Source organism: Brevibacterium siliguriense (assembly GCF_900105315.1).
In the GTDB taxonomy this organism is placed as follows: Bacteria; Actinomycetota; Actinomycetes; order Actinomycetales; family Brevibacteriaceae; genus Brevibacterium; species Brevibacterium siliguriense.
Genome location: NZ_LT629766.1, coordinates 1,723,927 through 1,839,269, shown reverse-complemented (window position 1 = coordinate 1,839,269; position 115,343 = coordinate 1,723,927). Strand labels below are relative to the sequence as shown.

General features: G+C 64.9%; 106 protein-coding genes, 3 tRNA genes and 3 pseudogenes (2 of these 112 only partly in view). 49 read left to right on the top strand and 63 right to left on the bottom strand.

The window, feature by feature from the left end; translation table 11 throughout:
* From BLU88_RS08080 to BLU88_RS08065, 4 genes are all read right to left on the bottom strand, one after another.
* Positions 1-372, bottom strand: partial view of an HNH endonuclease gene (locus BLU88_RS08080; protein ID WP_092012229.1) — the beginning only. The gene continues 1,251 nt to the left of window position 1, outside the view; 372 of the gene's 1,623 nt are visible here — the first part of the coding sequence; its start codon is at positions 370-372; its stop codon lies off the left edge, out of view.
* Positions 373-474: 102 nt separating this feature from the next.
* The gene (locus BLU88_RS08075) at positions 475-1,953 is read right to left on the bottom strand and encodes an MFS transporter (RefSeq protein ID WP_092012226.1); all 1,479 of its coding nucleotides are present in this window, start codon (positions 1,951-1,953) and stop codon (positions 475-477) included.
* 150 nt (positions 1,954-2,103) lie between these two features.
* Positions 2,104-3,195: a branched-chain amino acid aminotransferase gene (locus BLU88_RS08070; protein WP_092012223.1), complete on the bottom strand. Its 1,092-nt coding sequence runs from the start codon at positions 3,193-3,195 to the stop codon at positions 2,104-2,106.
* 177 nt (positions 3,196-3,372) lie between these two features.
* Positions 3,373-4,410: a 3-isopropylmalate dehydrogenase gene (locus BLU88_RS08065; protein ID WP_092017321.1), complete on the bottom strand. Its 1,038-nt coding sequence runs from the start codon at positions 4,408-4,410 to the stop codon at positions 3,373-3,375.
* Positions 4,411-4,709: 299 nt separating this feature from the next.
* On the opposite strand from BLU88_RS08065, the gene BLU88_RS08060 reads away from it, so the two are divergent.
* Positions 4,710-5,561, top strand: a complete 852-nt coding sequence (locus BLU88_RS08060) for an HpcH/HpaI aldolase/citrate lyase family protein (protein WP_092012220.1) — start codon at positions 4,710-4,712, stop codon at positions 5,559-5,561.
* A complete protein-coding gene (locus BLU88_RS08055; RefSeq protein ID WP_092012217.1) occupies positions 5,558-6,259 on the top strand; it encodes a phosphatase PAP2 family protein in 702 nt (233 codons plus the stop codon). Before BLU88_RS08060 ends, BLU88_RS08055 begins: the two co-directional genes overlap by 4 nt.
* 22 nt (positions 6,260-6,281) lie before the next feature.
* On the opposite strand, the gene serA is transcribed toward BLU88_RS08055, so the two are convergent.
* The 5 genes from serA to BLU88_RS08030 form a co-directional block, all read right to left on the bottom strand.
* Entirely contained in the window at positions 6,282-7,874 is a 1,593-nt protein-coding gene (gene serA / locus BLU88_RS08050) for a phosphoglycerate dehydrogenase (RefSeq protein ID WP_092012212.1), read from the bottom strand.
* Between the two features lie 127 nt (positions 7,875-8,001).
* A complete protein-coding gene (locus tag BLU88_RS08045; RefSeq protein WP_092017319.1) occupies positions 8,002-9,294 on the bottom strand; it encodes a GNAT family N-acetyltransferase in 1,293 nt (430 codons plus the stop codon).
* Between the two features lie 185 nt (positions 9,295-9,479).
* Positions 9,480-10,511, bottom strand: a complete 1,032-nt coding sequence (gene ilvC, locus BLU88_RS08040) for a ketol-acid reductoisomerase (protein WP_092012209.1) — start codon at positions 10,509-10,511, stop codon at positions 9,480-9,482.
* 106 nt (positions 10,512-10,617) lie between these two features.
* Positions 10,618-11,133: an acetolactate synthase small subunit gene (ilvN, locus tag BLU88_RS08035; protein WP_025779412.1), complete on the bottom strand. Its 516-nt coding sequence runs from the start codon at positions 11,131-11,133 to the stop codon at positions 10,618-10,620.
* Complete coding sequence (locus BLU88_RS08030) at positions 11,130-13,064, bottom strand: acetolactate synthase large subunit (protein ID WP_092012207.1); 1,935 nt, start codon at positions 13,062-13,064, stop codon at positions 11,130-11,132. The genes ilvN and BLU88_RS08030 overlap by 4 nt, the downstream gene beginning before the upstream one ends.
* 371 nt (positions 13,065-13,435) lie before the next feature.
* Between BLU88_RS08030 and BLU88_RS08025 the strand changes: the two genes are divergently transcribed.
* The 3 genes from BLU88_RS08025 to BLU88_RS08015 all read left to right on the top strand — a co-directional run bounded on the left by BLU88_RS08025 (position 13,436) and on the right by BLU88_RS08015 (position 17,733).
* Positions 13,436-15,250 (top strand): ABC transporter ATP-binding protein, encoded by a 1,815-nt coding sequence (locus BLU88_RS08025; RefSeq protein ID WP_231939686.1) that lies wholly within the window; start codon positions 13,436-13,438, stop codon positions 15,248-15,250.
* Positions 15,247-17,067 (top strand): ABC transporter ATP-binding protein, encoded by a 1,821-nt coding sequence (locus BLU88_RS08020; protein ID WP_092012204.1) that lies wholly within the window; start codon positions 15,247-15,249, stop codon positions 17,065-17,067. Before BLU88_RS08025 ends, BLU88_RS08020 begins: the two co-directional genes overlap by 4 nt.
* Before the next feature lie 111 nt (positions 17,068-17,178).
* The gene (locus BLU88_RS08015) at positions 17,179-17,733 is read left to right on the top strand and encodes a hypothetical protein (RefSeq protein ID WP_092012201.1); all 555 of its coding nucleotides are present in this window, start codon (positions 17,179-17,181) and stop codon (positions 17,731-17,733) included.
* Here BLU88_RS08015 and BLU88_RS08010 read toward each other — a convergent pair.
* A complete protein-coding gene (locus tag BLU88_RS08010) occupies positions 17,684-18,301 on the bottom strand; it encodes a protein-L-isoaspartate O-methyltransferase family protein (RefSeq protein WP_092012198.1) in 618 nt (205 codons plus the stop codon). The genes BLU88_RS08015 and BLU88_RS08010 overlap by 50 nt on opposite strands.
* A gap of 89 nt (positions 18,302-18,390) precedes the next feature.
* Between BLU88_RS08010 and BLU88_RS08005 the strand changes: the two genes are divergently transcribed.
* Positions 18,391-18,909, top strand: coding sequence for an adenine phosphoribosyltransferase (locus BLU88_RS08005; RefSeq protein WP_092012195.1), 519 nt, complete (start codon positions 18,391-18,393; stop codon positions 18,907-18,909).
* A 6-nt stretch (positions 18,910-18,915) separates the two neighbouring features.
* Here BLU88_RS08005 and BLU88_RS08000 read toward each other — a convergent pair whose 3' ends face one another.
* The 3 genes from BLU88_RS08000 to BLU88_RS07990 form a co-directional block, all read right to left on the bottom strand.
* A complete protein-coding gene (locus tag BLU88_RS08000) occupies positions 18,916-19,656 on the bottom strand; it encodes a hypothetical protein (RefSeq protein ID WP_157689037.1) in 741 nt (246 codons plus the stop codon).
* A 254-nt stretch (positions 19,657-19,910) separates the two neighbouring features.
* Positions 19,911-20,363: a PTS sugar transporter subunit IIA gene (locus BLU88_RS07995; RefSeq protein ID WP_092012189.1), complete on the bottom strand. Its 453-nt coding sequence runs from the start codon at positions 20,361-20,363 to the stop codon at positions 19,911-19,913.
* Between the two features lie 123 nt (positions 20,364-20,486).
* Positions 20,487-20,720 carry a PTS transporter subunit EIIB gene (locus BLU88_RS07990; RefSeq protein WP_039211300.1) on the bottom strand — a complete coding sequence of 78 codons (234 nt, stop codon included), beginning with the start codon at positions 20,718-20,720 and terminating at the stop codon, positions 20,487-20,489.
* Positions 20,721-20,903: 183 nt separating this feature from the next.
* Between BLU88_RS07990 and BLU88_RS07985 the strand changes: the two genes are divergently transcribed.
* Both BLU88_RS07985 and BLU88_RS07980 read left to right on the top strand, forming a co-directional pair.
* On the top strand, positions 20,904-22,274 hold the full coding sequence (locus BLU88_RS07985; protein WP_092012186.1) for a PTS transporter subunit EIIC: 1,371 nt from the start codon (positions 20,904-20,906) through the stop codon (positions 22,272-22,274).
* A gap of 133 nt (positions 22,275-22,407) precedes the next feature.
* Positions 22,408-23,229, top strand: coding sequence for an aldo/keto reductase (locus BLU88_RS07980; protein ID WP_092012183.1), 822 nt, complete (start codon positions 22,408-22,410; stop codon positions 23,227-23,229).
* Positions 23,230-23,296: 67 nt separating this feature from the next.
* Here BLU88_RS07980 and mdlC read toward each other — a convergent pair whose 3' ends face one another.
* Together mdlC and BLU88_RS07970 are read right to left on the bottom strand one after the other, a co-directional pair.
* The gene (gene mdlC, locus BLU88_RS07975; protein WP_197678210.1) at positions 23,297-24,943 is read right to left on the bottom strand and encodes a benzoylformate decarboxylase; all 1,647 of its coding nucleotides are present in this window, start codon (positions 24,941-24,943) and stop codon (positions 23,297-23,299) included.
* Positions 24,944-25,041: 98 nt separating this feature from the next.
* Positions 25,042-25,983, bottom strand: a complete 942-nt coding sequence (locus BLU88_RS07970) for a D-2-hydroxyacid dehydrogenase family protein (RefSeq protein ID WP_092012180.1) — start codon at positions 25,981-25,983, stop codon at positions 25,042-25,044.
* A 56-nt stretch (positions 25,984-26,039) separates the two neighbouring features.
* Here BLU88_RS07970 and BLU88_RS07965 point away from each other — a divergent pair, with 56 nt between their 5' ends.
* Positions 26,040-26,621, top strand: a complete 582-nt coding sequence (locus BLU88_RS07965) for a YdbT family protein (RefSeq protein WP_092012177.1) — start codon at positions 26,040-26,042, stop codon at positions 26,619-26,621.
* A 77-nt stretch (positions 26,622-26,698) separates the two neighbouring features.
* On the opposite strand, the gene BLU88_RS07960 is transcribed toward BLU88_RS07965, so the two are convergent.
* The 11 genes from BLU88_RS07960 to cysK form a co-directional block, all read right to left on the bottom strand.
* Entirely contained in the window at positions 26,699-28,390 is a 1,692-nt protein-coding gene (locus BLU88_RS07960; protein WP_231939685.1) for an ABC transporter family substrate-binding protein, read from the bottom strand.
* 58 nt (positions 28,391-28,448) lie between these two features.
* Entirely contained in the window at positions 28,449-30,554 is a 2,106-nt protein-coding gene (locus BLU88_RS07955; protein WP_231939684.1) for an ABC transporter ATP-binding protein, read from the bottom strand.
* Positions 30,547-31,464 (bottom strand): ABC transporter permease, encoded by a 918-nt coding sequence (locus BLU88_RS07950; RefSeq protein ID WP_092012168.1) that lies wholly within the window; start codon positions 31,462-31,464, stop codon positions 30,547-30,549. Before BLU88_RS07950 ends, BLU88_RS07955 begins: the two co-directional genes overlap by 8 nt.
* 1 nt (position 31,465) lies before the next feature.
* A complete protein-coding gene (locus tag BLU88_RS07945; RefSeq protein WP_092012165.1) occupies positions 31,466-32,449 on the bottom strand; it encodes an ABC transporter permease in 984 nt (327 codons plus the stop codon).
* A 497-nt stretch (positions 32,450-32,946) separates the two neighbouring features.
* A complete protein-coding gene (gene ilvD / locus BLU88_RS07940) occupies positions 32,947-34,659 on the bottom strand; it encodes a dihydroxy-acid dehydratase (RefSeq protein ID WP_092012162.1) in 1,713 nt (570 codons plus the stop codon).
* 163 nt (positions 34,660-34,822) lie between these two features.
* Complete coding sequence (locus BLU88_RS07935; protein WP_092012159.1) at positions 34,823-35,767, bottom strand: 2-hydroxyacid dehydrogenase; 945 nt, start codon at positions 35,765-35,767, stop codon at positions 34,823-34,825.
* Positions 35,768-35,789: 22 nt separating this feature from the next.
* Entirely contained in the window at positions 35,790-36,257 is a 468-nt protein-coding gene (locus BLU88_RS07930; protein WP_092012156.1) for a MarR family winged helix-turn-helix transcriptional regulator, read from the bottom strand.
* A 1-nt stretch (position 36,258) separates the two neighbouring features.
* The gene (locus BLU88_RS07925; RefSeq protein ID WP_231939683.1) at positions 36,259-36,969 is read right to left on the bottom strand and encodes an NAD(P)H-dependent oxidoreductase; all 711 of its coding nucleotides are present in this window, start codon (positions 36,967-36,969) and stop codon (positions 36,259-36,261) included.
* The gene (locus BLU88_RS07920; protein ID WP_092012153.1) at positions 36,966-38,144 is read right to left on the bottom strand and encodes an LLM class flavin-dependent oxidoreductase; all 1,179 of its coding nucleotides are present in this window, start codon (positions 38,142-38,144) and stop codon (positions 36,966-36,968) included. The genes BLU88_RS07925 and BLU88_RS07920 overlap by 4 nt, the downstream gene beginning before the upstream one ends.
* A gap of 217 nt (positions 38,145-38,361) precedes the next feature.
* Positions 38,362-39,036 (bottom strand): serine O-acetyltransferase EpsC, encoded by a 675-nt coding sequence (epsC, locus tag BLU88_RS07915; RefSeq protein WP_092012150.1) that lies wholly within the window; start codon positions 39,034-39,036, stop codon positions 38,362-38,364.
* Between the two features lie 146 nt (positions 39,037-39,182).
* Entirely contained in the window at positions 39,183-40,109 is a 927-nt protein-coding gene (gene cysK, locus BLU88_RS07910; RefSeq protein WP_092012147.1) for a cysteine synthase A, read from the bottom strand.
* Positions 40,110-40,502: 393 nt separating this feature from the next.
* Between cysK and def the strand changes: the two genes are divergently transcribed.
* On the top strand, positions 40,503-41,075 hold the full coding sequence (def, locus tag BLU88_RS07905) for a peptide deformylase (protein WP_092017311.1): 573 nt from the start codon (positions 40,503-40,505) through the stop codon (positions 41,073-41,075).
* Positions 41,076-41,093: 18 nt separating this feature from the next.
* Here def and BLU88_RS07900 read toward each other — a convergent pair whose 3' ends face one another.
* From BLU88_RS07900 to BLU88_RS07855, 12 genes are all read right to left on the bottom strand, one after another.
* Positions 41,094-41,963: a hypothetical protein gene (locus BLU88_RS07900; protein ID WP_231939682.1), complete on the bottom strand. Its 870-nt coding sequence runs from the start codon at positions 41,961-41,963 to the stop codon at positions 41,094-41,096.
* The gene (locus BLU88_RS18635; RefSeq protein WP_231939681.1) at positions 41,960-42,127 is read right to left on the bottom strand and encodes a hypothetical protein; all 168 of its coding nucleotides are present in this window, start codon (positions 42,125-42,127) and stop codon (positions 41,960-41,962) included. The genes BLU88_RS07900 and BLU88_RS18635 overlap by 4 nt, the downstream gene beginning before the upstream one ends.
* A gap of 188 nt (positions 42,128-42,315) precedes the next feature.
* Entirely contained in the window at positions 42,316-43,797 is a 1,482-nt protein-coding gene (gene gatB, locus BLU88_RS07895) for an Asp-tRNA(Asn)/Glu-tRNA(Gln) amidotransferase subunit GatB (RefSeq protein WP_092012144.1), read from the bottom strand.
* Positions 43,794-45,296, bottom strand: coding sequence for an Asp-tRNA(Asn)/Glu-tRNA(Gln) amidotransferase subunit GatA (gene gatA, locus BLU88_RS07890; protein ID WP_092012140.1), 1,503 nt, complete (start codon positions 45,294-45,296; stop codon positions 43,794-43,796). Before gatA ends, gatB begins: the two co-directional genes overlap by 4 nt.
* A gap of 1 nt (position 45,297) precedes the next feature.
* Positions 45,298-45,603, bottom strand: a complete 306-nt coding sequence (gene gatC, locus BLU88_RS07885; RefSeq protein ID WP_062862017.1) for an Asp-tRNA(Asn)/Glu-tRNA(Gln) amidotransferase subunit GatC — start codon at positions 45,601-45,603, stop codon at positions 45,298-45,300.
* Positions 45,604-45,756: 153 nt separating this feature from the next.
* Positions 45,757-46,242, bottom strand: coding sequence for a hypothetical protein (locus BLU88_RS07880; RefSeq protein ID WP_157689033.1), 486 nt, complete (start codon positions 46,240-46,242; stop codon positions 45,757-45,759).
* Between the two features lie 159 nt (positions 46,243-46,401).
* Complete coding sequence (gene ligA / locus BLU88_RS07875; protein ID WP_092012134.1) at positions 46,402-48,612, bottom strand: NAD-dependent DNA ligase LigA; 2,211 nt, start codon at positions 48,610-48,612, stop codon at positions 46,402-46,404.
* The gene (locus tag BLU88_RS07870; RefSeq protein ID WP_092012133.1) at positions 48,609-49,766 is read right to left on the bottom strand and encodes a uroporphyrinogen decarboxylase/cobalamine-independent methonine synthase family protein; all 1,158 of its coding nucleotides are present in this window, start codon (positions 49,764-49,766) and stop codon (positions 48,609-48,611) included. Before BLU88_RS07870 ends, ligA begins: the two co-directional genes overlap by 4 nt.
* On the bottom strand, positions 49,759-50,451 hold the full coding sequence (locus BLU88_RS18630) for a S9 family peptidase (RefSeq protein WP_331712467.1): 693 nt from the start codon (positions 50,449-50,451) through the stop codon (positions 49,759-49,761). The genes BLU88_RS07870 and BLU88_RS18630 overlap by 8 nt, the downstream gene beginning before the upstream one ends.
* A complete protein-coding gene (locus BLU88_RS07865; protein WP_231939679.1) occupies positions 50,352-51,824 on the bottom strand; it encodes a hypothetical protein in 1,473 nt (490 codons plus the stop codon). Before BLU88_RS07865 ends, BLU88_RS18630 begins: the two co-directional genes overlap by 100 nt.
* A gap of 66 nt (positions 51,825-51,890) precedes the next feature.
* On the bottom strand, positions 51,891-53,105 hold the full coding sequence (mnmA, locus tag BLU88_RS07860; protein ID WP_092012130.1) for a tRNA 2-thiouridine(34) synthase MnmA: 1,215 nt from the start codon (positions 53,103-53,105) through the stop codon (positions 51,891-51,893).
* Positions 53,102-54,313, bottom strand: a complete 1,212-nt coding sequence (locus BLU88_RS07855) for a cysteine desulfurase family protein (protein ID WP_092012127.1) — start codon at positions 54,311-54,313, stop codon at positions 53,102-53,104. Before BLU88_RS07855 ends, mnmA begins: the two co-directional genes overlap by 4 nt.
* A 114-nt stretch (positions 54,314-54,427) precedes the next feature.
* Between BLU88_RS07855 and BLU88_RS07850 the strand changes: the two genes are divergently transcribed.
* On the top strand, positions 54,428-54,778 hold the full coding sequence (locus tag BLU88_RS07850) for a hypothetical protein (RefSeq protein ID WP_092012124.1): 351 nt from the start codon (positions 54,428-54,430) through the stop codon (positions 54,776-54,778).
* Positions 54,779-54,891: 113 nt separating this feature from the next.
* Complete coding sequence (locus BLU88_RS07845; RefSeq protein ID WP_092017309.1) at positions 54,892-55,284, top strand: hypothetical protein; 393 nt, start codon at positions 54,892-54,894, stop codon at positions 55,282-55,284.
* Positions 55,285-55,309: 25 nt separating this feature from the next.
* On the opposite strand, the gene BLU88_RS07840 is transcribed toward BLU88_RS07845, so the two are convergent.
* From BLU88_RS07840 to BLU88_RS07830, 3 genes are all read right to left on the bottom strand, one after another.
* On the bottom strand, positions 55,310-56,890 hold the full coding sequence (locus tag BLU88_RS07840) for a hypothetical protein (RefSeq protein ID WP_231939678.1): 1,581 nt from the start codon (positions 56,888-56,890) through the stop codon (positions 55,310-55,312).
* A 194-nt stretch (positions 56,891-57,084) separates the two neighbouring features.
* A complete protein-coding gene (locus BLU88_RS07835) occupies positions 57,085-58,056 on the bottom strand; it encodes a tetratricopeptide repeat protein (protein WP_231939677.1) in 972 nt (323 codons plus the stop codon).
* A 151-nt stretch (positions 58,057-58,207) separates the two neighbouring features.
* Positions 58,208-59,827 carry a hypothetical protein gene (locus tag BLU88_RS07830; RefSeq protein WP_092012117.1) on the bottom strand — a complete coding sequence of 540 codons (1,620 nt, stop codon included), beginning with the start codon at positions 59,825-59,827 and terminating at the stop codon, positions 58,208-58,210.
* A 311-nt stretch (positions 59,828-60,138) separates the two neighbouring features.
* On the opposite strand from BLU88_RS07830, the gene orn reads away from it, so the two are divergent.
* On the top strand, positions 60,139-60,723 hold the full coding sequence (gene orn, locus BLU88_RS07825; protein WP_231939720.1) for an oligoribonuclease: 585 nt from the start codon (positions 60,139-60,141) through the stop codon (positions 60,721-60,723).
* Positions 60,659-60,844 (top strand): annotated as a pseudogene (locus BLU88_RS19020) (SulP family inorganic anion transporter); the annotation flags it as partial. The gene orn and the pseudogene BLU88_RS19020, both read left to right, overlap by 65 nt.
* A gap of 114 nt (positions 60,845-60,958) precedes the next feature.
* Here the strand turns inward: BLU88_RS19020 and BLU88_RS07815 are convergent.
* The gene (locus BLU88_RS07815) at positions 60,959-61,879 is read right to left on the bottom strand and encodes an SCO6745 family protein (RefSeq protein WP_092012111.1); all 921 of its coding nucleotides are present in this window, start codon (positions 61,877-61,879) and stop codon (positions 60,959-60,961) included.
* Positions 61,880-62,187: 308 nt separating this feature from the next.
* On the opposite strand from BLU88_RS07815, the gene BLU88_RS07810 reads away from it, so the two are divergent.
* The 11 genes from BLU88_RS07810 (at position 62,188) to BLU88_RS07760 (ending at position 73,995) form a co-directional block, all read left to right on the top strand.
* On the top strand, positions 62,188-63,183 hold the full coding sequence (locus BLU88_RS07810) for a (Fe-S)-binding protein (protein ID WP_092012108.1): 996 nt from the start codon (positions 62,188-62,190) through the stop codon (positions 63,181-63,183).
* A complete protein-coding gene (locus BLU88_RS07805) occupies positions 63,180-64,703 on the top strand; it encodes a lactate utilization protein B (RefSeq protein WP_231939676.1) in 1,524 nt (507 codons plus the stop codon). The genes BLU88_RS07810 and BLU88_RS07805 overlap by 4 nt, the downstream gene beginning before the upstream one ends.
* A complete protein-coding gene (locus BLU88_RS07800; RefSeq protein ID WP_092012105.1) occupies positions 64,700-65,392 on the top strand; it encodes a LutC/YkgG family protein in 693 nt (230 codons plus the stop codon). Before BLU88_RS07805 ends, BLU88_RS07800 begins: the two co-directional genes overlap by 4 nt.
* Positions 65,393-65,465: 73 nt before the next feature.
* Entirely contained in the window at positions 65,466-66,200 is a 735-nt protein-coding gene (locus BLU88_RS07795; protein ID WP_092012103.1) for an LmeA family phospholipid-binding protein, read from the top strand.
* Between the two features lie 76 nt (positions 66,201-66,276).
* Positions 66,277-67,521, top strand: coding sequence for a M20 family metallo-hydrolase (locus BLU88_RS07790; RefSeq protein WP_157689031.1), 1,245 nt, complete (start codon positions 66,277-66,279; stop codon positions 67,519-67,521).
* A gap of 26 nt (positions 67,522-67,547) precedes the next feature.
* Positions 67,548-69,131 (top strand): SulP family inorganic anion transporter, encoded by a 1,584-nt coding sequence (locus BLU88_RS07785; RefSeq protein ID WP_231939675.1) that lies wholly within the window; start codon positions 67,548-67,550, stop codon positions 69,129-69,131.
* A 10-nt stretch (positions 69,132-69,141) separates the two neighbouring features.
* The gene (locus tag BLU88_RS18625; protein ID WP_157689030.1) at positions 69,142-69,294 is read left to right on the top strand and encodes a hypothetical protein; all 153 of its coding nucleotides are present in this window, start codon (positions 69,142-69,144) and stop codon (positions 69,292-69,294) included.
* A 143-nt stretch (positions 69,295-69,437) separates the two neighbouring features.
* Positions 69,438-70,745, top strand: coding sequence for a Na+/H+ antiporter NhaA (gene nhaA / locus BLU88_RS07780; RefSeq protein ID WP_407922845.1), 1,308 nt, complete (start codon positions 69,438-69,440; stop codon positions 70,743-70,745).
* Between the two features lie 139 nt (positions 70,746-70,884).
* On the top strand, positions 70,885-71,223 hold the full coding sequence (locus BLU88_RS07775) for an antitoxin (RefSeq protein WP_092012094.1): 339 nt from the start codon (positions 70,885-70,887) through the stop codon (positions 71,221-71,223).
* 498 nt (positions 71,224-71,721) lie between these two features.
* Positions 71,722-73,053, top strand: coding sequence for a glutaminase (locus BLU88_RS07765; RefSeq protein ID WP_092012088.1), 1,332 nt, complete (start codon positions 71,722-71,724; stop codon positions 73,051-73,053).
* 126 nt (positions 73,054-73,179) lie between these two features.
* Positions 73,180-73,995: a siderophore-interacting protein gene (locus tag BLU88_RS07760; protein WP_092012084.1), complete on the top strand. Its 816-nt coding sequence runs from the start codon at positions 73,180-73,182 to the stop codon at positions 73,993-73,995.
* 2 nt (positions 73,996-73,997) lie between these two features.
* On the opposite strand, the gene BLU88_RS18375 is transcribed toward BLU88_RS07760, so the two are convergent.
* From BLU88_RS18375 to BLU88_RS07740, 4 genes are all read right to left on the bottom strand, one after another.
* The gene (locus BLU88_RS18375) at positions 73,998-74,444 is read right to left on the bottom strand and encodes a hypothetical protein (protein WP_197678209.1); all 447 of its coding nucleotides are present in this window, start codon (positions 74,442-74,444) and stop codon (positions 73,998-74,000) included.
* A 109-nt stretch (positions 74,445-74,553) separates the two neighbouring features.
* Complete coding sequence (locus BLU88_RS07750; RefSeq protein WP_197678235.1) at positions 74,554-75,447, bottom strand: dihydrodipicolinate synthase family protein; 894 nt, start codon at positions 75,445-75,447, stop codon at positions 74,554-74,556.
* A gap of 102 nt (positions 75,448-75,549) precedes the next feature.
* Positions 75,550-76,395 carry a PfkB family carbohydrate kinase gene (locus BLU88_RS07745; protein ID WP_092012079.1) on the bottom strand — a complete coding sequence of 282 codons (846 nt, stop codon included), beginning with the start codon at positions 76,393-76,395 and terminating at the stop codon, positions 75,550-75,552.
* A gap of 134 nt (positions 76,396-76,529) precedes the next feature.
* A tRNA-His gene (locus BLU88_RS07740) sits at positions 76,530-76,602 on the bottom strand.
* A 226-nt stretch (positions 76,603-76,828) separates the two neighbouring features.
* Here BLU88_RS07740 and BLU88_RS07735 point away from each other — a divergent pair.
* From BLU88_RS07735 to BLU88_RS07710, 6 genes are all read left to right on the top strand, one after another.
* Positions 76,829-78,511, top strand: coding sequence for a hypothetical protein (locus BLU88_RS07735; RefSeq protein ID WP_092012076.1), 1,683 nt, complete (start codon positions 76,829-76,831; stop codon positions 78,509-78,511).
* Between the two features lie 190 nt (positions 78,512-78,701).
* Positions 78,702-80,351, top strand: a complete 1,650-nt coding sequence (locus tag BLU88_RS07730; protein WP_092012073.1) for a hypothetical protein — start codon at positions 78,702-78,704, stop codon at positions 80,349-80,351.
* Between the two features lie 154 nt (positions 80,352-80,505).
* A complete protein-coding gene (locus BLU88_RS07725; RefSeq protein ID WP_197678208.1) occupies positions 80,506-80,979 on the top strand; it encodes an ASCH domain-containing protein in 474 nt (157 codons plus the stop codon).
* Positions 80,980-81,075: 96 nt separating this feature from the next.
* Positions 81,076-81,360 carry a DUF3618 domain-containing protein gene (locus BLU88_RS07720; RefSeq protein WP_092012070.1) on the top strand — a complete coding sequence of 95 codons (285 nt, stop codon included), beginning with the start codon at positions 81,076-81,078 and terminating at the stop codon, positions 81,358-81,360.
* Positions 81,353-81,673, top strand: coding sequence for a GroES family chaperonin (locus BLU88_RS07715; RefSeq protein ID WP_092012067.1), 321 nt, complete (start codon positions 81,353-81,355; stop codon positions 81,671-81,673). The genes BLU88_RS07720 and BLU88_RS07715 overlap by 8 nt, the downstream gene beginning before the upstream one ends.
* Positions 81,674-81,877: 204 nt before the next feature.
* Positions 81,878-81,950, top strand: a tRNA-Lys gene (locus BLU88_RS07710).
* Between the two features lie 225 nt (positions 81,951-82,175).
* Here the strand turns inward: BLU88_RS07710 and BLU88_RS07705 are convergent.
* Both BLU88_RS07705 and BLU88_RS18620 read right to left on the bottom strand, forming a co-directional pair.
* Positions 82,176-82,655, bottom strand: coding sequence for a GntR family transcriptional regulator (locus BLU88_RS07705; protein ID WP_231939674.1), 480 nt, complete (start codon positions 82,653-82,655; stop codon positions 82,176-82,178).
* Positions 82,656-82,717: 62 nt separating this feature from the next.
* Positions 82,718-82,813 (bottom strand): annotated as a pseudogene (locus BLU88_RS18620) (GntR family transcriptional regulator); the annotation flags it as partial.
* A gap of 206 nt (positions 82,814-83,019) precedes the next feature.
* Between BLU88_RS18620 and BLU88_RS07700 the strand changes: the two are divergent.
* The 8 genes from BLU88_RS07700 to BLU88_RS07665 all read left to right on the top strand — a co-directional run bounded on the left by BLU88_RS07700 (position 83,020) and on the right by BLU88_RS07665 (position 90,879).
* Entirely contained in the window at positions 83,020-84,324 is a 1,305-nt protein-coding gene (locus tag BLU88_RS07700; RefSeq protein WP_092012064.1) for an NRAMP family divalent metal transporter, read from the top strand.
* On the top strand, positions 84,321-85,112 hold the full coding sequence (locus tag BLU88_RS07695) for a LamB/YcsF family protein (RefSeq protein WP_231939673.1): 792 nt from the start codon (positions 84,321-84,323) through the stop codon (positions 85,110-85,112). The genes BLU88_RS07700 and BLU88_RS07695 overlap by 4 nt, the downstream gene beginning before the upstream one ends.
* Positions 85,109-85,924 (top strand): putative hydro-lyase, encoded by an 816-nt coding sequence (locus tag BLU88_RS07690; protein ID WP_092012061.1) that lies wholly within the window; start codon positions 85,109-85,111, stop codon positions 85,922-85,924. Before BLU88_RS07695 ends, BLU88_RS07690 begins: the two co-directional genes overlap by 4 nt.
* Positions 85,921-87,600, top strand: a complete 1,680-nt coding sequence (locus tag BLU88_RS07685; RefSeq protein WP_092012058.1) for a 5-oxoprolinase subunit B/C family protein — start codon at positions 85,921-85,923, stop codon at positions 87,598-87,600. Before BLU88_RS07690 ends, BLU88_RS07685 begins: the two co-directional genes overlap by 4 nt.
* Positions 87,601-87,603: 3 nt before the next feature.
* Entirely contained in the window at positions 87,604-89,370 is a 1,767-nt protein-coding gene (locus BLU88_RS07680) for an ATP-binding protein (protein WP_092012054.1), read from the top strand.
* A gap of 139 nt (positions 89,371-89,509) precedes the next feature.
* Positions 89,510-89,983: a thioredoxin-dependent thiol peroxidase gene (gene bcp, locus BLU88_RS07675; RefSeq protein ID WP_092012051.1), complete on the top strand. Its 474-nt coding sequence runs from the start codon at positions 89,510-89,512 to the stop codon at positions 89,981-89,983.
* Between the two features lie 142 nt (positions 89,984-90,125).
* Positions 90,126-90,210: transfer RNA gene (locus BLU88_RS07670), tRNA-Leu, on the top strand.
* Positions 90,211-90,414: 204 nt separating this feature from the next.
* A complete protein-coding gene (locus tag BLU88_RS07665) occupies positions 90,415-90,879 on the top strand; it encodes a GNAT family N-acetyltransferase (protein ID WP_092012049.1) in 465 nt (154 codons plus the stop codon).
* A gap of 67 nt (positions 90,880-90,946) precedes the next feature.
* Here the strand turns inward: BLU88_RS07665 and BLU88_RS07660 are convergent, their stop codons facing one another.
* Positions 90,947-91,363 (bottom strand): MerR family transcriptional regulator, encoded by a 417-nt coding sequence (locus BLU88_RS07660; protein ID WP_197678207.1) that lies wholly within the window; start codon positions 91,361-91,363, stop codon positions 90,947-90,949.
* A 262-nt stretch (positions 91,364-91,625) separates the two neighbouring features.
* On the opposite strand from BLU88_RS07660, the gene BLU88_RS07655 reads away from it, so the two are divergent.
* A complete protein-coding gene (locus tag BLU88_RS07655) occupies positions 91,626-91,946 on the top strand; it encodes an anthrone oxygenase family protein (protein WP_231939672.1) in 321 nt (106 codons plus the stop codon).
* A gap of 74 nt (positions 91,947-92,020) precedes the next feature.
* Here BLU88_RS07655 and BLU88_RS07650 read toward each other — a convergent pair whose 3' ends face one another.
* The 3 genes from BLU88_RS07650 to BLU88_RS07640 are packed head-to-tail and all read right to left on the bottom strand — an operon-like array spanning position 92,021 to position 93,620.
* Positions 92,021-92,650 carry a maleylpyruvate isomerase family mycothiol-dependent enzyme gene (locus BLU88_RS07650; protein WP_092012045.1) on the bottom strand — a complete coding sequence of 210 codons (630 nt, stop codon included), beginning with the start codon at positions 92,648-92,650 and terminating at the stop codon, positions 92,021-92,023.
* A complete protein-coding gene (locus BLU88_RS07645; protein ID WP_092012043.1) occupies positions 92,647-93,168 on the bottom strand; it encodes an ASCH domain-containing protein in 522 nt (173 codons plus the stop codon). Before BLU88_RS07645 ends, BLU88_RS07650 begins: the two co-directional genes overlap by 4 nt.
* Positions 93,165-93,620: a TetR/AcrR family transcriptional regulator C-terminal domain-containing protein gene (locus BLU88_RS07640; protein WP_231939671.1), complete on the bottom strand. Its 456-nt coding sequence runs from the start codon at positions 93,618-93,620 to the stop codon at positions 93,165-93,167. Before BLU88_RS07640 ends, BLU88_RS07645 begins: the two co-directional genes overlap by 4 nt.
* A 308-nt stretch (positions 93,621-93,928) precedes the next feature.
* On the opposite strand from BLU88_RS07640, the gene BLU88_RS07635 reads away from it, so the two are divergent.
* The 4 genes and pseudogenes from BLU88_RS07635 to BLU88_RS07620 all read left to right on the top strand — a co-directional run bounded on the left by BLU88_RS07635 (position 93,929) and on the right by BLU88_RS07620 (position 98,613).
* Positions 93,929-95,575 (top strand): amidohydrolase, encoded by a 1,647-nt coding sequence (locus tag BLU88_RS07635; RefSeq protein ID WP_197678206.1) that lies wholly within the window; start codon positions 93,929-93,931, stop codon positions 95,573-95,575.
* A gap of 15 nt (positions 95,576-95,590) precedes the next feature.
* A pseudogene (locus BLU88_RS07630) lies at positions 95,591-96,951 on the top strand (APC family permease).
* A 346-nt stretch (positions 96,952-97,297) separates the two neighbouring features.
* A complete protein-coding gene (locus BLU88_RS07625) occupies positions 97,298-97,645 on the top strand; it encodes a PadR family transcriptional regulator (protein WP_092012034.1) in 348 nt (115 codons plus the stop codon).
* The gene (locus tag BLU88_RS07620; protein ID WP_092012032.1) at positions 97,642-98,613 is read left to right on the top strand and encodes an HAAS signaling domain-containing protein; all 972 of its coding nucleotides are present in this window, start codon (positions 97,642-97,644) and stop codon (positions 98,611-98,613) included. The genes BLU88_RS07625 and BLU88_RS07620 overlap by 4 nt, the downstream gene beginning before the upstream one ends.
* A 56-nt stretch (positions 98,614-98,669) precedes the next feature.
* Here BLU88_RS07620 and BLU88_RS07615 read toward each other — a convergent pair whose 3' ends face one another.
* From BLU88_RS07615 to BLU88_RS07585, 7 genes are all read right to left on the bottom strand, one after another.
* Positions 98,670-99,947, bottom strand: coding sequence for a class I SAM-dependent methyltransferase (locus BLU88_RS07615; RefSeq protein WP_092012029.1), 1,278 nt, complete (start codon positions 99,945-99,947; stop codon positions 98,670-98,672).
* A gap of 53 nt (positions 99,948-100,000) precedes the next feature.
* Positions 100,001-100,282: an HPr family phosphocarrier protein gene (locus tag BLU88_RS07610; RefSeq protein WP_092012026.1), complete on the bottom strand. Its 282-nt coding sequence runs from the start codon at positions 100,280-100,282 to the stop codon at positions 100,001-100,003.
* A 121-nt stretch (positions 100,283-100,403) separates the two neighbouring features.
* Positions 100,404-102,074: a phosphoenolpyruvate--protein phosphotransferase gene (gene ptsP, locus BLU88_RS07605; protein WP_092017302.1), complete on the bottom strand. Its 1,671-nt coding sequence runs from the start codon at positions 102,072-102,074 to the stop codon at positions 100,404-100,406.
* 38 nt (positions 102,075-102,112) lie between these two features.
* Positions 102,113-104,242 carry a PTS fructose transporter subunit IIABC gene (locus BLU88_RS07600; RefSeq protein WP_092012023.1) on the bottom strand — a complete coding sequence of 710 codons (2,130 nt, stop codon included), beginning with the start codon at positions 104,240-104,242 and terminating at the stop codon, positions 102,113-102,115.
* A complete protein-coding gene (locus BLU88_RS07595; RefSeq protein WP_092012019.1) occupies positions 104,239-105,381 on the bottom strand; it encodes a 1-phosphofructokinase family hexose kinase in 1,143 nt (380 codons plus the stop codon). Before BLU88_RS07595 ends, BLU88_RS07600 begins: the two co-directional genes overlap by 4 nt.
* Positions 105,378-106,172, bottom strand: coding sequence for a DeoR/GlpR family DNA-binding transcription regulator (locus BLU88_RS07590; protein ID WP_092012016.1), 795 nt, complete (start codon positions 106,170-106,172; stop codon positions 105,378-105,380). The genes BLU88_RS07595 and BLU88_RS07590 overlap by 4 nt, the downstream gene beginning before the upstream one ends.
* Before the next feature lie 242 nt (positions 106,173-106,414).
* Entirely contained in the window at positions 106,415-107,791 is a 1,377-nt protein-coding gene (locus BLU88_RS07585) for an MFS transporter (RefSeq protein ID WP_231939670.1), read from the bottom strand.
* Between the two features lie 304 nt (positions 107,792-108,095).
* On the opposite strand from BLU88_RS07585, the gene BLU88_RS07580 reads away from it, so the two are divergent.
* Entirely contained in the window at positions 108,096-108,506 is a 411-nt protein-coding gene (locus tag BLU88_RS07580; RefSeq protein WP_092012013.1) for a universal stress protein, read from the top strand.
* A 120-nt stretch (positions 108,507-108,626) separates the two neighbouring features.
* On the opposite strand, the gene BLU88_RS07575 is transcribed toward BLU88_RS07580, so the two are convergent.
* The 4 genes from BLU88_RS07575 to sucC all read right to left on the bottom strand — a co-directional run bounded on the left by BLU88_RS07575 (position 108,627) and on the right by sucC (position 112,937).
* Positions 108,627-109,424: a 5'-nucleotidase, lipoprotein e(P4) family gene (locus tag BLU88_RS07575; protein ID WP_092012010.1), complete on the bottom strand. Its 798-nt coding sequence runs from the start codon at positions 109,422-109,424 to the stop codon at positions 108,627-108,629.
* Between the two features lie 83 nt (positions 109,425-109,507).
* Positions 109,508-110,650 carry a threonine aldolase family protein gene (locus tag BLU88_RS07570; protein ID WP_092012006.1) on the bottom strand — a complete coding sequence of 381 codons (1,143 nt, stop codon included), beginning with the start codon at positions 110,648-110,650 and terminating at the stop codon, positions 109,508-109,510.
* Positions 110,651-110,852: 202 nt separating this feature from the next.
* Positions 110,853-111,749 (bottom strand): succinate--CoA ligase subunit alpha, encoded by an 897-nt coding sequence (gene sucD / locus BLU88_RS07565; protein WP_092012003.1) that lies wholly within the window; start codon positions 111,747-111,749, stop codon positions 110,853-110,855.
* An 18-nt stretch (positions 111,750-111,767) separates the two neighbouring features.
* Positions 111,768-112,937, bottom strand: a complete 1,170-nt coding sequence (sucC, locus tag BLU88_RS07560; RefSeq protein ID WP_092012000.1) for an ADP-forming succinate--CoA ligase subunit beta — start codon at positions 112,935-112,937, stop codon at positions 111,768-111,770.
* A 197-nt stretch (positions 112,938-113,134) separates the two neighbouring features.
* Between sucC and BLU88_RS07555 the strand changes: the two genes are divergently transcribed.
* The 4 genes from BLU88_RS07555 to BLU88_RS07540 form a co-directional block, all read left to right on the top strand.
* Positions 113,135-113,629, top strand: coding sequence for a MarR family winged helix-turn-helix transcriptional regulator (locus BLU88_RS07555; protein WP_092011997.1), 495 nt, complete (start codon positions 113,135-113,137; stop codon positions 113,627-113,629).
* Positions 113,630-113,632: 3 nt separating this feature from the next.
* On the top strand, positions 113,633-114,322 hold the full coding sequence (locus tag BLU88_RS07550) for a GNAT family N-acetyltransferase (RefSeq protein ID WP_092011994.1): 690 nt from the start codon (positions 113,633-113,635) through the stop codon (positions 114,320-114,322).
* 139 nt (positions 114,323-114,461) lie between these two features.
* Positions 114,462-115,172, top strand: a complete 711-nt coding sequence (locus tag BLU88_RS07545; protein WP_092011991.1) for a hypothetical protein — start codon at positions 114,462-114,464, stop codon at positions 115,170-115,172.
* Between the two features lie 66 nt (positions 115,173-115,238).
* Positions 115,239-115,343: the start of an FAD-dependent oxidoreductase gene (locus BLU88_RS07540; RefSeq protein WP_092011989.1), read on the top strand. It continues 1,080 nt past the right edge of the window; 105 of the gene's 1,185 nt are visible here — the first part of the coding sequence; it begins with the start codon at positions 115,239-115,241; the stop codon falls past the right edge of the window.

The window sequence follows — 115,343 nt, the reverse complement described above, 5'->3', positions numbered from 1 at the left end:
CTTCTCTTCGGAGATGTCGCCGCCCTTCATCGCCGCGTATGTCTTGGGCAGTTCCACGAGCAGGGTGCGGGAGAATTTGAGCAGTGCGTCTCCGCGGGAGCGTGAGACCTTCCGTGCCAAGGCCACTTCGGCACCGAGGCCGCGACCCTGTTTCTTGCTGGCAACGCCGTCCTCGGCTTCGCGGTTGCGACGGAGCATGTCGAACGTCAAGGTTTCGCGAGCCTGGGCGGCGGCGCACGCGGAGGTCAGCTCCTCGAGCGCCGTGATCCGATCGATCGCTTCCGCTTCGGTCTTGGCCGGAGGCAATTCGGACAGGCTACGACGCCACCGATGGATCTCGGTGAGGACGTCTGAAACCTGCTCTGCTTCCATGCCCACCACACTAGAGGTCGGCACTGACACGAGATTTCTCGCACGCATCAGCAGAGGTCAGAGCCCCATAAACGCAAGGGCCCCGTCACTGCTGAGATGGCCTCAGTTCAGTTCTTCGCCGGTCGTCTCTCGTGCCATGAAGCTCATCAGGATAACTGCGACGACGACAAGTGCTCCGGTGAGGATGAACGTCAGTGTCAGTCCGAGCACCGGCCACATAAACGCGCCGAACACGATCGGAGCGATTCCCGTGGCCAACCGCGAAGCCGCCGAAGCCCAGCCGAAACCGGATCCGCGCAGTCGGGTCGGATAGAGCTCGGAGACGTAAGTGTAGAGCGTCGGAATGGCGATCTGGACGACGAAGCCGAACCCGATGATCGCGGCCTTCGCAGTCCAGGTGAGTTCGGCGCCGGAAGCTTCGATGAACACTGCCGCCCCGACGAGCAGCACCGCCGCCACGATTGACGAGACGCTGAGCACCCATTTGCGACCGAACCGTTCGACGACGAGCGCAGAGACGATCACGCCGAGCATGCCCACTGCAGTCATCGCTCCGGTGACGAGGAACGCCGCCTGATCGGCGAGCCCCTGCTTCTTGAGGATCCCCGGCAGCCATGTCAATGCCGCGTAGTAGACAAGGAGGACGGAGACGAAGAGCGACCAGGCGACGAGTGTCGTCTTCGCAGAGTGCTGCCACAGCTGCACGAGCTGTCCAGTCGCTGCACGCAGCTGCCCGCCGACCTTGGGTCCGGTGGTCGGCGTCGCAGGTGCCGCGTCCGAGGTCAGTGTCGCAGTCCCTGCACCCGTGGTCGATGTCGTGCCCGCACCGGCCAGGGCCGCCCCCGCACCACGGCCGCCCACCGACTCATGCGTCCACTCGCGCACATCGGCGCCGGTGCGTTCGACGAGGCGGGCGATGATAACGTCGGCCTCAGCGTAGCGGCCTACGGAGGCGAGGTAGAGAGGGGATTCCGGGATTCCGAACCGCACGGCGACGGTGAGCAGTGCGGGAACGATCATGACGAGCATGATCAGCCGCCAGTCGCCGAAATCAAGCAGGTAGGCCGACACAAACGCGCAGAGCGAGGCGCCGATCGGCCACCAGCCGTCCATCGCAGTGAGCACGCGCCCGCGGTGACGGCTCGGAGAGAACTCCCCGACGAGGGCATAGTCGACGGGGATGCATCCGCCGAGCCCGAATCCCGCAAGGAAGCGGAAGAGGATGGACCATCCAAAAGCGGGTGCGAACGCTCCGGCCACGGTGAAGATCGAGAACACGAGCAGCGTGAGAGTGAACGCCTTCTTCCGCCCGATGACATCGGCTATGCCGCCCCAGATGAAGGCTCCCAATGCCATGCCGATGAGGTTGGCGGTCGCGATCCAGGCGGCCTGACCGACGCTGAGGCCCCAATAGTCGCTGAGCAGCGGAATGAGGAATCCGTTGAGGGCGACGTCCCAAGCGTCGAACATGAATCCGAGCCCGCCGATGATGAAGATGGCACCTTGTGTGCGCCATTTCCATGGCAGGTGAGCGATGACTTCGGAGGCTGTCGGAACCGACGCCGAGGTGGTCGTGTGCACGAGGCCAGAGTACCTTAATTAACGCACAACTGAGTAAAAGTTCCACACGCAGACGGCAGACCCAGCTGAAGGCGGGCTGCCGCGAACCTCTTCGCAGCAGCCCGCCTCATGAGCACGCTTCGCCGCCTGAAACAGGCGACACCCAGTGGATCAGGCCAGACGCACGAGCCAGTTGTTCTTGTCCTCGACACGTCCGTACTGGATGTCGAGCAGCGTCTTGCGCATCTCCATGGTCTTCTCACCAGCGTCCTCACCATGGTCGATGGTGAAGTCTTCGCTGACGAGCTTGCTGATCGGCGTGATGACCGCAGCGGTGCCGCAGGCGAATGCCTCGACGATCTCTCCGCTGGCCGCGCCCTCACGCCACTCCTCGATGGAGATCTGACGCTCTTCGGGTTCGAGGCCGAGCTGCGGTGCGAGTTCGAGGAGCGAACGACGGGTGACGCCGTCGAGGATCGTATCGCTGAGCGAAGGAGTGAGCAGCTTGCCGTCCTTGGTCACGAGCATGAGGTTCATGCCGCCGAGCTCGTCGATGTACTTGTTCTCGACCGAATCGGTGAAAAGCACCTGCTGGCACCCCTTGGCGGCCGCCTCGTTGGTCGCCACCAGCGACGATGCATAGTTGCCGCCGCACTTGGCGAAACCGGTGCCGCCCGCGCCGGCGCGCTTGAGCTTCGGCGAGAGCCAGATCGACAGCGGCTTGATGCCGCCGGAGAAGTAGGGTCCTGCCGGCGAGGCGATGGCGTAGTAGTCGACCTCATGGCTCGCCCGGACACCGAGGAACCGCTCCGTGGCGATCATGAACGGGCGCAGGTACAGGCTCGACTCGTCGGCCTCCGATTCCGGCGTCGGGACCCAGGCCTGGTCGAGGCTGACCAGCTGCCTGAGCGAGTTGATGAAGTCCTCTTCGGACAGCTGCGGCAGTGCGAGGCGCTCGGCGGACCTGTTGATGCGCGCGGCATTGCGCTCGGGCCGGAACGTCCACACCGAACCGTCGGCATGACGGTAGGCCTTGAGCCCTTCGAAGATCTCCTGAGCATAGTGGAGAACTGCGGCCGCAGGATCGAGCTGCAGCGGCCCGTACGGCCTGACCTCATGTCCCTGCCAACCGTCATCGACCGTGTATCGGATGTGCGCCATATGGTCGGTGAAGTACTGGCCGAAGCCGGGGTCCTTCTTGATGTTCTCGCGCACCAGCTCGGGTTGCGGCTGGAGGTTCTTAAGAACGGTGAAATCTGTCATGAAAACTCTCTTCTCATTTGTGATGAGTGACACTTTCAGGGTAGTCCATCACCCCGGTGCTCGTCGCACCGGGGTGATGTCGTCGACCCTGAGATCAGCCGTCAGTCAATCGGGTTGTTTATCGCAGAGGCGACCCCGTCGTCACCCATCCGCCCCTCACCGAGGCGGTCGACCACGTCAGCCGAGGCGTGCCGCGATCGCGTCGCCCACCTCGGTGGTGGACCGCTTCGTTCCGTCGCGCTCGGCGAGGTCGGCCTCGACGGCCGTCTCAATCGCCTTGGCCACGGTCTCGAGTCCCAGATTGGAGGCCATGAGCGCTCCCGAGAGAATCGAGGCGGTCGGGTCGGCGATCTGCTGGCCTGCGATGTCGGGAGCAGATCCGTGGATCGGCTCGAACAGGCTCGGCGCCGTTCCTTCTACGTTGAGGTTCCCCGAGGCGGCCAGACCGATTCCGCCGGTAACCGCGGCTGCGAGGTCGGTGAGGATGTCACCGAAGAGGTTGTCGGTGACGATGACGTCGTAGCGCTCGGGATTCGTGACCATGTAGATCGTGCACGCGTCGGTGTGCTCGTAGTTGACCGCCACCTCGGGGTATTCCTGGCCGACCTTCTCGACCACGCGACGCCACAGGTGACCGGCGTGGACCATGACATTGTGCTTGTGCACGTACGTGAGCTTTTTGTTCCGAGCCTGAGCGCGGGCGAAGGCATCGCGGACAGCGCGCTCGACTCCGTACCAGGTGTTGACCGAGACCTCGGTCGCAACTTCCTGCGGGGTGTCCGTGCGAACGGATCCACCGGATCCGGTGTACGAACCTTCGGTGCCCTCACGGACGACGACGAAATCGATCTTGCCGGGATCGGCCAGCGGGCTGGTGACTCCGGCGAACAGTTTCGAGGGACGCAGGTTCACCGCATGGCTCAGCCCGAAGCGCATCTTGAGGATCACTCCGCGCTCGAGCACGCCGGAAGGCACGGACGGATCTCCGCAGGCACCGAAGAAGATGGCATCATGTCCACGCAGCGATTCGAGCTCTTCGTCGGTAAGCGTCTCGCCGGTCTCGTGGTAGCGCTGGGCACCGACCTTGTAGTCGGTGAGCTCGAGCTCGACTGGCTCGCCGGACACCTCGATGGCGCGTTTGAGGACTTTGAGGCCTTCGGGGACGACCTCGTTGCCGATTCCATCTCCGGGCATGACTGCGATTGAGAACTTCATGCTCTCAGAATAGAACCGCATCTCACGATACAACTACTGCGTCTTACAATATGAACTTCCGACCACGACCATACACAGGCGAGAAGCCACAGCGACCTCGGCCGCCCGCAAGCGACTTTCCCCCATTGCGCGAGGCCTGCCGTCGCCGCGGACCCCACGCTGCTTATACCGTCATGAACAATTTCACGTCTCAATCCCTGTTCTCGGCTACACATCCGGCTCCGCAGGGACGAAGATGGATACAGCACCCCAAACCCCGTGGGGGCCGCACAGAAACAGCCCCGAGAGAAAGTCGATCATTGACCGAGACCATCCGCAACGCCCGTGCCGCAGCTCTGCCCGCCAAACTCTCCCGGTCCTGGCTGCTCGTCAATGCTGCGAAAGAGGAGATCTTCACTCCCGCGCAGACTTCGGAAGCGGACTCCGTCATCTTCGATCTCGAAGCCTCCGTCGCCGATGACAAGAAGCTCGAAGCTCGTGACAATGTCGTGCGCGCACTGGAGAACGGAATGTCAGCCTGGGTGCGCATCAACAAGATGGAGTCCGAGTTCTGGGATGACGACCTCGCCGCCGTGGCCATGCTGCCGGGACTGCGCGGAGTCATGCTCCCTGAGACCGAACGCCCCGAGCAGGTGTCCTACACCGCGATGCGGGCGAAGGCCGGGCTGCCCGTGCTCGCACTTCTCGAATCGGCCCGCGGAGTCGAGAACGCCACCCGCATCGCGGAGGCGCCCGGTACCTTCCGTCTGGCCTTCGGCACGAACGACTTCCGCAAGGACACCGGCTTCTCCGGCGACCCGATGGCCCTGGCTTATGCCCGTTCGCGCCTGACAATCGCCTCCCGCATGGGCGGCCTGCCCGGTCCCATCGACGGACCGTCGGCGGCCGACGCCGATGACGAGAAAGTCTGGGCCGACGCCGAGGTCACGCACATGATGGGCATGACCGGCAAGCTCGTCCTCACCGTCGACCAGGTCAACACCCTCAACGAGGCGATGAGCCCGAGCGAGGACGAACGTGACTGGGCCCGCCAGATGCTCGAAGCCGCCGAAGGCGGGTCCGAGATCACCGACGGCTCCTACCTGCCGCGCCTAGCCCGTGCGAAGAAGATCGCATCACTGGCCGACACCTACGGCCTCTGGAACGCTTGAGCCGACAGCCGTCCTGGCTGCTGTGGTCAACACTGCCAGCCGCCCTGTTCGTCATCGCCTTCGGGCTGTGGCTGCATCTCGAGCGCATCGGCCCGACGCCGATCGATCAGTCCTGGCTGGAGTTCGTCGGCCTCGATGAGGGTTCGGTGCCGTACTGGATCGCCGTCGTTCTCGCCGAGGTCGGCGGAGGCACCGGCGTGGTCATCTGCACCGCGCTGCTCATGGGCCTCTTCGTGGTGCGCAGACGACTGCGCTCGGCGGTCTTTCTCGTCACGACGATGCTCGCCGGCATCGCCGTCTCGGAGATCCTCAAGGCCATCGTCACCCGCCTGCGCCCCGGCGATCAGCTCTACGAGTCCTTAGGCTTCTCCTACCCCTCGGGGCATTCGATGGGCGCGGCTGCGCTGGCCATGAGTCTGGCCATCATCGCCTGCCGTCGTCACCAGCTGCGCAGATCGCCGGATCAGGCGGCAGAAGCACGAACACCGAGGCTGGGCTTCCATTGGTCGTTCGTCCTCGCTGCCATCTGGATCCTCGCGATGATGTGGTCGCGGACCGCGCTTCAGGTCCACTGGCTCACCGATACTATCGCCGGCGCCTTCATCGGCATCGCCGTCGCCGTTCTCGCTGACGAATTCTGGATCCTGATCGCGCAGAGGACCCGCTCACCCCGCTTCGCTCTGTGGCTTGCGGGCTGAACGGGTCCTGCTTGAAAGTTTCTCAGTCCTCCTGGAGCGAGACACCGGTGAAGGCCGAAGCATTCACTGCACCGGCCACAGCCTTGACGACCTCGTCCGAGACGACCGAATCCACGGCGAGCACGGACAGCGCCTCGTTGCTCGTCGATGCGGGTGAGACCTGCATGCCCGCGATGTTGACGTTGTTGGCGCCGAGCGCCAGACCCAGCTGACCGATGATTCCCGGACGATCCTCGTAGCGGAAGATCAGCAGATTGTCGGTCAGTTCGATCTCGAGCGAGTAGCCGTCGACTTCGGTGAGCTTCTGCACGAGCTTCGGACCGGTCACGGTGCCGGACACGGAGATGCGCTGTCCGGTGCTCGTCGTCGCGGTCAGACGGGTGATGTTGCGGAACGACTCGCAGTACGGATCGGTGACCAGCTCGACGCCGATTCCGCGCTCTTCGGCCAGCAGCGGAGCGTTGACGTAGGAGACCTGGTCGGACACCACGTCCTTGAACAGGCCCTTGAGCGCGGAGAGCTTGAGGACGGAGACGTCCTTGTCGGCGATCTCGCCGTTGACCTCGACCTTGAAGTGCGTGACCGAGGAGTCGGCCAGAGCGTTGACGACCCGGCCCAGACGTTCGGCCAGCGGGATGCCCGGACGCACATCCTCGTGGATGGCGCCACCCGCGACATTGACCGCATCGGGGACGAGTTCGCCGGCCAGTGCCTTGCGCACGGACTTCGCCACGGCGACACCGGCCTTCTCCTGAGCCTCATGGGTCGAGGCGCCGAGGTGCGGGGTGACGTTGACGGCGTCGAGGTCCATGAGTGCCGAGTGCTCCGGCGGTTCGACGTTCCAGACGTCGATTCCGGCGCCGCCGACCTCACCGTTGGCCACGGCTTCGGCCAGGGCCGCCTCGTCGATGATGCCGCCGCGGGCGACGTTGATGAACCGGGCTTCGGGCTTGGCCGCCTTGAGTTCTTCGGTGCTGATCATGCCGACTGTCTCCGGCGTCTTCGGCATGTGCACGGTGACGAAGTCGGACACGGCGAGCAGGCTTGGCAGGTCGAGGACCTCGACGCCCATCTGAGCAGCACGAGCCTGAGTGATGTAGGGGTCGTAGCCGACGAGTCGCATGCCGAAGGCCTTCGCACGTTCGGCGACGAGTCCGCCGATGCGGCCGAGGCCGACGATGCCCAGAGTCTTCTCGTAGAGTTCGACGCCGGTGTACTTCTTCCGGTTCCACTCCCCCGCCTTCAGCGAGGTGTTTCCGGCACCGAAGTAGCGAGCCGAACCGAGGATGTGAGCCATCGTCAGCTCGGCTGCGGAGATGATGTTCGACGTGGGTGCGTTGACGACCATGACACCCGCCGAGGTGGCTGCGGGGACATCGACGTTGTCGAGTCCGACTCCGGCGCGGGCGATGACCTTGAGGTTCTTCGCCGCATTGATGGCTTCGGCGTCGACCTGCGTGGCCGACCGGACGAGGATCGCATCGGCGTCGGCGATGGCGGGCAGGAGCTGGGATCGATCGGCGCCCTCCGTGTGACGGATCTCGAAGTCTCCTCCGAGAGCTTCGATGGTGGCCGGTGACAGTTCTTCGGCGATGAGCACGACGGGCTTGGGCACTGATTTCCTCCTGTTGCGTCCGGGACGCGTCCACCTTATGAGACTTTCGGGATTCCTTCACAAAGTCTCAGATTCTGGGAAGAATCGCTCAACAGACAGTGCCGCAGCCTCAGAACCCGTGGCGTGCTCAGAATCCGTTCGGCGAATACGGTGCCCGACCGAGACTGAACATCGCGCTGGCGAGCACCGCGGATCCCGGCGTCTGCTCATCGATGCGCCCGGCACGGGCGAGGATGACGGGATCGGCGCCGCCGAGGTACAGGGACCCGAGTTCGGCGATGCCGAGCCCCAGGTCCGCCGGCGTCGAGTCGGAAGCAGGGGTCACCTCGGCGTTCTCACCATCCGAGGTGATCGTGAAGCGCCCGCCGGCGAGGTCGAGGGAATCGTCGATGTCGATCGTCAGCGTTCCAGGCACATACCAGGGGCGAGCCTCGAGCGCGGCCTTGACGTCGAGGATGCGGATCCAGATATTGTCCTCGCTCGCGACGGTCTTCACGCGCCGCGAATCGGTGAGCAGCCACGGCAGCGGGGAGTATTCGGCGGACTCGCCGAAGGTCACTCGGGTCGACAGGTCGATGGCCGCGAGGAACGACCACAGGGACGCGTAGGCCGCATCGGTGACAGCCACGAAGTCGATGATGTCGACGGTCGGCGGGCTCTTCGACCAGCCGGCGAACTTATAGGACACGTAGCCGTCGGGCTCGCCTTGTTCGTCGAAATGCAGGGCCGCGCGGACGCCCCGGTCCTCTTCGCCCGTCTCAGTGTTGAGCGCCCCGGTGGCGCGTTCGATATAGGTCTGCTGGCGCTCCATCGCTCCGGGCGAGGTGCGCATGAATCGGTTGTAGATCTGCGGAGCCAGTTCGCGCAGCTCGCTGGGCAGGCACATCTCCACGCGACGATCGGGTTCGCGGACCATTTTGAAGCCGGGAGAGGTGTCGACCTCGATCGAACGCAGCCAGGTCGCCACACCGAAGCCGAAGCGCGAGTAGATTCCGCCTTCGGTCGCGGTCAGCGCGGCGAACGGGTAGCCGCTCGCCTTCGCCTCGGCGAGGTCCGTGGTCATGAGCGACCGCAGCAGACCGCGCCGCCGATGGGTCGGACGCACCGTGATCCAGGTGATGAGGTGTCCGGGAATCAGCCGCCCGCCGCCGACGTTGACGAGTTTTTCGAACCAGGCGAAGGTCGCTACCGGGATGGTGGAGTCGAGGCCGTGGCCGAACTCCTGGTCGGCGTAGACGGCGGTGAGCTTGCGCCCATCGGCGATCGCCCGCTTCACCCTGCCCACCAGAGCCTTATCCGTGGAGCGGGGGTCATGGAAGCCGACGCTCGTCGAGGCGAAGTACGCCTTGGTGCGCTCATCCGGTTCGCCGGTGGCCTCATCGATAGTGGGCTCGAAGTCTTCGAATCTGTAATTCGTCACACATCCACAGTAGTCCAGATCGGTGCCGCCGGCGGAAGATTCACCCGAACGATCGCCGTCCGAGGCCTTGGGATCGCCGAGGCGCGGGGATCGCTGCGGTGAATGAGTCGGAGCCCCGGACACCGAGCGGTGTCCGGGGCTCCTGCGATCAGTACCGAGTGACGATCAGTACCGAGTGATCAGACTCAGCGAGCGGCGGTGCCCTCGGTGTAGTCGTCGTCGGAATCCTTCAGCCATGCGAACATCTTCCGCAGCTCGCGACCGGTGGACTCGATCGGGTGCTGCTCTTCCTTGGCGCGCAGCTCCTTGAACTCCGGTGCGCCGTTCTTCTGGTCGTTCATGAAGCGCTCGGCGAACTTTCCGTTCTGGATGTCGTCGAGGACGCCCTTCATGTTCTCCTTGACCTCAGGGGTGATGACCCGCGGGCCGGAGACGTAGTCGCCGTACTCGGCGGTATCGGAGCACGACCAACGCTGCTTGGCGATGCCGCCTTCGACCATGAGGTCGACGATGAGCTTGAGCTCGTGAAGGACCTCGAAGTAGGCGATCTCGGGCTGGTAGCCGGCCTCGGTCAGGGTCTCAAAGCCGTACTGGACGAGGTGCGAGACGCCGCCGCAGAGCACAGTCTGCTCACCGAACAGGTCGGTCTCGGTCTCCTCGGTGAAGGTGGTCTTGATGCCGCCGGCGCGCAAGCCGCCGATGCCCTTGGCATAGGACAGGACGGTGTCCCAGGCCTTTCCGGAGGCGTCGACCTCGACGGCGACGAGCACGGGCACGCCGCGACCGTCGACGAACTCACGACGGACCACGTGGCCCGGTCCCTTCGGGGCGACCATGATGACGTCGACGCCCTCGGGAGCCTTGATGTAGTCGTAGCGGATGTTGAAGCCGTGGATGAACACGAGGGTCTTGCCGGGGGCCAGCTGATCCTTGATCTCGTTGTTGAAGATCTCAGCCTGGACCTGATCGGGTGCGGCGATGGTGATGACATCGGCCCATGCGGCCACCTCAGCGGGGGTGCCGACCTCGAGGCCTTCGGCTGCTGCCTTGTCGCGGCTGGCCGAGCCCTCCTTGAGACCAATGCGAACTTCAGCGCCGGAGTCGCGCAGGCTCAGCGAGTGGGCGTGGCCCTGGCTGCCGTAGCCGATGACGCCGACCTTCTTGCCCTGGATGACCGACAGGTCTGCATTGTCGTCATAATAGCGTTCTGCTGCCATAGTTCTAGCTCCTTTGGATTACGGGGTGATGTCCCCATTGTTTCACAGTTCGGTACTGCTGTTCACGTATTGAGATGACTGGGGTTCCACAGGTTGGAACGCGAAATCAGCTGCGGAGCGCGCGATCGGTGATCGACTTCGCCCCGCGTCCGATGGCAACGGTTCCCGACTGCACGATCTCCTTGATGCCGAAGGGCTCCAGGACCTCACGCAGCGCCTCGACCTTGCCGAGCTCGCCGGTGGCCTCGATGCTGACGGAGTCGGGTCCGACGTCGACGATCTTCGCCCGGAACATCTCCACCGCCGAGGCGACCTGCGGCCGTGTCGCCGCATTCGCCTTGACCTTGTAGATGATGTGCGCGCGACGCACCGAGGACTCGGGTTCGAGTTCGACGATCTTGATGACGTTGACGAGCTTGTTCAGCTGCTTCGTCACCTGCTCCAGAGGAACATCGTTGACGTCGACGACCACGGTGATCCGCGAGAGTTCTTCGTGCTCGGTCACGCCGACGGCGAGGCTGTGGATGTTGAAGCCGCGACGGGCGATGAGACCGGTGAACCGAGTGAGCACACCTGGCTTGTTCTCGACCAGGACAGAGAGTGTGTGCCGGCTGTTGTTCATTCCAGGCCTCCTTCGATCTGAGCCACGGAACGCACCGTGCCGTCTTCATTCATTCCCGCCTCGGCGATGGCGGCTTCGGCTTCCTCTTCGCCTTCCCCGTCGAATTCGGGGCGAATGCCGCGGGCGTACTCGATCTCATCGTTCGACACGCCAGCCGCGACCATCGGCCACACCATCGCATCCGGTGGGACCGTGAAGTCGAGGACGACCGGTCGATCATTGATCGACAGCGCCTTCTCGATCGCGGCATCGACATCCTCATTGCGGTCCACGCGCAGCGCTTCGCAACCGTAGGCTTCGGCCAGTTTGGCGAAGTCGGGGATGCGGATCGTCTCGTGACCGGTGTTGAGGTCGGTGTTCGAGTAGCGGCCGTCGTAGAACAGGGTCTGCCACTGACGGACCATCCCTAAGGACGAGTTGTTGATGATCGCAACCTTGATCGGGATGTTGTTGAGCGCACAGGTGGCCAGTTCCTGATTCGTCATCTGGAAGCAGCCGTCACCGTCGATCGCCCACACCACACGGTCGGGCTGACCGACCTTCGCACCCATGGCCGCGGGCACGGAATAGCCCATGGTGCCGAGTCCGCCGGAGTTCAGCCAGGACTTCGGACGCTCGAATTCGATGAACTGAGCCGCCCACATCTGATGCTGCCCCACGCCCGCGGCATAGACCGCCTCGGGGCCGGTGAGAGCAGAGATCCGGGAGATGACGTACTGCGGATCACACAGATCGCCGTGCGCCTCATAGCCGAGCGGGTAGGTCTGCTTGAGGCGGTTGAGGAAACGCCACCACGGTTCGCGCTGACGTTCCAGAGCCTTGGGGAACTTGCTGCGCATCTCCGCGAGCATCTCGGCGAGCACTTCGCGGGCATCGCCGACGATGGCGACGTCGACCTCGCGGTTCTTGCCGATCTCGGCCGGGTCGATATCGGCGTGGATGACCTGCGCGTTCGGAGCGAAGGAATCGAGCTTGCCGGTCACGCGGTCATCGAAGCGGGCGCCGATGGCGATGAGCAGGTCGGCCTTCTGGAAGGCGGTGACGGCCGGCACGCTGCCGTGCATCCCGGGCATGCCCAGGTGCAGCTGGTGCGAATCCGGGAAGGCTCCGCGCGCCATGAGCGTGGTGACCACGGGAATGTTCGTCGCCTCCGCCAGGCGCAGCAGCTCCTTCTCGGCCTCCGAGCGGATGACGCCGCCGCCGATGTAGAACACGGGGCGCTGAGCCTCGGACATCAGACGCGCGGCCTCGCGGATCTGCTTGGCGTGCGGCTTGAGGATCGGGCGGTAGCCGGGCAGCGCCGGCTCCTCCGGCCACACGAACGGGGCCGTTCCGGTCTGCGCATCCTTGGTGATGTCGACGAGCACGGGGCCGGGACGACCGGTGGTCGCGATGTGGTGGGCGTTGACGAGCGCGGCCGGAATGTCCTCGGCGCGGGTGACGAGGAAGCTGTGCTTGGTCACCGGCATCGTCATGCCGACGATATCGGCTTCCTGGAACGCATCGGTGCCGAGCAGCGACGAGGCCTGCTGACCGGTGATCGCGAGCATCGGCACGGAGTCCATATGCGCATCGGCCAGCGCCGTGATGAGGTTCGTCGCACCCGGGCCCGAGGTGGCGATGCACACGCCGAGCTTGCCCGAGGCGGCCGCATAGCCTTCGGCCGCATGGCCGGCACCCTGCTCGTGGCGGACGAGGATGTGGCGGATCTTCTCCGTCTCGAACAGCGGGTCATAGGTGGGAAGGATGGTTCCGCCGGGAAGCCCGAATACCGTGTCGACCTCGAGCTTCTCGAGGCTGCGGACGATCGCCTGTGCGCCGGTGAGGACCTCGGGGCCGGTGTTGCGGCGAATGCTGGACGGTGTGGCTGTGACCGGTGCGGACGCGGGTTGAGTGCCCGTGTCCTTCGCGGTCGAGGGCTTGGCTGCCATCGATTCCTATCCTTCCTAGGTTTCCTTCTCATCTCCGCATTAAAAAAGCCCCTCCGGATTCGGTAGGGGCGCGCGGAACGTGTCGTCTCGACAGGCTACGGAAGATCCGCGCGCTGGCTAATAACGACGACAAGAAGGTGAGTCATGCCTCAATAGTTCCCCTCAGCACTCGAGGGTGTCAAACCTCGCAATCGTTCGTCCCGACATTCGAGATTTCAGCTGGTTGTCATTCGAGACTCGCCGAGGCGGAGCGGCGTCCGCACCTCCCCGCCGTCCCCGACCCGGCAGCGTTATTCAGCGCACAGAGAAACGGGAAGTTCGTTTGCCGGATTCGTGGAATAGGTCACAGTCTGCGACTAGGCTGGATCATCGTGCGCCCCCTCCTCCGTTTCTGGCCTGATCTCCGCTCCCGCATCGGCGTGTACGTACTCGTGCTCGTCCTCACTCTCCTGGCCAACGGAATCCAACTCATCGTTCCGGTGATCACCGGATACATCGTCGACGGACCGATCGCCCACCGAGATCTCTCGGCCCTCTGGCTGCCGGTCCTCGGGGTGCTTTTCATCGGCATCGCCGAAGCGGTCGGAATGTGGGCCCGACGCATGGTCGTCGCTCCCGTCGTCTCGCATTGGGAAGTGACGTGGCGTTCGCGTCTGTTCGATCGCCTGCAGTACACCTCGGTGGCGATCCATGACTCCTGGGAGTCCGGACAGCTGCTCTCGCGTGCGGTGAATGATCTGTCCCAGCTGCGTCGCTTCTTCGCGTTCGGGCTGCCGTTCCTCGTCTCCACACCGATCGTCCTCGCCGTCGGCACGGTGATGCTCGTGATCATGCAGCCCGTGTTCGGTCTGATCATGATCCTCATGGCGGTGCCGGCGATCATCGCGGTCGCCGTCTTCGAGAAGCACTATCGAGAGACCTCCCGCCGGTCGCAGGACACCATGGGCGAGCTGACCACGGACGTCGAGGAGTCCATCCAGGGCATCCGCATCCTCAAGTCCTTCGGCCGCTCCCCCTGGGCCGCCGAACGCTTCTCCGAGATCTCGACTCGGCTGAAGTCCCTGGAGATCCGAAAAGCGAAGCTCGACTCGTGGCTGTGGAGTGTGCTCCTGCTGCTGCCGACCCTCGCTCAGGCGGCGATCGTCGCCGTCGGCACCTGGGGTGTCATAGAAGGCTGGACGACGATCGGCACGGTCGTCGCCGCAGTGACGATTTCGATGGTGCTGCGCATGCCCATCGAGATGCTCGGCTTCCTGCTCGCCGATGCACTCATGGCGCTGACCGCAGCCGGTCGGTACTGGGAGGTCATCGATATCCGCCACGACATCACCGACACCGACGGCGGTGTCGACGATGCTCCCGAGGTCGGGCACTACCGAGGGAGGCTGCGCTTCGACGATGTCGACTTCCATTTCGCCGATACCGAGCGGCTGACCCTCCGTGGACTCAATCTCACCATCGAGCCCGGTCAGACCCTCGCTCTCGTCGGCGCGACCGGTTCGGGAAAGACGACGATGGCGTCTCTCGTGCCCAGGCTTCAGGACGTCTCCGCCGGCACCGTGAGCATCGACGGCGTCGATATCCGGGACATGCCCGTCAACGAACTGCGGCACCTCGTGTCCGTGTCCTTCGAGGATCCGATCCTGTTCTCGACCTCGGTCGCCGAGAACGTCGAGATGGGATCCCCGGGCGCGAGCGAGGAAGAGATCTGGGAGGCCCTCGAGATCGCGGCGGCGAAGGATTTCGTCTCCCGACTGCCCGATGGCCTGGACACACAGGTCGGCGAACAGGGGCTGTCCCTGTCCGGCGGTCAGCGTCAGCGTCTCGCCTTGGCCCGCGCGGTCATCGGCAAGCCGCGCATCCTAGTCCTCGACGACCCGCTCTCGGCCGTCGATGTCGATACCGAGGATCGAGTCCAGCAGGCTCTGCGGGAGATCCTGCCGGATTCGACGACTCTCATCATCGCCCACCGCCCGTCTACCGCAGCCCTGGCCGATGTGGTGGCTGTGTTCGATGAGGGCAGGGTCGCAGCACTGGGCACGCACGAACAGCTGCTCGATTCATCGAAGCTCTACCGCGAGCTCATGGGGGCGAGCGCACAAGCCGAGGCGCACACGCATCCGGGGACGCAGTCGAGTTCGCAAACCATCACTTCGACTCAGTCACAGGAAGGAGGACGGTCATGAGCATGCCCCGTCTCGACAGCGACGACGAGATCGAGGCTCTGCCGCCGGACATTGCGAAGAAGGCGCGTGCCCTGCTGATGTCGCTGGTCAGGCCGCATCTGGCGATGGCCGTCTTCCTCGCCGTCATCGTCGTGCTCACGGCCGTCTTCATGGTCATCGGGCCGGTGTTCATCGCCGATGCCCTCGATCAGGGCGTTCCGGCGGCGATCGACGGCGATATGGATCCGCTGATTCGGGCGATTACGCTCTTCATCGTCTCAGCGGTCGCCGGGGCGATTCTGGCGTTCACGTCGACCCGGCTGGTCGGGATCACTGCGCAGAGGATCCTCTTCACCCTGCGAGAGCGGGTCTTCACTCATGTGCAGCGTCTTGACCTGGGCTATCACGAGAAGTCGACCTCGGGTCGGCTCGTGTCCCGGCAGACCTCTGACATGGAGTCGGTGCAGCAGTTCCTGTCGTATTCGCTCTTCGATACGGCGCTGGCCGTGCTGCAGATGCTCTTCATCGCCGTCACCCTGGTTGTCCTCGACATTCCGCTGGCGATCGTCGTCTTCGCCGGTTTCGTGCCGCTGTTCTTCATCACGAAGGCCGCGCATTCGACTCAGCGCAGTGCCTACCGGCGGACGCGGACGTCGATCGCGAAGGTCATCGTCCACTTTGTCGAGACGATGGGCGGCATCCGCGCCGTGCAGGCGTATCGTCGCCAGCCCGAGCGACGCGGCACCCTGAGCGATCAGGATACCCGCTATCGTGATGCGAACACCGATGCGCTGCGCGGTGTGGCGTGGTTCGCCGGGTGGACGCGGCTGATCGGCAACATCACGCAGACGGTCATCATCGTCATCGGTGCGTGGCTTGTCATCGAGGGATGGACGCAGGTCGGTGTGCTCGCCGCGTTCATCCTCTATCTGCGTCGCTTCTACGGTCCGCTCGATGAACTTGTGCAGGCGTTCAACCTCTATCAGTCCGCCTCGGCGGCGTTGGAGAAGATCGCGGCGGTCCTCGACACCGACCCCGAGGTGGTCGAACCGTCCCAGCCGGATGCGCTGCCTGCACACGCGGGCCGTGACGCCGCTGCCAGGGGTCGTGCCCTCGATCTCGACGAAGTCCGCTTCGCGTACGCCGACGGCCCCGATGTCCTCCCCCGCTTCGATCTCCATATCCCAGCAGGGCAGATCGTCGCGCTCGTCGGTGCCACCGGGGCAGGCAAGTCGACCCTGGTCAAACTCGTCACGCGCTTCTACGACCCCAGCGAAGGCCGGATCGCCCTCGACGAGGTGGATCTGCGCGACCTCGACGACGTGCAGCTGCGATCGTCGGTGGTCATGGTCACTCAGGAGTCGTTCCTCTTCGCCGGCACCATCGCCGACAACATCCGCATCGGCAACCCGGACGCCGGCGACGAGGCGGTCGTCGCCGCCGCGACCGCCGTCGGCTTGGATCCATACATCCGCCGACTGCCCGAAGGGTATGCCACGGATGTGAAGAAGCGCGGCGGTCGGTTGAGTTCCGGGCAACGTCAGCTCGTGTCCTTTGCCCGGGTGTTCCTCGCCGACCCGGATGTCGTCGTCCTCGACGAGGCGACCGCCCACCTCGACATTCCGTCCGAGCGGCTGGTGCAGAACGCCTTGGCCACGGTGCTCGAGGGCAGGACCGCGATCATCATCGCCCACCGCCTGTCCACCGTCGAGATCGCCGACCGCGTGCTCGTCATGGAGTCCGGTCGGATCATTGAGGACGGGACACCGGACGAACTCATCTCTGGCACGGGCAAATTCGCGCAGCTGCACCAGGCCTGGCGCGACTCCCTCGTGTGAGGTCCTCCCGTTCCTTGCTGCCGCTCGTCATCACCCGCTTGGTCGACTCAGCGGTCCCGGCAAAGTATGTTGCTTTATACAGGACATACCGAATCGACGAGGAGGACACCCGTGAACTCCGAGGCACAGGACGAGACCGAAGCGGCGGCCAGAGTCGACAACGCAGTCGAGGACGATGTCGACATGACCGGGGCCGGTGTTGATTCCGAGGAACGTCGGACCATCGGCGACGCCATTGCCCGTGGACACCAAGTGACGATGTGGACCGCAGCGGTCATCGCCCTCCTATTGATTGCTTCGGGACTGTGGTGGGCGGGAATTCTTGTGCTGATCGTCACGACGTTCGATCTGCCGCGCCACGCGACCCAACGCTATGCGCGCAAGCGTGGAATCGAACTGGAGGTTCCTTCCGTTGAGGAGACCGAAAAGACGTCCCGGTCTGGGTTGATATTCGGGGTGGTCTTCTTCCCTGCACTCTGTGGACTCATCGTGGCCGAGGCGAAGCTCGGCCACCCCCTTCTGCCGTGGTCGTGGAGGACTCCCCTCTATGACTCCGACGACTTGTACATGATTACGCCGATAGCCGTTGCGGGCTTGGTCGTTACTGTCACATGGTTCATTCGCCGGCGACGAGCGGCACGAACCGATACCACCCGTGACGAGTGAACGTCAGCTCGTCGGCACCGGGTCCGTCACGGACAACTCGGAACATCTCCCCTGCGACGGGAATGACCATCGTGGCACCGCCAGCCAGCTGATCGACGAGCTGGTCGGGCAGTGATTCTGTCCCGGCGGAGACGAGGATCCGGTCGAACGGTGCCTCAGCCGGGAGACCGAGGGCACCCGGAACGGCTTCGTGGATGGCCACCTCGGCGAGGGTCTCCGGGTCTGGGGCACCGGCGGTGACGGCGTGAATGGCCGCACGCGAGGAGTCGACGAGCGCGGGATGCCGTTCGACCCCGAGCACCCGCCCAGCCGGCCCGACGAGGGCGGCGAGCAGCATCGAGGTCCACCCGGAGCCCGATCCGAGGTCGAGGACGGTCTCACCCGGCTGCGGATCGAGCAGCCGGAGCATGTCCGTGACGGTGCTCGGCTGCGAATTCGTCTGTCCGTGCCCGATCGGCAGGGGTACATCGTCGGAGGCGTTCCGGCGTTCCGCCACCGGCAGGAAGGGTTCGCGCGGAATCCGGGCGAACGCCTCGGCGATTCGGTCGTGCGGCGCCTCCGATGACATGGTTCCTCCGATCCCCAGCGATCTCCTGCCCTTCCCATTGTGCCGGTACAGGCGGAGGGCGCAATGCCGCCACCGAGTATCGTTGTGCCGTGACTCAATCTGATCTTGACCGCGCCCAGAGCCTCATCACCTCGATTCCTGACTATCCCGAACCGGGAGTGGTCTTCCGCGACATCTCTCCGCTGCTCGCCGATGGTCCGGCGATGCGGGCCGTCACCGAGGCGCTCATCGCACCGTTCGCCGGACAGTTCGACATCGTCGGCGGGCTCGAGGCCCGTGGCTTCCTCTTCGCGGGTGCCATTTCCGCGATGACGGGAGTCGGAATCCTGCCGATCCGCAAGGCCGGAAAGCTCCCTCGCCCGGCGGCTGCTGTGTCGTACACGCTCGAATACAGCACCGCCACCATCGAGGGCCCCGATGTCCTGAAGAAGGGCGAGCGCGTCCTCCTCATCGATGACATCCTCGCCACCGGAGGAACGCTCACAGCCGCTCAGTCACTCGTCGCCGATCTCGGCGCCGAAGTCATCGGATCAGCCGTCGTCCTTGAGCTCACCGCACTCGGCGGACGCGAGCTCACGGGAGAGGTTCATAGCATCTTCGCGGAGTGAGACGCCTCAGCTGCAGGTGTCGTAGATGCGGCGCAGCTGGTCCTGAGTCGTCTGCGCTGCAGAGGTCATCTGGCGGTCCGGGTCTTCGTTGTATTCGCAGCCGCCCACGTTGACCGAGCCTCTGGTCGAAGGGTCGATGGCGCCAGTAGGGTCTGAACCCAGAGCCCAATCGAATTCCCAGGGCCGAGCGTCCGCGGAATCGATGCGTTCGATGATGCCTCGCAGCCGGCTGACCACGTCTACCCCATCAGGGACGACAACGGAGAGCCGCGACACCTGGCTATCATCGATGGCGACCTTCTCGATCTGACCGAGATGCGGCTCGACCGCAGTTTCCAGACGACTCTGTGCTAGTTCCGAATAGGGGAAAGCCACATCCCATTCAGTCATGGCGGAGTCTCTGGCCCTCAGTTCGAACTGTTCGGAACCGAGCTCTGCTCGCACCGCGTCGACCATCCCGAAGATATCCTCCTGAGTTTCCGACAGCTCCAGAGCATCGTCGAAGGTCGTCTGTTCCGAAGCCTGACGCCATTCCAGTCGGCTGACGGACAGTTCTGATGAGAGCGCGAGAAGGTGCGATGCCCTGTCCGCCATAATGTCGCTGCTCGTCAGGTCACTGATCTCGACAACACGACCCGATAGGAGCAACCTGAGATCCTGATCGTAGAGATCGAACTCGTCACCCGTCTCCTGGTCAAGGGCAGCGGCCACCTCGACGGACTGAGCGGTCGTCGCGCCGGCAGCCATCTTGACGATGTAGGTGATGCTTCGGCCTGAATCGAATCCGTTCTGATACTGGGTCTTGACGTCCTCGACGCCTGGCTTCGCTGAGAGGACTGCTCCGATGTCGTCTGCACGACCGCTGAGATCCGGGCCTTGACACCCGATCAGTCCGACGGCCCCTATAGCGGCGACGATGACGGCCGAGATGCGACGGCGAACTCCTCTTTGCAGCATGCTCACCAACTTAGCGGATCGCCCTCCGCCAGGGATCCGTTTCCTCAGCTGATTCGGATGAGGGGGTCGCCGGAAGAGATCGGACCCGCCTCGGCGAGGGTCAGGTTCTCGGCGTCTGTTTCGAGGACGACGACCGGAACGACCACAGACTTCTCCGCCTCCCGTGCGGCTGCCAAGTCCCAAACGACGATCTCTTCGCCCGCCTCGACCTGCTGCCCGGCCTCGGCACGGAGCGTGAAACCAGCGCCCTTGAGGTGAACGGTGTCGATGCCCAGGTGGACGAGCACACCCTGATCGGGCTGGCGGGAGATGACGTATGCGTGTGGCTTAAGGCTCGTCAGCTTTCCCGCGACAGGAGCCGTGACCGTCAGAGTCGCGACCTCGCCGGGGTCGATGGCCACGCCGGGACCGACGAGCGCTTTTGCGAAGACGGGGTCGGGAACCTCCGTCAATGGGATCACCGTGCCGGTGAGGGGTGCAGCGATCGTGACTGCCATAGTCAGCAGGCCGCCTTTCTCCAAAATCAGTTGTACTTCGCCTAGACTGACCTCAGACTACAGACAAGGATCACTGTCGACCAGCAGATGCTCATCGGCGAGCAGAGGAGACGAAGACGTGACTCAGCCCATGAGGTCTTCGATGTCATCGACGAGGTTGTCGGCCTCCGGACCGACGACGACTTGGACCGCGCTTCCCTGCACCACCACGCCGAAGGCACCGGCTGCCGTGAGCGCCTGTTCGTTGACGAGAGAGTCATCGTCGACCTCGACGCGCAGGCGGGTGATGCACGCTTCGATGTCATCGATGTTGTCGGCACCGCCCAGTCCCGCGAGGATCTGTGCTGCTTTGTCCATGTCTGTCACCTTCATCTCCGGCACCCATGCGCCGGCGTCGATTTCACGTTCTGCGATCTGGCTCACAAGTCTACGGCGACTCGTGACCATTCCGAACGTCGTCGACGAATCACCGGTCTCGTGCCGTCCGGGCCACAGCCCGGAGAACGGCATTGGAGGGCCCCACTTCCGAGGAGGAACTCGATGACCACCGCATCCGCTGATACACCGAAGAAGCGCAAGAAGGCGATACCGGGTTTCTCCCAGCTCCAACGCGTCGGCCGCTCCCTCATGCTCCCGATCGCGGTCCTGCCGGCCGCGGCCCTTCTGATGCGCTTCGGTCAGCCCGATATGCTCGGTACCGACGGACTCGGCCAGTTCGCGGACTGGCTGCTGCCGGTGGCGACGGTATTCGCGGCCGCTGGTTCGGCTCTCTTCGACAACCTGCCGCTGATCTTCGCCGTCGGTGTGGCCATCGGCTTCGCGAAGAAGGCCGACGGCTCCACGGCGTTGGCCGCGGTCGTCGGGTATATGGTCCTCACCGGAGTCTTCACTGCCATGTCTCCGAGCTTCGGCTCGGACAACGGCGAGGGTGAGAACGTCATCAACTTCGGAGTGCTCGGCGGAATCGTCGTCGGCATCATCACCGCCCTGCTCTATCAGCGCTATCACCGGATCAAACTGCCGACCTACCTCGGTTTCTTCGGCGGTCGCCGTTTCGTTCCGATCGTCACCGCGGTCGCGTCGATGGTCATCGCCGTGATCATGGCCCTCATCTACCCCGTCTTCGACGCTCTCATCAACAAGGGCGTGGGCGGCTTCCTCATGGAGCACGGAGCCAATCCGGGCACCGGGTTCGTCTTCGGCACGATCAACCGCCTCCTCATCCCCTTCGGGCTGCACCATCTGCTGAACAATCTGCCGTGGTTCCAGCTGGGTTCGTGCACGACCGCATCGGGAGACACCGCGCACGGCGACATCACCTGCTTCTTCTCCGGCGCGGACGGCACGGCGGACTGGACGGGATCGTTCATGACCGGGTTCTTCCCGATCATGATGTTCGCTCTTCCGGCCGCGGCCCTGGCCATCTATCACACCGCCCATCCGAAGCGCCGCAAGGTCGTCGGCGGCATCATGCTCTCGGTGGCACTGACCTCTTTCGTCACCGGTATCACCGAGCCGCTCGAATACGCCTTCGCCTATGTCGCATTTCCGCTCTACGCGGTTCACGCCGTGCTCACCGGCACATCGTTTGTGGTGGTGAATGCGCTCGGCATCAAATCCGGATTCGGCTTCTCGGCCGGTGCGCTCGACTATCTGCTCAACCTCGGTCGAGCGTCCGAACTGTCCGGCGGCATCGGGCCCGTCCTGCTCCTGCTGGTCATCGGCCTGGCCTACGCCGTCATCTACTACTTCCTCTTCCGCTGGGCGATCATCAAGTTCAATCTGCACACCCCGGGCCGCGAGGACGAGTCCGACACCGGCACGGGTGCTCCGTCGGTGTTCGACGAGGCCCAGATCGCCGCCGAGGAGTCCACGGGCAAGAGACGCGCCCAGGACGAAGGCCGAAGCTGACCGTGCATGGAATGCTCCGGGCCTCGGTGACGTTATAGGCTCGGGTCGGCGCTCTCACCGGGTGCCGAACCGGCGGATCCGAACAGCCTCGGATCCGTCCTGACCAGTGCACACGTGACGAAAGGCGTACACCTTGACGGTTCCCACACTCACTCTCAACGACGGCAAGACGATCCCGCAGCTGGGCTTCGGGGTCTTCAAGGTCGACCCCGACGAGACAGAACGCATCGTCACCGACGCCCTCGAGATCGGCTACCGCCACATCGACACCGCCGCCGTCTACGGCAACGAGGAAGGCGTGGGACGGGCCATCGCAAAGTCCGGGATCGCCCGTGACGAGCTCTTCGTGACGACCAAGCTATGGAACGATCGCCACGGTGCGGAAGAATCCAAGCGGGCCCTCGGCGAATCCCTGGAGAAGCTCGGCCTCGACCACGTCGATCTCTACCTCATCCACTGGCCGACCCCAGCGAACAAGAACTCGGTCGAAACATGGGAGGCCTTCCCAGGCTACCGCGATCAGGGTCTGACCACTTCGATCGGCGTGTCGAACTTTGACCACCGGTTCCTGCCCGAGATCCTCGACACCGGCATCATCCCGGCCGTCGACCAGATCGAGGTCCACCCGCAGTTCCAGCAGGTCGAGACCCGTCCGCTGCTGGCCGAGCACGACATCAAGATCGAAGCCTGGGGCCCTCTGGGTCAGGGCAAGGTCGACTACGCGAGCACCGTCATCGGTGAGATCGCCGCCGCCCACGAGAAGTCCTGGGCTCAGGCCATCATCCGCTGGCACCTGCAGAAGGGTCACGTCGTCTTCCCGAAGTCGAACAACCGTGACCGCATGGAGCAGAACTTCTCAGTCTTCGACTTCGAACTCACCGACGCCGAGGTGGCTGCCATCGATGCGCTCGAAAACGGCGGCCGCGTCTCGGCCGATCCCGCCGAGGTGAACTGACCCTGCTGGGTTGAGCAACGTCGAAGCCGCCGGAAAGTGCTGACTCTCCGGCGGCTTCGTCGTGCTCTCACTCCGTCGACTGTCCCCCAACGCCGAGGACGACTGCGTCGATGAGCACCGGACCGTCGGCCCGCAGCGCCTCACGGTAGGCGGTCTCGAACTCCTCACGGGTCGTCGTCCGGCTGGCCGGAACGCCGTAGCCCTGAGCCAGGGAGACGAAGTCGATCGCGCCCAATGACAGGCCCGGGGTGTCCGGGACGCCCATCCGCTCGGCGAATCCGGAGAGCGCACCGTAGCCCGAGTTGTTGACGATGACGAAGATCGTCTTCGTGCCCAGCTGAGCAGCCGTGTACAGAGCGGTGAGTCCGTAGTTCGCGGAGCCGTCACCGACGGTGGCGACAATGGTCTTCTCCGGATCGCCGATGGCCATCCCGACGGCGACCGGCAGTCCGAAGCCCAGTCCTCCCGAGGCCGGGAAGTGGTACATACCGGGCTTGTCGATGACGATCCTCTCGAGGTAGTCGAGGTCGAGGGTGGTCGTCTCATTGACGTAGACGATGGTGTCGTCGACATGATCGTTAAGGACCTCGAGAACCTCGGCGCCGGCCATCCCCTGCTCCGACCGGGCGGGCGCGGTCACGGTTCGGGACCCGCGGTCGCCTCGGCGGGTTCCTCGATCCGTCGTCGCCTCGGCAAGGTCGGCGAGCGCGGTTGCGACGTCCGCAACGACGGCGCGGCCGAACGGTGCCCGCGTCGCCTCCCGCGGATCTTGGGTGATCTGGATGACCTCGGTGCCCGGCTCCAGATAGTTCGCCGGTTCCCACCGGTGGTACCGGAATGCGGCGGCCCCCATGACGAGGACGACGTCGTGGCCGGACAGCCGGTCGCGCACTGATCGGATGCCAGGAACCAGGACGCCTTCGAAGTTCGGATGGGTCGTCGGGAACGGGCACCGCGTCGGTGAGGGTGCGACGTAGACGGAGGCACCGAGGCGCTCGGCCAACACCATTGCGTCCTCATAGACCGTCGGATCAGCAACGGCTGCGGCATCGACCTGCGGGCCGAGGACGAGGGCAGGGTTCTGCGCCCCGTCGAGGACGTCCGTGAGTTCGCCGCGCAGCGAATCCGGCATGGTTCCTGCCGTGGTCACCGAACGCTTCGCCAACAGCGCGTCATCGGGAAGGGCCGGTTCGTCCCAATCGTCGAGCGGGACGGACACATACACGGGTCCGCTCGGCTGGGTGGTCGCTTCGAATGCTGCCTGCGACAGCGTACGCGGCACATCGGCAGCCGACAGCGGCTCGTGCGAATACTTCACCAGTGGAGCGGGCAGAGTCGAGGCATCGACGCTGGCCAGCATCGTCTCCTGTCCGACGGTGCGGCGCACCTGCTGACCGGCGAGGACGACCAGCGGAACCTGACCGTAATGGGCGTTGGTCAAAGCGCCCATGCCATTGCCCGAACCCGAGGCGGCGTGCAGATTGACCAGTGTCGGCCGTCCCGTGGCCCGTGCGTATCCCTCGGCCATGCCGACGACGACCTGCTCATGCAGACCGAGAATGAACCGGAAGTCGTCCCCGAGGCCCGCGAGGAACGGCAGCTCGTTCGAGCCCGGATTTCCGAAGATCGTCGTCATCCCGTGGGCGCGGAAGACCTCCAGACTCGCGTCGAGGACTGTCTTCACTCCGTCGTCTCTGTCGGATTGGTCGGCCATTGTGCATCTGCTTTCGTTCGTGGTGCTGTCGCGGAGGCGCGACGAAGGGGTCGGGCACCCCTTTCACCTCACCCTATCCTTTGGTGCATTCGTCCGGCTCAGCCGAGCACGCGGATCGGCTCTCCGGCAATCCAAGCGGCGATGTCCTCGACCGCTTGGGTGAAGAAGATCCGGTACGTGTCCTCCGTGACGTATCCCAGGTGCGGGGTGAGCACGGTGGACGGTGTGCTGCGCAGACGGTGGTCGACCGGCAGCGGCTCTTCGTCGTGGACGTCGAGTCCAGCACCTCGGATCCCTCCTGCCTCCAGCACGGTGATGAGTGCGTCGGTGTCGACGAGTCCGGCACGCGAGGTGTTGACGAGGATGCTGTCGGGCTTCATCGCCTCGAGCTCGGCAGTTCCCACGAGTCCTCGGCTGCGGTCGCTGAGTTTGTAGTGTATCGTCACCACGTCCGCGGTGGAGAACAGTTCGTCCTTGCTCACTGCACGCACGCCCAGGGCGTCGGCTCTTTCGGCGTCGAGGTTCTGGCTCCACGCCACGACGTCCATTCCGAAGGCCGCACCGACCCGTGCGACCTTCGTTCCCAGGCGTCCCAGACCGACCACGCCGAGACGGTGCCCATCGAGGTCTCCCCCGACGGTCGACTGCCAGCCGCCACCTCGGACGGCGGCGTCCTCGTCCGGGATGCTGCGCAGAACGGAGAGGATGAGTCCCCAGGTCATCTCGGGTGTCGCCGAGGTGGTCGACTCGGTTCCGCAGACCACGATCCCCTGCGCACGCGCCGCCTCCACGTCGATGGAGGCGTTGACACGTCCCGTGGTCACGAGCAGACGGAGGTCCGGCAGCCGTTCCAGCCGACCGGAAGTGAAGGCGGTTCTCTCCCGCATCGCCACCACCACCTCGGCGCCGGAGAGGACCCGCACCAGGTCATCGTCGTCGACGATGGGACGCGAGATGAACTCGACCTCGGCGTCGAGACCGCTCCAGTTCGCGAACATGCCTGCCACCTGCTGATAGTCATCGAGAACGACGATGCGCATTGTGTTCCTCTCCTGAAGTCGTGTGACCTACATCCTAGAGCCGATAGGCTGGGCGGGTGAGTGCACCGATCATCCTGAGACAACGCAGCGGCCCCATCATCACGGTCATCGTGTGGGCGTTCCTCGCGTTCCTCCTCGGCGACGCGCTGTTGCGTGGGGCGTGGGACACTGTCGGTCGATTCGGTCCAGGATTTGTACTCATCGGCTGGCTCGCGTTCATCATCCTCTGGCGGCCGGCTCTCGTCGTCGGAACCGACGAGGTGGAGGTCAGGGAGATCCTGCGTACGACGTCGGTGCCGTTCACCCGAATCCGTGATATTCGGCTGGGTTCTGTCGTGACGATCGAAACTGCCTCGGCGGAGGGGGCCGAACGCACCATTCGACCGTGGAACGCTCCCGGAATGCCGCGAAGGAAGATCGATTCCGGACTGACCGGCGGAACGCGACCTGAGTCTCTGGACAATCACCCCGCGTTCGAGCTGCTGCGTCGATGGGAGCATACTCAGGCTCATGCCCCTGGAACAGCTGTGCGAAGAGATCCCTCCGGCGTTGCCGAAGACGTCAGCACTCGATGGAGCCTCGGCGTCATCGGGGTGACTCTGGTGTTGGTGCTCCTGGTGGCAGTCGGACTCATCTGAACACAGACGGACCGGCCCCGTGGGGAACGTGATCCCACAGGGCCGGCAGTCTCGGAAGGCTTCAATCGATCAGTGCATCACTTCTTGAAGCCGATCTCAGTCCAGTCGGGTGTTTCGAGCTGTCGCGGTCCGAGGTTGAGGACGTCATTCCTGACGCCCCAAACATATGGTGTCGGATAGAAAGGGATGAGCGGCTTGAGCTTCAGCACCTCGGCATCGCCCTCGTTCGCCAGCTTCTTCGCCTCGGCCGGATCGAGTGTCTTCGTCGCAGCCTTGAACTTCTCGCCGATCGCATCGCTGGAGATCTTCGAGTAGTTCTGCTCCGAATCCGCCGGGTAGAACAGGTTCGATCCCGAGGAGATCGGGAAGGCTGTGCCCTGCCAGGTGAACGTCGCCATCTCGAAGTTGCCGTTGAGCACATGGTCGGCGAAGTACGCGGCGACCGGAACGGTTTCGATTTCGACCTTGAAGCCGATCTCGTTGAGGTCCTTCATCACCTGTTCGGCACGCTGCGCGTTCGACGCGGTGTCGGCGGGAACGACGATCTTGAACTGGAGCTTCTCTCCGTCCTTCTCGCGGACTCCCCCGTCGCCTTCGACCCAGCCGGCGTCGTCGAGGATCTTCTTCGCCTTCTCTTGGTCGAAGTCGAGGCTGCCGTCGGTGTTGTCCTGGTAGCCTTCCTGGCCGGGCATAAATGTGACGTTGTTGATGAGAGTCACCGGTGCTTCGACGGGGCCGATCGCGGCCTGGGCGATGGCTTCGCGGTTGATCGCATGACCGATCGCGTCACGGACTGCCTGCTCCTTGAGCGCACCCTTCTTCGCATTCATCGTCAGATGCGTGTATTCCATGCCCTGCGACTTGTACATCTCTCCGTCTTCGCGCTTGCCGGCGGTCTTGTAGGAGTCGCCATCTGTGCCGACATCGACTAGGTCGATCTCCTTGTTGGCATAGGCCTGAGCCTGCTGTGCCTGAGAGACGACCTTGAATATCACCTTGTCGAGTTTGGGCTCCTGGCCCCACCACTTGTCGTTCTTGACCATCGTGATGACGCCGGACTTCGTGTCAACCTTGTCAGCCTTGAAAGGGCCGTTCGAAGGCAGGACCTTCTTCGTGTAGTCCTTGTTGAAGGAGTCGGCATCCTCGGTGATCTCATTGGGCAGGAAGGCGCCGATGTAGTTCGGCCAGTCGATGTTCGGAGTCTTGAAGGTGACCTTGACGTCGTGCTTGTCCTTGCCGGATTCGATCTTCTCGATGTCCTCGTAGCCCTTGGTCGAAGCGACCTCGAACTCGTCGTGTTTACCGTCGCGAGTCTGCCAGAACGCCTTGTAATCGTCGACGTCGATCGGTGTGCCATCCTCCCAGACCGCGTCCTTATTGAGCTTGACGTCGATGACCAGGGGATCCTCGCTAGCGATCTCGACGCTCTCGGCGTAGTTCTTGTCGACTTCCCAAGTGCCGTCATCCTTGATCTTGACCGGTCCGCCCAAGGTGGTGCCGTAGATGTTGTTGTTGTCCACGTGGGCGCCGTCGGCATGGTAGTAGTTGAGGCTCGCGGGGATCTCGGTGATCGGGTAGGTCAGCGTTCCGCCGTCCTTGACCTCGTCGTATCCGGCCTTCTGATAGTCGGTGGTGGGGAGACCGGAGATCTCCTTATCCGCCTTGTCGCTGTCGACTCCGCCGGAGTCCTTGTTCGCCTGCTGACAGCCGGACAGTGCCAGGCCCAGCGCAGCAGTCGCGGCGACGACCATTGTCGCCTTCTTCCTCATTCTCATGAGTTCCTCTCTTCCAGTGTGGTGTCCCTCGAGGTGGTATGTGGGTGCGGCCTCAGGTCGCGGTGTCGAGCTCCATGATCCGCTCCGCGTGGTGGCAGGCGACGAGCTCGCCTTCCAGCGGACGCGGACGCGGGTCATCGCTCAGGCAGACTTGCCTGTCTCCGTCGGGCAGCAGGTTGAACAGCGGGCACCTGGTGCGGAAGTTGCAGCCGGAGATCTCATCGGTCGGGCTCGGCAGGTCACCGGTGAGCAGGACGCGTTCCCGTGACCGTTCGACTTCGGGGTCGGGGACCGGGATCGCAGACATCAGTGCGCGTGTATAGGGGTGCCGTGGCTGACTGTAGAGCGCATCGGATTCGCCGTACTCGACGATCCGGCCGAGATACATCACCGCCACATAGTCCGATATCTGGCGAACGACCGCGAGGTCGTGGGCGACGAACAGATAGGACAGTCCCAATGTGTCGCGAAGGTCTTCGAGCAGGTTGATGACACCTGCCTGGACGGAGACGTCGAGGGCGGAGACGGGTTCGTCGAGGACGAGCAGCTTCGGGTTCGTCACCAGGGCTCGAGCGATGCCGATGCGCTGACGCTGACCGCCGGAGAATTCATGCGGATAGCGTTCGGCCATGGACGTGTCGAGGCCGACGAGTTCGAGCATCTCGGCGACCTTGTCGTTGCGCTCCCGGGGCGGCACCTTGTGCACCGTCAGCGGTTCGGCGATCACTTCACCGACCGGAAGGCGTGGGTCGATGGCAGCCATCGGGTCCTGAAACACGACCTGAACGTCTCTGCGCATGGCCAGTCGTTCACGCTTGCTGAGGTCCGCGACGTCAATGCCGTTGATGACCAGCCGCCCCTTCTGCGGAGCAACCATCTCCAGGATCTCACCGATCGTCGTCGACTTCCCACAGCCCGACTCGCCCACCAAGCCGAGCGTCTGGCCGGCCTTGATCTCGAGGTCGATTCCGTCGACGGCTTTCACCGTGCCTATCTGCCGCTTGAATACGGCGCCTTTGAGCAGTGGGAAGTGCTTCTGCAGTCCGGTGACCTCAAGGATGTTCGGTGCCGCATCGTCCTTCACCCGAGTCGCCACCGGGGCGGGGCGCGGGTAGATGTCCTTGGCCTTCAGAACGCTTCGGGCGATCTCATCGGCACGGTGGCAGGCGGCCTGGACTCCGGTTATACCGTGTTCGACGAGTTCGGGCTCGACCTCGCGGCACTTGTCGACCGCGATCGGGCACCGCGGGGCAAATGGACACCCCGGAGCCAGGTTCGACAGCGACGGCGGTTTGCCCTCCAGCGGAACGAGCCGCTGGGTTCCGGCAGTCGCCAGATTCGGCACCGACCGAAGCAACCCCGTTGTGTAAGGCATCTGCGGACGCTGGAAGACCTGCTCGACTCCCCCGGTCTCGACGAGGCGGCCGGCATACATGACGGCGATCCGATCGGCGTTGCCGGCCACCACACCGAGGTCGTGGGTGATCAGCACGATCGCGGCCCCGGTGATCTCTCGTGCCTTCTGCAGCACGTCGAGGATCTGAGCCTGAATAGTCACATCCAGCGCTGTCGTCGGCTCGTCGGCGATAATGAGATCGGGGTCGTTGGCGATCGCAATGGCGATCATGGCTCGCTGCCGCATGCCTCCGGAGAACTCGTGCGGATAGGACTTCACTCTCCGTTCCGCTCCGGGGATGCCGACGATCTTGAGCAGTTCGATTGCCCGGTCGTTCGCCGCTTCTTTCGACAGACTCGGATCATGGATGATCAGGCCCTCGGAGATCTGTTCGCCGATCGTATAGACGGGAGTCAGAGCTGACAATGGGTCTTGGAATACCATGGCGATCTCCCGGCCGCGCAGCTTCGACATCTGGTGGTCGTCCATATCGAGCAGCGATTGTCCGCGATAGCGAATCGAACCGGAGATCTGGGCTGTTGAGGGAAGCAGACCCATCACGGCCATCGACGACACGGACTTGCCTGAGCCAGATTCGCCGACGATGCCGAGGAACTCACCGGGTCTGACCTCGTAGTTGACCCCGCGCACGGCATGGACGTCGCCCTTGGGGTTCGGGAAGGCCACCGTCAGGTCTCTGACCTCGAGAATAGGTTCAGACGTAGCGACAGGGTCGAGATCGATATCAAGGGTTTCAGTCACGGTTGACTCCTGAGGTCGGATCGATCGCGTCCCGCAGTGCATCTGCCATGAGGCTGATCGCGAAGAGCATGAGCACGAGCACACCAGCCGGAAAGACGAACAGCCAGGGGCGTGTTGCCGCCGCGCCGGAGCCTTCGGCCAGCAGAGTGCCGATCGATACGTCGGGCTTCTGAATGCCCAGGTTGAAATAGCTCAGAGATGTTTCGGCGAGGATCGCGGACACCACTCCCAAGGTGGCGTCCACAATGAGGATCGATGCCACATTGGGGATGATGTGACGGCTGAGGATCTTCGGGGTCGAGACACCCATATAGCGGGCGGCCCGCACGAAGTCACGATCCTTGATCGCCTTGGTCTGATTGCGCACGACCTGAGCCATGATCATCCAGCCGAAGAGCACGAGGAAGACGACGATGGCCGTCCACGACAGCTGCCTGAGCAGTGGTGCCATGAGCACCAAGATGAAGAAGGACGGCAGCACGAGCAGAAGGTTGATGAACCAGACGATGATCGTTTCGACTCGACCGCCGAAATAGCCTGCCGTCGATCCGATGATGGCGGCCAGGATGCTCGCACACGGGCCGGCGATGATGCCGATGAGCAGCGACTTCTGCAGTCCGACCACGGTCTGCGCGTAGATGTCCTGGCCGATCGTGTTCGTGCCGAACCAGTGCTGGGCGCTCGGCCCCTCATTGAGGGCGAAGACGTCCTGATCTGTCGGCGAGTAGATGTTGATCGTATTGCCGAACAGTGCGAAGAGGACGAAGAACACGAGCAGGATCCCGCCGACCCAGAACCGCGGGGTCGAGCGCAGACGCCGCCAGATGAGCATCGCTCGAGAGGTCGGCTTCGAACGCTTCGACACCACCTCGGTGTCGGGGTCTGTGGAGATCGGGATATCTGTTGCCATGTCAGATCCTCACTCTCGGGTCGAGCGCGGCGTAGAGCACCTCGGACAGCGTCGAGGCCAGGAGCGTGAGCACTGCGACGAAGAGGACGGATCCTGCGGCCGCGTTGATGTCGGACCCCAGGATCGAATTGATGGTGAACTGGCCCATGCCGTTCCAGGAGAAGACGACTTCGAGCATCGCCGAACCAGCAACCAGAGTGCCGAATGCATAGGCGAAGTAGGTCGACATCGGGATGAGTGCGACACGCACACCGTGCTTGACCAGCGCGGTCTTGCGGGTGCGTCCCTTGGACCTAGCCGTGCGGATGAAGTCGGAGGCGAGCACATCGAGCATGACCGAACGCTGGTAGCGCGAGTACGTCGCGGCCCCCATGAGCACAAGCGCCAGTGTCGGCAGCAGCATATGCGACAGCTGATCGGTGAACCACGGAATGAACCCGGGATCGATATTCGCCGAGTAGTCACCCGAGAAGCGGATGAGCGTTGTGCCGAGGGCATTGTTGAAACCGGTGGCGATGATCATGAGGATCACACCGATGACGAATGTCGGAGTCGCGATGATGAGGTAGGACGCGTAGGTCACGACCTGGTCAGAGGCCTTGTACTGCTTGACGGCTCCCCAGACTCCGAGGATCACGCCGAGGATCGCTCCGATGATCGAACCGATGAGCAGGAGCTTGAGGCTGACACCGGCCCGGACGAAGATCTCCTGCAACACCGGAGAGTTGTGCACCGTCGTGCCGAAGTCTCCGTGGAGGAAGATGTTCGTCAGCCAGTTCCAGGTTCTCTCGAGAACCGGGACCTCGGGATTCGTGCCGTGCCCGTTGAGGATAGACCGGATCGAATCTTCTGACAGCGGCGGATTCTGGCCGCGGTACCGGGAGGCCGGATCCATGAAGGAGCTGGAGGCGATGTAGGCGGTGACCGTCGCTATGAACGCGAGGATGAAGTAGTTGATGAACCGCCGAAGAACGTACTTTCCCATGGCGCCGACTACGACACAGGGATCAGTCTGCCTTCGAACTTGTCGGCGGAATGGTGCATCGGTCCGGGAAGCTGACAATAGATCTCATAGCGGATCGGGAAGGAAGTGACAATCATCAATGCTCAAGGGTCCTTTGGAATATGCGGTGCGCAGGTCAGCCGAGCTCAGTAGAACCTCAATGGCTCCTCATAAACGACTGAACGTAATTTGCACTGTAACCGCATGTGACACGTCACACAAACTTCCTCTGCAGTATCGATTGCGACAAGGCCGCGTGTCCCCCGGGAATTCGCGCGACACGCCGAAGTAACTTTTCGGTAACTGTAGTTTCGTGTCGCGCCGCCTGATCTGCTCGTGCCGTCGTCGGCACGTTGCGCAGCGAAATCGCCGAGGCGGTGCAGACTCATGTCTGCACCGCCTCGGCGATAGTGGATTCAGTCCGTGCCGTAGTGCGTCGCCCGAAGGCGAGCAGAGTCAGCAACGGACCTTGAGCTGGATCAGAAGCAGACCGCGCCTTTCGAGGCCGACTGCACGAGCTTCGCGTACTTGCCGAGCACACCGGTGAGGCGGTGGTTCTCGGGCAGCGTCCAGGTCTTGCGGCGCTCTGCCAGCACCTCCTCGTCAACGTGGAGTTCGATCGAGCGGGCCGCGATGTCGACCGTGATCTTGTCTCCGTCCTCGACGAGCGCGATCGGGCCGCCGTCAACAGCCTCGGGAGCGATGTGCCCGATGCACAGACCGGTCGAACCGCCGGAGAAGCGGCCGTCGGTGAGCAGCAGGACGTCCTTGCCGATGCCCGCGCCCTTGATGGCGCCGGTGATCGCGAGCATCTCGCGCATTCCGGGTCCGCCCTTGGGTCCTTCGTAGCGGATGACGACGACGTCGCCCTTCTTCAACTCACCGTTGAGCACGGCATCCATCGCCGGCTTCTCCTGGTTGAAGACGCGAGCGGTGCCTTCGAAGACGTCGGCGTCGAAGCCTGCGGACTTCACGACGGCGCCCTCGGGCGCCAGCGATCCCTGCAGAACGGTGAGACCACCGGTGGCATGGATCGGGTTATTGAGGGCGCGCAGGATCTTCCCGTCCGGATCCGGCGGATTGATCGACTCGAGGTTTTCGGCCACGGTCTTGCCGGTGACCGTCATGCAGTCACCGTTGAGCAGACCGGCGTCGAGGAGGGCCTTCATGATCACGGGCACGCCGCCGATCTTGAAGACATCGTTCATCACGTACTGGCCGAAGGGCTTGACGTTGCCCAGGTGCGGGACCTTGTCGCCGATGCGGTTGAAGTCATCGAGCTCGAGCACCACTCCGGCCTCATGGGCGATCGCCAGCAGGTGGAGAACGGCGTTCGTCGAACCGCCGAATGCCATGACCACGGCGATGGCATTGTGCAGCGATTCGCGGGTGATGATGTCGCGCGCTGTGATGCCCTGACGCAGCATGTTCACGACCGCCTCGCCGGACTTGCGAGCGAACATCGTGCGGTTGCGGTGGATGGCCGGCGGAGCGGCCGAACCCGGCAGCGACATGCCCATAGCCTCGGCGGCCGAGGCCATCGTGTTCGCCGTGTACATACCGCCACAGGCGCCCTCACCGGGGCAGACGGCGCGTTCGATGGCGTCGACGTCCTTCTGGGACATGGTGCCGGCCCGGCAGGCGCCGACGGCTTCGAAGGCGTCGATGAGGGTGACTTCCTTCTCCGAGCCGTCCTCCATCTTTGCGGTTCCGGGCATGATCGAACCGTTGTAGAGGAAGACGCTGGAGAGTCCGAGGCGAGCGGAGGCCATGAGCATTCCGGGGATCGACTTGTCGCAGCCGGCCATGAGCACGGAGCCGTCGAGGCGTTCGGCACTCATCACGGTCTCGACGGAGTCGGTGATGACCTCACGAGAGACCAGCGAGTAGTGCATTCCCTCGTGGCCCATCGAGATTCCGTCCGAAACGGAGATGGTGCCGAATTCCAGCGGGAAGCCGCCGGCCTCGTGGACGCCTTCCTTGGCGGCCGAGCCGAGGCGCTGCAGCGACATGTTGCAGGGGGTGATCTCGTTCCACGAGGTCGCGATCGCGATCTGCGGCTTCACCCAGTCATCGTCGCCCATGCCGACTGCGCGGAGCATTCCGCGTGCGGCGGTGGCCTCGAGGCCGTCCGTGACATCGCGGGAACGGGGTTTGATGTCGGGTGTGGTGTTGTCTGTATCGATGCTCATGCAGGCATGCTACGCCCGATTTCAGCATCCGCACGCCAGACTCTCGCATGGTGGAACCTCTTCTGGGCACCACGCGAGAGTCCGACATCACTGCGGTGTTCCGGGCCCGCTTAGGCCAGAGTCACGTGACCTAATGGCGGCACCTCAGCTCTGCGCCAGAATGTCAGGCTTTGATGAGGTTGAGCGGCTGCTGACCATCGTTGATCCGCCTGACCTGCTCGGCGAGGATCTTCACGACCCGTGGTTCGAACGCCGAGGTGTCACCTCCGACATGAGGTGTGATGAGGGTGTTCGGAGTCCCCCACAGCGCGTGGTTGCGCGGCAGCGGCTCCGGGTCGGTGACGTCGAGTGCGGCATGGAGTCGCCCGGTGGCCAGCTCTGCCACGAGCGCATCCGTGTCGACGACCTTGCCGCGAGCGACGTTGACGATGAGGGCATTGTCGGGAAGCTGGCTGAGGAACTTCTCGTCGACGAGGTGGTGGGTGCCCTCATTGAGCGGGGTGATGAGCACAACCACCTCGGTGTGAGGCAGCAGCTTCGGCAGCTCGTCGACGCCGTGGATCTTCCCGCGCTCGTCCTCACGGGCCGTCGAGGCCACGCGGGTGAGCTGGACCTCGAAGGGGTCGAAGCGATCAGCGATGGCCGAGCCGATCTCACCGACGCCGATGATCATCACGCGCCGGTCCTGCAGCGAACGGTAGCGATGGTGCTCCCACACTCGCGAGACCTGTGAACGCACGGCGTCGTCGATTCCGCGCAGGCTGGCCAGGGTCAGCGCCAAAGCGAGTTCGGCGGTGCCTCCGGTGTGGACACCGGAGGCGGTTGCGACCTGGATCCCGCGCTCGGGAAGATGGGAGACGGGGTCGAATCCGGTGGTCTGAGTGATGACCATCCGCAGGTTGGGCAACTCGTCGAGCAGCTCGATCGTCGGCCCGGAATCGAGGTACGGCAGGACGACGATGTCGACGTCGTCGCGGCTGAGCTTGGCCGAACGTTCGGCGTCGGAGAAGACGACGAGGTCGACGTTCGTCCGCTGGTGTGCAGGGATCTGAGCGATCACACGGTTGCGGAGCTCGGAGTTCGGGAAGGCGATTGTGGCGGTGGACATGCCCTCATTGTGGCACGCCGCCTCACCGCTCGGGCAGAGCATCCCCGATTCGAGAGAACACAGCCTCGATCACCTCGAGTTCGGCATCGCTGACATGGTCGAAGAAGATCTCGTCGACATACCCCTTGTGCTGGGATCCGGCGGACAGGAATGCCCGCGCTCCCGCCTCGGTCAGCGCCACATTGTGGGCACGCCCGTCGTCGAGGCATTGGGACTTCGTCACCAGCCCCGCGTCGACGAGGACCTTGATCCGATAGTTCAGCCGCGACGGCGAGAAGACGAGCTTCTTCGCCAGGGCGCTCATCGTCAGCGTCCTCTCCGGAGCCTCCCACAGCAGGAGCAGAGTGTTGTAGTCGCTGACGTCGAGCCCCGCATCGTCCTTGAGCTGGACCTCAAGTGCCTGACGGATTCGCTGCGAGGTCTCGAAATAGGTCCGCCACGCGGTCTGCGCCAGCGCCTCCCTCCCGAGCCCGAATCTGATCTCCGTCATCTCAGCCCTCGAGCAGCTGCGCGAACGGGGTCACGTTCGAAGGGTCGAATTCGTCGACGATTCCGCGATTCTCAGACGCCCGCTGGGTCCCAACCGCCGCTGCACCTGCACTCGAATCGGGGTCGGCCACCTCGGCGAGGTCGTCGTGTCCGGCCCCGATGATCGTCGCGGTCAGGGACACGAGCTCCTCTCCTGCCTGACGGATCCGAGCGGACAGCGCCCGGCCGCCTTCGACGGTCCCCCAGTCGTCGGTCGCGGCGAAGACCGTCGTGGGCACGACGATGCCCTTGAGGTAGGACAGCATCGGCCGCAGCACCGCATCTCCGGCCAGGGAATGGCGCGCCGTGCCGCCTGTGGAGGCGATGAGCACTGGCTTGCCGTTCAGCGCCCTGTCGTCGATGAGCTGCCAGAACAGGGCGTGCAGGCCGACCGGGGCGGCCTTGTACACCGGTGCGACGGTGACGATCGCATCGGCTGCGGCGATGGCTGCGAAGGCCGATTCGAGGGCTTCGGAGCGGAACCCTGTCAGGGTCATATCCGTGAGTGCGGTGGCGAGGTTGCGGACGTTGATGACGTCCGTGGTCACGTCGATGCTCACCGACTCCCCCGCCGAGGCGGCTTGGCCGAGGATCCGGTTCGTGAGTTTGAGCGTTGTCGAGTCCTCGCTGAGCGAGGTAGTCACGGCCACGATGTGCATCGCCTTCGTGCTCATGCCTGATCGGCTCCTTCCTGTGCCGCTTCGGCGGCGCGTGCCTGCCGGTCCTCGAAAGCGCGTGATCCTTCACCACCGCCGGGAATCGGGTCCCGGCCTTCGCGGTGCCGGATGACCAGGGATTCATGGGTCGGGGCATCGGGAACGTCCGCCGGGCGGCCCTTTGCGAACTCCTCGCGGAGGACGGGGATGACCTCTTCGCCGAGGAGGTCGAGCTGTTCGAGCACCGTCTTCTGCGGCAGGCCCGCATGGTCGATGAGGAAGAGCTGCCGCTGGTAGTCACCAGCCCAGTCGCGGAAGCTCAGGGTGCGCTCGATGACCTGCTGCGGCGAACCGACGGTCAGCGGTGTCTGCGTCGAGAAGTCCTCGAGGCTGGGTCCGTGACCGTAAACCGGGGCGTTGTCGAAGTAGGGACGGAACTCGCGGACGGCATCCTGGGAGTTCTTGCGCATGAACACCTGACCGCCGAGCCCGACGATCGCCTGGCTGGCCTTTCCGTGGCCGTAGTACTCATAGCGCTGACGGTAGAGCTGAACCATCCGGGCGGTGTGCGAGGTCGGCCAGAAGATGTTGTTGTGGAAGAACCCGTCGCCGTAGTAGGCGGCCTGTTCGGCGATCTCGGGGCTGCGGATCGAACCGTGCCATACGAACGGCGGGACCTCGTCCAGCGGGGTCGGTGTGACGGTGAAGCCGTTCAGCGGGGTGCGGAACTTGCCTTCCCAGTCGATGTTCTTCTCACGCCACAGACGGTAGAGGAGGTTGTAGTTCTCCACGGCCAACGGGATGCCTGCGCGGATGTCCTTGCCGAACCAGGGATAGACCGGCCCGGTGTTGCCGCGGCCCATGATCAGGCTGACACGACCATCGGAGAGGTGCTGCGCGTACGAGTAGTCCTCGGCGATGCGCACGGGATCGGTCGTGGTGATGAGGGTGGTCGCCGTGGAGAGTTCGAGCCTCTCCGTCTGCGCGGCGATGTTGGCCAGCAGGACCGGCGGGTTCGCCGGCGCCACAAAGGGCGGGTTGTGGTGCTGACCGGTGGCGAAGACGTCGAGGCCGACCTCTTCTGCCTTCTTGGCGATCTCGACGGTGTTCTTGATCCGCTGGTGTTCGCTGACGGTGGTGCCGTCGGTCGGGTCGGTGGTGACATCGCCGATGGTGAAGATTCCGAATTCCATGACGCCTCCTGCATCTGGGCTGATCGCGGTTAGCGCGACCGGCCTTCTCATTGGACTAGCTTCAATTTTGAAGTAACTAGTTGAAATCTTAACAGAAGTCGTCGCAAAAGTATTCCCGGGGGCGCAGAACGGCCCTTACCGGAAGGCAGGGGCCGTTTATGGTCAGTCCACTCGAGCCGGAACCGAGTCCCGCCCTGAGCTCAGGCCGTGGGCGGACTCAGATCCAGAGGGCAGGGTCCTCGAGAACGAAATCGGGGCGTTTCGTCGACGTTTCGACGTCTGCCTTCGCCGAGGCGGCTCCGTCCTTCCGCTTCGGGCGCACGGTCGCGGGAATGCCCACGGCGCTCGAATCCGCCGCCACGTCCTTGACAACGACGGCATTGGCTCCGATCGCGGAGTTGTCGCCGACGACGACCGGGCCGAGGATCTTCGCCCCGGCGCCGACGAGCACATGGTTGCCGATCGTCGGGTGGCGCTTCGTCTGTGCCATCGAGGTACCGCCGAGGGTGACCTGGTGATAGAGCATGACGTCGTCGCCGATCTCCGAGGTCTCGCCGATGACGACGCCGTTGGCATGGTCAATGAAGAACCGGCGCCCGATCTCCGCCCCCGGATGGATCTCGACCCCGGTCAGCGTCCGCACGAGCTGGGACATCAGCCGGGCCGGAACTTTTCCGGCGTCGTGCTGCCACAGCCTGTGGAGTCCGCGGTGCGCCCAGATCGCATGCATTCCCGGGTAGGACACCACGGAGACGAAGTCATTGCGCGCCGCCGGGTCTCGGCGCTTGACCGTCTCGAGGTCTTCTTTGAGCGTCTCGCGCACACCGGGCCGGCTCAGTCCATAGGCGGCCGCACCCACGGCCGTCGCGGCCGCTGCCCACAGTGCCTTCATCGTTGACTCCCTTGCTCATTCGTCTCGGTCTATCTCGTGCAAGTCGGATCCGGGCGCAGGAATTCCCGCCACGGCCCGACCGGGGACTCTTCAGACAGCGAGGGCGCCAAACCGAAGTCTGACGCCCTCATGCCGCTGACTCACTGTCAGTCGAGGTATTCGGAGAACAGCGGTGTGGACAGGTAGCGCTCACCGAAGTCGGGGAGGATGACGACGACGCGCTTTCCGGCGTTCTCCGGGCGTGCGGCGACAGCCTCGGCGGCCGAGAGTGCGGCACCGGAGGAGATGCCCACGAGCAGGCCCTCTTCCTTCGCGACCTCGCGGGCGCGTTCGATGGCCGCGTCGTTGTCGACGGTGACGACCTCGTCGTAGATCTCGGTGTTGAGCACCTTGGGCACGAAGTTCGCGCCGAGTCCCTGAATCGCGTGCGGTCCGGCCTTGCCTTCGGTCAACAGCGGCGAGGCGGCCGGCTCGACGGCGACGATCTTCACATCCGGGTTGGCCTCGCGCAGGGCGGCGCCGGCGCCGGTGATGGTCCCGCCGGTGCCGATGCCGGAGACGAAGATGTCGACCTCGCCGTCAGTATCGGCGAGGATCTCGGGTCCGGTGGTGGCCTTGTGGATCTCGGCGTTGGCCTGGTTCTCGAACTGGCGCACGAGCACGGCGCCGCCGGCGGCAAGTTCCTCGGCCTTGGCGACCGCGCCCTTCATGCCGTCGGCTTTGTCGGTGAGGACGAGTTCGGCTCCGAAGGCGCGCAGCAGAGCGCGACGTTCCTTCGACATCGATTCGGGCATCGTCAGCTTGACCTTGTAGCCGCGGGAGGTGCCGACCATCGCCAGAGCGATGCCGGTGTTTCCGGAGGTGGCTTCGACGATCGTGCCGCCGGGCTGCAGTTCGCCGGACTTCTCGGCCGCGTCGATCATCGCCACACCGATGCGGTCCTTGACGGAGTTGCCCGGGTTGTACGATTCGAGCTTCGCAACGATTTCGGCACCGGAGCGTTCGCTTGCCTTGTTGACGCGGATCAGCGGAGTACGGCCGACCAGATCGGAGACGTTGTTGAAGATGGTCAAAGTAAGTCCTTTCACGCTACTGTGTGCATCCGCCGTCACAGGCCCCTCACCACTCGGCAGGGATGTTCCGGCAGGGGTTGAGCGACAGCTTTCATCTCGTGGTCCGAGACGGCTTGCCCTCATCATAACCACGCCGACCCTGAACATGTTCCCAGATATGTTGCTCAACAATCTCTGTTCGCTGGGGGCGAAACTTTATGACATCGCGTATCACAGACCCGAGATCGTCGCATATCGATCCACGCGTTTCAGCAGCAGATCGGGACAACCGCTGAGCAATCGGCGGACATGATCACCGAGGTGGCCGCCTCGGTGATTTCGTCCCTGCGGTACTGCGGAGGTGTCGTCGGGCGGAGTCTGAGACGGCCTCAGGAGACCGATACGATTGTCCTCATGGCTATTCATCCCATCGTCGTCTACGGCGAGCCCGTCCTGCATCGTCGTGCCGAGAAGATCACCGAGTTCGATGACGATCTCGTCGAACTCGTCAAAGACATGCACGAGACCCTCGATGCCAGCAACGGCGTCGGTCTGGCCGCGCCGCAGATCGGCGTCGGAAAGTCCATCTTCGTGTTCGATGCCGACGACGACTACGGTGTGCGTCATCGCGGCACCTTCGTCAATCCCGTGCTCATTGCGTCGAAGGTCCCGGACACCCGTCCCGACCCGGACGATGAGACCGAAGGATGCCTGTCGGTGCCGAGTCTCGACTTTCCCCTCAAACGTGCCGACAGGGTCACCGTCAACGGCTTCGATGAGTCGGGTGCGCCGGTGACGCTGAGTGCGGACGGGTGGTTCGCCCGCATCATGCAGCACGAATACGACCACCTGCAGGGAACCCTCTATGTCGACCGTCTCGACAAGCGCTGGTCGAAGAAGTGGAAGAAGGCCCAGGAGGCTCACAGCTATAACCAGCCGGGCCTGTCATGGATGCCGGGAGTCGACCCGGACCCATTCGGACACTGAGTTCGGCCCGGTGCTCGCCTAGGCCTCGAGTTCGTCCACGGACTTCTGTGCGGCAGCCAGGCGGGTGTCGAAGTCGTCGAAGTCATCGGCGGTCTGATCGAGTTCGGCGACGAGTCCGGAGATGATCGAGGACTGCGAGTCCGCGTCGATGCGCAGTTCTCTGAACTGCCAATCGGCGGAATCATCGGCGGCGGTGCGCGACAGCACGTCGAGCACCCGATCGCCGAGTTCGCGGGAGCGTTCGGAGTTGTGCAGCAGCATGAGCTGCTGGTCGAGATCGAGCAGCCGCTCATAGTATTCGTGCATCGACTCCACGCGGTGCGCCATCGACGAGAACGCGACGGCCAGCTTCGACAGATAGGTCTCCACCGACTTCGCGGTCCCCGCATCGCGGATGCCTTCGATCTCCTCGCGCAGACTGACGAGTTCCTGCAGCCGCACTCCGATGGAGGCTACGGCGTGGTCGAGGTCGACTCGGGAAACGTGGTCTTTGAGGATCGGGTGGGTCCAGGCGCGGGTGCGCACGATCTTGCGGGCGATAGTGACCGCGAGGTGGAACAGTCGCTGTTCGTCGGTGTCGCGGCCGTCCTTGCGACCGGGCAGATAGCCGAGGCTGGCCGGAGTCACCCATTTGGCACCGGCGACCTTGCGCCGGTTCTTCCGGCTCAGACGCTTCGGGTCACGCAGATATTTGGGGCCGGTGACGGCAGCGAAGATACCGGTGCCCACGGCCGTTGCCGCTCCCATTCCGCCGAAGGTCAGTGCGGCATCGGCGAATCCCGAGACCAGAGCCAGTCCTCCGGGTGCCGCGAATCCCGCGGTCACGGCAGTGCCGGCGGCGGTGCCGCCCTTGAACAGGACGCTGGAGCGGAAGAAGTTTCGGCTCATCCCCCGGTGAGCATGATCGCGCTCGGGGCTCCTGCCGTGTACCGGTATCCGCGGGCACTCCAGGCACGCAGCACCGCCTCGTTGACGCTTTCGGGCACGAGCACCCGATAGATCGGCGCAGACTTCCCGCATTCGCTCTTCCACAGCGACTTCCACTCAGACACCGCTCCACCTCCACGCGTGTGGGTCACGCACTCGGCCCGTTTCCCTGCGGGCCACCGGTTGCGGGGAATGCGAACAGCCACACCCTCCGCTGTGTTCGGGAAACCGTTCGGTTCCCTTGGACGCACAGTCTAGAGGGTGTGGCTGGATCAATCCTGAGTCTTGGTCAGCCCTGAGGCTGGGCCTGCACTCAGCCGTTGATCTTGGCGAGGATGAGGTCCTTGGCCTTGCCAGCATCGGCCTGTCCGCGGGTGGCCTTCATAATCGGCCCCATGAGCGCACCGATGGCCTGCATCTTTCCGCCCTTGATCTTCTCGACCACATCGGGGTTGGCCGCGATGGCCTCCTCGACGGCGGCTTCCAGCGCACCGGTGTCCTCGACGATCTCCAGTTCGCGGGCCTTCATCACCTCGGCCGGCTCGCCTTCGCCTGCTGAGACTCCGGTGAGCACGTCCTTCGCCAGCTTGTCATTGAGCTTGCCCTCATCGATGAGTTCGACGAGGCCCGCCACCTGGGCGGGTGTGACGATCTCGGTGGGATGCCTGTCCTCCTGGTTGGCCAGGCGGGCGACCTCACCGGTCCACCATTTGCGGGCCTTCGCAGGTTTCGCACCGGCGGTGACGGTGTCCTCGATGGCTTCGAGGAGTCCCGCGTTGACGATGTCGCGCATCTCCAGGTCGGAGAACTTCCACTCCCCGAGGAGACGGCGACGCTTCTGCGCCGGCAGTTCGGGCAGGCTTGCCCGCAGCTCTTCGACCCATTCGCGGGTCGGCTGCAGCGGGACGAGGTCCGGCTCGGGGAAGTAGCGGTAGTCGTCGGCGTCGGACTTCGGACGTCCCGATGAGGTCTCGCCGGTCTCCTCGTGGAAGTGGCGGGTCTCCTGGACGACCTTCTCCCCTGCTTCGAGGAGGGTCGCCTGGCGGCCGATCTCGAAGCGCACTGCGCGTTCGATCGAGCGGAAGGAGTTGACGTTCTTCGTCTCCGTTCGGGTGCCCAGCGGTGCATCGGGGCTCTCGCGCAGGGACACGTTGACGTCAGCGCGGACGTTGCCCTGTTCCATGCGGGCTTCGGAGACGTCGAGGGCGCGGAAGATGTCACGGAGCGTGCGCACATAGGCGGCGGCCACCTCGGCGGCCCTCTCCCCTGTCCCGGTGATCGGGTGGGTGACGATCTCCACGAGTGGAACACCGGCGCGATTGTAGTCGACGAGGGAGTGGTCGGCGCCCTGGATGCGGCCGGTGGCCCCTCCCACGTGAGTGTTCTTTCCGGCGTCCTCCTCCATGTGGGCGCGCTCGACGGGGACGGTGACGATGGTGCCGTCCTCGAGTTCGACCTCGACCTGGCCTTCGGCCGCGATAGGCTCATCAGACTGGCTGGTCTGGAAGTCCTTGGGCACGTCCGGGTAGAAATAGTTCTTGCGGGCGAACCGGCAGGATTCGGCGATCTCGCAGCCGAGCGCCAGACCGATCTTGATCGCGTACTCCACACCCTTCTCGTTGACCACGGGCAGGGACCCGGGCAGGCCGAGGGAGGTGGGAGTCACATTGGTGTTCGGTCCCCCGCCGAAGGTGTTGGGGGCGGCGTCGAACATCTTGGTCGCGGTGCCGAGTTCGACGTGGACCTCGATGCCGATGACCGGATCGTATTTCTTGATCGCGTCTTCGTATTTCACTTGGCGTTCAGTCCTTCCGCGAGAGTGTCGAGCACGCGTCCGCCGGTAGATTCGAGTGCGGCTTCCAAGGGTCCGGCCACCTCGTAGAGTTTGATGTCCTCACGGGCCGGGGCCAGGATCTGGAAGCCGACGGGCAGACCATCGGCCAGACCTGCGGGCAGGGACAGTCCGGGGATCCCGGCGAGGTTCGCCGGGATCGTCGCGACGTCGCCCAAATAGAGGGCCATCGGGTCGGCGGCCTTCTCCGCACCGAACTTCAGCGCGGTCGTCGGAGTCGTCGGGGACACGAGGACGTCGCATGCGGCGAAGGCCTTCGCGAAGTCGTTCTGGACCAAGGTGCGGATCTTCTGCGCCGAACCGTAGTAGGCGTCGTAGTAGCCGGCCGACAGGGCGTAGGTGCCGAGGATGATGCGGCGCTTAACCTCATCGCCGAAGCCCGCGGCGCGAGTGGCCGACATGACGGTCTCGGCGGTGACGGGACCGGTCTCCGGTTCGACACGCAGGCCGTAGCGCATGCCGTCGTAGCGGGCCAGGTTCGAGGACACCTCGGAGGGCATGATGAGGTAGTAGGCGTCGAGGGCGTAGGAGATCGACGGGCAGTCGACCTCGACGATCTCGGCACCGGCGGCGGCAGCGGCTTCGAGGGCGGCAGTGAACGCGGTGCGGACTCCGTCCTGGTATCCCTGACCGGCCAGCTGCTTGATGACGCCGAGCTTCTTGCCCTTGAGTTCGCTGGTCTGGGCGGCATTGAGGAATCCGCCGACCTCATCGGGCAGCGAGGTCGAATCGAGCGGATCGTGTCCGGCCAGCAGTTCGTGCAGGGCTGCGGCATCGGCGACGTTTCGGCCCATCGGGCCGACTTGGTCGAGGCTCGAGGCCATGGCGATGATGCCGAAGCGCGAGATCGAACCGTAGGTCGGCTTGACGCCGACGGTGCCGGTGAACGCGGCGGGCTGGCGGACGGATCCGCCGGTGTCGGTGCCCACGGACAGCGGGGCCTGGAAGCCGGCCAGCGCTGCGGCCGCGCCTCCCGACGATCCGCCGGGCACGTGCTCGAGGTTCCACGGGTTGCGGGTGTTGCCGAAGGCCGAGTGCTCGGTCGTCGAACCCATGGCGAATTCGTCGAGGTTGGTCTTGCCGAGCACCGGCAGACCGGCGGCTTTGATCTTGTTATGCACCGTCGATTCGTAGGGCGGAACCCAGTTCTCGAGCATCTTCGATCCGGCGGTGGTGTTGACGCCTTCGGTGACGACGAGGTCCTTCAGCGCGACCGGGACACCGGCCAGGGCGTGGAGGTCCTCACCGGCGGAGCGCTTGGCGTCGACGGCCTTCGCGGCCTCCAGGGCGAGCTCATCGGTGACGGTGATGAAGGAGTTGAAGTCATCCTCGGTGGCGGAGATGCGGTCGAGATGGGACTGCGTGACTTCGACGGAGGAGAACTCGCCGGATTTCAGTCCTGCGGCGAGTTCGAGGGCGCTCTTGTTCGTCAGTTCGGTCATCTCATTCCTCCCCGAGGATCTGCGGGACGAGGAACTTGTCGTCCTCGGCGGCCGGGGCCGAGGCCAGTGCCTGTTCGCTCGACAGCGTCTCGCCCACGACGTCGGGGCGCATGACGTTCGTCAGCGGGATGGGGTGGCTGGTTGCGGGCACATCGTCGCCGGCCACTTCGTTGACCCTGGCGACGTTTCCCAGAATTGTGCTGAGATCACCGGCGAGCGATTTCAGCTCGTCTTCGCTCATGGCGATCCGAGACAGTGAAGCCAGATGCTCCACCTGTTCGGGGGTGATTGCGGAAGACTCCGTCATTCCCTGCCTTTCATCGTCGTTTTCACTCGCCTCCAGTCTAGTCTCTCCGTCGGACGCGGTTTCGTCGGTGCACTGTGACCTTCCCCCAGAACTACCTGACGGCGGCTCAGCAACCTCGCGCGAGGTTGCTGGGCCGCCGTCAGGTAGCAATTATCAGGAAGTGAGGCGTTCGGGCCAGGTGCGGTCGCCGTGGATGTAGGGGGCGATGTCGGCAAGCACGCGATCGGCGTCGGCCTGGGTGAACTCACCGGCCGAGACTCCGGCCTGCAGGTCCGCGGAGAGATCGGCGATGCGGGACTGGGCGTCGGCCGTGGTGGCTGCGACGAGTTCCGTGCCGGCCGAGAGTGCTCCGGCCGAGAGTGTGCCGACCGCACTCGAGCCGTCGACGATCGTGCCTTCGGTGACCTCGTGATCGTCCGTCGAGTCGCCGACGAAGGCGGTCGCCGACTCCTCGGTTCGTCCGGTGGTCGGGGCGGACGGAGTACGCATGGACGTCAGCGCGGGCTGAGCATTGCGTTTGGTGGTGTTCGGTCCCGGGTTGAGAACCAGGTCAGCCAGGCCGGCCGTCACCGGTACCGCGGTCATCGCTGCGGCGATGACCACACAGGTACCGGCGAGGAGTCGGGGAATCCATCTCATGTCCCACACTCTTCCACTCGAAGCTGTCTCTGAGCTTGGCTGAGTCTGAACCCCGACTTCGAGTTCGGTAACGAATGAGTACACAGCCGCACCATGGAACCTCCAGGACCCGGGATAAATTCCCTTCGATGGAGAGTTTCAGCGTCCGGCGGGCACCGCTCAGTCGAGGCTGCCTGTCTCCAGCAGAGCCCTGAACTGGTCCTCGTCGAGGACGGGCACGCCCAGCGACTCGGCCTTCTCCAACTTCGATCCGGCGTTCTCACCGGCGACGACATAGTCGGTCTTCTTCGACACCGAGCCCGCGGCCTTTCCGCCGGCACCGAGGATCGCCTCCTTGATCCCGTCGCGCGTGAACGAACTCAGCGATCCGGTCGCCACGATCGTCAATCCTTCGAGGGTCTGCTCGGCGGCCTCGACCTCGTCGTCCTCCATCCGCACTCCGGCGGCTGCCCAGGTTTCGACGATCTCGACGTGCCAATCGATCTCGAACCATGCGCGGATGCTCTGCGCGATCGTCGGCCCGATGCTCTCGACGGCGGAGAGCTCTTCGAGGCTGGCCTTACGGATGGCGTCGAGGGTGCGGAACTTCGCGGCCAGGGTCCGTGCAGCGGTCGGTCCGACATGGCGGATCGACAGAGCCACAAGCACCCGCCACAGATCCTGGTCCTTCGCCTTCTCCAGTTCGTCGAAGAGCTTCTTCGTGTTCGCGCTCGGGGCGCTCGGCTTCTTCGCGGTTCCGCGGGTATAGAAGTAGGGCACGAGCTCTCGCTCGCCGGTCTCCACACCCTTGACCTTCTTGTTCCGCCAGATCTTGACGTCGGCCAGGTCCTCGGCAGTCAGGTCGAAGAGGAAGGCCTCCGAGGTCAGCGGGGGCGTCTCGGGTTCGGCCGGGGCCGTCAGCGCCAGTGCGGCCTCCTCGCCGAGGGCTTCGATGTCGAAGGCCGCACGGGAAGCGAGGTAGAAGATGCGGTTGGCCAGCTGCGCCGGGCACGACCGCGAATTCGGGCACCGCAGGTCCTTGTCGCCTTCTTTCTGCTCACCGAGCTCGGTCCCGCAGGACGGGCAGCGGGTGGGCATGACGAATTCGTGCTCGGACCCGTCCCGCAGGGCAGCGACGGGGCCAAGCACCTCGGGGATGACGTCGCCGGCCTTGCGCAGGGTGACGGTGTCGCCGATGAGCACACCTTTGCGTTTGACCTCGTACCCATTGTGCAGGGTCGCCCGCTCAACGGTCGATCCGGCCACGGTCACCGGCTCCATCACGGCGAACGGGGTCACCCGCCCGGTCCGGCCCACCTGCACCTGGATGTCGATGAGCTTCGTCGTGACCTCCTCGGGCGGGTACTTGAAGGCCGTCGCCCACCTCGGCGCGCGAGAGGTGTAGCCCAACGTCTCCTGCACGGCGATATCGTCGATCTTGATGACGATTCCGTCGATCTCATGAGTGACATCGTGGCGGTGTTCGCCGTAGTAGGCGATGAAGTCTTCGATCTCATCGACGGTGTCGAGGACCTTGAAGTAGTCGCTGATCGGCAGACCCCAGGACCGGAACTGCTCGTAGACCTCGGACTGGTGGGCCGGTTCGGGATGCGAATCGTCGGCGGCCGTCCACACTGCGATTCCGTGGACGAGCATGTGCAGGGGCCGACGCGCCGTGACGGCTGGGTCCTTCTGCCGCAGCGAACCTGCCGCGGAGTTCCGCGGGTTCGCGAATGGGGCCTTGCCCTCGGCGACGAGGGAGGCGTTGAGTTCGGCGAATTCCTCGACGGGGAAGAACACCTCACCGCGGATCTCGACCTCGGCAGGCGGGTGCTCGGTGTCGAGGTGGTGCGGGATATCGGAGATCGTGCGCACATTCGCGGTGATGTCCTCACCGATGCGTCCGTCGCCGCGGGTCGCGGCCCGCACGAGTTCTCCATTGCGGTAGAGGAGGTTGACGGCGAGTCCGTCGATCTTGAGTTCGCACAGGAACTTCGACTTCACCGAGGTGGCCGACCGCACCCGCTCATACCAGGCGCGCAGTTCGTCATAGTCGAAGACGTTGTCGAGGCTGTACATCGGACCGATGTGTTCGACCGGGTCGAAGGTCGAGGTGTCGACGACGCCGCCGACGGTCTGCGTCGGTGAGGAGTCGGTGACGAGTTCGGGGAACTTCGCTTCGAGGTCTTCGAGGCGGTGGACGAGCTCGTCGTACTCGGCGTCGGAGACGAGCAGGGAGTCCTGATAGTAGGCGGCCCGCAGCTCCTCGATCTTCTCGGTCAGCTGCGCATGGACTTGGGCACGTGTGGCCGCATCCGTGAGGTCCGCGTTCTGCAGATCGGGTGCCGACGCTGCCGCCGATGAGTCGGAGTTCTCCGGTGTCGTGGTCATTCGATCTCCTCAAGAGCCCGCCGCAGACCGGCGGCGATGGACATGGTTCCCCGATTGTGTTCAGGTCCGATCCCCTGCTGGTTCTCCAGCAGCGGCGGGTAGGTCATCGGCAGTTCGGGGCCGGCGATGATCCCGATTTCGTGCAGACTCGCGACCCCCATGCCGATGCGCGACCACGGGGTGCGGATCCGCTCACACCAGTGATTGACCGCGTCGGATCGCCTGCCGGCCTCGGTCGGCAGGTGGATCCAGGTGCCCAACCCCGCCTCGGCGAGGATCGCCAGCTGTTCCCAGCTGTGTGGTCTCAGGCTAGCCAACGGCACTGACACGGAACGGGCACCGGTGCGGCGGACCGCCTCGGCGGCGGGGATCTCCTTGCCCTGCAGGTGCAGAGAGTCGAAGTTCGGCAGGGCCAGCACGGTGGGCGGGAGATGGCGCAGGGTGGATTCGATGGCCGCCCACACCTGGGCTTCGCTGATGGCGGGCAGGCTCGCCCACCCGGACACGGTCGGCCAGGTGCCGGTGAGGACTGGGGTCAGGCGGGATTCGACGAGGCGGACGGTCGGCTGCATTCCCAAGCGCGCGATGCGGTCGGTGAAGGCGGCGATGCCGAAGGCGTAGGCCTGGACGACGTCGCGGCGGGCGCCGTAGTCGCCGAGGACGCGAGCGCCGGAGGACAGGCTCAGCGCGGTCACAAGAGTCCACGGTCCCGGCAGGCTGATCTGGATCTGTCCGGGGCGCGAGGCCCCGTATTCTGCGATCGCGTCGAAGGCTTCGATCAGGGCCGAGCCCTCGAGTCGTTCGTCCTTGCCCGCCGAGGCGGTCAGCCGCCATCCGTAGGACGTGCGGTCGACGTGGAGTTCGGTGAGCAGGCCGACGGCGCGGCCGATGGCGTCGGCACCCCACCGACCCTCTGCCTGGTGAGCGGTCAGGGGTACCGGGGGCAGCTGGTCGGAGAGGATGTCGAAGCCGGCAGCGGCAGCTTCACGGACCGGGCTGGTCGCAATGTAGCCGCGACGCGGATCACGGGCTCCGGGCAGCCAGATCCCCGTGGTCGTGGCGGCGGGCAGAACGGACGTCGGGGCCTCGGGGGCGGCTGCCTCGGCGAGGGTGGCACCGGGATGGTCGCGGTCGGGGGTGCGGGGGTCAGCCATGCTGGTGGGCGCGGGGGATTCCGAAGACGTCGACATAGAATCCGAACTCGCTTTCCAGGGAATCGATGATGGTCTCGGCGCGGACGAAGCCGTGGGATTCGCCCTTGTACAGACGGTAAATGTACTCCACTCCGGCCAGTTGAAGTGTATCGACGAATTCCTGTGCCTGTGAGGGCGGGACGATCGGGTCTCGGTCTCCTTGCATCACGGCCACGGGGACGTTGATGTCGCTGGTCCGGCGGATCGGCGAACGGGAGATGTATTCGTCCTGGGCCGCCGGCCAGGGGCCGACGAGTCCGTCGATGTAGTGGGATTCGAAGTCGTGGGTGTCGACGACGAAGCGCATGAGGTCGGTGACCCCGAAGTACGAGGTGCCGCAGGCGAACACGTTCGTCGAGGCCAAGGCGGTCAGCACCGTCCAACCACCCGAAGAGGCTCCGGAGATCGCGATGCGGTTCGGGTCGGCGAGCCCGGCTGCGACGAGTCCGTTGACGGCGGCGACGGTGTCCTCGACGTCGACGATTCCCCATTGCCCGCGCAGCCGGTCACGCCATGCGCGGCCGAATCCGGTCGACCCGCCGTAGTTCACCTCGAGGACGCCGATGCCCTGGGAGGTGAAGAAGCTCGTGCGGGCCGCCATCTCCGGGGTCGCCTGTCCTGTCGGTCCGCCGTGGATCGAGACCACGAAGGGCGGGAGTTCGTCAACGGGGGCTGCGAAGCGGGGATTGTGCGGCGAGTGGATGACGACGGGCACTCCCCGAGTTCGCCGACCTGCGGGCGGGAGTAATAGAGCTGGTGAGTGTCGAGGCGTTCGCTGGCGATCTCGGTGAACAGTCCTGTCACCCGGTCGACGGCGTAGAGGACTCCCGGACGCCTGGTCGACTTCGCCGTCAGCAGCAGGTGGGTGCGTCCGAGCTCGAGGAGTTCGATCGTGCCGAACGTCTCCCCCGTCGTGTCGATGGTTTCCCAGGTCGTGCCGGCGGGTTCCGTGTCGGCGGGGTTCGTATCGCAGGGGTCGTCGGTGAGTCGGCGGCGGACGAGTGTCGCGGTGGCCGCCTGCGAATGTGCCCACACCTCGTCACCGTCGTTGAGGTGCCACCTCGTGCCCAGCTGCCAGAGGGCACCGCCGATCTCCTCCCCGGTGTCGATGACCGGTCGCAGACGATCGGCATCGAACGCCGTGGGAGCCGGTGCGTGACGCGGGTCGGTGACGCGGGCACGCGCGGCGACCGGGTCGATGTCGAGGCCGTACAGCGACCAATGGCCCTGGTGGTCGGAGATGACGTGGAGTGAGGAATCCGAGGTGAACTCCGGCTGGAGCAGCGAGATTCCCGGGTCGGTGTGGCTCGGCATCCCCGGGTCGGACCTGCGTGGGCGTTCGACCCCGTCCCCGCTGAGTACGGCGACGGCAGGAGTGGCCGGGGTTCGCACATCGACCAGCCACAAGGTGGTTCCGTCCCAGGGCATGTTCGGGTGCTCCCAGCCGATGAATGCCAGAGTGCTGCCGTCGGGTGAGAGTCTGGGCCACGCCATGAAATGAGAGTGCGTGGAGAGGACGTTCGTCGTCCCGTGCTTCGTCAGCAGCACGATGGCGCGTTCACGACGGGTTGACCGGCAGTCCTCCCGCACGCACAGCAGGCCCCACGGACTCATGTGCAGATCTCCGTAGCGGATCCGGCCCGAGGTGTCCGGGGTCAGGGCATGCGGGGCACGTCCTGGAATGATCTGCCAGACGCGCTGATCAGCGGCGTTGACGAAGTAGATGACGTCGCTGCTCTGGTCGAGAGCCCACGAGGCTCCCCCGTATTCGTGGACGGCGGAGCGGATGTTGAACCCTGAAGGAATGATCTGCTCGCGGTCTCCCGGATGCGACAGCGACGTGCGGACGAGTCCGGTGCGGGCCTTCTCGGTGGGGATCTTCGTCGAGTAGAAGATCTCGTCCCCACGGAAAGCGGCGTCGAAGATCGGAGCGGCACCGGCAGCCACCTCGGCGGCATTGAGAGGTGAAGACCAAGTTCCATAAGGTGCCGTGACGACATCTTGGGGAAATTCCTTCATGCCCCAAGAGTATCGCCAGTGGCCGACATCGGGTCCGAACCCGTCGCTTAAGTGAGGTGCGGTGGCTCAGGCGTCGGCGAATTCGGGTGCCCGGGTGACCCGGTCCTTCGCCGTGGCATCGATGGTGGCCTGGCCGAGCACACGAGTGCCGCGGTAGATCACCATGGTCTGCCCCGGGGCCACTCCGGAGAGCTCCTCATCGACGTCGACGTGCATGAGCTGCCCGGCCGGACGTGCGGCGGGCACTTCGACCTCGTCGATGATCGGATTCGCCTCATGCTCAGGCACCTCGGCGACGAATTCGCCCAGCCAGGCACGGGCCGGCACCGGGTCGGCGTGGGCGCGGATCTGCACTTCGCAGTCGATGCCGGTCTCCGGGGTGTCCCCCATATCCGACGGGGCGGCTCCGGCCCAGGAGGTGCGGATGCCAGTGAGGTGGGAGACCGCGAGATCGGCGCGCGACCCGACGGTGACGGTGTTCGTCGCCGGGTCGAGGCCAGTGACGAAGCGCGGCTTGCCATCACGAGCGGGCTTCTCGATGCCGAGGCCCTTGCGCTGACCGATCGTGTACGTCATCGCTCCGTCGTGCTCGCCGAGCACTTCCCCCTCGGAGTCCTTGATGAGTCCCGGACGCATCGGGATCTTGTCGGCCAGCCAGGCCTTCGTGTCCCCGTCGGGGATGAAGCAGATGTCGTAGGAGTCGGGCTTGTTCGCCACGGAGAAACCGCGCTCGGCCGCCTCGGCGCGCACTTCGGCCTTCGAGGCGGTCGCACCGATCGGGAAGTAGCAGTGCTCGAGCTGATCGGAGGTGAGCACCCCGAGGACATAGGACTGGTCCTTGGCCAGGTCCTCACCGCGGTGAAGTTCGGGACGGCCTTCGTCATCGCGGAGCACCTCGGCATAGTGGCCGGTGGCGATGGCGTCGAAGCCGAGCGCCAGCGCTCGGTCGAGAAGGGCTGCGAACTTGATGCGCTCATTGCACCGCATGCACGGGTTCGGGGTGCGCCCGGCGGCGTATTCGGCGATGAAGTCATCGACGATGTCTTCCTTGAACCGTTCGGAGAAGTCCCAGACGTAGAAGGGGATATCGAGCATTCCCGCCACGCGGTGGGCGTCGCGGGAGTCTTCGATCGTGCAGCAGCCGCGCGATCCGGTGCGCAGGGTGCCGGGCATCCGGGACAGGGCCAGGTGGACGCCGACGACTTCGTGTCCGGCATCGACGGCGCGCGCCGCGGCCACGGACGAATCGACTCCGCCGGACATGGCGACGAGTACTCTCATGATGCTCCTTGCATCCATCGGGGTGTTGCCGAAACCATCCCGGCTCGGCGTGCCTGCTCGACGACCTCGGGCAGGGCCGCGAGCAGGGCATCGACATCGGCTTCGGTCGTATCGTGACCGAGTGTGAAGCGTTGGGTGGTCCGAGCGCTGTCCTCATCCAACCCGCATGCCAAGAGCACGTGAGAGGGGCGGGAGACCCCGGCCGAACAGGCCGAACCCGTCGAGGTGGCAAGCCCTCGGGCGTCGAGTCCGAAGAGCAGCGAGTCCCCCTCGCAGCCCGGGAACGTGAAATGGGCGTTGGCAGGCAGACGGTCCGCTCCGTGCGGACCCGAGAGCACGGCACCGTCGATGCTCGATTCGATTCCCGCGATGAGCCGATCGCGCAGCCCCGACAGTCTTACCGAGCGAGTTTCGAGATCGGTGGTGACGAGGTCGACGGCGGCGGCGAAGGCCACGGCACCGGCGACGTCGACGGTGCCCGAGCGTACGCTGCGTTCCTGTCCCCCACCATGGAGGATCGGAGTCGGGGTCGCCCCGCGGTCGAGCAGGAGCGCGCCGATGCCGACGGGCCCGCCGATCTTGTGTGCCGTGATCGTCATCGCTGTCGCCTTGAGCGCGGCGAAGTCGAGCGGGATCTGCCCGAGGGCCTGCACAGCATCGATATGGAAGGGAATGCCGAGTTCGGAGGCTGCCTCACCGATCTCGGCGATCGGCTGCAGAGTGCCGATCTCGTTGTTCGCGGCCATCACGCTGATGAGCGCGGTGCGGTCGGGGTCGCGGCGCAGTTCGGTCAGTGCCGCGTCGAGGTCGAGGCGTCCTGCTCCGTCGACGTCGAGGTAGACGGCTTCGGCGCCGAGGCTGTCCAACCACTCGACGGTCTCGAGGATCGCGGGGTGTTCTATCGTCGTCGTCAACACCCGCGGGCGTGCGGGACTGTTGAACGTCCCGTTGTTCCGGGCGAGGTAGAGCCCCTTGAGGGCGAAATTGTCCGCCTCGGTGCCTCCGGACGTGAAGATCACCTCCGACGAGGTGGCCGCGCCGACCGCGCGGGCGATGCCTTCGCGCGCTTCTTCGATGCGCATCCGTGCCGCCTGTCCGACCGCGTGCAGGGCCGAGGGGTTGGCCCGCCGGGCCAGCTCCTTCGTGTACACCTCGAGCACCTCGGCGGGCATCGGAGAGGTGGCTGCGTGATCGAGATAGATGGGCACCCTGCAATTTTAGGGCGTGAGCTGGGCTACGACCAGGATCCGTGCGGCATCTCACCCGCGAAGCGGCACATCCGGACGAGTTGCCGAGACTGGATGCCGACTAAACTGGGTCGGGTGTTCACCGTTTTCACCATCGTCCTCTATGCCGTCACCGGCATCCTGACCCTGTGGTCGATCGTCGAGACCATCCGCAACCGTCCAGCCGGCAAGGCCCTGCTCGGCGGTGCCGCTCTGCTTCTGCTGCTGCTCATCGTGCAGCTGATCATCTCGATTGCGACCTTCGGGTCCGCGCATGAAGTCGACCCGCTGCTCTACTTCGGCTACATCATCACCGCGATCATGGTCATAGCGCTGGCCGGGTTCTGGGCATTTGCGGAGCTGAGCCGCTGGGGGCCGGGAGTGCTCGCCGCGGCGGGACTGACGGTGACCGTGATGATCGAGAGATTGGATCAGATTTGGCAATGACCAGGCGCAACCGGTTCGGCGGGGGTCCCGCCGATGATGCGAACTCAGCGGGCAATGCGGACTCCGCGGCCGCCTCGGCGAGGGAAAAGAAGGAACGGTCGCCGTATTCGGCGATGCACACGGGACCGGGACGGGCGCTGACGGCGGTGTACGGAGTGTTCGCGCTCTCGGCCACGGCCCGGGCCGGCTACCAGCTCATCCGCGAATTCGACGTCGCACCGATCGCATACTCGCTCTCGGCCATGGCCGCGGTGATCTACATCCTCGCCACTGTCTGCCTGGTCATCGGCAATCGCGTCTCGCACCGGATCGCCGTCGCCGCCTGCGCGATCGAATTCGTCGGCGTCATCGTCGTCGGCATCCTCAGCCACACCCACCCCGAGGACTTCGCCAAACCGTCGGTGTGGTCGAACTTCGGCAGCGGCTACGGCTATATTCCGCTGCTCTTGCCGCTCATCGGCCTGTGGTGGCTGCTGCGCGTCGGCCGCCGCGCGAACCGCGGCTAAGTTAGACGAGCGCAGCAGCCCTTGGTCACTCGACCTTGGAGGACAGGACGTTCCAGTCGGTGGCGACGGCGGTGAGTTCGTCGCCGGTCTTCATCAGCACATAGGGGTGCGCGGTGTCGACCTTGATGGTGTCGCCCTCTTTGTCATTCGTCTTCACGGCTTCGACGGTGTCGCCGAGGTCGAGAGCGTAGTCCGACGGGGCCTTGATCGTCAGCGTGCAGCGGACTTCGCCCATCCCGATCGCACCGTTCTCGGTGCTCAAGGCCATGTCCTCGAACTTCAGATCCTCATAGGGCTTGCAGTCGACGTCGACCTTGTCGAAGCCGGAGTCCTTGTCCCGCAGGTCGCCCACGTAGTCGCGGAATCCCTTGAATCCGCCTTCCTTGAGTCCTTCGGGTCCCCCGGACTTCGCCTTTCCGTCGACGAGGAACGATGAGACGTCACCGGAGGCGGTCGTCATGTCGTCGGCGAACTCCTTGGGCCCCTTCTTCACGGCGCCGCTGCCATCGGCCATGAGGGTCGGCATCTGGTCGGTGGGGATATAGGATGCCGAGCGCACGAGCGGATCGGTCGAGGCCGATTCCCGCGTGACCAGCATCACCTGGGTCAGCTGCTTGTCCCCGTCCGTGGACTTCTTGTCCGCGGTGCCGAAGGCGTAGAACCACATCGGGTACTCGGTGAAGCTCGGGCTGCCGGCGACGACCTCGGTGAAGTTCGGCGCGCGCAGCTTCTGCTTCGCCTTGTCCGCGATCTGGATCTGTGCACGGGTGTGGTCGATGAGCGGCGCCGCCTGGATCTTGTCGAGATCGGAGCCCTTGTCGCCGAGGGTCTTGTCCAGCGATTCCGTGTAGTTCGTCATGAACTTCCCGGCCTCACCCGGGCGCACTGCGGTGCGCTCGTACGGGGTGACGTCCGGGCTGCTGGGTTTGGCGATCGGCATGTTCGCACAGCCGCTGAGCACGAGTCCGGTGCCCATCATCGCGGCCGTCACCGTCCGCAGTGACCGACGGTTCCGCAGATCTCGTCGCCGAGGCGGCGCTTGGCCTGCGGTTCCCGGCTGCACGGTCGAGATCGGCTGGGTCGCCGGGCCCGGCTCGCCCTTGGGACCGCTGCTGCCTTCGGATCCACCGGCGCCGCCATCGGATCCGCCGTTGCCTATGCGTCCGGCGCCCTTCTTCGGCGGGCGGATGCGTGCGGCCCACCAGCGCATGAAGAAGAACACTGAGAATCCGGCGAGGATGATGGTGCCGGCAATGCCGAGCAGGCTGAGTGCGAACACGCCCTTGACGCGCATCTGGAGGCTCACCGTCGTTCCGTCGAGACTGTCATCGGAGTTCGCAGGTGCGATGACGAGCACCTGCGGTTCGGCATCGAGGTCGAAGGTCTTCGCGACCGTCTTTCCCGTGTCCGTGCTGATCCACCAGTCGCGGTCGGCGATAGCGGCCTCCGGTTTCTCGTCTCCGGGAGTGAACCGGTGGGATGCGGAGTTCGGGAACGACACATCACTGATCTGCTCCTGCGCCACCCCGTCGAGGTAGCTGTCGGCGTCGACCCCGCTGGCGGTGCCCACGAACAGTTCGGTGCCCTTCGAGTTCTTCGCCGTCACGGTCACACTCGAACCCGAATAGGGCACGATCGCCTCGTCGAGGACGACGGCGTAGGCCCCGTCCTTGACCTTGAAAGCCGGCGTCTCGGTGATCTCGTCGGTGCCGACGACAGAGAGTGCGGAGATGACCAGTCCGGCGAGCGTCAGTGCCGCTACGCCGAAGAGGATGGCGGTGATGAGTCGGATTCGCTGGATCAGAACAGTGCCCTCATGAGTGCGGTCCGTGCCTTGGTCACGGCTGGGTCGTCGGCGCCGAGGACCTCGAAGAGATCGAGGACGCGCAGGCGCAGGGATTCCTTCTCATCGCCCGCGGTGGTGCGGATGAGAGAGATGAGTCGGTTGAAGGCGCTGCCGGCATTGCCGCTGACGACCTCTGCGTCGGCAGCTGCCTTCGCGGCTTCGACGTCCTGGGGATCGGCATCGGCGGCGGCGATGAGGTCGGCCGGCTCCTGGTCGATGAGGCGGCGGCCCAGCCCTGCACGGGCGAGACCGAATTTCGCCTCTTCGTCGGCCGGAGAGCTCGCCAGTGCGGCCTTGAACAGGCTCTCGGCAGTATCGAAGTCGCCCTTGGCCAGTGCCTCTTCCGCCTCCGGGTGGGCGGGACCAGCCGGTTCGGGCTCGGCTCCTCCGACGGCCGCATGGCCGGTCACACCGTTCTCACCGGCGAGCTTGAGCAGTTCGTCGAAGTACGCCTGGACCTGCGGTTCGGGCAGAGCGCTCTGGAACAGCGGCACGGGCTGACCCTTGATGAGGGCGACGACCGTGGGAATCGATTGGACGCCGAACGCCTGCTGCAGACGCGGGTTCGCATCGACATCGACCTTCGCCAGCACCAGGCGTCCCCCATAGGAGGTGACGACGCGTTCGAGGACCGGGGAGAGCTGCTTGCAGGGTTCGCACCAGTCGGCCCACAGGTCGATGACGACGGGCACGCGGTCGGAGATCGCGACGAGGCTGGTGAAGGTCGACTCATCGACGTCGAAGACCAGTCCCGGAACGGCGACCGCATTCGGGTCCTGACCCGCCTGGCCACCGGTACCACCGGCGCCGGCACTCGCACCACCGGCCTGCCCACCCTGATCGGCGGGCATGTTCTTGCTCCGCACTGCCGACAGGTCGAGGCCCTGGTTGGGCTGCGCGTTCTCCTGCGAGGGATCCATTGACATGTGGTCTCCTTTGTGACGCGGTCGGTGGGCTCGGCGAGAGCCGTGACGCACCTGGTCCATGCTTATCCAACAGAACGTATCAACACCGATGCGTCTACGGCTATTTCCTCAGCCGTCAGGGAAGGAACGCCGCGGTGCCGACCCTTCCAGCTCAGCCTGCTTCGGCTCCGGAGAGAGTCTCGAGACCGCCGATGAGCTTGACCTTTCCGTCCTTGGGCACGAGGAAGGTGAGCACCTGGGTGGTCTTCGTCGTCACCGACTGCTGGGTCGACGCGGAGCCGACGAGTTCCTTCTGCGGCGACGACAGGGACAGGGTGCCGGTGCGTCCTTCCTTCGATTCGGGGCTGATCGTCGATTCGGCTTCGATGACTCCGGTGACGATGGCGGCGTCACCGGCGGTGCCCTGGGCGACGAGTTCCTTGCCCGGGGTGTACTTGTAGTCCACTTCGGCCTTGCCGGCTGCGGCGCTGTCCTTCTGGTTCTTCTGGTTCTTCCAGATGGACTTCGAGAAGTCATCGGCCTCGAACTTCTTCGCCTCCTTCGAGTCCGCTCCGCTGCCGAGTGCCTTCGCGTAGTCGGCAACGGCTTTCTCCGGGGTCGTGGCGAAGTCCTTGGATCCGGGTTCGAGCATCTTCGCGCCCTGCCGCGAGTCGGGCAGCTCGGGCAGCTTCGTGCCAGCTGTCAGCTGGGTCTGAGACCACAGTTTGTAGTTGCTGCGCGGATCCTCCTGGGTCAGCACCAGCAGCTGCGAGTTTCCTCCGGCGGAGGTGATGAGGCTGGTCACGCGCGGCCAGGAATCGGTGGCCGACGTGTAGTTGGCGACGATCTCTTCGCTGGCCACGGCCGGCGCCATCTTCTGATCGTCAACCTTCTCCTTGACCTTGTACAGATCCTCGCGCTGCTTGAGAGCGGGGCCGGCGGCGCGTTTGGCCAGCGCCTTCTTATCGGTCTTCTTGTCCGCAGCCTTGACGTCGGCGGCGACGGAATCGAGAATCCTCTTCGCCTGATCGTCGGTGACGCCCGCAGCCGCTGAGCTCGGAGCCTCGGAGGGCTCGGGCTTCGGCAGCTCTTCGGGCCCACAGGCGCTGAGTGCGAGCACGGGGACGACGGCGAAGGCGGTGCCGTATTCGGCGAGCTTCCGGCGGCGCTCCTGGCGTGCCTTGCGGCGGTTCGCTTCCTTCTTCGAATTGTTCGCGCCGAGGAAGAGGAGGACGACGCCGATGACGAAGACGACGCCGCCGATGATCATCAGCGGAAGCGCCCATGGGGTCTCGGTGTGGTTGGGCCAGGTCAGCGTCACGGATTCGACGGCTCCGGCTTCGCCGTCACCGGCGACAAGGAATCCGGTGCGGTTGGCATCGTCGTTCCATTCCAGCTCCACCGAATCGGTGCCGGTGACTTCGGACTGCCAAAGGTCGGCCCCAGCCGGGTTGGGCACCTTGCCCTCACCGTCGGTCCCCTTGGTCGTGAGCTTTCCGCCCTCGGCGATCCCGGTGACGCGATCGTAGGCGGACTGCCCCGCCCAGGCCTCGACGTTCTCGATCGGAGCTTGGGCGATCGTGAGGTCACCGCTGCCTTTGACCGTCAGGGTCGCAGGCGTTTCGTAGAGGTTGAGCATTCCGGGGTCGACGATGACCGCCGGTTTGTCGGCGTCGATCTGTGCGGTGGCACTGATCGTATCCTCCGGCGCCCACAGTGTCTTCTGCAGGATGCCGAGGCCACCGACGACAACACCCACCACCATGAGAATCACAGCGAATGTGTAACGCACGTGCGTACCTTCCCTCAGCCGAGCAAAAATGGCACCCCAGTTCGGGGACCCTTCAAGTTTAAGTCACAGACCGGACATCGACTCTGTGCGCACGCTCAGTGTGTGTCGGCGTTCACATGCCCGTATCCTCTCCCGGACAGCACCGAGGCGGCCCTCCGGCTGCCGTCCGCACTCCGGCCTTCACCCTCGCCGAGGCGCTCGTGCCCCCTCCGCAGATGGGTACCGAATCCACCCCGGAATGTCCTGGCCGCCTTTCTCTGCCCTAAGCTGGGTGGGTGAGCAACAACAGAATTGTGTGGATCGACTGCGAAATGACCGGCCTCGACGAGGTGCGGGACGAACTCATCGAGGTGGCTGCGATCGTCACCGACTTCGAGCTCAATCCCCTCGACGACGGAATCGACATCGTCATCAGGCCCTCGGCGGATGCACGGGCGAATATGAACGAATTCGTCACTAATATGCACACCGCCTCGGGGCTGATCACCGAACTCGACGCAGGCACCACCGTTGCCGAGGCGCAGACACAAGTTCTCGAATACGTGAAGAAGCATGTCCCCGAGTCGGGCAAGGCCCCGCTGGGCGGGAACTCGGTGGGCACCGACAAAGTGTTCCTCACCAAGCAGATGCCCGAACTCGTCGATCACCTGCACTACCGGATCATCGATGTCTCCTCCATCAAGGAACTGTCCAAGCAGTGGTTCCCGCGCGCCTACTTCCAGGCACCGGCCAAGCACGGCAATCACCGCGCGCTCGGTGACATCATCGACTCGATCATCGAACTTCAGTACTATCGGAAAGCCGTGTTCTCCGCCGAGGGGCCGAGCTCCGATGAGGCGAAGTCCATCGCCGCCGAGGTGGCCGAGAACTACCCGAAGCAGACCGACGAGGACTGACCGCCGCCTGACTGCCGGCGGTCGTACGCGCCTGGCCTCGAGCGTCCACGCGGCTGTGGTGCTGCTCATCGTGCTGGCGGCTGCGGGACCGGTGAGCCGGATTCCGCTGGCGGCACTCGGCGGAGTCCTCTTCGTCACGGCGGCGCGGATGGTCAACACCACCACGATGCGCTCGATTCTGCGCTCGACCATGCCCGCTCCCATGTGGAGCGGGCACGGCAGCGCTGATCGTGCTTCAGCCGGCCTTCTTCTCCGGGCGAGCGAAGATGTTCGACGGAAAGGCACCGGACTTCGCGATCACGCGCAGCAGGTCGCGGCTCGGAGACAGCAGCGATTCGATCGTCTGGTCGTCGAGGACCGACCACGCGGCTGTGACCGTGCCGTCGGTGAGGGTTTCGACCTGTTCCTTCAGGTCACGTCCCGCCCCGGTGATGGCGGGCAGGTCGTGCCCTCGATCGTCCTTGTCCACGGTGATCAGCCCCGCCTCGGCGAGCCTGGCCTGAGCGGTCTGCCATTCCTCATCGGTGTAGCCGCGGGTCTTCTGCGCCGCTCGCGGGCGGAATCCGGCACCTGTCGCGACATCGAGCATGAGGGCGTCGATTCCGGGCACACCAGCGGTGACGAGTGAGGCGACGTGGCCGTCGCCGCGGAACTCGCGGGCTACCGTCGCCACGTCCCACATCTTCTCGAACGCGGTGCTCGCCTGGTGGCTGCCGATGACATCGGCGGTGGCCGCGGCCAGGGTGCGGCCGGCGAAGTCCATGGCGGCGAGCACGGGGGCCAACGTCTCCGTCATCTGGTGGGCCGACTCGGTGAGCAGGGCGATGTCGTCACGGTCGCCGAAGAGTTCGGCCATATACGCACTCACCGCATCGAAGCGGGCCCGGACCATTTGCTCCGGGGACACCGTCTCCCACAGTCGCGGCAGCAGAGCGGCGATGAAGTTCGGGGAGTAGTTGTAGTACGCGGCGGACACGACTCCGGGATTCACCCGTCCCAGCGGGGCCGAACGAGCGGCCATATTGCCTTCGACACCGGGCTCGAGTCCGTACTTCGCGTATTCGGCACCCACCGTCTGCGAGAAGTAGATCGACGAGTGGAAGGAGTTGATGCGGGCCGAGACAGTTCTGATGTTCTGTGTGCGCTGGGAATCCATAACGTCATCCTATGGGCGGTCCCGTCCCAGGTAAATGGGTCTGCGCGGGCATCGTCGCCACTGAGATCGACGCTGGAGATTAGCGCAGGGTCATAGGACCTAAATCGCTTCGCCCTCCTCCGAGGCGACCGGACTTCCGCATCGATCCGCGCACCGGCGCGCCCTGTCGGTCGCGCGCATTTGCCGCGTCAGGCCCCGGTGCTACCGTCTGAGCACGGAGTGACAAGGACCGTTTCCGACCACGGCTTCGTCCCAGTCGGATGCCGATCCCGCAAACCGCATAGCACAGCGTCCGGCTCGGAGGTCAGATGAGGATCGCACTGTTCGCCACCTGCATCGTCGATGCGATGTATCCCGAGGTTGCGCAGGCAACCGTGAGTATTCTGCGCAGGCTGGGCCACGAGGTCATCTTCCCCGAAGGGCAGTCCTGCTGCGGGCAGATGCATATCAACTCCGGCAAGTTCGCACAGGCGGAACCGGTCATCGCCAACCATGTGCGCGCCTTCACGAGCACCGAATGGGATGTCGCCGTCGCCCCCTCGGCCTCCTGTGTGGCCTCGCTCGGCCACCAGCAGCCGATGGTCGCAGCGCGGATGGGCAATGACGCCTTGGCCTCCGCAGCCGCCGAGGTGGCCGGCCGCACCTATGAGCTCACCCAGTTCCTCACCGATGTCGAAGGCGTCACCGATGCCGCAGCCGACCTCGGCTCGCACTTCCCACACCGAGTCACCTATCATCCGTCGTGCCACGGAATGCGACTGCTGCGTCTCGGTGACCGTCAGTCCTCCCTCGTCCGGTCCGTCGAGGGCATCGACTTCGTCGAACTGCCGCTGGCCGATTCCTGCTGCGGTTTCGGCGGCACCTTCTCTGTGAAGAACCCGGAGGTGTCCTCGGCGATGCTCGCCGACAAGGTCCGCACCATCCAGGCGACCGAAGCCGATGTGTGCACCGGCGGTGATGCCTCCTGTCTGCTGCACATCGGCGGTGGGATGTCACGGTTCGACCGCACCGGACATTTCGACGGAGCCCCGGAGGTCACGGCCGTCCATGTCAAGGAGACGAGTACGACGGACGCCCGGGGACACACGACCGAGACGCTGACGACGGTCGTGGGTGCCGACGATGACGACCATCTCACCCCAGGCCATCGGGGCACCTCTCCGGCCGAGCCGAGTCGGTCCCAGGCGGGCTTCCGTGTCGGTCAGGCCGCGGTCCACCTGGCCCGCATCCTCGCGTCGACGAAGGAAGACCCGCTGCGTGTGCCGAGCGAAGGAGGCGAAGTGAGCGGAGGGAGCCTGCGATGACCTTTCTGGGAATGCCGCTGCTGCCGTCGAAGCGACGCAGCGATCTGCCCGGCGGGCAGGGCAATATCGTCGAAGCCGAGGCCTTTCCCGCGGCCTCACACGAACATCTGAGTAATCAGCAGCTGCGCAACAACATCGGACACGCCACCTCGACGATCCGATCCAAGCGCGCCGACGTCGTCTCCGAACTCGACGATTGGGAGGCTCTGCGCGATGCCGGTGAGGCCACGAAGAACGAGGTGATGGCGAACCTGCCCGAGTATCTCGCGCAGTTCGAGGAAGCCTTCACCGCCGCCGGCGGCATCATCCACTGGGCCCGCGACGCCGACGAAGCCAATGCCATCGTCACCGAGCTCGTCGAGGACAGCGCTCCGGTGCTCGACAACGGCCGCCGTGAGGTCATCAAGGTCAAGTCGATGGCTACTCAGGAGATCGGGCTGAACGAACACCTCGAAACCGAGGGCATCGATGCATTCGAGACGGATCTGGCCGAGCTCATCGTCCAGCTCGGCGAGGACAAGCCCAGCCATATCCTCGTTCCCGCCATCCACCGCAACCGGGATGAGATCCGTGAGATCTTCATGGACAAGATGCCCGACGCCGGGGAGCTGACGAACGAACCGGCCGTCCTCGCCGAGGCGGCCCGCCGACATCTGCGCCACAAATTCCTCACCACGAAGGTCGCGATCTCCGGAGCGAACTTCGGCATCGCGGAGACCGGCACCCTCGGTGTGGTGGAGTCCGAGGGCAACGGACGCATGTGCCTGACCCTGCCGGAGACGCTCATCACCGTCATGGGCATCGAGAAGCTGCTGCCGCGGTTCGCCGATCTCGAGGTGTTCCTGCAGCTGCTGCCGCGGTCGTCCACCGGTGAGCGGATGAACCCGTACACCTCGTTCTGGACGGGTCGGTTCGAAGGCGACGGTCCGCAGAACGTCCACCTCGTCCTCCTCGACAACGGACGCACCAGGGCCCTGGCCGACGAGCACGGGCGTACCGCGCTCAACTGCATCCGCTGCTCGGCCTGCATGAATGTCTGCCCCGTCTACGAACGCACCGGCGGGCACGCCTACGGCTCGACCTACCCGGGGCCGATCGGAGCGATCCTGTCCCCTCTGCTCACGGGAGTCGAAGAGCAGGGCAATGGTTCGCTGCCGTACGCGTCGAGCCTGTGCGGCGCCTGCTACGACGTGTGCCCGGTGAAGATCAACATCCCGGAGATCCTCGTCCATCTGCGGAGCGAAGATGTCGAGGCCAACCACTCCCCCGTGTCCTCCCAGCTCGACGCCGCCCTCACCGGCGCGTCGTGGATGATGGGCGACGGGAAGCGGATGGCCGCGGCAGAGAAGGGACTGCCCCTCGCGCACAAGGTCACCGGCGGAGAGCAGATCAACGCCCTGCCCGGAATCGCCGGCGCCTGGACCTCGAGCCGGGACATCCCGGCGCTGCCGGAGAAGAGCTTCCGGCAGCTGTGGGCCGAAGAGGAAGCGGACGACCGCGACGAGGAGAGACAGCGATGACTGACAACGCACGCGAGGAGATCCTCGCCCGCATCGGCGAAGCCCTCGGCCGCCGCGGCGGCGGCGAGTACGTGTCCTCGTCTCCGGTGACGCCGGCGCGCGGCACGGGCAGCACTGCGAACGCCGCCGCCACGGCCGCGGAGTCCGGCTACCACCATGAAGGCACGCACACGGGTGAGGGCCTCATCGATCTGCTCATCGACCGCCTCGTCGACTACAAGGCGAACGTGCACCGCGCCGACGGCGATCCGAGCGAGACGATCGCCGAACTCATCGGCGGCCACTCCTCGGTCGTCGTCCCCCGCGGTCTCGACGAGACCTGGCTGCGGGGCTTCTCCGGTGAGGTGAGGGTCGATGCTCCGGGTGAGGAGCTCAGCGTCGACGACCTCGACGGTCAAGGAGGGGTGGTGACCGCCTCGGCGGTGGCGATCGCGCAGACCGGGACGATCGTCCTCGACGGATCGGACGAGTGCGGACGACGGGCGATCACGTTGGTGCCCGACCACCATGTGTGCATCGTCCGGACGGGCGACATCGTCGACATCGTGCCGGAGGCGATCGCCCGCCTCGACGCGCACGCGCCGCTGACGTTCATCTCAGGGCCGTCGGCCACGAGCGATATCGAGCTCAGCCGGGTCGAGGGAGTGCACGGACCGCGCACCCTCGATGTCATCATCCTCAACGGATGAGCGGATCGAGAGCGGTCGATTCTGCCGGACCGGCGAATGCGAACGGACCGGCGAATGCGCAACAATGGAGCCCATGACCACGGCGCAGACTCTTCAGTACCCGCGTCCGGACGACCGGCCACGACGTCGCAGCCGTCGGACGACGCTCATCGTCTCCGCGGTCGTCATCGTCCTCACCCTCGTCATCGGGGTGATCGCGGCCGACCGGATCGTCGACTACACCACGGAGCAGCGCATCGCCGATGGACTTGCCGACTACGGTGAGGCCGATGTCTCCGTCGAAGGCTTCCCCGTGCTCACTCAGCTGGCGGCCGGTAAGCTCGACTCCGTCCACATCACCGCCGATCAGGCGAGCTATGAGGGCGTCGACTTCACCGATGTCGATGCGAAGCTCTATGACGTGCCCACCGACACGTCACGGCCCATCGGCACCGTCGACAGCACGGCGGTCCTCCCCCACTCGACCCTTGACGAGCTTGCCTCCGAGCATGCGAACCTGCCCGAGAGCATGACGTTCACCACCGTCGACGGGCAGCTCTTCCTCAAGGGGTCGATGCTCGGCCAGGATCTGCTCGTGGGCATCGACCCGAAAGCCGACGGCAGACGGGCCGTCGTCGACGCGACGACGATCAAGCTGGGTTCGGCGGAGATCTCCGTCGACCGACTGCCCGGCTTCCTCACCTCGGAGATCTCCGATATCGTCATCGATCTCGACTTCCTGCCCGCCGGACTCGAGCTCACCGATATCACCCCCACCGACTCGGGACTGCAGGTCCGCCTCCACGGATCCGGAGTCAGCCTGCAGTAGACGAACCCAACAGAACCTGCGCTGTCGGTCAGGGGTTCGCGGACACCCTTGCACCGGCTGAAGAGAGGACTCGATGATGAGCATGATCACTCCCGCACGCGACCGCGTCGCCGCCGAACTCACCGAACAGTCGACGTTGACCGACTCCGATCGTCCCGGCTGGACCAGGCGTGCCCTGAGCGAGTTCGACGTCTCGGGGCGAGAATTCGCCCGCAGGCTGATGCGGCAGGCGGGGATGGACACCCGCATCGACGGTGCCGGCAATGTCATCGGAGTGCTGCCCGGCTGCCTCGGTGGTCGTCAGATCATGCTCGGATCCCACACCGACACCGTCGACGGCGGTGGACGATTCGATGGGATCGTCGGTGTGCTCGGCGCGATCGAAGTCGTGCGGCTCATCCAGGAGCACGGCGTCCGTGTCGATCACGATCTGGTGGTCGTGGTGTTCTTCAACGAAGAGCCCAATGACTTCGGTCTCTTCTGCGTCGGCTCCCGCGCGATGACCGGGCAGGTCGACCGCAGCACCTTGGCGGCCACGGACCCCAGCGGACGCAGCCTCGCCGAAGCTCTGCCGAAGTCACGCATCGACCCTGGAGACTTCCTCGACGCGGCCTACGATTTCACTCCGGTCACGGCGTTCCTCGAGCTTCACATCGAACAGGGGCCCGAACTCGAGCGCGCCGGACGGCAGATCGGCGTCGTCGAGACGATCACGGGGATCAATCACTTCCGTGCCCTCTTCACCGGTCGTCAGGACCATGCGGGCACCACCCCGATGGATGTGCGGTCCGATGCCGGCTGCGCGGCGGCCGGGACGGTGCTGGCCGTGGAGTCGATCGCCGAATCGGGTGCGAACACGCGCGGCACCAGCGGACAGATCCGCTTCACCCCGGAAGCCGTCAACGTCGTCTCGCGGAACGCGAGTCTCGAAGGAGAGTTCCGAGGCCCCGAGGGTTCCTGGCTCAACGAAGCTCAGCGTCGGCTCACTGCGGCGGCAGGCAGCGAGGCGGAGAAACGCGGAGTGGAGGTCGAAATCGAATGGACCACCGACGATGCGCCGGTCCCTCTGCATGAGCCGATCACCACCACCATCACGGAGGTGGCCGACGAACTCGGTCTCACACGCGCCACAATGTTCTCCGGAGCCGGACACGATGCCGGGGTCATCGCGGCGAAGACCCAGGTCGGCATGATCTTCGTCCCCTCGGTCGACGGACGCAGCCACTGCCCTGAGGAATTCACCGACTTGGCCGACATCATGACGGGCATCTCTGTCCTGCTCGAGACTGTGCTGCGCATCGACCGGCGCGCTCGCGGCTGACCCAGACGGCGGGTAGTGTTCCGGTCGTGACGACTCCCATTCCGGCCGACACCGCCGACGATTCCAGGCGCTACCGCCCCGACCCGACCGTGATCACCGCACTGACCTCACCGAGGCTGCTCACCCGTGAGGTCCTGGCCGGGCTCGTCGTCGGGCTCGCCCTCATCCCCGAGGCGATCGCGTTCTCGATCATCGCCGGGGTCGATCCGAAGGTCGGGCTGTTCTCCGCTTTCATCATGGCGACCTCGATCGCGTTCCTCGGCGGACGGCCGGCGATGATCTCCGCGGCGACCGGAGCCGTGGCGCTCGTCATCGCCCCCGTCGCCCGCGAGCACGGGATGGACATGTTCATCGCCACCGTCATGCTCGCCGGTGTGTTCCAGATCCTGTTGGCCGTGGCCGGGGTGGCCAAGCTCATCCGCTTCATCCCCCGCAGCGTCATGGTCGGCTTCGTCAACGCACTGTCGATCCTCGTCTTCGCGGCGCAGGTCCCCCACGTCATCGGGGTGCCGTGGACGGTCTACCCGCTGCTGGCCGTCGGCATCGTCGTGCTCGTGTTCATGCCGAAGCTGACGAAGGTCGTGCCGGCACCGCTGGTGACGATCATGCTCATCACCGGCATCGTCATCGTCTTCGCCATCGATGTCCCCACCGTCAGCGACCAGGGCGAACTGCCGCGCAGTCTGCCCGAACTCTTCTTCCCGCACGTGCCGCTGACCTGGCAGACCTTCACGACGATCGCTCCCTACTCGCTGGCCATGGCTCTCGTCGGGCTGATGGAGTCGCTCATGACGGCGAAACTCGTCGACGAGATCACCGATACGCACTCGAACAAGACCCGTGAGTCCTGGGGTCAGGGTGCGGCGAACATGATCTCCGGTCTCTTCGGCGGCATGGGCGGATGCGCGATGATCGGGCAGACGATGATCAACGTCCGCGCTTCAGGGGCGAGGACCCGGATCTCGACGTTCATGGCCGGAGCGTTCCTGCTCATCCTCGTCGTCGTCCTCGGCGACATCGTGGGCATGATCCCGATGGTCGCGCTCGCGGCGATCATGATGATGGTCTGCGTCGATACCTTCGACTGGCATTCCATTCGCCCCTCGACGCTGCGGATACTGCCGAAGTCCGAGACCTTCGTCATGATCGCCACCGTCGCCGTCGTCGTCGCCACCGGCAATCTTGCCATCGGCGTCGTCATCGGCGTGTTCGTGGCCAGCGTGCTCTTCGTGCGACGGGTCGCCCACTTCGTCACCGTCGAACGCACGATCGTGACGGGCGCCCCGGGTGATCGGGTCGATGCGGACTCTCCGGTCGGCCCGCGCGACGAGACCGGTTCCGCCTCCGCCGAGGCGGTCGCCCGCTATGTGGTCCGTGGTGAGCTCTTCTTCGCCTCCTCGAATGACCTGACCACCCAATTCCGGTACACGCATGATCCCGATCGGGTCGTCATCGATATGAGCGACTCGCATGTCTGGGACGCGTCGACTGTGGCTGCTCTCGACGCGATCGTGACGAAGTACGAAGCACTGGGCACGAGCGTGGAGATCACCGGAATGAACACCTACACCGAGACTCTGCATACGCGACTCTCCGGCGGGCTGGGGTAGACTGTCTGCGATGTCACACTCAGCCCCGGAAGCCGCCTTCCGCCCGAAGGTGTGGGTTCTTCCGCACCCGGGCACAAACGGCTACATCACCTCCTGGGGCGAGATGCAGTCGGGCACAGAGCCGTTCGCCTGCGGAGATCTTCCTCTCCGACCCCTGGTGTGACACTCCTACGGTCCTGACCGTCTGTGCCCGGCACGTCCGCTCGAATCACATATGTACGATCAGCGTCGACGAACTGAGCACTGTCAGTGCGCTCACCCTTTCGGGTCGGATCCTCACCTCCGCCGACCACGAACGGGATCACTGTGACCACCACTTCTGCCTCCGCCTCACGCTCTGCCGCCCCACATGCTCCGGGACGACGACTGTTCGCGATGCTCCGCCGCGACACCGTCGGCGGCGCATTGCTCCTCATCGCCGCCGCTGCCGCTCTGGTCTGGGCTAACTCACCAGCGTCGGATGGATACTTCGCAATCCGCGACTGGGAATTCGGCTACGAACCATGGCATCTGCGGCTGAGCATCGGGCAATGGGCCGCCGACGGACTGCTCGCCGTCTTCTTCTTCCTCGTCGGCATCGAGCTCAAGGCCGAATTCACCCGCGGCGACCTGCGCCGACTCCGCACCGCCGTCGTGCCGATCACCGCGGCCGTCGGCGGGGTCCTCGTCCCCGCCCTCATCTGCGCAGCCTTCCTGCTCACCCGCCCTGAGCTGCTGCGCGGCTGGGCCATCCCCACCGCGACCGACATCGCCTTCGCCGTCGCCGTGCTCGCAATCGTCGGCTCCCACCTGCCCAAGGCGCTGCGACTCTTCCTGCTCACCTTGGCCGCGGTCGACGACCTGCTGGCGATCACCATCATCGCGATCTTCTACACCGAGACCATCGCGGTTCTCCCCCTCGCCGCGGCGCTCGGAATCATCATCGTCTTCGGGATCCTCGCGAGTCGTCTCCGTCGCTTCTTCGTCGACCGTGCCTGGTCCGCATGGGTCATCCTCCTCCCTCTCGGACTCACCGCCTGGGCGTTCATGCACGCCTCAGGTGTCCATGCGACCATCGCAGGAGTGCTGTTGGGCTTCACGATCCCCGCAGTCGTCGGTCGTGGTTCGAACCGCGCGACCGATGCCATCCGCGGGCACTCGGACGAAGGCGCTCACCGGTCCGGAATCGACCTCGCCGAGGCGCTCGAACACCGCATTCGACCGCTGTCGGCCGGGTTCGCCGTCCCGGTCTTCGCATTCTTCGCCGCCGGTGTCGATGTCGGAGGGACTCGGGGTCTGGCAGACGCGTTCTCCCATCCCCTGACGTACGGAATCATGACAGCGCTGATCGTGGGCAAGCCGCTGGGCATCCTCGCCTCCACCTGGTTGGTCACACGGTTCACCGCAGAGATGGATCCCAGCCTGCGGTGGGCCGACCTCACCGGCATCGGACTGCTCGCCGGCATCGGCTTCACCGTCTCTCTCCTCGTCGCCGAACTCAGCTTCGCCGCCGGTTCGGTCGAGCACGATGTCGCCAAGGTCGCCGTTCTCAGCGCCTCTGTGCTCTCGGCTGCGCTTGCGGCGCTGCTCCTCGCTGCCCGAAATGTCCATCACCGTCGCCTGTCTCAGGCGTGAGAGATGTCGGTGGCCTGAGAATCCGCCTCGTGCGATTGCCAGTTGCGTCACAGACTGCCTCACTAGGATTGCAACCGTCCCGAAACATCTCCACGATCAGCATCGACAGAGCAATCGACCAACTGAGAAGGACCATGACATGGCATTCGACAAATTCCTCGACAAGGCCAAGAACCTCGCCAATGATCCCAAGGTCAGAGACAAGCTCAATTCGGACAAGGCCGAGAAGGTCACCGACTCGGTCCTCGACAAGGCCGCCGGTGTCGCCGACTCCCTGACCGGAGGCAAGCACTCGGACAAGATCAAGAAGGCTCGCGACGCAGCCGACAACGCGATCGGCAATGACCGCAGCCCGGGCGGCGGAGAGAACCGCGGCGACGACGTACGCGGGAATGACGTTCGCGGAGATGATCAGCCCGGTGGAACGAACCGTGACGACAACGGTTTCGACAGCAACGGCCCCACGGGAAACCGCTGATCTCCTGCTTCATCTCATCGAGCCTCTGCCGACCTCGGCAGGGGCTCGACCTCTGTCCGGCGGTAGTGCGGCTGCTCCTCGCCCGGCACAGTCCACGCATCCCACTTCTTCTCTCCGCATGATTCGCTGCGGGGAGAGAAGACCTCACAGTCGAGTGGGACCTCAAAGATCAGCCTTTGTCTGATCTGCACGGTGCCGTCCTTCTGTGCGGCCACCTCGGTGAGGGCGATGCCGAGGAGGCGGAGCAGCTTGGTGCGGGTTATGACCTCACACTATGGCCGGACCCAGTCACAGAAGCCTCACATCCGGTGCCAGACTTGGAACAGCCCAGTCGTGGAGCCGCCGTGGTCGGCCCAACGGCTGCGCCGCACCAGAACCTGATCGGCCGATCTGTCGACTCCGTCACGAAGCACGGCAGGCAGCGGGAGAGTGTGTGAGAATGGCAGTCTGCGTCAAGCCACACTGTGCCCACCGACCACGACTGCAGCAGGAGGTGCCATGCGATCGCCCATCCCGGATTTCCTCGATGAGACGCTCGACCGATTCCGACCAGATCGGTCCGGCGAGAATGCGGACTACATCCCGGACCTCGCTGCAGCGGATCCGGAGAAGCTCGCGATCTGCATCTCCACCCTCGACGGCGTCGAATACACCTCCGGCGATGCCGACCACGAATTCTCGATCCAGTCGATGTCGAAGCCCTTCATCTACGGTCTCGCCCTCGAACAGGAGGGTCTGGCCGGAGTCCTCGAGAAGGTCGGCGTCGAACCCAGCGGTGAGAAGTTCAACGAGCTCTCTCTGGACAAGAAGTCGGGCCGCCCGCTCAATCCGATGATCAATGCCGGGGCCATGACCATCCACTCTCTGCTCGGCGATCCCGGTGCCGGCCTGGCCGAACGCACGGAGATCGTGCGCGCGGGGCTCTCTCGCTTCGCCGGCCGAGAGCTGTCGATCGATGAGGAGGTCGCAAACGGCGAATGGCGCGAGGCCTACCGCAACGTCGCCATTGCGAACATGCTCCGGTCCTACGACATCTTCTACGACGACCCCGACGAGGTGGTCCGCGGCTATATCGAACAGTGCGCGATCACTGTCACCGTCAAGGACCTCGCGATCATGGCCGCCACCCTGGCAGGAGGCGGCCACAACCCTCTGACCGGCGAACAGGTGCTCTCCCCCAGGGTCAACCGGCAGGTCCTCGCCGTGATGATGACCTGCGGCATGTACGACGCGGCAGGCGACTGGATGACTGAGATCGGGATCCCCGCCAAGAGCGGTGTCTCCGGCGGAGTCTTCGGTGTCATGCCCGGTCAGGTCGGCATCGCCACGTTCTCACCGCGTCTGGACAGGCACGGCACGAGCGTCCGCGGAGCGAAGATATTCCAAGACCTCTCCGACCGGCTGAGCCTGCACATCATGGATGCGCCGGAACCCGCCCGCTCGATCATCCGCCGCGACCGTCGCTTCGTCGACGCCGACGGCAAGATGGTCCGCATCTGCAGCCTGCAGGGACTCATCCAGTGGAGCGGTTCGGAGAACGTCCTGCGCGCGATGGACGAGCCCGGCTCCAGCACGAACACCTTCGTCCTCGATCTGCGCAGGGTCAACGAGATCAACTCCATCGCCCGGAGCATGCTCACCGAAGCGCTGTCGCGGATGAAGGACGACACGATCCGCGTGGTCCTGCTCGACCCCGACGACATGATGCAGTGCAAGGGACCGAACTCCGCACTTCCGGACGTACAGATCCTCGATTCGCTCAAATCGGTCAAGGGCCTCAAACGCATCCGCGACGATCGTCGTCGGGAGATGGCCGACCGCGCCAACTGAGAGCAGCGGAGGATGTTCGACAGGTGTTTGATAAGGTGAGCCTTACCGAACCCCTGCGCCGAGGCGGCTCCGCACTCCGAGGCCGACCGTGAGCTTTCAGGGGCACCCGTTTGAGAAAGGCCGCCCGTGACGACCGCACCTGACACCCCCGAACGCACCGCACGCCCCGTCCGCCGGCAGGCGGTGCTCACCGTCCTCGAGACCACCGAGGTCAGCCCGCATCTGGTGCGGCTCCGCCTCGGCGGCGACACATTCGACAACATCGACTCGAACGATGCGACCGATAAGTACGTCAAGCTTCTCTTCGCCGATCCGGCCCATGAGCTCGTCCCTCCCTACGACCTCACGGAGCTGCGCGAGAACTCCCCCGAGAAGCTGCCGAGCCGCCGAACCTACACGGTGCGCGAGATCGACCTGGACGAGAAATGGCTGAGCATCGACTTCGTCATCCACGACGATGACGGCATCGCCGGACCCTGGGCGAAGAATGCGCAGCCCGGAGACACACTCGTCCTCTCCGGGGCGGGCGGAAAATACGCCCCCGCCGACGCCGACTGGCACCTGCTCATCGCCGACCATTCCGCAATCCCCGCCGTGAGCTCCGCCATCGAAGCGATGCCCGCCGACGCTCAGGGCGTCCTCCTCGCCTCTGTCGCCGATCCGGCCGATCGTGTCCTACCGGACGCCCCGGAGGGCATCGAGGTGAGATGGGTGGACTCGAACGATGAGCTCGCTGCCGCAGTCGAGGGGCTCGAATGGCGTTCGGGCACTCCCCAGGTCTTCGCCCACGGCGAGCGCGAGACGATCAAGGCGATCCGCACGATCCTCAGGGAACGCGAAGTGCCGCGGGAGTCACTGTCGATCTCCGCCTACTGGGCCCGCGGTCGTGCCGAGGACCAGTTCCAGGCCGAGAAGCGCGAGCCCATCGGCCAGATCGACTGAATTCAGCGGCGGCGCGTGAGGAAGAAGGCCGCGATTCCGCCGATGCGTTCGAAGCCGACGAACGCGTAGGTCGTCTCCCCCACTTCGCCGATGGTCAGCGCCTCGGGCTCGTTCGCGTCGAAGAACATCGCGGTTCCCGGTTTCGTCTTGTCCTCGTTCTCGAGGGCAATGACGCCGAGTCCGTCCTCACGGATGGAGATCGAGTTCGCGACTCCGGTGCCGGTGATCTCGGCGGCGGATTCGTCGAACTGTCCGGTCGCGTGGGAGCTGAGGAATCCCATCTCGATCTGAGCATCCGAGGCCGAGGAGCTGATGGGCTCATCCACTTCTGCCGCGTGGGCAGTGCCCTGGCCTGTCATCGCACCTCCTACGGTGAAGCCGGTGGCCAGCAGGTGAGCGTCTTTGCGGACAGTGCGATCGTCATCGGCGCCCCGGGGTCGAATGGGCATCGCAGGCCGGTTGAACCCACAAGCACCTATTCATAGGCACCCGGAATGGACCGGTTCCGAACCGCAGATGGACGGATGGTGAACTCGTTCACCCGGAACCGTTGGTCACCTAGGCGAGATCGAGGCTCTCGGCCACTTCGGTGACTTTGCGCTTGGCCGCCTCATCGAGGTCACGGACCGGCAGAGGGAGACTGTCGGCACCCACGAGCCCGAGGTGTTCGGCGATGGCGGCGGTCACGCGCAGGCTTCCCTCGAATTCGGTGAACAGATCCCACACCGGCTGCAGCTCGGCGGAGAGTTCGCGGGCGAGTTCGGCGTTGCCGAATTCGGCGGCCCGCGTGATCTCGAGTGTCGGCGCGGGAAGGGTACCGCCGATGACCGAGTACCAGGCATCGCAGCCGGCGATGAGACCTTCCGCGGCATGAGCGTCGCCGGAGATGCCTATCGTCACCTCGCCGCCGATGGCTGCGCGGATCTCACCGATGCGCTCATTCCATCCGACGGGTGAGGCCGCAGCCCCTGGGATCTTGATCGAGGCCACTCCGTCGAGCGCGGCCAAACGTGAGTAGAGCTCGGCGGTGAACGTGAAATGTGTCGTGCCGGGGTTGTCGTAGACAACGACGGGCAGGTCGGTGGATTCGGTGACCGTGCGGAAGAGTTCGAACACCTCGTCGTCGGTCAGCGGCTGATAGCTCACCGGTGCCAGCAGCAGTCCCTGCGCTCCGGCGGATTCGGCGGAGGCGACATTGACCAGAACGTCTCTCGTCCGAAGCGCCCCGACACCGATGAAGACGGGAATGTCGAGGGCGGATTCGACGCTCAGCTGCGCAGCTCGGGCACGCTCATCGGTGTTGAGGTAAGCGTACGAACCGGTCGACCCCAACGCCGTGATCGAGTCGACTCCGGCGAGGACGAGACGTTCGATGAGTCCGACGAAGGCATCCTCGTCGAGGGATTCACCTTTCAGCGGAGTCAGTGGGAAGGCGCTCAGCCCGGTGAACAGGGACGGGTCGTGCGCGGGGGTGTTCGTCAATGATCCTCCTCAGGTGGCGGCGGATCTCGGGTGGTTGCAGTGGATGGGTCCGCCTATGCTCAGTCTGACAGGTCAGTCGAGGGTCGACAGATAGTTCTCAAGCCGATCGAACTCCGGTTGCGCGAATGCGACTTCCACGGCCGCTGCGCCCACGGCGTTGGCCGCCCGCAGTGCGCGTTCCGGTCCGAGTCCGCTGATCAGACCGATGGTCAGGGCCGCGCAGTAGGCGTCTCCGGCACCGACGGTGCTCACGGGGGTCGCTGGCACCGCCTCGGCGAAGGCGATCTGTTCGCCCTTCTGCAGCAGTGCCGATCCTTTCGCTCCAAAGGTGACGGCCACGAGCTTCGCGGTCCTCAGCTGCGGCAGCTGGGAGTACTCGAATTCGTTGACGATGATGAGATCGGCACGATCGACCACCTCGGCGGGCAGTGGAAGAGCGGGAGCCGCATTGACCGCGAGGAATCCGGGCACACGGTCGGCGAGTTCGACGATGAGATCGAGGGAGATCTCGAGTTGGGTGAGCACGGCCTCGTCGGCTCCGAACTCGATTCCGGCGAGGCTGACCTCGGCATTCGCACCTTCACACACAGCGATCTGGTTCTCACCGGCGGCGTCGACCATGATGAGCGCGGTCCCGGTCTCGGCGGTCGCCTCGGCGATGTCATCGGTCCGGACTCCGGCGGTGCGGAGGGCATGGAGCATCGCCTGGCCGTCGGAGTCAGGCCCGATCGCACCGATCATGCGGGTGCGGGCACCGAGGCGGGCCGCCGCTGCCGCTTGGTTCGCGCCCTTTCCGCCGGGCGATCTGCTGAGCCGGCCGCCTCCCACGGTCTCACCGGCGGCAGGGAGTCGGGAGATGGTGGCGGTGATGTCGGCATTGATGCTGCCGACGACCGTCAGGGAGCAGTCGAAGGTCATGGCCCCATTATCGGCGATCGAGGCTGGAGCGACTGCGACCGTCGACGATCGGGGCTAGGCACACAGTGGGCGGGCCGCGGGAATGACAGAAGCCCCGTGATCCGTTCGCACGGATCACGGGGCTTCTCGATCGGGGTGAGTAACGGGACTTGAACCCGCGACATCCGCGACCACAACGCGGCGCTCTACCAGCTGAGCTATACCCACCACATGCGCTGCGCCTTGAGGCGCAGACAGCAAGATACATCTTAACCGCACCGCTTGACCCGGGCAAACCAGAACCGCCCCTGAGCCCCGATGAGACGCAGATCTCATCACGTGCAACGATTCAGTAGCGATCTATAACGGTTTCGGAAAACTGGTAGGAGCACCCCGCCGCATTCATTAGTATTGACTCGGCCCTGTCCTCGATAATCTTCAAGGAACCCTGTACATGCCTCGTGCGTTGATCTCCGTCTCAGACGACGGGTTCACCTACACCACCCTCAACGGGGCGACGAGTCGCTATTCGGACACCGGGCAGGCCATCTCTTACCTCGGCGACTACGCCAAGGAGACCGCGACTCCCCTGACCGTCACCATCGACGACGGCACGAAGACCACCCAGATCGGCATCGACGAGAACGGCAAGGTCGGGGCCGTCCCCAAGCAGGACACCGCCACCGAGGCGACTCCGGACGAACCGTCGACCGCTTCGTCCGCGGATGGCTCGGCTTCTTCGACGAACGGTGCGGCCGAACATTCGGAGCATGCCGACCAGAGTACGAACGGCTTGTCCGCAGGCGGGCAGTCCACAGCAGGGCAGAACGGCTTCGTCGCCGAAGACGATTCAACTGGTTCGAATGGTGACAGCTACCCGATGGGCACACCGTTCTCCGGGCCGGCCGCCCCGACCGCCCCGACGGTGAAGAAGACACCGGTGCGCAAACGGTCGGCTCGCAACCGTCCACAGCGACTGAAGAAGATCACCGTTCCCGGGCTCGTACTCATCGGTCTGGCGATCCTCATGATCGGCGCATTCGTCGTTCCCAACATCGTGCCCGTCGACTCCCCTGACACCCCGCAGACGATCGGATCGGAACAGCAGGTCAACCCCGCTTCCGAACTCTCCGTCGACAAGACCGAAGATGTTGTGCCCAGCTACGACAATTCCCCCGTGTGGGAAGCCGAGGTGCCCAAGCGCGCCTCGGTGACGGCGTCCGATCGCGGAATCCTGCTGGTCAACGACAATCGTCTCGAAGTCCTCGACGCGGACACCGGCAAGTCTCGGTACAAGACCAAGATCGACGAATCCCCGACCTTTGCCGTCGACACCGTCATCGACGGGCGTCCGGCCCTCCTGTGGCAGTCGGGCAATACAGCCGAGGCGCTCTTCGACGGAGAATCGAAGCCGAAGAGCTACCAGCTGCCGGAGAAGGCACGCATCACCTCCGCCGGCACGAGCGTGCTCATCAAATCGGGCAACAAACTCTCGACCTTCGGCGCCGATGGCCTGGAAAACGTGCCCACTCCGCAAGCCGGTTCGACGCCGATGGCCATCGACCAGGATGAGCTTTACAGTTCGGACTGGAACGGCCCGGTCAAGGCGCAGAACATCAAGACCGGCAACGAGCGCAGCGTCAAGCTCGAAAGCCCCGGTGACGAGCTGAAGATCATCGACTGGATCTCGGCCGGCCACGGCAAGGCGATCACGTTGTGGGGCGAACAGGGCGCTTCGACGAACTCTGGCCACAGGATCCAGCTCGTTGTCCACTCCCTCGAGGACGGGTCGATCCTCTCGACCGTGACCACGACGACCGACATCGTCGGCGAGAAGTCCTGGGTGCGTGGGCAGGCCGGAGAACGCGCCTACATCGGCCCCTATCTCTTCGACCTGGAGTCAGGCCTGCTGCTCATGGATGTCTCCAGCCGTGACATCCATCTCTCCGAACCACGCGGATCCATCGTCCCCTGCACGATGGACACGAACACCTCGTGCCTGCTCGCCGGAAAACACGCGTTCAAAACGGGTACCGATCTGCTGGCCGTCGTCGACAAGGGCAAGAAAGCCCTAGTGCTCGGCGATGACTCGACCGTTCGGGCCTATCCGAAGAAATCCGAAACGCAGGATCGCTAGTTCCCTGCAAGGGTCGCTGGTCACTGATCGTCGATTCCGGATGGCCGACCTGTCATGGATGCCGCGCCACAGCGAAACACGCCAACGGCTTTAACACATCTGGTCGAGACATTAAGATAGTGCCCGATGTGTCTGAACGTCATGTCCCCTTGACCCAACGAAGTCGGAATCCCCACCGCGAAGGAACGTAGTGCCAGTCTCACACAGGTTCAGCCGCAGAGCCGCCGCAATCGGCGCCGCGCTTGCCCTGGCAGCACTACCGATCTCGGCGACGTTCACTCCTGCAATCGCCCAGCCGAGCCCCACTCCCACGGCCGAAGCCAGTTCGAACGCCGACGCCGAGGCTTCAGCGGGGGCCGATGCCGCCTCCGGCGATAACGCTGATTCGACAGCGGACGGCTCGGACGGCGCCGAGGCGGATACGAACAGCGGTGACGACGGCGTGACCGAAGTCGAGGCTGGAGCCGACGGCAGCACTGATCCGGACCCTGAAGAAGATGGTGCTTGCGCGGAATCGGAGCAAGGGCCTTCGCTTCCCGGAAGCGATCAACCCTGCGAGATCGAGAATGATCTGAAAGCGACCTGGGACCCTGACACACAGGAGCTTTCAGTCGCGCCCAACAATGACAAGCCCGGAAGCTTGCCGAAGAGCTGGGAGAATGTGGAGTTCGACGGGCCGACGGATCGCGGCATGGTCCGAATCCCCGCCCAAGACGCATCGGGTGACAATACCGCAGGCTCAGCCAGCAACGATTCGGACACTGACGACAGCGGCCGATCCGTGGCTGAGGCAACCACGCAGGCCGACGCGCCTACTCGATTCGAGTTCGGCTCTGACGGCAAGATCCGGGCGGCAGGCGAAGACAAGGCGATGAAGTTCAAGGGTTTCGGGACTGACGGCCCCTACCCCAAGTGGACGTTCAAGGTCGACAATGGACAGATCGTCGCCAAAGGTGAACAGTACTCAGAAAATGATGACGGGGCCGGGGCTTCCTCCGACCCGGACGGCACCGCTTCAGCTGGTTCAGAGGCTGGCGCCGACGGCGGGACGACAGATAGCGATCCCAATGCAGCGGCGGACGGGTCCACCTCATCCGACGGCTCCACCAGCGACACCAGCACTGACAGCGACGGTGACAAATCTGGCACCTCGGACGGCGTCACGACCGCTGACGGCTCCACGAGCGACAGCGAGGCCAGCGGTTCCAGCGCTGACGGGTCGTCCTCGGACAGCGATACTTCTGACGACAGCTCCAACTCGACCGATGGCGGCACCTCTTCGGATTCGGGGTCGAAGGACCGCGCAAATACTTCGGGGGACAAGGACTCCGACGGCAAGGATTCCGACGCTGACACCGGTTCAGGCTCCGACGGCTCTCGCAGCAGCGATTCCGACAGCTCGGGCTCCGACTCGGATTCCGGCAAGGACGATGAGAAGGACTCTGACGGTTCCGGCACATCGGTCGGCACTTCCGACGCCGACGGCACCATTCCTGATCCGTCGACCGGCAATGGCTCCCCCGACGACGAATGCGAGACCATTCCCGGCACCGCAGGTGACGAATGGCTGCCCGACGATGAGGAGAACGGCGAACGCCCTGACTATTCGGACCCGGTGCCTCGCAACCCTGACGAGCAGACCCCCAAAGACGACACAGATCTCATCACTGGCGGCGACAAGCCTTCCCCGCGGGCCAATCAGAATCCGGCGACCTCGTTCGGCGAATCCATCATCTCCACGATCGTCAGCTCCTGGCCCATCTTCGTCCTCGCCGCCTCCGGAATGGCTGCGGTCGGGTTTATCATCTACCTCATGGGACGCCGCGGAAAACAGGACTGAGGTCGAATGGACCTCTTCGACTCCGAGCTGCGCGTGATCGCCGCCGCCGAGGAGCTCGCGCGGTCTCGGCGCCGATGAGAACCACACCGTCGCCGCGGCCGCGAATGCCGGCCCACTGGTCACGATCGTCGCGGTCGGCGACCAGGGCCGCGGAGTGCTGACTCCGTGCGGACGCTGCTGTCAGGTCATCCTCGATCTCCATCCCGATGCGCTCGTCATCGTTCCCGACAGCACCACGGGCAAGCCGTCGATTGCCCCGATTCCCGCGCTGCTCCCCCACTCCTACCGACATCCGGATTCTGCACCCACACGACTGCTGAGGCTCCACGCTCGCTACTTCGACGCGGTCGTCGACGGGACGAAGACGCTGACGGTGCGGTGGAACGAAAGCCACCGCACGGGTCCGGCTCTGGCGTACTTCGAAAACACCGAGCATGACCGCCTCCCCGTGGAAGTCACCTCGGTGATGGTGAAACGACTCGACGAACTTGAGTCCGAGGATCTCGACCTCACCCGCCCAAGTGGACTCGACCGATATATCGCCAATCTCCGCGGCCATTACCCGACCATGCCGGCAGACGCGAACGTCGAGATCGTAAGATTCCGTCGAACCGCGCCCGATATCTGACACTCGCAATGCCCAGCCGCTAAGCTGGACAGCGAAGCACTGTGACACAAGGTCACAGACGCAGCAAAGCATTCTCGACCGGGAGGACTCGACCCGATGACTGACAACGTCTACACCTCAGATGTGACCGTCGACCAGGCGACAACCGCACAGCTCGCGGAGTCGATCCGCCTGCGCGAGGAGCGCATCGCCGAGAACATCGACGAACTCGTCGGCCGCATCCACCCGAAGGTGCTGGCGACTCGCGCCGTCAACAAGGCGAAGTCCCAGGTCGTCGAGGAAGACGGCTCTCCCAAACCCGAGATCATCGCGCTCGGCGCAGGTGCCGTCCTCGGTGTGGCCGCCCTCGTCGTCGGACTCTCCGGTCGCAAGCGTGGCTGATGCCGCACTTCCGATCCGGATGCTCCATGACCGGATCCTGCTCGAATCCAGCGCGGAAGCCGGGGAACGCAAATCCTCGGCGGGCATCGTCATTCCCGCCACCGCCAGCATGGGCAGACGCCTCGTATGGGGCAAGGTCGTAGCGGCGGGTCCGCATGTACGGCAGGCCAACCTCGGCGATACCGTTCTCTACGATCCCGAGGAACTCGCCGAGGTGGAGCTCGAGGGGCGCGCGTATGTGCTGCTGCGTGAGCGCGACGTCCACGCGATCTCCGAACCGGCCGAACAGTCGAGTTCCGGAATGTATCTGTGAGTTCCTGCCCGGCGTCGAGGACTGGATCGGCGAGCTGGCTGAACTCTTAATCAGTGGGTTCCGGGTCGCAAGGTCCGCTGAGACAGGGAGTCTGACCTGGGGCTTGCGACCTTCATCACAAAAACGAATATGGGCCGATCTCGGTTTGCATGATCGCCGAACACCTGAGTAATATTAATTCTCGTTGCACAGCGTGTGCGGCAAGCACCTCTAGCTCAATTGGCAGAGCAACTGACTCTTAATCAGTGGGTTCCGGGTTCAAGTCCCGGGGGGTGCACAGCACAGAGAGAACCGCTTCTGACTTCGGTCGGAAGCGGTTCTTTCGCGTTCACCCCTCCCAGCCCACCGTTTCGGCTCACCCTGCTCTGAGGTGATCAGGTTCCTCCATGTGCTATCCAGAACAGGGTGTACCAATTCGTCAGGTTGCCCCTTCGCAGGCACCGTCCGACTCGAAGTGGGCTGCCAGCGGATTCGGTTCCGGGCCCGGCTCAGGCTGCACCGCTCAGTCCTGGCCGGCGCGGGCGTAGGCGCCGAGCACCTGGCGTTCGGAATCTCCGAGGTAGGCGCCGAGGAGCGTCGCCGCGGCCGCCGGACCGTCCGTACGGTAGATCTCGATGACCTCCTGGTTGCGGCCGATGAACGGCGCATGGAGGAAATCGAGGACCTCGACTTTAAGGAATGCCAGTCGCAGCTCGGCGAGCACATTGGAGAACGACTGCATCAGCCGCCTGCTGTCCGAGAGCGAGACGACGGCGTTGTGGAACTCCATATTCGCCGTTCCGACCTCCAGCCAGTTCTCCTCAGCCGCGAACTTCTCGGCTGCATCGACGGCCGCCTCCATCCGGACTGCGTTCGGATGATTGCGTGGTGCGTGTTCGAGCACCGAGCACTCGACATGATGACGCACCCGGTAGATGTCGACGACATCGGCCGTGCTCGGTGACGCCACAGAGACGCCTCGGTGCGGGATGTGGGTGACCAAGCCCTGCTCCCGAGGACCCGAAAGGCCTCGCGCAGAGTATTGCGCGAGACATCGAATTCCTTCGCCAGCGCGGTTTCGGACAGCCGTTCACCGGGGCGCAGCTCTCCGGCGATGAGTCGGTCAGTGAGCCTGTTGACCAGGGACGAATCGTGATTCACCTCTCCATCCTACTGAACCGAAACGCCGGACTCCCATCCGTCCGTCCACAATCCGCCGAAGGAAAATGTGACCCCCGTCTATCTTTGTTCAACAATGAGTGCTAGATTGTTTACCACTTCACGTGTGCCAGGACACAGACATCGCTGTCCTCACCCATCGGCACTCGCGAAGGAACCACTGACCATCCAGACAGTCGGAGACTCCCATGTCACACGCACCGGAATCCCAACCGCCGGAATCCGCCTCATCGGACGCGACCGCGTCGGGGCTCGGCAACGCCACGAGTGAGATCGGCTCCAAGATCAGCCGCAGCGCAATCATCGGTGCCATCTTCCTCATGGCCACCTCGGCGATCGGTCCGGGCTTCATCACCCAGACCGCCACGTTCACGGCGCAGATGGGTGCGGCCTTCGCCTTCGCGATCTTCGCGTCGATCCTCATCGACATCGCCATCCAGCTCAATATCTGGCGGATGGTGACCTCCTCGGGCAAACGCGCGGCCCAACTGGCCTCCTCGGCGGTACCGGGATCGGGCATCCTGCTGTCCATCCTCATCGTCGTCGGCGGCCTGGCCTTCAACATCGGCAATATCGCCGGCGGCGGGCTCGGTCTCAACGCTCTGCTCGGCATCGACCCGAAGCTCGGCGGACTGCTCACCGGAGTGCTCGCGATCGGCATCTTCCTGTTCAAACGCGCCGGAAAAGTCGTCGACGCCGTCGTCCTCGTCCTCGGCGTCGGGATGATCATCCTCACCTGCATCGTCGCCATCGTCTCGAACCCGCCGGTCGGTGAGGCGCTCAGACAGTCGATCGCGCCCGACACCATCAACTTCGCCACCGTGACCACGATCGTCGGCGGCACCGTCGGCGGCTACATCACCTACTCGGGCGCCCACCGCTACCTCGACTCGGGCAAGACCGGCCCGGAGAATGCCGGTTCGGTCATGCGCTCGGCGCTGTCGGGCATCGTCGTCACCGGTGTCATGCGCTACGTCCTCTTCCTCGCCATCCTCGGCGTCGTCGCCTCCGGCGTCGCCCTCGACCTCGACTCGAGTGTGGCCAACCCGGCTGGTCAGGCCTTCGCCTCCGTCCTCGGCGATGCGGGAATGCGCATCTTCGGCGCCATCTTCTGGGCCGCGGCACTGAGCTCTGTCATCGGCGCCGCCTACACTTCGGCGACGTTCCTCTCGGCGTTTTCCAAGCGCCTCGAAGGCGGTTGGCCGCTGCAACTGGCGACTGTGGCCTTCATCGTCATCTCACTCGTCGTCTACCTCGTCCTCGGCACGGCGCCTGCCACCCTGCTCGTCTTCGTCGGCGGCTTCAACGGCCTCATCCTGCCGATCGGTCTGACGATCTTCATGTACATCGGCTGGTTCAGACCCCGCCTGCTGCGCACTGACTCGTACCCGAAGTGGTTGCTCATCATCGGCACCGCAGCAACACTGGTCACGTGGTACACGGCCACACAGTCCATCGGCCCCATCTTCGCCATGATCGGAATCGGAGGGTGACATTGTCTGTCAACAGCGAACTGAGAATCGACCTCAACTCTGACCTCGGGGAGAACGTGCCCGACCGCATCGTCAGCGACGATGCGGCCATGCTCGGCCTCGTCACCAGCGCCAACGTCTCCTGCGGATTCCACGCCGGCAATCCCGAGGGCATCCGCACCACCGTCGACGCCGCTACGCAGGGCGGCGTCGTCATCGGAGCACACCCCGGATACGACGACTACGAGGGCTTCGGCCGTCGCGCCCTCGACGTGCCCGCCGCCACCTTGCAGGCCCAGGTCGAATACCAGATCGGTGCGCTCATCGGCCTGACCACGGCCATCGGCGGATCCGTCGCCTACGTCAAACCCCACGGCGGTCTCTACAACGCGATCGTCCACGATGAGTCGCAGGCGAAGGTCGTCGTCGACGCAGTCAAGGCCATAGACGACTCTCTTGTCTTCCTCGGACTCGCCGGCAGCGTAGCCAACCGCGTCGCCGCAGAAGCCGGACTGACCGTCGCCGCCGAGGCCTTCGCCGATCGGTCCTACAACCCAGACGGCTCCCTGGTCTCCCGGTCGGAGCCGAACGCGGTCCTCCACGACCCCGAAGCCGTGGCCGCCCGCGTCCTGCGCCTCGTCCGGACCGGGCAGGTCGAAGCCGTCGACGGCAGCCTCGTCGACGTCGACGCGCAGTCCATCTGCTTCCACGGCGACAGCCAGGGATCCATCGACATGGCCCGGGCGGCCCGTGACCTCCTCGAATCCGAAGGCGTCACGATCGCCGCCTTCGCCGGAGCCGAACGATGAGCGCTGCCACCCCCAGCACCGCTGCCATGGCCACGATGCGGGCTGCGGGTGCGGAAGCGCGCGCACGCATCCGGGCAGGATTCGACGGACCCACCTCGGGGATGGCTCCCGGTCTCGTCCAGGCGAACCTCATCTCCGTGCCAGCAGACTGGGCCTTCGACGTCCTCCTGTTCACTCAGCGCAACCCGAAGCCGTGCCCGGTCGTCGACGTCCTCGAACCCGGACAGCTGGCCTCCGCGCTGGCGCCGGGCAGCGATATCCGCACCGACATCCCCGGCTACCGGATCTGGGAGAACGGCGCCCTGGCCGACGAGGTCACCGATGCCACCGCGGCGTGGGAGGCTCACCCGGATCTCGTGTCCTTCCTCATCGGCTGCTCTTTCACCTTCGAGAACGGACTGACCGAGGCGGGCATCCCGATCCGCCACCAGGCAGCCGGTCGCAACGTGCCGATGTACCGCACGTCGACGGCTTGCCGTCCAGCCGGTCGGATCAGTGGGGACATGGTCGTGTCCATGCGTTCGATTCCGGCCGCCCAGGTCGCCGAGGCGGTGCGCATCACCGATCGCTTCCCCGCCGTCCACGGGGCCCCGATCCACATCGGCGAACCCTCCCAGATCGGCATCGACGACCTCTCCACCCCTGACTTCGGTGACGCCCCGGTCATCGAAGACGGCGACATTCCCGTGTTCTGGGCGTGCGGAGTCACCCCACAGGCAGCCATCCAAGCTTCGGGGATTCCCTTCGCGATCACGCACTCACCCGGGAAGATGTTCATCACCGACGAACCGGAAGACAGCTACCGCCAATGACCTCGACACCGCAGGCCGACTCCCTGACCTTCCACACCGCCTCCAAGCGCCACCTCCTCGTCGAATGCGGCAACCTCACCGCGACGATGGCCCTGCACCACAGCCTCGAAGCCGCTGATCTGCTCGGCGTCACCGAGCTCATCCCGGCCGCCCGCACGGTGCTCATCAGCTTCGATCCCGCACGCACGAGCGCCGGGGTCCTCGCCGAGGCGGTCCGCGGGCTCGGGCACACCGAGTCGGTTTCGGATACGGCTCGGGAGGTCACGATCGATGTCCGCTACGACGGCGACGACCTTGCCGAGGTGGCCGACCTCCTCTCCGTCTCCCCCGCCGAGGTGGTCAACCGCCACCAGGCCGCGACCTGGCAGGTCGCGTTCGCCGGGTTCGCTCCCGGCTTCGGGTACCTTGCCGGTGATGACGAACTCTTCGCCGTTCCCCGTCGCTCCTCCCCGCGCACACGCGTGCCCGTGGGCTCGGTGGCGCTGGCCGGTGAGTTCACCGGCGTCTACCCGCGCTCCTCCCCCGGCGGCTGGCAGCTCATCGGACGCACCGATGCGCAGCTGTGGGATCTCGACCGACAGCCCCCGGCCCTGTTCGTACCCGGCACGATCGTGAAGTTCACCGAGGCGGAGCGGGAGATCGTGGACCTTGCGGGCTCCAGCGCGGGGCCGGATTCGTCTGATGCATCCGGTTCCCTGAGCGCTGCGGACGCAGCAGCCTCCCATTCCCTCGAGGTGCTGCGTCCCGGGCTGCAGCTGCTAGTCCAAGATCTCGGTCGGCCCGGTTTCGCCTCGATGGGCGTCTCTGCCGCCGGCGCCGCCGACCGCACCGCGTTGATCGCTGCAAACCGTCTCGTCGGCAATGCCGAGTCCGCTGCCGGGCTGGAGAGCTTCGGCGGTGGAGTCCTCCTGCGCTCGGCAGGTGACGGCGTCGCCGCCGTCACCGGTGCCACGGGAACGATCACCGTGACCGCTGCCGATGGCACGGTTCTCACGCCCCGCCTCGGCGAGGCCTTTGCCCTGTCCGACGGGGACGAAATCGACCTCGGAACCTCACAGCGCGGAGTCCGCCGCTACGTGGCAATCCGTGGTGGCATCGACGTCGAAACGGCCCTGGACAGCAGCTCCGCCGACACCCTGGCCGGGCTCGGTCCGGCCGCTGTCGTTAAGGGCACCACGGTCAGTGTGCACGATCCGCGGACGGCGACCCACCTCGTCGATCCCACTCCCACGGGGCCGAGGGTCCTTCCGCAGGCGGGTGAGACGGTGACGCTCACGGTGACCCTGGGACCACGCGAGGACTGGTTCACCGAAGCCGGCATCGACACCCTGCTGTCACAGGAGTGGACGGTCACCCACGAATCGGACAGGGTCGGCCTGCGCCTGTCCGGTGAGGTTCCGCTCGAACGTGCCCGGACCGGGGAGCTGCCCAGCGAAGGCGCGGTCACCGGTGCCCTGCAGGTTCCGCCGAACGGTCAGCCGGTGCTCTTCGGCCCCGACCATCCGCTCACCGGCGGCTACCCGATCATCGCCAGCGTCGATGATCTCGACCTCGCCGCGCAGCTGCCTCCGGGCGTGAAGCTGCGCTTCACCACCTCTGCGCAACCGACGACGGCCCACCCGGCCGAGGCACCCCGCCTGGCCCAGGCGCCCCGCACCAACGACAACGAAGGCTGAACAATGTCGAGAATCCTCATCGCCAATCGCGGCGAGATCGCCGTCCGCATCATCCGCGCCTGCGCTCAGCACGGGCACACCTCGGTGGCTGTCTACGCCGATCAGGATGCCGACGCCATGCATGCCAGGCTCGCCGACGAATCATTCGCCCTGCCCGGAACCTCGGCCGCCGACACGTATCTCAACATCGATTCGATCCTCGCCGCAGCGAAATCTGCCGGCGCCGATGCCATCCACCCCGGCTACGGATTCCTGTCGGAGAATGCCGACTTCGCCGCCGCTGTCGAAGCCGCCGGTCTCATCTGGATCGGCCCGAAAGCGGAGACGATCACGGCCCTCGGCGACAAGGTCACGGCCCGCCAGCTCGCGCAGAAGGTCGGCGCGCCCCTGGCACCGGGCATCGACCGCCCCCTGGAGAACGCGGCCGAGGTCGAGTCCTTCGCCGCCGAGGCGGGGCTGCCGATCATCATCAAGGCCGCCCACGGCGGCGGCGGACGCGGAATGAAGATCGTCCACGAGCTGACCGAGGTGGCCGGGGCCTTCGAGTCGGCGACTCGTGAGGCCGTCGAGGCCTTCGGCCGGCCCGAATGCTTCGTCGAGAAGTACCTCGAGCGTCCCCGCCATATCGAGGTCCAGGTCGTCGGCGACGGTCAAGGCCGGGTCGTGGCCGTCGGTGACCGCGACTGCTCCGCCCAGCGACGCAATCAGAAGCTCATCGAGGAAGCACCCGCCCCGGGCCTGACGGATGCGCAGCGCGAGCACCTGCACCGCTCGGCAGAGGCGATCTGCGCCGAGGTGGACTACCGCGGTGCCGGCACCGTCGAATTCCTGCTCGCCGCCGACGGAACCATGACGTTCCTCGAAGTCAACACCCGCCTGCAGGTCGAGCATCCCGTCACTGAGGTGACCTCCGGGGTCGATCTCGTCGCCGAACAGTTCCGCATCGCCTTCGGCCAGGGACTGTCCCTGGAATCGACCCCGCGACCGGTCGGTCATGCCATCGAGCTGCGCATCAACGCCGAAGATCCCGGCCGGGGCTTCCTGCCGACTCCGGGCCGCATCGAGGTTCTCGACGTGCCAGGCGGCCTCGGCGTGCGCTGGGATTCCGGAGTGCGTGCCGGTGACACCGTGCAGCCGGCCTTCGATTCCCTCTTCGCGAAGCTCATCGTTCATGGGCCCGACCGTGGGCAGGCGATCGCCCGCACCGTGACCGCGGCGAAGGAACTCAACGTCGAAGGCCCGGCCACTGTGGTGCCGTGCTCTCTGGCGATCCTTCGTGATGAGGCCTTCACCGGCCTCGGTGTCGCAGGTGTCGACGGCATCCACACTCAGTGGATCGAAGCCGAGCTGCTGCCCCGCTTCGAGACTCAGGAGCGCCCGGCACCGGTGGCCGACGGTCAGATGCAGCGCATGTCGATCGAGGTCGACGGAAAGCTCACTACCATCGGTCTGCCCGCCGGTCTGCTCGCAGCCCTCGGTTCGGCCGGTGAGACCGAGCCGGTCACCGGGCCGGGCGGTGACGGCGGCGGGGCCGGAAACAGTGGAGTCGCCTCGGCTAGCACCGGGGATGTCACCGCACCCGTGCCGGGCAGCCTCGTGGACTACCTCGTCGATGACGGCGCGCAGGTGGCAGCCGGTGACGAAGTCGCAGTTCTGTCGGCGATGAAGATGGAGACCCGGGTCGAAGCGCCTGCCGACGGGACGCTGCGGCAGATGGCAGCCCTCGGCGACGTGGTGACGGTCGGGCAGGCCATCGCGCGGGTCGATTGAGCCGACGGGCCGCCTCGGCGAGAGGATCGGCCGAAGTGGTTGTGCGCATCGGTCGAGGCATCGAGCTCGGCAACGGAATAGAGTGGTGGTCAGCAACGGTTGTCCATCACGGAGACCACCCCAATCAGGAGGAGCATTCATGTCACGTCTGTCGGTCGGCGACACCGCCCCGGAATTCACCCTCGTCAACCAGGACGGGAAGTCCGTCAGCCTCAGCGATTTCCGAGGCCAGCGGGTCGTCGTGTACTTCTACCCCGCCGCCATGACCCCGGGCTGCACGACCGAGGCCTGCGATTTCCGCGACTCGCTGTCGGCCCTCAAGGCCGCCGGGATCGCCGTCGTCGGCATCTCCCCGGACAAGCCGGAGAAGCTCAAGCAGTTCATCGAGAAGGAAGGTCTCAACTTCGACCTGCTCTCCGATGAGGACAAGACGATGATGACCGAATGGGGCGCCTTCGGCGAGAAGAAGAACTACGGCAAGGTCGTCCAGGGCGTCATCCGCTCGACCGTCGTCGTCGATGCCGAGGGCAAGGTCGAACTCGCCCAGTACAACGTCAAGGCCACCGGGCACGTCGCCCGCGTGCGCAAGGAACTGGGCATCGACGCTGCCTGAGCCGTCAGCGGCTTCGCCGCGCTGCCCAGGCAGCGCGGACGGCGCGGTAGTGGCCTGAGCATCGGGGCGGTCCGAGTTTTCAACAACTCGGGCCGCCCCTGCTAATCTTGAGGGCGGCGCGTCCGCTGTTGCGGTCGCCTCGGCGCGAGTGGCGGAATTGGTAGACGCGCTGGATTTAGGTTCCAGTGTCTGCGGACGTGGGGGTTCAAGTCCCCCCTCGCGTACCACGGTCCCCGGTGCGGTAGTCGACAGGCTTCCGCACCGGGGACTGTCCGTCTCTGGGGCGCAGGAGACATCTCACCAGAAAAGATGCACGCCACACCACGTTTCGTACATCCGCGACCACAGCCGGTTCCTCACATCTGTACGCGAACAGACGCGGAGAACGTAGTGTGGTCATTGGTGTATCGAACCTACTGAGAGGACTGCCGATGACGACGTTCCCGGCCCCGACGATCCGCTCCGCCGCGCCCGCAGACGAGGCCCGGTGGAAGGAGCTCTTCCGCGCCTACCGAGAGTTCTACCGACTGGAGCCGTCCGAGGAGGTCGTCTCTCGCGTGTGGTCGTGGATCACCGATCCCGACCATGAGGTGCAGAGCCTCGTCGCCGAGGTGGACGGACGGATCGTCGCCATCGCAGACTTCCGCCGGTTCGCCCGCCCTTCGACCGGGTCGACGGGAATCTGGCTCGATGATCTGTTCACCGACCCGGAGGGGCGCGGATCAGGCGCGGGCCGCGCTCTCATCTCCCGATTACAGATCATCGCAGCCGAGGAAGGCCTGTCCGTGGTCCGGTGGATCACGGCGTCCGACAATGAACAGGCTCAGTTGCTCTACGAGAAGGTCGCAGCACGGACGAACTGGGTCACCTACGATGCGAAGCCTGAAGAGGGGTGAGTGCGGCTGGTCCGGGAGAAGGCGGCAGAGCGAGGCCGAGTGATCGCCAGGACGGAGCTGTGCCCCGTCAGCCTTCTTCCGAAAGAGTGAGTTCCTGCGCGAAGTGCTGCTGCGCGAGCAGGACCAGTGCCTCGAGCAGGGGCCCGCGCAGCACGACTCCGCGGATCCGGTCCTCCATACTGCCGGCATCGGCGGCGTCGTCACCGTCGGCCTCGCCGATGAGCGCATCCTGGGTAACGCCCATCGCTTCAAACTCCGAGGCCTGTCTGTCCATCGCGTCGACGACGGCTCGCACTTTCGCCAAGCGCAGTCCGGCCACAGTCGTCAATGCACGGATGAGGCGCAGCCGCTCGAGATGAGTCTGGTCATAGACGGCCAGATTCACACTCGTCCGACGGCCCGGCCGCAGCAGGCCTTCTCGCAGGTAGCACTGGATGGTCGGCACGCTCAGCTCAGAGCGACGGGACAGTTCCGCCATCCTCATCGCCGGTTGCTCCACCGACTACGGCATCGTCATTTCCTCCCTGCCCTGTCTGCACAGTTCCATGGTTGATCTTGATCCGCCCTCACAGATACCTCAACTATCTATTATGGATAGTAAGACTACCTATCAAGAGCAGAGACCATCGATGTCTTCGCATTGGCCGCCGTCCTTGTCACCGGCTTCGGCGATTCCGCGGAGTTCGGGTCGCCCCACCCTGGTCCATCCGGTGATCCGTCGACTGAAGCCTAATGATCGGCTCATCATGGAGAAGGGCCTTCTGAAGACGTTCGGTCGAGCGATGCCGATCGGGATGACAGCGGCAACCGTTCTGGCCACCATCATCGCGATCGCCGACCCGAACGCGTGGCTGGTTTCGACTGCTGTCAGCCTCGGCGTTGCTCTGGTCGTGACGATCGCCGGGAATGTCCCGATCAATTCTCGAACGGGACGGATCACCGAGGATGCCGCCCCCGAGGGATTCATCGCCATGCGCAGGCGCTGGGACGTCTTCCAGGTCGTGCGCGCCTCGCTGCAGCTGCTCGGATTCGTCCTAGTCGCGGTCGGAGTCGTCGGACTCGGCTGAGCACCCGTCAACGTTCATCTCGCCATCAGGGGGTGTTCCGGCACGCTCGTCGCAGTACTCCGACCGCTGAAATTTCAGCCGATCCTTCGCCGGAGCTCGGGGACTCCGCTCCCGGTCAGATCCGCCAATGCCTCCGGTCGGCCTGCCATGGCCATGACGAGGTCGAGGACTCGACCGATCACCTCCGGCCCGCGTCCGGATTCGAAATCTGCGTCGATGGCACTGAGTTTCAACTCTTTGACCAGGGTCTTCGAGTTCACAGCGAAGTCCTTGACGGCGAAGTATCGCGCCACCTCGACGGTCGCCTCGTCGCTTGGAACCAGGTCGAGCTCCAGTGGTCGTGCGATGTCCTGACCGTGGACGATGACTTCACCGAGGAAGGCCGGGAAGTCCTTGGTCGGAGCGATAGTCAGTGAGATTGCGTTGCGGAAATTCGCAAGGGTCTCCCCCGGTGAGGCACCGAGGCGGCGCTCGAGCAGTCGCGCGTTGTGTTTGGCAGGGTCGAATCCAGCTCGGATGATGCTGCGGATCCAGGCCCACTTTCCGGTGGTGGCCGCGGCTGCCAGGTGGGAGACGACCTGCTCGACCGACCATTCTGCGCACAGTGTGGTGTGCGCCCACTGCTCGGGTTCGAGGGTTGTCAGCCGATCGGCCAGGCGTGTGCGCTCGGCATGGATGAGGTCCCAGTATTCGGTTTCGTTCATGCGTTCTCCCCGCGTGAGTCATCGCCGGATTCACTCTCGGGTGCTTCGCCGTGGGCCCCGAAGATCAGCCGGAAACGTTCGCACACGACCGGCATCTGGGGCGAGAATCCTCGCCTCCCGTATTCGGTCCAGAAGCGCTCATGGATCTCGCGCCACGCAGCCAGAGTTCGGTCACCTTCGCCTTCCGAACGGGCATGATCGGCGGTCACCTCCGAGAACGGGACGATGTCGATCGCTGTGGTTTCGATGAGGGCACTCGGCCGGCTGCGGCCGTCGAGGATGATGCTCAGCTCTCCCGCCTCGGGGACGGGCTCACCGTCGGCTTCGATGTCCCACAGCGCCGAGGCGGTGCCCGTCTTCGTCCCATCCAGAACGAGGGCGAGGAGTTCATCCGCATGTTCAGTAGTCGCACCGAAGGCCCACGCTTCAGGAATCGACTCCGGGAGGGCGGGGTTCCAACTGCGGGCCCGATACCAGTAGGAGCTGAGCGCACCACTGAGCCTCTTCGACTGACTCATGACAGGGCCTCGAGCTGGTGCTTCAAACCCTGGATCAAGCTTGTCAGCCCAAACTCGAATGAAGCCGCCGCTGACGAGTTCGCGTCGAATCGCGGGTCCAGCGCGCCCTGAACCTCCGCAAATCCGTCTCCGGCCGATTCCTGAGTGATGAGATCGCCGGGAGCGACGATGTCCAGAGCAGAACCGAGGACAAAGGCTTCGACGGACCGCATCACCGCCACAGTCTGGCCTTGCGGCCATCCGCCTCGGCGAAGCCCACCGATCACGGCGTCGTACATTTCATAGGTTGAGAGGTCTCGAATGGAAGTCGTCGCCAGCAGCCGGATGAGGTTCGGGTGGCCGGCAAAGGCCCTGAGATAGGATCGGGCCCACAATTCGAGTGCCCTGTCCCACGACACGTTCTCCGGCGACTCCTCGGGGCGAGAGAATACTCGAACGTCGATATCGGCCACAATCCGTGCGCGCATCAATTCGATGAGTTCGCCTCGACCGGAAACATGGTTGTACAGCGAGGACACCTGACGGTCGACACGAGCCGCCAGAGTTCGCATCGACAATGCTTCTTCGCCATCGTCATCGACAAGCGCGAGCGCAGCATCGACCAATCGATCCTGATTCAGTTTCACGGAACACCCGCTCTCAATTTCGCTCTTCCCTCCGCCTTTCGAGCAGTGTATCGTGTTCCCAGTCACACACGAACACTGTTCGTATCAGCGCCGGTGCGCCCGGCCACAGACCTGGAAGCAGGAGGACGCCAGCTTTGACGACACAGCATTTCCACAACGGCACAATCTGGCTGGGGGCAAGCGCCGAACCCGCGGACTCCCTTGTGGTGCGAGACGGCGTTGTCGTTGCCACCGATTCACTCGCTGTGTCTTCCGAGCTCGCCCGCATTACGAACCAGGACGATGCGGCCTTCGAGTCCATTGACCTCGAGGGCAGGTTTCTCATGCCGTCTTTCGGCGACGGCCATGCCCATCCGATCTTCGGCGGATTGGAAGCTGAAGGACCGCAGGTGAGGTCGTGCACGAGCATCGAAGAGATTATCGCCGAAGTGAAACGGTACGCCGAGGCTCATCCCGACGACGATTGGATCACGGGCGCATCTTATGACGGAAGCCTGGCGAGCGACGGCCTCTTCGACGCCGAATGGCTCGACAGAGCAGTACCCGACCGACCAGTGGTCCTTCGCGCCTGGGACTACCACACGGTATGGTGCAACTCGCGAGCATTGGAGTTGGCGGGGATCACAGCGGAGACCCCGGAACCGCAGATCGGCGAAATACCGCGCAGAGACAACGGCTCCCCGCTTGGGACTCTGCGCGAATGGGGTGCCGTAGATCTGATCGAAGCAGTTCGCTCGCCACTCCACGAATCCACCCGGCTACGCGCTCTCGATCGGGCCGCCGAGTACTACCTCGCGCGAGGCGTCACCTGGGTCCAAGACGCCTGGGTGGAGCCGGCCGACGTTGAAACCTATGTATCCGCCTCTCAGCAGAATCGGCTCAAGCTGCGATTCAATCTCGCGTTCTACGCCGATCCCCGCCGCGTCACGCAACAGCTGCCCGAAATGCTCGCTGCGCGCCAACGGATCGACGACCTTTCGGATCCGTTCCTGACCGCTCAGACCGTGAAGTTCTTCGCCGACGGAGTCATCGAAAACGAAACCGGTTCGCTCATCGAGCCCTACTGCACGTCTCTGCACAATCACGGCATGCAAGTCTGGGAAGGAGATTCGCTGGCAGAAGCAGTTCGTATGGTCGACTCGGCAGGGTTTCAAATCCACATCCATGCGATCGGCGACGCAGCCGTTCGTCAGGCGTTGGACGCCATCGAATACACCGTCCAGAAGAACGGAGTCCATGACCGGCGGCCGGTGATCGCGCATGCCCAGATCATCGACTCCGCAGACTTGTCCCGATTTGCCGAACTTGGTGTCATCGCGAACATGCAGCCCCTGTGGGCTCAGCTCGATGACCTCATGACTGTACTGACCGTCCCCCGGATCGGCAGTGAACGCGCCCTGGCGCAATATCGGATGCGCAGCGTCCTCGACAGCGGCGGGCACCTCTCGTTCGGCTCGGACTGGCCCTGCACTTCGGGGACGCCGGTCAAAGGACTCGCCGTTGCCGTGAGCAGGCAGAACAACGAGGGTGAGCCCGATGGCGGATGGACCCCCGAAGAGATTCTCGACGTCGAACGCTCCCTCGATGCGTACACGGCAACGGTTGCCTACCAAGCATTTGCCGAGAATGGATCTGAAGCATGGGGCGCGATCCGGCCAGGAGCGAGCGCCGATTTCATCGTCCTTGACAGGGATCCTCGAACACTGCCTCCGCAGGAACTGTCTGCCACTCCTGTTCGCCGCACCTACCTGCGTGGCGTGGCCGTTCATTCAGCGGACTGAAACGAAAGGACAACGATGTCCCATTCCAAGCACACCGCAACCGCCGAAGACACCGGTGAGACCCACCTGAAGCGTGCGCTCGGGGTACCTTCACTCGTCTTCTTCGGCCTCGTCTATATGGTTCCGTTGACGGTCTTCACGACTTACGGAATCGTCACCCAGGTCACCGGGGTCGCGTCCCAGCTGCGTACGTCATCACCTTGCTGGCGATGGTGTTCACCGCCAGGTCATATGCGAAGATGGCCGCCGCGATGCCGTTCGCAGGGTCCGCATACACATACACGCAGAAGAGCTTCGGAGCCGGGATCGGCTTCGTTGCCGGCTGGGCGCTGCTTCTCGACTATCTGTTCCTGCCGATGATCAATTATCTCGTCATCGGCATCTACCTCAGCGCGGCGTTTCCCATGATTCCGGCTTGGGTCTTCGTGGTCTCTGCCATTGTTCTCGTCACGGTCCTCAACGTCGTCGGAATCGTCTCGGTCGCGCGCGCCAACATCGTCATCATCGCTGCTCAAGCAGTTTTCATCGTCGTCTTCGCGGCACTCGGCATCGCATCGTTCACCGGCTCCGGTTCTGTCGACCTAGCCGCTCCGTTCACCGGTGACGGCTCCGCACCGGGATTCGACAACGTCATGGCCGGCGCAGCGATTCTGTGTCTGTCTTTCCTCGGGTTCGACGCGGTCTCGACTTTGTCCGAGGAGGCCAAGGATGCGAAGAAGGCAGTCCCTCGTGCCATCGTCATCGCCACTGTCACGGGCGGGCTCATCTACATTGTACTGTCTTATCTGGCTCAGCTGGTCTACCCTTCCAACCAGTTCGCAGATGTCGATTCGGGCGCGCTCGACGTCATGGCTGCGGCCGGCGGCGAATTCCTCACCGCCTTCTTCACGGCCGCCTACGTCGCCGGAGCGTGCGGTTCCGCTCTGACCTCCCAAGCGTCGGTCTCACGCATCCTTTTTGCGATGGGTCGAGACGGAGTGCTGCCGAAGAGCTATTTCGGTCACCTGTCACCGCGCTTTCACACGCCCACGATTGCGACTCTGACTGTCGGCGCAGTCTCTCTGCTGGCGCTCGCCGTCGACCTGGCCTTCATTTCAGAGATGGTCAGCTTCGGTGCGCTGATCGCGTTCTCTGCCGTGAATCTATCGGTCATCAAACATTTCATCATTGACGAGAAGAATCGTGGTTCACGTGCAGTTCTGAGTTCTATCGTTCTGCCGGGAATCGGATTCTGCCTGACACTGTGGCTGTGGACGAGCCTGTCTCCGCGGACCCTGCTCGTCGGCGCCATCTGGTTGGTTCTCGGAGTCGGATACCTCGCCTTCGTCACACGGGGCTTCCGTCGGCCGACACCAATGCTTGATCTCACTGACTGACGTTCACTTACTCAGCTCGACGTCCACGCGATCACCCTCGACACGATCTGGCTCGTCATCGGCGCTGTCATTCTCGCCGTGACGCCGAAGGGCTTTCGTGCTCAGCCCGCGGAGCCGGCTGCCATCCACGTCCCCACACCTGCCAGGCACAGGCCTGAGGTTTGGTACACCCTGCCCCAATATGCACACCGAGGAACCCGATCAGCTGAGAGGAACCTGTACCAAAACGGCTGTCGACGCCGGTGGTCTGCTGTGGAGTACGCTGCACCGTATTTCACCGCACCGCCACGCAGCAAAAATACCCCGCCTCTTGTAATAGTGTGTGACGCACACTATCGTGTGATGCATGAACGAGGATGACGCAAAGGCACTGGCCACCCACGAACAGGAGCTGCGACGCGGCACCGTGGTCTTCGCCAGCCTCGTCGCCTGCAGACGCCCGCAGTACGGCTACTCCCTGCTGACGACGCTGACGGAAGCGGGCATCCCCACCGAGGCCAATACCCTCTATCCCCTGCTGCGTCGGCTCGAGAAGCAAGGTCTGCTCTCATCCGTTTGGAACACCGAACAAGCTCGACCCCGCAAGTACTACACCCTCACCGACAGCGGCGCCGAAGTCGCCGCCGCACTGCACAGCCACTGGCTCGAACTCAACTCCAGCATCACAAAGCTCTGGAAGGACGGCACACCATGAGTGCGCTCACCGAAATCTACGTCGACAACGTCATCCGCCACCTCCCCGAGGACTCACGGCCCGACATCGCCGCCGAGATCACCGCAACGATCGACGACATGGTCGACGCCCGCCTCGGCGAGGGTTCGGGCTCATCCCCGGATCGCACGGAGACCATCGAACGCGAAGTTCTCGAAGAACTCGGAGATCCCGTCGCGCTGTCGCGAGAGTATTCGAACTCCCCGCAGCACCTCATCGGCCCCAACTCCTATCCGCTCTACATCTGGGCGCTGCGCTGGGTGCTGCCCATCGTCGGTCTGCTCGCGGTGCTCACGAATGTCGTGACCACCATCGCCCTCTCCCCCGAAGCCCGGATCGGCGAGATCATCGGCAAGTCGGTCGGCAATACCGTCATCGCCCTCCTGACCGCGTTCGCCGCCATCACGATCATCATCGCCCTCGGCGATCACGGAATGGACGGCGGAGCAGCCGCAGCGATGCGGAAACGACAGCCGGGCAAGTGGACTGTCGATGACCTTGACCGACGCGATTCCCGCGGCAGACAGATCCGCGCCGAGGCGGGACTCGGGCTGGTCTTCATCATCGCCTTGGCAACGGTCCCGTTCATCCCGACCTCTCTGTTCTACGTCGAGCACCTCAACGACGGTGAGACTTTCATCAATCCGGGCCTCGGCTTCGGTTGGCTGGCAGGCTACTGGGGCTTCCTCGCGCTCATGGCCGCAGTCGAGGTCATCAGACTCACGACCGCCTCGGCGGCACCGGCGCTGGCGCTCATCAGCGGACTCATCGACGTGGCCATGGCCGTCTTCCTCACCGTCGCTCTGCTCACCCAGCAGGTCCTCCACCCCGAACTCACGAACACCGCGAACACCGATGTCCAGCAGATCATCATGGTCGCGGCCATCTGGATCATCACCATCTGGGACCAGGTGAGCACGTGGAGAATCCATCGCCGCAATCGTCGGTGAGGGTGTGCGATTGGGACGGCGACCCGCCGACCCGAGCGCACAGCTGCAGAGAGATCTCAGTCGCGGCGGCTGGAGATGACAGTGAACTTCTTGTTCCGGGCCAGCTGCTCGCTGGGTCCGATGATCGTTTCGAGACGAGCCCGGTAGCGCAGATGGGAATTGAACACCGTGAGCACCTGCCCGCCCGGAGCCAGATGCTCGGCGGCCGTCGCCATGAGCGCCGCGGCCGTCTCGGTCTCGATCGCCGTTCCCTGATGGAACGGCGGATTGAGCAGGATGAGGTCGAATTGGCCCAGACCTGCGAGCGCCGGCTCCTCCGGATCGGCGGCATCACCGAGGATGATGTCGACGCCGACCCCGTTCGCCTTCGCTGTGGCCCTCGCCGAGGCGACCGCCGCCTTCGACACATCGACGCCGAGTCCCGTATTCGCCCCCGAGGCCCGCACGGCCACGGTGAGCAGCCAGCCGTTGCCGCAGCCGAGGTCGAGCACGGATTCCGGCGCCTCGTCGGCGAGCAGTCCCAACAGAGAATCGATGAGCAGCTCCGACCCTTTGTCGCTCTTCGTCCCGGCGAAGCAGGCCCCATGGGCACGGACTTCGAGCTCGCCGACACCGCGTTGGGAGATCACCCCGCGACGGGGGAAATCCGACAGGCTCGGAGAGGACAGGGGGCGGCTGCCGATGATCATCCGGTGTTTGCCGACCCCCGGCGAGACATCGACGCGGCCGAAGCCGCGAGCAAGCTCCTTGTTGACGCCGCGGCTCATCGCATCGCTGCGGCCGATGACGATGATGGTGCTCACGAACGGCTGCAGCATCGCGATCATCTCGGTGAGCGCATTCATCGCCTTCGGAGCGTTGACGACGGCCCAGGTCTCCCCCACAGCGAGTTCGGCCAGTCCCCCGATCTCACTGAGCTCGGTCACGGCCAGCACGGGGGCCGCCTCGGTGTCGGAATCTCCGGCGGCACCCGCGGACTCATCGGCTCCGGCCAGAGACTCAACCGCCGCGGCCAGGGCCCGCGTCTCGTCGACGCGGTCGTTGTATGTGCACACCTGCGTCAGACGACTGAGGAGGGTCGCCTGCAGACCATGTGCATCATCGATGAGGATGAGGTTTTCAGGGACCTCGGATGAAAGTTCCGCGTCGATGAAGGCACCGGCCGCATCACGACCGGACACGTCGAGTTCGCGCAGGCGGCGACCGAGGATGTATTCGACGAGCATGCGCGCCTGCGGCACGCCGGGCATGTCGATCAGCTGGGGGAATTCCGCCAGCAGGTCCCGACTGCGATGAGCGGCGGCAGAGTCAATGGGCAGCAGGGAGGCGGACATTCGATCAGTCTAAACTGAGCGGACCGCTTGCCGCCTCCTCGCGTGCGTGCCGCTCAGCCTTCAGCGTCGTGGTCGGTCTCGATGAGCTGCTTGAGCTGGGCCAGCGTTTCGTCGGCTCCGTCACCCTCAGCGCGCAGAACGACCTTCTGACCGTACTCTGCGCCGAGACCCATGAGCGAGAGCACGCTGGCCGCGTCGAGGGCGTCCTCTGCCGGTTCGCCCTCCAGCGCGATGGTGATCTCGAGGTCAGAGTCCGCAGCGGCCTCGGCCAGCAGAGCTGCTGGACGGGCATGCAGACCGACGGTGCTTCCGACTGTTGCGATGGTCTCTGCCATGAGGTGTCCTTTCTTGTCGGACCGCCCGCGGTTCGGTCGGTCCGGTGCTTCGGCGTTGCCTGTTGGTGGTGTCTGTGGTGGGGCTGAGTATGTCACGGGCTCGCTCCCCGACGGCCGACCTTCACAAGCCGAGCTCGGTGAGGATCGGCAACGCGGCTCGGACCGTGGCCTTCGCATCGATCGGACTGCGTGCCGCGAGTGCGCTGCGAGCGATCTGCTGCGCCTGGTCCAGGGTGAGACCGGCCAGCACCTCGGCGACAGCGGGCAGGGCCCGCGGTGCCATGGACAGGCTGGTGGCTCCGAGCCCGACGAGCACGACGGCCAGTGCCGGATCGGCAGCGGCCTCTCCGCAGACGCCGACTGATTTCTCGGCTGCCGCGCCCTGAGCGGCGGTCATGCCGATGAGCTGCAGAACCGCAGGCTGCCACGGGTCGCTGAGTTCGGCCAGACCGCCGAGCATGCGGTCGGAGGCCATGACGTACTGGGTCAGGTCATTCGTGCCGATGGACGCGAACTCGACTTCGTCGAGGATGGCGGCCGCCTGCAGCGCTGCCGAGGGGACTTCGACCATGACACCGGCGGTGGACAGGCCCGCCGCATGGACGAGTTCCGCGAACTCTCGGGCTTCCTCGGCGGTGGCGATCATCGGAGCCATGACGTGGACGGTCACCGCATGGTTCGCTGCGGCGAGCGCGATCGCCTCGAGCTGACGTTCAAGGACGCCCTGGGCCCTGCGACTGGTCCGGAACCCGCGCACACCCAGGGCCGGGTTCGGTTCATCGGCATCGGTGAGGAACGGCAGAGGTTTGTCGGCTCCGGCGTCGAGGGTGCGCACGACGATCTTGTGATCGTCGAAGGCCGCGAACACCTGCCCGTAGGCCTCGGCCTGCTCCTCGACGTTGGGTTCGGAGTCGCGATCGAGGAAGCAGAATTCGGTGCGCAGCAGGCCGACGCCTTCGGCACCGGCGGCCGCCGCTGCCCGGGCCTGGGCTCCGTCGCCGACATTCGCACGCAGCGGAATCCGTGTGCCGTCACCCAGCAGACAGGGTCCGGTGAAGGACTGCAGACGGCCGGCCGTCTCCGTCCACGCCTCGACGAGGCCGGTCTCCTGCGCACCGGGTTCGGTGCGCAGGACGCCGGCGCCGCCGTCGAGGAAGACGGGGGTGCGGTCGGTGATCTCGAGAACTCCGGCGGCCGCGACCACGGCGGGTATGCCCAGTGATCGGGCGAGGATCGCCGTATGGCTCTGTGGTCCGCCTTCCGCGCAGACGAGTCCGATCACGAGTTCGGGGTCCAGGGTCGCGGTGTCGGCGGGGGCGAGATCGGTGGCGATGAGCACAAAGGGCTCGGTCGAGTGCGGGATGCCGGGTGCCGGCACTCCGCGCAGGTGGGCGACGAGGCGGGCACGGACATCGAGGACATCGGCTGCTCGTTCGGCCATATAGCCGCCGAGCTTCTCCAACTGCGCAGCGGTCTCCGCGGCCACCGTCCAGATCGCGGTCTCCGCGTCGGTGTCTGACAGGCGTTTGATCGCCGTCTTCACCAGAGTGGGGTCCTTGGCCATGAGGGCGGTCGCCTTGAGCACGTCGCGGGCGTCTCTGGTGACGGATTCCGCCCGCTCACGCAATTCGGCGTGGACCGCGGCCGAGGCCTCTCGGATCCTGTTCGCCTCCGCCTCGGGATCGGCCGGGGCGGGCTTCGCCACGGGTGCGGACACGGGTGCGGGCATGTTCAGCGCCAGGGCGATGACCCGTCCGGGTACGACTCCGATGCCTGAGAACTCTGCGGACATCTCCATTTCTTCCTCTCCTGCCTCTCCGGTGAAAGCGTTCAGACTCGCGTGGCGTCAGCGTTCGACGATACAGGTTCGGTCGGCTTCGCCTCGTCGGTCGAAGCCGATCCAACGGTCGACGCGGCTGCGGTCACGGTCGCTGCGGACGGGTCGGTCGCCTCGGCGAGGCCTGCCGCTCCGCCCTTGCCGACGAAGATCTTGAGCGTGAGCACCAGCACGGCGCTGGTGATCGTGCCGACGACGACGGAGAGCAGGAACAGCAGGAACGAGTCGATGGCGAAGAAGACGAACACACCGCCATGCGGGGCCTGGCTGGTGACGGAGAACGCCATCGTCATGCCGCCGGTGACACCGGCTCCGACGACCGAGGCCGGGATCACGCGCAGCGGATCGGAGGCGGCGAAGGGAATCGCGCCTTCGGAGATGAACGCAGCACCGAGCAGCCAGGCGGCCTTGCCGTTCTCCTTCTCCGCTTGGGAGAAGCTGCGTGGACGGACAGCCGTGGCCAATGCCATGGCCAGGGGCGGAACCATTCCGGCGGCCATGACCGTGGCCATGATCTCCCACGGCACGGGGTTGTCGACGGAGCCGGCGGCGAGCCCGGCGACGGCGAACGAATACGCGACCTTGTTGACGGGGCCGCCCAGGTCGACGGCCATCATCGCGCCGAGGATGAGTCCGAGGACGACGGCGGCGGTTCCGGTCATCGAGCTCAGCCAGGCGTCGAGGCCCTTGGTCAGGGCGCTGATCGGCCCGCCGAGGACCATGAACATCAGCCCCGAGGAGACGAGGGAGGCCACCAGCGGAATGATGACGACGGGCATGAGTCCGCGCAGCCACCTCGGTGCGGCGAAGGAACCGATCCAGTGGGCGATATAGCCGGCCAGCAGTCCGCCGATGATGCCGCCGATGAAACCGGCGCCCATGAGCACGGCGACGGCACCGACGGTGAAGCCGGGGGCGATTCCGGGGCGGTCGGCGATGCCGTAGGCGATGTACCCGGCCAGGGCGGCGACGAGGAAGCTCATCGACAGGTTGCCGATCTGGAAGGCCACGGCACCCAGGTAGGCGCCGACGGGTCCGAGGGCCAGGTCGCCGTATTCGGTGGGCAGGTTCCACAGGGAGCTGCCCAGGACGATGTCCTCGGAGTAGTCGGGGATGTCGAATCCGCCGAGGAGGAAGCCCAGGGCCATGAGCAGACCGCCGGCGGCGACGAAGGGGATCATATAGCTGACGCCGGTCAGCAGCACGCGCTTGAGTTGGCCACCTATGCTTTCGCGGGAGCCGGACTGCGCGTCGGACGAGTCGTCTTCGGCGGCGTGAGCGGCGGCCAGCCTGCGGCCGTTGGGGGCGTCCGCCTCGGCGAGGGCCTGTGTGATGAGCCCTTGGGGATCGTCGATTCCGGCCTTGACGGGCACCTGCACATAAGGTTTGCCGGAGAACCGGGCCTTGTCGCGGACATCCACGTCGACGGCGAAGACGACAGCATCGGCGGCATCGATGACGGATTGGTCGATCGGAGTCGTGCCGCTCGATCCCTGGGTCTCGGCGACGACGTCGATGCCCATCTCGGCTCCGGCTTGGGCGAGGGCGTCGGCAGCCATATAGGTGTGGGCGATTCCCGTCGGGCAGGCCGTGACGGCGACGACGCGGCGGGGGCGGTCGGCCGACGCCGGTGCGGTCGCCTCGGTGCTGGTCGGCTCTTCGGGTGTCTCGCGCAGGCCGAGGGCGGTTTCGACGAGGTCGACGACTTCCTGCTCGGTCGTCGCCGCACGCAGGGAGGCGACGAAGTCCTTCTTCACCAGCGACCGGGCAAGCTTCGACAGCAGCTTGAGGTGGTCCTTTCCGGTGCCCTCGGGAGCGGCGATCATGAACACGAGGTCGGCGGGGCCGTCCTTGGCGCCGAAGTCGACTGGCGGGTTCAAGCGAGCCATTGCGAGGCTGGGTTCGGTGACCGCCTCGGTGCGGGCGTGCGGGATGGCGATTCCTCCGGGAACACCCGTCGGGGTCTTCTCTTCGCGGGCGGTCGCCGCGTCCGCCAATCCGTCTGCGGAGTTCGCGCGGCCGTGTTCGGCGATCATGGCGGCCAGAGCGCGGATGACAGCGGACGGCTCCGTCCCCTGATCCGCGTCGAGGACCACCAGGTCCGTTGTGATCAGCGATGTCATCGTGCCTCCTCGGCTTCGGGGGCTGTGCCCTCATGTCGGTGGAGCGAGTGGTCTGCGGAAGTCGCCGAAAGCACTGCGGGTGTGCCTGCTGGTGCTGCCGCAGAAGTCTCCAGCGGCGTCACGGTCACCGCGTCGGTCCGGGCGGCCACCGGGCTCGGCACTCCGGTGCCGCGCAGCCGGGCGGCTGCGGCTCCATAGGCGACGGCTCGGGCCAGGGCCGCATCGGGTTCACGGCCGCCGATCAGACCCAGCAGGTACCCGGCAAGGGTGGAGTCGCCCGCGCCCACGGTGCTCACGACCTCCATCGGCGGATGCTGGGCATGCCATGCAGTCTCCGGCTGAGCGAGGACTGCGCCGCCGGCACCCAGGGTCGCAAGGATCGACCGCGGGCGGGGGCCGTGTACGTTGAGCAGGGTCGATGCAGCGCGAGCCGTGAGCTGCGGTGATGATTCCAGCCTGTCGGCGATCGCGTGCAGCTCGGCGGTGCCGAGGGGTTCGGCTGCGTCACGGGGTTCGACAACGTCGCGGAGACCGGCGGCGCGCAGAAGTCCGGCGGCGTGGAGGAGCTCGGCGAGTTCTTCGGCATTGGGCTTGATGAGATCCGGTGAGGCCGTCAGGGCCGCAGCCAGGGGAGCACCCGAGGTGTCGACGACGATCAGCGGCGGGGCAGGAAGCTCGCGGATGCGTTCGATGGCGCGAGCGTAGAAGTCATCGTCGACTCCTGGTGGCAGCGAACCGGCCAGGACGACCCAGCTCGCGTCTGTTGCCTGCTCGGCCATGAGGTCGAGCAGTGCGTTCTGAGTCTGCGAGCTCAGAGGCGAGCCCGGTTCGTTGATCTTCGTCGTCGTCCCATCGGGCTCGGTGACGGTGATATTGGAGCGCAGCGGGGTGCCGGTGGGAACGGAGCGATGGGCCAGTCCGATCGTGTCGAGTCCGGTGAGCACTGGGTCGTCGAGGTCTCCGGGGAGGACCGCCAGGGTGTCACGGTCGGCGGCCGCGACGGCACGGGAGACGTTGACTCCCTTGCCGCCGGGCTGCTGTCCGGCCCAGACGGCGCGCTGCACCTGGCCGCGGAGGACCGGACCAGACAATTCGATGGTGCGGTCGAGACTGGGGTTGGCGGTGAGGGTGAGGATCATGGAGTGACGACCTCGACTTCCGCAGTCTCCAGATGGGCTGCCAACGGTTCTTCCGGGGCGTCGTCTGTCATGAGGACATCGATCTGGTCAAGTTCGGCGAACCGCACCAGGGAGACGGCATCGAACTTCGCGGAGTCGGCGAGCACGGCGACCCGCCGTCCGGAGTGCACGAACGCCGACTTCGTCGCCGCCTCGTCGTGGTCGGGTGTGGAGACGCCGTTGTCACTGAGTCCGTTGGCCCCGAGCACCGCAAGATCGACTCGGTGACCGTCGATGGCCGTGATCGTCTGCGGTCCGACCATGGCCCGGGTGACCGGTCGGAATCGGCCGGGGAGGACGAAGATCTCGACACCGGGCGCGCCGGCCAGGCTGTCGATGGCGGACAGGGAGTTCGTGATGACACGCAGCTGTCGCGGGGCCTGCCCGGCGGCGAGTCGGTCATGGGCTTCGTCTGCGATGGCACGGGCGAAGGCCGCGCAGGTCGTGCCGCCGTCCACGGAGATGCTCATCGTCTCCTCCAACAGGCTCAGCGCGGACCGTGCGATCGCGGTCTTCTCATCGAGATTGTGGATCTCGCGGTCGTCGAAGGTCGGCTCTTCAAGGCTGTGGGGACGGCAGGGAACCGCTCCCCCGTGGACGCGCTGGAGGGCTCCGACCTTTTCGAGTGCGGCGAGGTCGCGTCGGACGGTCTCCGTGGTGATGTCGAAATCGGCGGCCAGGTCGGTGACATTGACCCGTCCAGCCTCGCTGACCAGTTCAGCGATGCGGCGTTGCCGTTCTTCAGCGAACACGTCCGGCCCTTTCCTTCGCGCGGCTCAACGTCGATACGGACGGACAGCTGCGTGGATATCTGTTGGTTCGACCGATTTTAGGGCTCTATTCACGCAACGTCAATCACATTCCAACACATATCCACGTATTCCCACATGACGGCCGGATCAGATGACGAGTGCCCCAGAACTCAGCGTTCTGGGACACTCGTCGTTCACGGTCGGGGGTGGGCCGCCTCGGCGATGGGTCGGTCGTCTGGCGATCAGCTGCCGATGCGCTTGTACGCCGAGGAATCGGCGTTGTCGATCGTCGAGTGTTTGCGGTTGTCGTGCATGAAGGCCACGGCGACGAAGCCGACGATCGCGATGACGACGACGTAGACGGCGAACCAGGTGCCGATTCCGGCGTTGCGGAACCACAGCGCAACGTACTCGGCGGAGCCGCCGAAGAGCGAGTTGCCGATCGCGTAGGTGAAGCCGACGCCGATTCCGCGGATGTGGGCTGGGAACATCTCGGCCTTCACGATCCCGGAGATCGAGGTGTACATGCTGATGAACGCCATGGCGATGACGATGAGGATGCCGGCGGTGATGACGGAATCGGCCTTGCCGATCAAGCCCAGCAGCGGGACGGGCAGCGCAATCATGCCGATGACGAAGATGAGCATGTTGTTCTTGCGGCCGATCTTGTCCGAGATCTTGCCGGCGATGGGCTGCATGACGACGAAGATGAGCAGGCAGATGGTCATGAGGTCGGCGATGGAGCCCTTGTTGAAGACTGCTTCGCCCGGGGTGCCTTCGTTCTGCAGGAGCAGGAACTTCTGCATGTACGTGGTGAAGACGTAGAAGACGAGCGATCCGACGCTGGTGATGCCGAGGACGACGAAGAAGGCCCGCGGGTGGCGCAGCACCTCGCGGAAGCTGCCGGAGTTCTCGTCCTTGCGAGTACCCGCCGAGGTGGTCTCCTCGAGTCCGCGGCGCAGCCACAGGGAGACGATCGCGGCGGCGGCGCCGATGGCGAAGGGCAGTCGCCACCAGCCGGCTTCGATCTGGTCGGTGCCCAGCGTGTGGGTCATGACCACGGCCAGCAGGCTGGCCAGCAGCTGGCCGCCGATGAGGGTGACGTACTGGAAGGAGGAGTAGAAGCCGCGTTTGCCTTCGGTGGCGACCTCGGACATGTAGGTGGCGGTGGCACCGTATTCGCCGCCGACGGCAAGGCCCTGGATCATGCGCACGATGAGCAGCAGGATCGCGGCCCAGGAGCCGACGACCGCGCTTGTGGGCAGCAGTGCCATCATCAGCGAACCGGCGCACATGAGCAGAATGGAGATGAGCATCGAGTTCTTGCGCCCGAGGCGGTCGGCGGCGCGACCGAAGATGTAACCACCGATGGGACGCATGAGGAAGCCGACGAAGAACACGCCGGCGGCCTGCATCAGGGACAGCGCCTGGTTGTCAGCGACGAAGAACTGGTCGGCGAAGTAGACGCTGAAGAAGGCGTAGATGTAGAAGTCGAACCATTCGACGAGGTTGCCCGACGATGCAGCCATGATGGCCTTGACCGTCTGCCATTCGGACTTCTTCTGCGTGTGGCTCTCACCGGCTTTCGCCTGGCCGAGGCGCGTGTTCTGATCTGTCAATGCTTCTTCTTTCTCACTCGTACGCGGCGCATAAAGCGCCCAGGTCACCTTACTGCCGTACCGGCGGAACCGACGATTCGGTCGGTAATCGAATGCTGCGCCCCGATCCCCGATTCCACGCGGTTTTCGCGCAGATACAGTGCAGAAGCCCTCGATGGCGAGAGGCCCGCCTCCGGTCGGGTGAGGAAGATCTCAGTCGAAACTCTCCTTCTCTCTCCCCACAGAGTGAACTGCCGCCCGTCCGAACAGGGCGGATATGCTACTAATTGAGAGAGCTTCGTCCAATGTCGCACCAGGAGAGATCATGACAATCCTCGTCGGTTATTCCCCCTCGCCCGAAGGCAAGGCCGCTGTCGAATTCGGTATCGAACAGGCCCGCGCATTCGACGATGTCCTCGTCGTGCTCAACGCCGGAATCGGAGAGACTCCCGACGAGCGCGGCGTCGCCACCAGCAAAGACATCGAGGAACTCAAGGAGACGCTGAAGTCTTCCGAGGTCTCGCACGAGATCCTTCAGTTCCTCCGCGGCAATGATCCCGTCGAGGAGCTCCTGGCCCTCGCCGAGGCGACCGCCGACACCCGCATGATCGTCATCGGTTCACGTCGACGCTCTCCCGTCGGCAAGCTCATCATGGGCTCGACGGCCCAGCGGATCATCCTCGACTCCGACGTCCCCGTCGTCTCCGTCAAGGTCGACCGGAGGAGTAAGAAGTAGTCGCGCACCGGTTCGCAGGAACGAGAATGCCCCGCACTGTCGTCAGTGCGGGGCATTCTCAATGGGATCGCTGCTTGGGTCGGCGTTCAGCCGGGCCCGCGGTCGGTTCGCAGACCGACTTCAGTCATCAGCGCGAACCGGTGCTTCCCATTCGTCCAAGTCGGATTCGCTCCAGTCACCATAAGTCGGATTGGGCAGGACGATCCATTCGGTGCCGAACTTCGCACGGTTCTTCTCCACCAGTTTCCTCTGTTCGTCGACGGACGTGTCTTCGAACGCACCGTCGAAATCGTGGAGGGTGTCACCGAGCTGCATGAGCAGCGTGTGGTTCGATTCCACCTTCGCGCGACGTTCGTCCTTCGGCGGGCCAAGCAGCATCACGTGTTCGTCATCGGCCTGGGGCAGGCCCAACTTGGCGATGGCTTCGACATTCGCCGCCCGATTCTCCTCCGTCCGGTCCGAGACGTAGTAGATGTCGACTCCGAGCTGGTCGGCGTGTTCGAAGAATTCCAACGCACCGGGGATCATGGTTGGCTCTCCGTTCTCCTCCCAGTCGTCCCAAGTGTCCCAGCCGCTGAAGTCGTGGCACTCGGCGATGTCGCGAGCCAGCAGCTTCGAATTGTCGATGGCAGTCTCGTCGAGATCGGTCATGATGGCCAGATCCTCATCATCTGGAGCAGCAGCGACGGCTCTGTCGAGCTGGCGTGTTGCCATCTCGTAGGTCTGGCCCTGCAGAGCCATGGCTTCGGCGCTCTGCTGCTGCCATTTCACACCCATGGTGTATTTCGAGACGTCGCAGTCGTCCGAAGACTCAGCAGTATTCTCCCCGGTGTTCGGACCCGAATTGAGGATGTATCCGATCACCCCGACGATGAGCACGAGCAGAATCGTCAGGCCAGGAACGAGGGCCTTCTTCATTCATCTTCTTTCTTCAGTGTTATCAGTTATTCAGCAGAAATCTGTTCTTCACCGGCTGTCACCGCTGGCCGGCGGCAGGTCCCTCAGCCACCGACGATCGCGGCGACGAGGGCGTCGACGTCCTCGGTCGTCGTGTCGAAGGCGCACATGAGGCGGACGATGTCCTTCTCCAAGGGCCAGTCCGCGAAGGCGAACTTCTGCCGAGCCCGGGCGGCCACCTCGGCGGGCATCCGGACGAACACGACGTTCGACTCGACCTTCTGCACGATCTCGACTCCGGGGACACGGCCGCTGTCGACCGCCTCGGTGAGCAGATCGGCGAGGTATTGCGCCATCGTGTTCGATCTGGTCGCCGAGGTCCGCCACAGTTCACCTTCGTACAAGGCTCCCAGCTGTGCGGAGAGGAAGCGCATCTTCGAGGCCAGCTGCAGGTTCATCTTACGCAGGAACCGCAGGCCATGGCCGATGCCGGTGTCCAGGACGATGACCGCCTCGGCGCCGAGCAGTCCGTTCTTCGTCCCGCCGAGGCTGAGGATGTCGACTCCGACCGCGGTGGTGATGTCGCCGAGTCCGACGCCGAGGTGGGCGGCCGCATTGCCGAGTCGGGACCCGTCGACGTGGAGAATCATGTCATGGTCGTGGGCGGTGGTCGCGATCGCCGCGATCTCGTCCGGGGTGTAGGTCGTGCCCCATTCGGTGGATTGGGAGATCGAGACGGCCAGCGGCTGCGCATTGTGCTCATTGCCGCGGCCGATGATCGCACCCTTGATCGTCTCGGGGGTGAGCTTGCCGTCCTCGGTGGCGGCACCGATGATCTTGAGTCCGCCGACCTTCTCCGGGGCACCGGTTTCGTCGTAGTTGATATGCGCCGAGGCGGCCGTGATCACCGCTGCCCAGCGCGGCAGCGCCGACTGCAGGGCGAGGACGTTGGCGCCGGTGCCGTTGAAGACGGGAAACGACTGGGCATCGGGCCCGAAATGGTGGGTCATGATGTCGTGGAAACGTTGTGTCCACGGGTCGCCGCCGTAGCCGGGCGTGTGGCCGACGTTGGCCTCGGCGATGGCCGTGATGACCTCGGGGTGGACTCCGGCCCAATTGTCGGAGCCGAAGCTGCGGGGATGTGCGGTCGGGCTGGTGTCGACGGGTGGGGCGGCGGTGCCGGTGTCTGGGAGGGTGTCCGCGGGGTTCGTCGACTGCGCTGTCTGATCAGATGTCTGGGAGTTCACGATCTCAGACTAGTACGTGCACCGCGACGTGTGCAGTGCGGTCCGGGCACGGCAATCACGCTGTGAAGCAGTTGCAGCAGTACGCCGGCGCGACCCCAACGGACCGCAACGCACTGCGGCCCGCCTCCGTTCGTGGAGGCGGGCCGCAGTGTGGTTCAGGTCGGTGCCGGTCAGGCGTTCACCCGATGCGGGAGTGCTCGACTCAGCCCAGGAGTCCGCGCATGAGCTCGGCGGTCTCGGTCGGGGTCTTGCCGACCTTGACGCCTGCAGCCTCGAGGGCTTCCTTCTTGGCCTGAGCGGTTCCCGAGGAACCGGAGACGATGGCGCCGGCGTGGCCCATGGTCTTACCTTCGGGAGCGGTGAAGCCTGCGACGTAGCCGACGACCGGCTTCGTCACGTTCTCCTTGATGAAGGCGGCAGCGCGCTCTTCGGCGTCTCCGCCGATCTCGCCGATCATGACGATGGCTTCGGTCTCGGGGTCGGCCTCGAAGGCCTCGAGCGCGTCGATGTGCGTGGTGCCGATGACCGGGTCTCCGCCGATGCCGATGGCGGTCGAGAAGCCGAGGTCACGCAGCTCGTACATCATCTGGTAGGTCAGCGTGCCGGACTTCGAGACGAGGCCCAGCTTGCCCTTCTTCGTGATGTTCGCCGGGATGATGCCGGCCAGCGACTCACCGGGGGTGATGATGCCCGGGCAGTTGGGTCCGATGATGCGGGTGGCGTTGCCCGCCGCCTGCGCACGGGCCCAGACCTCTGCCGAGTCCTGCACCGGGATGCCCTCGGTGATGATGACGAGCAGGCCGATCTTCGCGTCGATGGCCTCGATCGCGGCGTCTTTGGAGAATGCCGGCGGCACGAAGGCCACAGACACGTCGGCACCGGTGGCTTCCATCGCCTCGGCGACGGTTCCGAAGACAGGGAGTTCGACCCCGTTGCCAGCCTGGTCGTTGTGCTTGACGGTGGTGCCGGCCTTGCGGGCGTTGACACCGCCGACGACGTTCGATCCGGCGGCGAGCATGCGGGCGGTGTGCTTCGAGCCCTCTCCGCCGGTGATGCCCTGGACGATGATCTTCGAATCGGAATTCAGGAAGATAGACATTGTTGTAAAGACCTTTCCTTACTTGGCAGCAGCCAGTTCGGCGGCCTTGTCGGCTCCACCGTCCATCGTGTCAGTGAGCGTGACGAGCGGGTGCGCAGCCTTCTGCAGGATGGCGCGTCCCTCTTCCACGTTGTTGCCGTCGAGGCGGACGACGAGCGGCTTGGTGGCCTGCGGCCCAAGAATCTCAAGGGCCTGGACGATGCCGTCGGCCACAGCGTCACACGCGGTGATTCCGCCGAAGACGTTGACGAACACGGACTTCACCTGATCATCGCCGAGGATGACGTCGAGTCCGTTGGCCATGACCTCAGCCGAAGCGCCGCCTCCGATGTCGAGGAAGTTAGCGGGCTTGACGCCGTTGTGGTTCTCACCTGCATAGGCGACGACGTCGAGAGTCGACATGACCAGTCCTGCGCCGTTGCCGATGATTCCGACCTCGCCGTCGAGCTTGACATAGTTGAGGTCGAGCTTCTTTGCCTTGAGCTCCAGTGGGTTCTCTGCGCTGATGTCGCGCAGCTCCTCGTGCTCCTTCTGGCGGAAGTCGGCGTTGTCGTCGAGCGAGACCTTGCCGTCGAGGGCGATGATGTCGCCGGCGCCGGTCTTGACCAGCGGGTTGACCTCGACCAGGGTGGCGTCTTCCTTCTCGAAGACGGTCCACAGGCTGGTCAGCACGGGCGCGACCTTCGCGGCGGTGTCGGCATCGAAGCCGGCCGCCTCGGCGATCTCTGCTGCCTTGGCATCGTTGATTCCGTCGATGGCGGAGACGGGGATCTTGGCGAGCGCTTCCGGACGTTCCACGGCCAGCTGCTCGATCTCCATGCCGCCTTCCTTCGAGCACATGGCCAGATAGGTGCGGTTGGACCGGTCGAGGAGCACGGAGAAGTAGTACTCCTCAGCAATGTCGGCACCTTCGGCGATCATCACCTTTTCGGTGATGTGGCCCTTGATGTCGAGTCCCAGGATGTCCTTGGCGCGAGCCTCGGCCTCATCCGGGTTCTTGGCGACCTTGACGCCGCCGGCCTTGCCGCGGCCGCCGATCTTGACCTGAGACTTGACGACGACGACACCGCCGCCAAGATCTTCGGCTGCCTTCTTCGCTGCTTCTGGCGTCGTCGCGACCTGGGCCTTGAGCACGGGCACTCCGTGCTTCTCGAACAGGTCACGTGCTTGATACTCGAAAAGATCCACGTGTATTCCTTCGTTTCTGCTGCCGGGTGGTTTGCCCCTGCAGGTTCGTTGACGGATGCAACAACCAAGGACAACCATATTCCCAAACGCACCCGTCCATCCAAACCCGCAGGTTAAATGGGCCCTGGGCGTAAGCAATCTCTCGTCAAAAAGTATCTTTCCCTTCAAGATTCTTGATATGGACGTAAAATCGATTCATGGACGAAGTGGATCGAATAGTCGCAGCCTGGCGACGTGAGCGCCCGGATCTCGACGTCTCCCCGATGGAGATCCTCTCCCGAGTCTCGCGTCTGGCCAGGCAGTTGGACCTGGCACGGAAGGCGAGCTTCTCCGATTACGGTATCGAGGGCTGGGCCTTCGACGTGCTCTCGGCCCTCCGCCGAGCTGGCGAGCCCTATCAGCTCTCGCCCTCGACGCTGCTGCAGGAGACTCTGGTCACGAGCGGCACGATGACCAATCGCATCGACCGGCTCGTCGCCCGCGGGTGGGTCGAACGCCGTCCTGATCCCGGGGATCGACGCGGAGTGCTCGTCCAGCTCACCGACAGCGGACGCGCCACGGTCGACTCCGCTCTGGCGGATCTGCTTGTGAAGGAGCGAGAGATCCTCAGCGGGCTCACCCCCTCAGGCAGTCGCAAACTGGCCACGCTGCTGCGGGAACTGTCCACCGGTTTCGACGGCAGCGAGGACTGAGCCATGCACGATTACCTCACGAATTTCACGGGCGCACGGCCGCCTCGGCGAGAGCCCATCCACGGTCAGTACGTCGACCTCGAACCGCTCGATTCGCCCATGCATGGTGATGATCTCTTCTCTGCGGTCTCGGACCCGGTCGGGGTCGAGGAGCGGTTCCGCTACCTGCCCCAGTCCCCGCAGACCGAACGCGGCGACTTCGATTCCTGGATCGCCGAGGCGGCCGACAGCCCCGATCCCCTCTTCTTCGCCGTCGTGGATCGATCCACGGGCCGGGCCGAGGGTCGACAGGCGCTCATGCGCATCGACGCTGCCAACGGGGTCATGGAGATCGGGCACATCCTCTGGGGGCCGGCACTCAGACGGACGCGGGCGGCCACCGAGGCGCTCTTCCTCTGCGCCGATCTCGCCTTCGCCTCCGGCTTCCGTCGGTTCGAGTGGAAATGTGACGATGCGAATGCGCCGTCGAAGGCGGCAGCCAAGCGATTCGGGTTCACCTTCGAAGGAGTGTTCCGGCAGCACCTCGTGTACAAGGGCCGCAACCGCGACACCGCCTGGTTCTCGATCATCGACAGCGAATGGCCAGTGCTGCGATCGGCGTACGAGGCATGGCTCGACGAAGCGAACTTCGACGATTCAGGTGCCCAACGGCAGAGCCTGCGCGAACTCATCTCCGAGTCCCGTCTGAGCTGAGGCATGGGCGCCGCACCCGCGGCTGCCTCCGCACCCCTCCGCTTTCGCCGCCTCGCCGCGCGTCCACCCGGACTCGGGCTGTCCCGCGCATTAGGCTGGAGGTGATACCACTTGGACGCTGACGACACCTCGAGGAACCATGCGACTTCGCCCCCTTGCCCTGCTGTCCGCCGCTGCGATTGTTGCCACGACGACGGCCTGTGTGTCGACGCCCGAAGAGACCCGCCCGCAGCCGCGCCCGTCGGTGAGCAAGGAAGAGGTCACCCCGATCGAGACGCCTGACGATGCACCGAAGGTGTCCATCGTCGACTCCTCCCCCGGCGGCGCGAAGGACAGCGACCCGCTGTGGCAGGGCCTCGCCGAGGCGGCCGAGAAGAAGACCGAGGCCTACCTCAAGGTCTACGTGCACACCGGCAACCCCGAGGTCCCCGATTCCGGCGAGACCACCGTGACCGCCGACAGCCCAGACAGCGTCAGCGTCACCGTCGATGCGAAGAACGTCGACGACGATGCGTCCCCGTTCCTGCTCATCCACGGCACCTTCGACGTCGAAGAGATCGGCAACTCGGCGTACAGGCTCACAACCGTCGACGACGAGGACATCCCCGAGCTGGACCCGAAGGGCCCGGACGACGAGAAGCGCTGCACCGCCGAGGACGCTCAGGACCGCATCGGCCTGGCCGCCGATGACCTCGCCGAGGATCCCGGCCGCCGCGAAGAGTTCCGGCAGCAGTGGGGCGGTTCGCCGCGCGTGTGGTGGGGCATTCAGAAGACCGCCATCAGCCTCGGCGAAGAGGGCGGAGTCGCCGGCGACTTCCTCACCGAAGCCTGCGGAGAGTACCTCCAGTAGTCGCTCCGTTCCGCCTCTCCTCTGCGGTCCCTCGTCACACGACCTTCTGCGTGCGACGATGATTCTATGAGGATCGCTGTGATCGGAGCCGGAATCGGCGGACTCTCGGCGGCCGTGGGACTGCAGAGAGCCGGTGCCGACGTCACCGTGTTCGAACGCGCCCCCGAGGTG

Excerpts from the sequence above, each read along its gene's own strand:
- BLU88_RS07805 (WP_231939676.1), top strand. The coding sequence starts at position 63,180 with ATGACCTTTCTGGGAATGCCGCTGCTGCCGTCGAAGCGACGCAGCGAT.
- epsC (WP_092012150.1), bottom strand. The coding sequence starts at position 39,036 with ATGAAGGCACTGTGGGCAGCGGCCGCGACGGCCGTGGGTGCGGCCGCC.
- BLU88_RS07690 (WP_092012061.1), top strand. The coding sequence starts at position 85,109 with ATGAGCGCTGCCACCCCCAGCACCGCTGCCATGGCCACGATGCGGGCT.
- ligA (WP_092012134.1), bottom strand. The coding sequence starts at position 48,612 with ATGACCACGACACCGGAGAACTCCGACTCATCGGCGGCAGCGTCGGCA.
- BLU88_RS07765 (WP_092012088.1), top strand. The coding sequence starts at position 71,722 with ATGCGATCGCCCATCCCGGATTTCCTCGATGAGACGCTCGACCGATTC.
- BLU88_RS07650 (WP_092012045.1), bottom strand. The coding sequence starts at position 92,650 with ATGAACGAAACCGAATACTGGGACCTCATCCATGCCGAGCGCACACGC.
- orn (WP_231939720.1), top strand. The coding sequence starts at position 60,139 with ATGACCGGCCTCGACGAGGTGCGGGACGAACTCATCGAGGTGGCTGCG.
- BLU88_RS07575 (WP_092012010.1), bottom strand. The coding sequence starts at position 109,424 with ATGAAGAAGGCCCTCGTTCCTGGCCTGACGATTCTGCTCGTGCTCATC.
- BLU88_RS07735 (WP_092012076.1), top strand. The coding sequence starts at position 76,829 with ATGCCTCGTGCGTTGATCTCCGTCTCAGACGACGGGTTCACCTACACC.
- BLU88_RS07900 (WP_231939682.1), bottom strand. The coding sequence starts at position 41,963 with ATGAGCCGAAACTTCTTCCGCTCCAGCGTCCTGTTCAAGGGCGGCACC.
- sucD (WP_092012003.1), bottom strand. The coding sequence starts at position 111,749 with ATGTCTATCTTCCTGAATTCCGATTCGAAGATCATCGTCCAGGGCATC.
- BLU88_RS07970 (WP_092012180.1), bottom strand. The coding sequence starts at position 25,983 with ATGCGCATCGTCGTTCTCGATGACTATCAGCAGGTGGCAGGCATGTTC.
- BLU88_RS07995 (WP_092012189.1), bottom strand. The coding sequence starts at position 20,363 with ATGGCAGTCACGATCGCTGCACCCCTCACCGGCACGGTGATCCCATTG.
- BLU88_RS07815 (WP_092012111.1), bottom strand. The coding sequence starts at position 61,879 with ATGGATTCCCAGCGCACACAGAACATCAGAACTGTCTCGGCCCGCATC.
- BLU88_RS07845 (WP_092017309.1), top strand. The coding sequence starts at position 54,892 with ATGCACACGGGACCGGGACGGGCGCTGACGGCGGTGTACGGAGTGTTC.
- mdlC (WP_197678210.1), bottom strand. The coding sequence starts at position 24,943 with ATGGCCGACCAATCCGACAGAGACGACGGAGTGAAGACAGTCCTCGAC.
- BLU88_RS07545 (WP_092011991.1), top strand. The coding sequence starts at position 114,462 with ATGCGACTTCGCCCCCTTGCCCTGCTGTCCGCCGCTGCGATTGTTGCC.
- ilvN (WP_025779412.1), bottom strand. The coding sequence starts at position 11,133 with ATGAACAACAGCCGGCACACACTCTCTGTCCTGGTCGAGAACAAGCCA.
- BLU88_RS07810 (WP_092012108.1), top strand. The coding sequence starts at position 62,188 with ATGAGGATCGCACTGTTCGCCACCTGCATCGTCGATGCGATGTATCCC.
- BLU88_RS08030 (WP_092012207.1), bottom strand. The coding sequence starts at position 13,064 with ATGGCAGCCAAGCCCTCGACCGCGAAGGACACGGGCACTCAACCCGCG.
- BLU88_RS07700 (WP_092012064.1), top strand. The coding sequence starts at position 83,020 with ATGTCACACGCACCGGAATCCCAACCGCCGGAATCCGCCTCATCGGAC.
- BLU88_RS07925 (WP_231939683.1), bottom strand. The coding sequence starts at position 36,969 with ATGAGCACGAAGGCGATGCACATCGTGGCCGTGACTACCTCGCTCAGC.
- gatA (WP_092012140.1), bottom strand. The coding sequence starts at position 45,296 with ATGACCGAACTGACGAACAAGAGCGCCCTCGAACTCGCCGCAGGACTG.
- BLU88_RS07610 (WP_092012026.1), bottom strand. The coding sequence starts at position 100,282 with ATGGCAGAGACCATCGCAACAGTCGGAAGCACCGTCGGTCTGCATGCC.
- BLU88_RS07950 (WP_092012168.1), bottom strand. The coding sequence starts at position 31,464 with ATGGCAACAGATATCCCGATCTCCACAGACCCCGACACCGAGGTGGTG.
- BLU88_RS07645 (WP_092012043.1), bottom strand. The coding sequence starts at position 93,168 with ATGAGTCAGTCGAAGAGGCTCAGTGGTGCGCTCAGCTCCTACTGGTAT.
- BLU88_RS07620 (WP_092012032.1), top strand. The coding sequence starts at position 97,642 with ATGAGTGCGCTCACCGAAATCTACGTCGACAACGTCATCCGCCACCTC.
- ilvC (WP_092012209.1), bottom strand. The coding sequence starts at position 10,511 with ATGGCAGCAGAACGCTATTATGACGACAATGCAGACCTGTCGGTCATC.
- BLU88_RS07920 (WP_092012153.1), bottom strand. The coding sequence starts at position 38,144 with ATGGAATTCGGAATCTTCACCATCGGCGATGTCACCACCGACCCGACC.
- BLU88_RS07615 (WP_092012029.1), bottom strand. The coding sequence starts at position 99,947 with ATGTCCGCCTCCCTGCTGCCCATTGACTCTGCCGCCGCTCATCGCAGT.
- gatC (WP_062862017.1), bottom strand. The coding sequence starts at position 45,603 with ATGACGGAGTCTTCCGCAATCACCCCCGAACAGGTGGAGCATCTGGCT.
- BLU88_RS18375 (WP_197678209.1), bottom strand. The coding sequence starts at position 74,444 with ATGCCCATTCGACCCCGGGGCGCCGATGACGATCGCACTGTCCGCAAA.
- BLU88_RS07550 (WP_092011994.1), top strand. The coding sequence starts at position 113,633 with ATGCACGATTACCTCACGAATTTCACGGGCGCACGGCCGCCTCGGCGA.
- BLU88_RS07665 (WP_092012049.1), top strand. The coding sequence starts at position 90,415 with ATGACGACGTTCCCGGCCCCGACGATCCGCTCCGCCGCGCCCGCAGAC.
- BLU88_RS07625 (WP_092012034.1), top strand. The coding sequence starts at position 97,298 with ATGAACGAGGATGACGCAAAGGCACTGGCCACCCACGAACAGGAGCTG.
- BLU88_RS07745 (WP_092012079.1), bottom strand. The coding sequence starts at position 76,395 with ATGACCTTCGACTGCTCCCTGACGGTCGTCGGCAGCATCAATGCCGAC.
- BLU88_RS08000 (WP_157689037.1), bottom strand. The coding sequence starts at position 19,656 with ATGGCTGCCGGCGCGACGACCGCTCAGTCCGTCGAGGTGGCCGCTGCC.
- BLU88_RS07835 (WP_231939677.1), bottom strand. The coding sequence starts at position 58,056 with ATGTCAATGGATCCCTCGCAGGAGAACGCGCAGCCCAACCAGGGCCTC.
- mnmA (WP_092012130.1), bottom strand. The coding sequence starts at position 53,105 with ATGAGAGTACTCGTCGCCATGTCCGGCGGAGTCGATTCGTCCGTGGCC.
- BLU88_RS07945 (WP_092012165.1), bottom strand. The coding sequence starts at position 32,449 with ATGGGAAAGTACGTTCTTCGGCGGTTCATCAACTACTTCATCCTCGCG.
- BLU88_RS07790 (WP_157689031.1), top strand. The coding sequence starts at position 66,277 with ATGAGCATGATCACTCCCGCACGCGACCGCGTCGCCGCCGAACTCACC.
- BLU88_RS07685 (WP_092012058.1), top strand. The coding sequence starts at position 85,921 with ATGACCTCGACACCGCAGGCCGACTCCCTGACCTTCCACACCGCCTCC.
- BLU88_RS07985 (WP_092012186.1), top strand. The coding sequence starts at position 20,904 with ATGACCACCGCATCCGCTGATACACCGAAGAAGCGCAAGAAGGCGATA.
- BLU88_RS07720 (WP_092012070.1), top strand. The coding sequence starts at position 81,076 with ATGACTGACAACGTCTACACCTCAGATGTGACCGTCGACCAGGCGACA.
- BLU88_RS08070 (WP_092012223.1), bottom strand. The coding sequence starts at position 3,195 with ATGACAGATTTCACCGTTCTTAAGAACCTCCAGCCGCAACCCGAGCTG.
- BLU88_RS18625 (WP_157689030.1), top strand. The coding sequence starts at position 69,142 with ATGTCACACTCAGCCCCGGAAGCCGCCTTCCGCCCGAAGGTGTGGGTT.
- ilvD (WP_092012162.1), bottom strand. The coding sequence starts at position 34,659 with ATGAGCATCGATACAGACAACACCACACCCGACATCAAACCCCGTTCC.
- BLU88_RS07865 (WP_231939679.1), bottom strand. The coding sequence starts at position 51,824 with ATGAAGGAATTTCCCCAAGATGTCGTCACGGCACCTTATGGAACTTGG.
- bcp (WP_092012051.1), top strand. The coding sequence starts at position 89,510 with ATGTCACGTCTGTCGGTCGGCGACACCGCCCCGGAATTCACCCTCGTC.
- BLU88_RS08010 (WP_092012198.1), bottom strand. The coding sequence starts at position 18,301 with ATGTCATCGGAGGCGCCGCACGACCGAATCGCCGAGGCGTTCGCCCGG.
- BLU88_RS07935 (WP_092012159.1), bottom strand. The coding sequence starts at position 35,767 with ATGTCCACCGCCACAATCGCCTTCCCGAACTCCGAGCTCCGCAACCGT.
- BLU88_RS07775 (WP_092012094.1), top strand. The coding sequence starts at position 70,885 with ATGGCATTCGACAAATTCCTCGACAAGGCCAAGAACCTCGCCAATGAT.
- ptsP (WP_092017302.1), bottom strand. The coding sequence starts at position 102,074 with ATGTCCGCAGAGTTCTCAGGCATCGGAGTCGTACCCGGACGGGTCATC.
- BLU88_RS07960 (WP_231939685.1), bottom strand. The coding sequence starts at position 28,390 with ATGAGGAAGAAGGCGACAATGGTCGTCGCCGCGACTGCTGCGCTGGGC.
- BLU88_RS07655 (WP_231939672.1), top strand. The coding sequence starts at position 91,626 with ATGGAGAAGGGCCTTCTGAAGACGTTCGGTCGAGCGATGCCGATCGGG.
- BLU88_RS07555 (WP_092011997.1), top strand. The coding sequence starts at position 113,135 with ATGGACGAAGTGGATCGAATAGTCGCAGCCTGGCGACGTGAGCGCCCG.
- BLU88_RS07600 (WP_092012023.1), bottom strand. The coding sequence starts at position 104,242 with ATGACATCGCTGATCACAACGGACCTGGTGGTCCTCGACGCGGATCAG.
- BLU88_RS07800 (WP_092012105.1), top strand. The coding sequence starts at position 64,700 with ATGACTGACAACGCACGCGAGGAGATCCTCGCCCGCATCGGCGAAGCC.
- BLU88_RS07930 (WP_092012156.1), bottom strand. The coding sequence starts at position 36,257 with ATGACGGAGATCAGATTCGGGCTCGGGAGGGAGGCGCTGGCGCAGACC.
- BLU88_RS07795 (WP_092012103.1), top strand. The coding sequence starts at position 65,466 with ATGACCACGGCGCAGACTCTTCAGTACCCGCGTCCGGACGACCGGCCA.
- def (WP_092017311.1), top strand. The coding sequence starts at position 40,503 with ATGGCTATTCATCCCATCGTCGTCTACGGCGAGCCCGTCCTGCATCGT.
- BLU88_RS08065 (WP_092017321.1), bottom strand. The coding sequence starts at position 4,410 with ATGAAGTTCTCAATCGCAGTCATGCCCGGAGATGGAATCGGCAACGAG.
- BLU88_RS07990 (WP_039211300.1), bottom strand. The coding sequence starts at position 20,720 with ATGGACAAAGCAGCACAGATCCTCGCGGGACTGGGCGGTGCCGACAAC.
- BLU88_RS08020 (WP_092012204.1), top strand. The coding sequence starts at position 15,247 with ATGAGCATGCCCCGTCTCGACAGCGACGACGAGATCGAGGCTCTGCCG.
- BLU88_RS07660 (WP_197678207.1), bottom strand. The coding sequence starts at position 91,363 with ATGAGGATGGCGGAACTGTCCCGTCGCTCTGAGCTGAGCGTGCCGACC.
- BLU88_RS07680 (WP_092012054.1), top strand. The coding sequence starts at position 87,604 with ATGTCGAGAATCCTCATCGCCAATCGCGGCGAGATCGCCGTCCGCATC.
- BLU88_RS07870 (WP_092012133.1), bottom strand. The coding sequence starts at position 49,766 with ATGGCTGACCCCCGCACCCCCGACCGCGACCATCCCGGTGCCACCCTC.
- BLU88_RS07595 (WP_092012019.1), bottom strand. The coding sequence starts at position 105,381 with ATGATCCTCACCCTCACCGCCAACCCCAGTCTCGACCGCACCATCGAA.
- BLU88_RS07580 (WP_092012013.1), top strand. The coding sequence starts at position 108,096 with ATGACAATCCTCGTCGGTTATTCCCCCTCGCCCGAAGGCAAGGCCGCT.
- BLU88_RS07880 (WP_157689033.1), bottom strand. The coding sequence starts at position 46,242 with ATGAGATGGATTCCCCGACTCCTCGCCGGTACCTGTGTGGTCATCGCC.